At 66.7% G+C, this 115,343-nt stretch carries 93 protein-coding genes, 1 tRNA gene and 1 pseudogene (2 of these 95 cut by a window edge); 62 read left to right on the top strand and 33 right to left on the bottom strand.

The window, feature by feature from the left end; all coding sequences use genetic code 11:
* On the top strand, positions 1 to 1,389 hold the 3' portion of the coding sequence (locus IHV25_RS03095) for a M23 family metallopeptidase (RefSeq protein WP_192533532.1). Its footprint begins 204 nt before the window's first position; the window shows 1,389 of its 1,593 coding nt (coding positions 205-1,593); its start codon lies off the left edge, out of view; it ends in the stop codon at positions 1,387 to 1,389.
* A 456-nt stretch (positions 1,390 to 1,845) separates the two neighbouring features.
* On the opposite strand, the gene uvrB is transcribed toward IHV25_RS03095, so the two are convergent.
* Positions 1,846 to 3,987: an excinuclease ABC subunit UvrB gene (gene uvrB, locus IHV25_RS03090; protein ID WP_192533530.1), complete on the bottom strand. Its 2,142-nt coding sequence runs from the start codon at positions 3,985 to 3,987 to the stop codon at positions 1,846 to 1,848.
* Positions 3,988 to 4,065: 78 nt separating this feature from the next.
* Between uvrB and IHV25_RS03085 the strand changes: the two genes are divergently transcribed.
* The 4 genes from IHV25_RS03085 (at position 4,066) to IHV25_RS03070 (ending at position 8,806) form a co-directional block, all read left to right on the top strand.
* The gene (locus IHV25_RS03085) at positions 4,066 to 5,565 is read left to right on the top strand and encodes a TrkH family potassium uptake protein (protein ID WP_192533529.1); all 1,500 of its coding nucleotides are present in this window, start codon (positions 4,066 to 4,068) and stop codon (positions 5,563 to 5,565) included.
* Positions 5,566 to 5,910: 345 nt separating this feature from the next.
* A complete protein-coding gene (locus tag IHV25_RS03080; RefSeq protein WP_192533527.1) occupies positions 5,911 to 7,113 on the top strand; it encodes a pyridoxal phosphate-dependent aminotransferase in 1,203 nt (400 codons plus the stop codon).
* 351 nt (positions 7,114 to 7,464) lie between these two features.
* The gene (locus tag IHV25_RS03075) at positions 7,465 to 8,376 is read left to right on the top strand and encodes a hypothetical protein (protein ID WP_192533525.1); all 912 of its coding nucleotides are present in this window, start codon (positions 7,465 to 7,467) and stop codon (positions 8,374 to 8,376) included.
* Position 8,377: 1 nt separating this feature from the next.
* Positions 8,378 to 8,806, top strand: a complete 429-nt coding sequence (locus tag IHV25_RS03070; protein ID WP_192533524.1) for a metallopeptidase family protein — start codon at positions 8,378 to 8,380, stop codon at positions 8,804 to 8,806.
* Positions 8,807 to 8,950: 144 nt separating this feature from the next.
* Here IHV25_RS03070 and IHV25_RS03065 read toward each other — a convergent pair whose 3' ends face one another.
* The 3 genes from IHV25_RS03065 to IHV25_RS10620 form a co-directional block, all read right to left on the bottom strand.
* Positions 8,951 to 9,811 (bottom strand): CDP-alcohol phosphatidyltransferase family protein, encoded by an 861-nt coding sequence (locus tag IHV25_RS03065; protein ID WP_192533522.1) that lies wholly within the window; start codon positions 9,809 to 9,811, stop codon positions 8,951 to 8,953.
* 18 nt (positions 9,812 to 9,829) lie between these two features.
* Entirely contained in the window at positions 9,830 to 10,540 is a 711-nt protein-coding gene (locus IHV25_RS03060; protein ID WP_192533520.1) for a phosphatidylserine decarboxylase, read from the bottom strand.
* 76 nt (positions 10,541 to 10,616) lie between these two features.
* Complete coding sequence (locus IHV25_RS10620) at positions 10,617 to 11,861, bottom strand: LysM peptidoglycan-binding domain-containing protein (protein ID WP_192533519.1); 1,245 nt, start codon at positions 11,859 to 11,861, stop codon at positions 10,617 to 10,619.
* A 327-nt stretch (positions 11,862 to 12,188) separates the two neighbouring features.
* On the opposite strand from IHV25_RS10620, the gene IHV25_RS03050 reads away from it, so the two are divergent.
* Positions 12,189 to 12,890, top strand: coding sequence for a cytochrome b/b6 domain-containing protein (locus tag IHV25_RS03050; RefSeq protein WP_192533517.1), 702 nt, complete (start codon positions 12,189 to 12,191; stop codon positions 12,888 to 12,890).
* Positions 12,891 to 13,280: 390 nt separating this feature from the next.
* Here the strand turns inward: IHV25_RS03050 and polA are convergent, their stop codons facing one another.
* From polA to IHV25_RS03035, 3 genes are all read right to left on the bottom strand, one after another.
* The gene (polA, locus tag IHV25_RS03045) at positions 13,281 to 16,223 is read right to left on the bottom strand and encodes a DNA polymerase I (RefSeq protein ID WP_192533516.1); all 2,943 of its coding nucleotides are present in this window, start codon (positions 16,221 to 16,223) and stop codon (positions 13,281 to 13,283) included.
* A gap of 91 nt (positions 16,224 to 16,314) precedes the next feature.
* Positions 16,315 to 17,259, bottom strand: coding sequence for a bifunctional riboflavin kinase/FAD synthetase (locus IHV25_RS03040; protein WP_192533514.1), 945 nt, complete (start codon positions 17,257 to 17,259; stop codon positions 16,315 to 16,317).
* A 117-nt stretch (positions 17,260 to 17,376) separates the two neighbouring features.
* Entirely contained in the window at positions 17,377 to 18,321 is a 945-nt protein-coding gene (locus tag IHV25_RS03035) for a uracil-DNA glycosylase (protein WP_242018740.1), read from the bottom strand.
* 387 nt (positions 18,322 to 18,708) lie between these two features.
* Here IHV25_RS03035 and IHV25_RS03030 point away from each other — a divergent pair, with 387 nt between their 5' ends.
* From IHV25_RS03030 to IHV25_RS02980, 11 genes are all read left to right on the top strand, one after another.
* Positions 18,709 to 20,502, top strand: coding sequence for a tetratricopeptide repeat protein (locus tag IHV25_RS03030; RefSeq protein WP_192533512.1), 1,794 nt, complete (start codon positions 18,709 to 18,711; stop codon positions 20,500 to 20,502).
* Positions 20,499 to 21,407 (top strand): 4-(cytidine 5'-diphospho)-2-C-methyl-D-erythritol kinase, encoded by a 909-nt coding sequence (locus IHV25_RS03025; RefSeq protein ID WP_192533511.1) that lies wholly within the window; start codon positions 20,499 to 20,501, stop codon positions 21,405 to 21,407. Before IHV25_RS03030 ends, IHV25_RS03025 begins: the two co-directional genes overlap by 4 nt.
* Positions 21,408 to 22,147: 740 nt before the next feature.
* Entirely contained in the window at positions 22,148 to 23,278 is a 1,131-nt protein-coding gene (locus IHV25_RS03020; protein WP_192533509.1) for a porin, read from the top strand.
* Between the two features lie 172 nt (positions 23,279 to 23,450).
* On the top strand, positions 23,451 to 23,741 hold the full coding sequence (locus IHV25_RS03015) for a DUF2312 domain-containing protein (RefSeq protein ID WP_192533508.1): 291 nt from the start codon (positions 23,451 to 23,453) through the stop codon (positions 23,739 to 23,741).
* A gap of 351 nt (positions 23,742 to 24,092) precedes the next feature.
* Positions 24,093 to 24,689, top strand: coding sequence for a peptidoglycan L,D-endopeptidase MepK (gene mepK, locus IHV25_RS03010; protein WP_192533506.1), 597 nt, complete (start codon positions 24,093 to 24,095; stop codon positions 24,687 to 24,689).
* 48 nt (positions 24,690 to 24,737) lie between these two features.
* Entirely contained in the window at positions 24,738 to 25,322 is a 585-nt protein-coding gene (locus IHV25_RS03005; RefSeq protein WP_192533504.1) for a hypothetical protein, read from the top strand.
* Positions 25,323 to 25,563: 241 nt separating this feature from the next.
* On the top strand, positions 25,564 to 26,811 hold the full coding sequence (hisS, locus tag IHV25_RS03000) for a histidine--tRNA ligase (protein ID WP_192533502.1): 1,248 nt from the start codon (positions 25,564 to 25,566) through the stop codon (positions 26,809 to 26,811).
* A 423-nt stretch (positions 26,812 to 27,234) separates the two neighbouring features.
* Positions 27,235 to 28,302 carry a peptide chain release factor 1 gene (gene prfA, locus IHV25_RS02995; RefSeq protein ID WP_192533501.1) on the top strand — a complete coding sequence of 356 codons (1,068 nt, stop codon included), beginning with the start codon at positions 27,235 to 27,237 and terminating at the stop codon, positions 28,300 to 28,302.
* Between the two features lie 412 nt (positions 28,303 to 28,714).
* A complete protein-coding gene (gene alaS / locus IHV25_RS02990) occupies positions 28,715 to 31,378 on the top strand; it encodes an alanine--tRNA ligase (RefSeq protein WP_192533499.1) in 2,664 nt (887 codons plus the stop codon).
* Positions 31,379 to 31,396: 18 nt separating this feature from the next.
* Entirely contained in the window at positions 31,397 to 32,257 is an 861-nt protein-coding gene (prmC, locus tag IHV25_RS02985) for a peptide chain release factor N(5)-glutamine methyltransferase (RefSeq protein ID WP_192533497.1), read from the top strand.
* Positions 32,258 to 32,863: 606 nt separating this feature from the next.
* Complete coding sequence (locus IHV25_RS02980) at positions 32,864 to 33,193, top strand: hypothetical protein (protein ID WP_192533495.1); 330 nt, start codon at positions 32,864 to 32,866, stop codon at positions 33,191 to 33,193.
* Between the two features lie 247 nt (positions 33,194 to 33,440).
* On the opposite strand, the gene fba is transcribed toward IHV25_RS02980, so the two are convergent.
* A complete protein-coding gene (gene fba, locus IHV25_RS02975) occupies positions 33,441 to 34,505 on the bottom strand; it encodes a class II fructose-bisphosphate aldolase (protein ID WP_192533494.1) in 1,065 nt (354 codons plus the stop codon).
* 222 nt (positions 34,506 to 34,727) lie between these two features.
* Between fba and IHV25_RS02970 the strand changes: the two genes are divergently transcribed.
* The 3 genes from IHV25_RS02970 to cobD are packed head-to-tail and all read left to right on the top strand — an operon-like array spanning position 34,728 to position 40,101.
* On the top strand, positions 34,728 to 35,933 hold the full coding sequence (locus IHV25_RS02970) for an efflux RND transporter periplasmic adaptor subunit (RefSeq protein ID WP_192533492.1): 1,206 nt from the start codon (positions 34,728 to 34,730) through the stop codon (positions 35,931 to 35,933).
* A 9-nt stretch (positions 35,934 to 35,942) separates the two neighbouring features.
* The gene (locus tag IHV25_RS02965; protein ID WP_192533491.1) at positions 35,943 to 39,068 is read left to right on the top strand and encodes an efflux RND transporter permease subunit; all 3,126 of its coding nucleotides are present in this window, start codon (positions 35,943 to 35,945) and stop codon (positions 39,066 to 39,068) included.
* Positions 39,069 to 39,075: 7 nt separating this feature from the next.
* The gene (gene cobD / locus IHV25_RS02960) at positions 39,076 to 40,101 is read left to right on the top strand and encodes a threonine-phosphate decarboxylase CobD (RefSeq protein WP_192533489.1); all 1,026 of its coding nucleotides are present in this window, start codon (positions 39,076 to 39,078) and stop codon (positions 40,099 to 40,101) included.
* A 334-nt stretch (positions 40,102 to 40,435) separates the two neighbouring features.
* Here cobD and IHV25_RS02955 read toward each other — a convergent pair whose 3' ends face one another.
* A complete protein-coding gene (locus IHV25_RS02955; RefSeq protein ID WP_192533488.1) occupies positions 40,436 to 41,407 on the bottom strand; it encodes a complex I NDUFA9 subunit family protein in 972 nt (323 codons plus the stop codon).
* Between the two features lie 221 nt (positions 41,408 to 41,628).
* Between IHV25_RS02955 and IHV25_RS02950 the strand changes: the two genes are divergently transcribed.
* The 11 genes from IHV25_RS02950 (at position 41,629) to mtnA (ending at position 51,837) form a co-directional block, all read left to right on the top strand.
* Positions 41,629 to 41,715: transfer RNA gene (locus IHV25_RS02950), tRNA-Leu, on the top strand.
* A 66-nt stretch (positions 41,716 to 41,781) separates the two neighbouring features.
* The gene (locus IHV25_RS02945; protein WP_192533486.1) at positions 41,782 to 42,399 is read left to right on the top strand and encodes a ribonuclease D; all 618 of its coding nucleotides are present in this window, start codon (positions 41,782 to 41,784) and stop codon (positions 42,397 to 42,399) included.
* A 347-nt stretch (positions 42,400 to 42,746) separates the two neighbouring features.
* Positions 42,747 to 43,754: a KpsF/GutQ family sugar-phosphate isomerase gene (locus IHV25_RS02940; protein ID WP_192533484.1), complete on the top strand. Its 1,008-nt coding sequence runs from the start codon at positions 42,747 to 42,749 to the stop codon at positions 43,752 to 43,754.
* Positions 43,751 to 44,401 carry an LPS export ABC transporter periplasmic protein LptC gene (gene lptC, locus IHV25_RS02935; protein ID WP_192533482.1) on the top strand — a complete coding sequence of 217 codons (651 nt, stop codon included), beginning with the start codon at positions 43,751 to 43,753 and terminating at the stop codon, positions 44,399 to 44,401. Before IHV25_RS02940 ends, lptC begins: the two co-directional genes overlap by 4 nt.
* Positions 44,401 to 45,372, top strand: coding sequence for an LptA/OstA family protein (locus IHV25_RS02930; protein ID WP_192533481.1), 972 nt, complete (start codon positions 44,401 to 44,403; stop codon positions 45,370 to 45,372). Before lptC ends, IHV25_RS02930 begins: the two co-directional genes overlap by 1 nt.
* Positions 45,369 to 46,124, top strand: a complete 756-nt coding sequence (lptB, locus tag IHV25_RS02925; protein WP_192533479.1) for an LPS export ABC transporter ATP-binding protein — start codon at positions 45,369 to 45,371, stop codon at positions 46,122 to 46,124. The genes IHV25_RS02930 and lptB overlap by 4 nt, the downstream gene beginning before the upstream one ends.
* A 29-nt stretch (positions 46,125 to 46,153) precedes the next feature.
* The gene (gene rpoN, locus IHV25_RS02920; protein WP_192533478.1) at positions 46,154 to 47,671 is read left to right on the top strand and encodes an RNA polymerase factor sigma-54; all 1,518 of its coding nucleotides are present in this window, start codon (positions 46,154 to 46,156) and stop codon (positions 47,669 to 47,671) included.
* 346 nt (positions 47,672 to 48,017) lie between these two features.
* Positions 48,018 to 48,473 (top strand): PTS IIA-like nitrogen regulatory protein PtsN, encoded by a 456-nt coding sequence (ptsN, locus tag IHV25_RS02915; protein ID WP_192533476.1) that lies wholly within the window; start codon positions 48,018 to 48,020, stop codon positions 48,471 to 48,473.
* The gene (locus IHV25_RS02910) at positions 48,401 to 49,489 is read left to right on the top strand and encodes a DMT family transporter (protein WP_420825409.1); all 1,089 of its coding nucleotides are present in this window, start codon (positions 48,401 to 48,403) and stop codon (positions 49,487 to 49,489) included. Before ptsN ends, IHV25_RS02910 begins: the two co-directional genes overlap by 73 nt.
* A gap of 149 nt (positions 49,490 to 49,638) precedes the next feature.
* On the top strand, positions 49,639 to 50,526 hold the full coding sequence (locus IHV25_RS02905) for an S-methyl-5'-thioadenosine phosphorylase (protein ID WP_192533474.1): 888 nt from the start codon (positions 49,639 to 49,641) through the stop codon (positions 50,524 to 50,526).
* Between the two features lie 210 nt (positions 50,527 to 50,736).
* The gene (gene mtnA / locus IHV25_RS02900) at positions 50,737 to 51,837 is read left to right on the top strand and encodes an S-methyl-5-thioribose-1-phosphate isomerase (protein WP_192533473.1); all 1,101 of its coding nucleotides are present in this window, start codon (positions 50,737 to 50,739) and stop codon (positions 51,835 to 51,837) included.
* Between the two features lie 117 nt (positions 51,838 to 51,954).
* On the opposite strand, the gene IHV25_RS02895 is transcribed toward mtnA, so the two are convergent.
* The 7 genes from IHV25_RS02895 to IHV25_RS02865 form a co-directional block, all read right to left on the bottom strand.
* Entirely contained in the window at positions 51,955 to 53,973 is a 2,019-nt protein-coding gene (locus IHV25_RS02895) for an elongation factor G (protein ID WP_192533472.1), read from the bottom strand.
* 930 nt (positions 53,974 to 54,903) lie between these two features.
* Positions 54,904 to 55,650, bottom strand: a complete 747-nt coding sequence (locus IHV25_RS02890) for an acyl-[acyl-carrier-protein] thioesterase (protein ID WP_192533470.1) — start codon at positions 55,648 to 55,650, stop codon at positions 54,904 to 54,906.
* Positions 55,647 to 56,345 carry a DNA polymerase III subunit epsilon gene (gene dnaQ / locus IHV25_RS02885; RefSeq protein ID WP_192533468.1) on the bottom strand — a complete coding sequence of 233 codons (699 nt, stop codon included), beginning with the start codon at positions 56,343 to 56,345 and terminating at the stop codon, positions 55,647 to 55,649. Before dnaQ ends, IHV25_RS02890 begins: the two co-directional genes overlap by 4 nt.
* Positions 56,338 to 57,021 carry a dephospho-CoA kinase gene (gene coaE / locus IHV25_RS02880; RefSeq protein ID WP_192533467.1) on the bottom strand — a complete coding sequence of 228 codons (684 nt, stop codon included), beginning with the start codon at positions 57,019 to 57,021 and terminating at the stop codon, positions 56,338 to 56,340. Before coaE ends, dnaQ begins: the two co-directional genes overlap by 8 nt.
* Positions 57,018 to 57,854 (bottom strand): shikimate dehydrogenase, encoded by an 837-nt coding sequence (locus IHV25_RS02875; protein WP_192533465.1) that lies wholly within the window; start codon positions 57,852 to 57,854, stop codon positions 57,018 to 57,020. Before IHV25_RS02875 ends, coaE begins: the two co-directional genes overlap by 4 nt.
* Complete coding sequence (locus tag IHV25_RS02870; protein ID WP_192533464.1) at positions 57,851 to 58,480, bottom strand: Maf family protein; 630 nt, start codon at positions 58,478 to 58,480, stop codon at positions 57,851 to 57,853. The genes IHV25_RS02875 and IHV25_RS02870 overlap by 4 nt, the downstream gene beginning before the upstream one ends.
* Positions 58,481 to 59,308 carry a pyruvate, phosphate dikinase/phosphoenolpyruvate synthase regulator gene (locus tag IHV25_RS02865; protein ID WP_192533463.1) on the bottom strand — a complete coding sequence of 276 codons (828 nt, stop codon included), beginning with the start codon at positions 59,306 to 59,308 and terminating at the stop codon, positions 58,481 to 58,483.
* Positions 59,309 to 59,925: 617 nt separating this feature from the next.
* Between IHV25_RS02865 and hemE the strand changes: the two genes are divergently transcribed.
* From hemE to IHV25_RS02805, 12 genes and pseudogenes are all read left to right on the top strand, one after another.
* On the top strand, positions 59,926 to 60,981 hold the full coding sequence (gene hemE / locus IHV25_RS02860; RefSeq protein ID WP_197974908.1) for a uroporphyrinogen decarboxylase: 1,056 nt from the start codon (positions 59,926 to 59,928) through the stop codon (positions 60,979 to 60,981).
* Positions 60,982 to 61,059: 78 nt separating this feature from the next.
* Positions 61,060 to 62,109: a ferrochelatase gene (gene hemH, locus IHV25_RS02855; RefSeq protein ID WP_192533459.1), complete on the top strand. Its 1,050-nt coding sequence runs from the start codon at positions 61,060 to 61,062 to the stop codon at positions 62,107 to 62,109.
* A gap of 20 nt (positions 62,110 to 62,129) precedes the next feature.
* Complete coding sequence (locus IHV25_RS02850) at positions 62,130 to 62,606, top strand: CopD family protein (RefSeq protein ID WP_192533458.1); 477 nt, start codon at positions 62,130 to 62,132, stop codon at positions 62,604 to 62,606.
* A gap of 384 nt (positions 62,607 to 62,990) precedes the next feature.
* Positions 62,991 to 64,247, top strand: a complete 1,257-nt coding sequence (gene rho, locus IHV25_RS02845; RefSeq protein ID WP_192533457.1) for a transcription termination factor Rho — start codon at positions 62,991 to 62,993, stop codon at positions 64,245 to 64,247.
* Positions 64,248 to 64,275: 28 nt separating this feature from the next.
* Positions 64,276 to 65,613 carry a tRNA uridine-5-carboxymethylaminomethyl(34) synthesis GTPase MnmE gene (gene mnmE, locus IHV25_RS02840; RefSeq protein WP_192533456.1) on the top strand — a complete coding sequence of 446 codons (1,338 nt, stop codon included), beginning with the start codon at positions 64,276 to 64,278 and terminating at the stop codon, positions 65,611 to 65,613.
* Between the two features lie 5 nt (positions 65,614 to 65,618).
* A complete protein-coding gene (gene mnmG, locus IHV25_RS02835; protein WP_192533455.1) occupies positions 65,619 to 67,553 on the top strand; it encodes a tRNA uridine-5-carboxymethylaminomethyl(34) synthesis enzyme MnmG in 1,935 nt (644 codons plus the stop codon).
* Positions 67,543 to 68,162, top strand: a pseudogene (gene rsmG / locus IHV25_RS02830) (16S rRNA (guanine(527)-N(7))-methyltransferase RsmG). Before mnmG ends, rsmG begins: the two are co-directional and overlap by 11 nt.
* Before the next feature lie 64 nt (positions 68,163 to 68,226).
* The gene (locus tag IHV25_RS02825) at positions 68,227 to 68,994 is read left to right on the top strand and encodes a ParA family protein (RefSeq protein ID WP_338048575.1); all 768 of its coding nucleotides are present in this window, start codon (positions 68,227 to 68,229) and stop codon (positions 68,992 to 68,994) included.
* Between the two features lie 26 nt (positions 68,995 to 69,020).
* Positions 69,021 to 69,950: a ParB/RepB/Spo0J family partition protein gene (locus IHV25_RS02820; RefSeq protein ID WP_192533454.1), complete on the top strand. Its 930-nt coding sequence runs from the start codon at positions 69,021 to 69,023 to the stop codon at positions 69,948 to 69,950.
* A gap of 271 nt (positions 69,951 to 70,221) precedes the next feature.
* Entirely contained in the window at positions 70,222 to 71,682 is a 1,461-nt protein-coding gene (gene guaB, locus IHV25_RS02815; protein WP_192533452.1) for an IMP dehydrogenase, read from the top strand.
* Positions 71,679 to 72,962 carry a methyltransferase domain-containing protein gene (locus IHV25_RS02810; RefSeq protein ID WP_192533451.1) on the top strand — a complete coding sequence of 428 codons (1,284 nt, stop codon included), beginning with the start codon at positions 71,679 to 71,681 and terminating at the stop codon, positions 72,960 to 72,962. Before guaB ends, IHV25_RS02810 begins: the two co-directional genes overlap by 4 nt.
* A gap of 262 nt (positions 72,963 to 73,224) precedes the next feature.
* Positions 73,225 to 73,590, top strand: a complete 366-nt coding sequence (locus tag IHV25_RS02805) for a hypothetical protein (RefSeq protein ID WP_192533449.1) — start codon at positions 73,225 to 73,227, stop codon at positions 73,588 to 73,590.
* 155 nt (positions 73,591 to 73,745) lie between these two features.
* Here IHV25_RS02805 and IHV25_RS02800 read toward each other — a convergent pair whose 3' ends face one another.
* The 4 genes from IHV25_RS02800 to IHV25_RS02785 all read right to left on the bottom strand — a co-directional run bounded on the left by IHV25_RS02800 (position 73,746) and on the right by IHV25_RS02785 (position 78,782).
* A complete protein-coding gene (locus IHV25_RS02800) occupies positions 73,746 to 75,197 on the bottom strand; it encodes a sodium:proton antiporter (RefSeq protein WP_192533448.1) in 1,452 nt (483 codons plus the stop codon).
* 965 nt (positions 75,198 to 76,162) lie between these two features.
* Complete coding sequence (hslU, locus tag IHV25_RS02795; protein ID WP_192533446.1) at positions 76,163 to 77,473, bottom strand: ATP-dependent protease ATPase subunit HslU; 1,311 nt, start codon at positions 77,471 to 77,473, stop codon at positions 76,163 to 76,165.
* Between the two features lie 55 nt (positions 77,474 to 77,528).
* A complete protein-coding gene (gene hslV, locus IHV25_RS02790) occupies positions 77,529 to 78,101 on the bottom strand; it encodes an ATP-dependent protease subunit HslV (protein ID WP_192533444.1) in 573 nt (190 codons plus the stop codon).
* Between the two features lie 231 nt (positions 78,102 to 78,332).
* Positions 78,333 to 78,782 (bottom strand): helix-turn-helix domain-containing protein, encoded by a 450-nt coding sequence (locus IHV25_RS02785; protein WP_192533441.1) that lies wholly within the window; start codon positions 78,780 to 78,782, stop codon positions 78,333 to 78,335.
* 232 nt (positions 78,783 to 79,014) lie between these two features.
* On the opposite strand from IHV25_RS02785, the gene hisB reads away from it, so the two are divergent.
* From hisB to IHV25_RS02760, 5 genes are all read left to right on the top strand, one after another.
* Positions 79,015 to 79,632, top strand: coding sequence for an imidazoleglycerol-phosphate dehydratase HisB (hisB, locus tag IHV25_RS02780; RefSeq protein WP_192533440.1), 618 nt, complete (start codon positions 79,015 to 79,017; stop codon positions 79,630 to 79,632).
* A 914-nt stretch (positions 79,633 to 80,546) separates the two neighbouring features.
* Positions 80,547 to 81,269, top strand: coding sequence for a 1-(5-phosphoribosyl)-5-[(5-phosphoribosylamino)methylideneamino]imidazole-4-carboxamide isomerase (hisA, locus tag IHV25_RS02775; protein ID WP_192533439.1), 723 nt, complete (start codon positions 80,547 to 80,549; stop codon positions 81,267 to 81,269).
* A 13-nt stretch (positions 81,270 to 81,282) separates the two neighbouring features.
* On the top strand, positions 81,283 to 82,059 hold the full coding sequence (gene hisF / locus IHV25_RS02770) for an imidazole glycerol phosphate synthase subunit HisF (protein ID WP_192533437.1): 777 nt from the start codon (positions 81,283 to 81,285) through the stop codon (positions 82,057 to 82,059).
* Positions 82,056 to 82,403, top strand: a complete 348-nt coding sequence (locus tag IHV25_RS02765; RefSeq protein WP_192533436.1) for a phosphoribosyl-ATP diphosphatase — start codon at positions 82,056 to 82,058, stop codon at positions 82,401 to 82,403. Before hisF ends, IHV25_RS02765 begins: the two co-directional genes overlap by 4 nt.
* A 98-nt stretch (positions 82,404 to 82,501) precedes the next feature.
* Complete coding sequence (locus tag IHV25_RS02760; RefSeq protein WP_192533434.1) at positions 82,502 to 82,873, top strand: histidine triad nucleotide-binding protein; 372 nt, start codon at positions 82,502 to 82,504, stop codon at positions 82,871 to 82,873.
* A 314-nt stretch (positions 82,874 to 83,187) separates the two neighbouring features.
* On the opposite strand, the gene purH is transcribed toward IHV25_RS02760, so the two are convergent.
* Positions 83,188 to 84,768, bottom strand: coding sequence for a bifunctional phosphoribosylaminoimidazolecarboxamide formyltransferase/IMP cyclohydrolase (purH, locus tag IHV25_RS02755; protein ID WP_192533432.1), 1,581 nt, complete (start codon positions 84,766 to 84,768; stop codon positions 83,188 to 83,190).
* Between the two features lie 933 nt (positions 84,769 to 85,701).
* Positions 85,702 to 86,370: a winged helix-turn-helix domain-containing protein gene (locus IHV25_RS02750; RefSeq protein WP_192533430.1), complete on the bottom strand. Its 669-nt coding sequence runs from the start codon at positions 86,368 to 86,370 to the stop codon at positions 85,702 to 85,704.
* Positions 86,371 to 86,679: 309 nt separating this feature from the next.
* On the opposite strand from IHV25_RS02750, the gene ribA reads away from it, so the two are divergent.
* Positions 86,680 to 87,846: a GTP cyclohydrolase II gene (ribA, locus tag IHV25_RS02745; protein WP_192533429.1), complete on the top strand. Its 1,167-nt coding sequence runs from the start codon at positions 86,680 to 86,682 to the stop codon at positions 87,844 to 87,846.
* A gap of 383 nt (positions 87,847 to 88,229) precedes the next feature.
* Here ribA and IHV25_RS02740 read toward each other — a convergent pair whose 3' ends face one another.
* The 6 genes from IHV25_RS02740 to IHV25_RS02715 form a co-directional block, all read right to left on the bottom strand.
* Positions 88,230 to 89,921, bottom strand: coding sequence for a hypothetical protein (locus IHV25_RS02740; RefSeq protein ID WP_192533427.1), 1,692 nt, complete (start codon positions 89,919 to 89,921; stop codon positions 88,230 to 88,232).
* Between the two features lie 1,158 nt (positions 89,922 to 91,079).
* Complete coding sequence (locus IHV25_RS02735; protein ID WP_192533425.1) at positions 91,080 to 91,466, bottom strand: YgiW/YdeI family stress tolerance OB fold protein; 387 nt, start codon at positions 91,464 to 91,466, stop codon at positions 91,080 to 91,082.
* 289 nt (positions 91,467 to 91,755) lie between these two features.
* Entirely contained in the window at positions 91,756 to 93,363 is a 1,608-nt protein-coding gene (locus IHV25_RS02730; RefSeq protein WP_192533424.1) for a TerC family protein, read from the bottom strand.
* 93 nt (positions 93,364 to 93,456) lie between these two features.
* Complete coding sequence (locus IHV25_RS02725) at positions 93,457 to 94,116, bottom strand: LysE family translocator (RefSeq protein ID WP_192533418.1); 660 nt, start codon at positions 94,114 to 94,116, stop codon at positions 93,457 to 93,459.
* Between the two features lie 11 nt (positions 94,117 to 94,127).
* Positions 94,128 to 95,489: a glutamate--cysteine ligase gene (locus tag IHV25_RS02720; RefSeq protein WP_192533417.1), complete on the bottom strand. Its 1,362-nt coding sequence runs from the start codon at positions 95,487 to 95,489 to the stop codon at positions 94,128 to 94,130.
* A gap of 130 nt (positions 95,490 to 95,619) precedes the next feature.
* A complete protein-coding gene (locus IHV25_RS02715; protein ID WP_338048574.1) occupies positions 95,620 to 96,396 on the bottom strand; it encodes a 16S rRNA (uracil(1498)-N(3))-methyltransferase in 777 nt (258 codons plus the stop codon).
* 137 nt (positions 96,397 to 96,533) lie between these two features.
* Between IHV25_RS02715 and ubiA (IHV25_RS02710) the strand changes: the two genes are divergently transcribed.
* The 5 genes from ubiA (IHV25_RS02710) to IHV25_RS02690 all read left to right on the top strand — a co-directional run bounded on the left by ubiA (IHV25_RS02710) (position 96,534) and on the right by IHV25_RS02690 (position 101,973).
* On the top strand, positions 96,534 to 97,463 hold the full coding sequence (gene ubiA / locus IHV25_RS02710) for a 4-hydroxybenzoate octaprenyltransferase (protein WP_192533415.1): 930 nt from the start codon (positions 96,534 to 96,536) through the stop codon (positions 97,461 to 97,463).
* A gap of 142 nt (positions 97,464 to 97,605) precedes the next feature.
* Positions 97,606 to 98,526, top strand: a complete 921-nt coding sequence (ubiA, locus tag IHV25_RS02705; RefSeq protein ID WP_192533413.1) for a 4-hydroxybenzoate octaprenyltransferase — start codon at positions 97,606 to 97,608, stop codon at positions 98,524 to 98,526.
* Positions 98,527 to 99,001: 475 nt separating this feature from the next.
* The gene (gene hypD, locus IHV25_RS02700; RefSeq protein ID WP_192533412.1) at positions 99,002 to 100,153 is read left to right on the top strand and encodes a hydrogenase formation protein HypD; all 1,152 of its coding nucleotides are present in this window, start codon (positions 99,002 to 99,004) and stop codon (positions 100,151 to 100,153) included.
* Positions 100,150 to 101,193 carry a hydrogenase expression/formation protein HypE gene (gene hypE / locus IHV25_RS02695; protein ID WP_192533411.1) on the top strand — a complete coding sequence of 348 codons (1,044 nt, stop codon included), beginning with the start codon at positions 100,150 to 100,152 and terminating at the stop codon, positions 101,191 to 101,193. Before hypD ends, hypE begins: the two co-directional genes overlap by 4 nt.
* A gap of 12 nt (positions 101,194 to 101,205) precedes the next feature.
* A complete protein-coding gene (locus IHV25_RS02690) occupies positions 101,206 to 101,973 on the top strand; it encodes a class I SAM-dependent methyltransferase (RefSeq protein ID WP_192533410.1) in 768 nt (255 codons plus the stop codon).
* A 62-nt stretch (positions 101,974 to 102,035) separates the two neighbouring features.
* Here the strand turns inward: IHV25_RS02690 and IHV25_RS02685 are convergent, their stop codons facing one another.
* The 4 genes from IHV25_RS02685 to IHV25_RS02670 all read right to left on the bottom strand — a co-directional run bounded on the left by IHV25_RS02685 (position 102,036) and on the right by IHV25_RS02670 (position 107,169).
* A complete protein-coding gene (locus IHV25_RS02685; protein ID WP_192533409.1) occupies positions 102,036 to 103,694 on the bottom strand; it encodes an ABC transporter ATP-binding protein in 1,659 nt (552 codons plus the stop codon).
* Positions 103,691 to 104,743, bottom strand: coding sequence for an ABC transporter permease (locus tag IHV25_RS02680; RefSeq protein WP_192533408.1), 1,053 nt, complete (start codon positions 104,741 to 104,743; stop codon positions 103,691 to 103,693). Before IHV25_RS02680 ends, IHV25_RS02685 begins: the two co-directional genes overlap by 4 nt.
* Positions 104,740 to 105,858 carry a microcin C ABC transporter permease YejB gene (locus IHV25_RS02675; protein ID WP_192533407.1) on the bottom strand — a complete coding sequence of 373 codons (1,119 nt, stop codon included), beginning with the start codon at positions 105,856 to 105,858 and terminating at the stop codon, positions 104,740 to 104,742. Before IHV25_RS02675 ends, IHV25_RS02680 begins: the two co-directional genes overlap by 4 nt.
* Before the next feature lie 78 nt (positions 105,859 to 105,936).
* Complete coding sequence (locus tag IHV25_RS02670) at positions 105,937 to 107,169, bottom strand: penicillin-binding protein activator (RefSeq protein ID WP_338048573.1); 1,233 nt, start codon at positions 107,167 to 107,169, stop codon at positions 105,937 to 105,939.
* A 34-nt stretch (positions 107,170 to 107,203) separates the two neighbouring features.
* Here IHV25_RS02670 and rsmI point away from each other — a divergent pair, with 34 nt between their 5' ends.
* The 5 genes from rsmI to rpsU all read left to right on the top strand — a co-directional run bounded on the left by rsmI (position 107,204) and on the right by rpsU (position 110,850).
* Positions 107,204 to 108,115, top strand: a complete 912-nt coding sequence (rsmI, locus tag IHV25_RS02665) for a 16S rRNA (cytidine(1402)-2'-O)-methyltransferase (protein WP_338048572.1) — start codon at positions 107,204 to 107,206, stop codon at positions 108,113 to 108,115.
* Between the two features lie 101 nt (positions 108,116 to 108,216).
* Positions 108,217 to 108,564, top strand: coding sequence for a YraN family protein (locus IHV25_RS02660; protein WP_242018768.1), 348 nt, complete (start codon positions 108,217 to 108,219; stop codon positions 108,562 to 108,564).
* A gap of 154 nt (positions 108,565 to 108,718) precedes the next feature.
* Positions 108,719 to 109,339, top strand: coding sequence for a BON domain-containing protein (locus IHV25_RS02655; RefSeq protein ID WP_192533405.1), 621 nt, complete (start codon positions 108,719 to 108,721; stop codon positions 109,337 to 109,339).
* A gap of 89 nt (positions 109,340 to 109,428) precedes the next feature.
* A complete protein-coding gene (gene gshB, locus IHV25_RS02650) occupies positions 109,429 to 110,388 on the top strand; it encodes a glutathione synthase (RefSeq protein WP_192533404.1) in 960 nt (319 codons plus the stop codon).
* A gap of 255 nt (positions 110,389 to 110,643) precedes the next feature.
* Complete coding sequence (rpsU, locus tag IHV25_RS02645) at positions 110,644 to 110,850, top strand: 30S ribosomal protein S21 (protein ID WP_192533596.1); 207 nt, start codon at positions 110,644 to 110,646, stop codon at positions 110,848 to 110,850.
* Positions 110,851 to 111,021: 171 nt separating this feature from the next.
* Here the strand turns inward: rpsU and pdxR are convergent, their stop codons facing one another.
* The gene (pdxR, locus tag IHV25_RS02640) at positions 111,022 to 112,707 is read right to left on the bottom strand and encodes a MocR-like pyridoxine biosynthesis transcription factor PdxR (RefSeq protein WP_192533403.1); all 1,686 of its coding nucleotides are present in this window, start codon (positions 112,705 to 112,707) and stop codon (positions 111,022 to 111,024) included.
* Between the two features lie 522 nt (positions 112,708 to 113,229).
* Between pdxR and IHV25_RS02635 the strand changes: the two genes are divergently transcribed.
* The 3 genes in view from IHV25_RS02635 to IHV25_RS02625 are tightly spaced (each overlapping or abutting the next) and all read left to right on the top strand, a layout consistent with a single transcriptional unit that may run on beyond the window.
* Positions 113,230 to 114,039, top strand: a complete 810-nt coding sequence (locus IHV25_RS02635; RefSeq protein WP_192533402.1) for a YggS family pyridoxal phosphate-dependent enzyme — start codon at positions 113,230 to 113,232, stop codon at positions 114,037 to 114,039.
* Positions 114,036 to 114,989, top strand: a complete 954-nt coding sequence (gene pdxK, locus IHV25_RS02630) for a pyridoxine/pyridoxal/pyridoxamine kinase (protein ID WP_192533401.1) — start codon at positions 114,036 to 114,038, stop codon at positions 114,987 to 114,989. The genes IHV25_RS02635 and pdxK overlap by 4 nt, the downstream gene beginning before the upstream one ends.
* Positions 114,986 to 115,343, top strand: partial view of an aspartate aminotransferase family protein gene (locus IHV25_RS02625; RefSeq protein ID WP_192533400.1) — the 5' end (the start) only. The gene runs 1,049 nt beyond the window's last position; only the first 358 of its 1,407 coding nucleotides appear in the window; the start codon lies at positions 114,986 to 114,988; its stop codon lies beyond the right edge, outside the window. Before pdxK ends, IHV25_RS02625 begins: the two co-directional genes overlap by 4 nt.

The following is a 115,343-nucleotide window of genomic DNA, read 5'->3' as shown; positions in this document are numbered from 1 at the left end:
GCCCCCCTTTCGCGGGGCGGCTTTTCTGTTGAGGGCGACTGGATGGACCTGGACGCCTTCGGACACATCCCCCCGTCGTTTGCGGCCCGCGCCGCGCTGACGACCTGGAATGCGTCGTTCGGCCCCACGCCCTCGGAGACCGTTCTGGGCGGCGCCCCGGTCGACGGCGAGGACGAGGCGGAAACCGCGCAGGACACGCAGGACGCCCCCGACGCGCAGACCCCCGGCACTGTGGCCAGCTCCACCGAACCCACGCTGCGGGCCGGTGATCTGGTGGACGTGTCCCTGACCATCAGCTCCGGCGAGACCTTCATGGGCCTTCTGCTGGACCAGGAAATTCCCCGCCAGACGGCGCTTGGCATCGTGGATGCCCTGAAGAAGACCTTCGACCCGCGCTCGCTTCGGGCCGGTCAGGACATGATGATGACCTTTGTCGTGTCGGACGAGGGCGATCTCACCTTCCAGAACCTGTCCTTCGAGCCCACCGTGGGCGAGACCATCTCCCTGACCCGCGCGGACGACGGCACGTTCTCCTCCAGCAAGCAGGCCGTGGAGACCGTCCGCCACATCGTGCGCTACGACGGCGTGATCACCTCGAGCCTCTTCGAGGCCGCCGTCCAGGCCGGAGCGCCCCAGAAGGTGCTCGCGGACATGATCCGCGTGTTCTCGTACGACGTGGACTTCCAGCGCGACATCCGCCAGAACGACAGCTTCGAGATTTTCTACGAGCAGATGGACACCAAGGACGGCCGCACCGTCCGCACCGGTGATCTTCTGTATGCGTCCCTGACCCTGTCCGGGAAGAAGTACCAGCTGTACCGCTACGAAAACGCCGACGGCGGCGTGGACTACTACAACGAGCGGGGCGAGGGCGTCCGAAAGGCCCTTCTGCGCACGCCCATCAACGGCGCGCGCCTGACCTCCAGCTTCGGCATGCGCCGCCACCCGATTCTCGGCTACTCGAAAATGCACAAGGGCGTGGACTTCGCGGCTCCCCCGGGAACCCCGATCTACGCCGCCGGTGACGGCGTTATTGCCAAGGCCGAGTTCGGCCGCGGATACGGCAACCACGTCCGCATCCGTCATGACTCCGAGTTCCAGACGGTCTACGCCCACATGCGCAACATCGCCCAGGGCATCAAGCCCGGAACCCGCGTCAAGCAGGGCCAGGTCATCGGCTATGTGGGCTCGACGGGTATGTCCACCGGCCCGCACCTTCACTATGAGATCGTGCGCAACGGCAGCCATGTCAATCCGCAGTCCACGCGCTTTGCCGCCAGCAGCAACCTGAAGGGCAAGGAACTGGCCGAATTCCAGCGCCAGCGTGACCGGACCTACGCCGCCTTCGAGGCAACCCCCTCGGGCACCAAGCTGGCCAGCGCCAAATAGGCGGGGCCGCCGCGTCAGCAGACAAAAAACCGGGCACCAGGCCCGGTTTTTTTGTGCCCGCCGCGCGGGGGCAGGACGGGGGAACAGAGAGAACAGAGTGCCGCCCAGGTGCCGGCATAAAGAACGCGAAAGGAAAGGGCGGGGCCAAGTTTCCGCTCCACGGCCGGACGGAGCCCGGCGGGGGAAGCAGAAGAGAGAGAGAGAGAGAGAGAGAGAGAGAGAGAGGCAGGGGCGGCCCTGTGTGTGTGCGTCCGACACAGCAGCCGGGATCTCGGCCGAACCGGCACACGGCCCACAGGACCGGCCCTGCCATTGCCCGTGGGTGCCGCGGGGGAACGGGCCACCCGGCGCACCAGCGGGGAGCTCGGCCCCGAAGGAGGGGGCCCGCCCCTACGAGGGAGAACAAGCTAACCGGCGCACACGGGCGCCGGAGCGGTTTCCGCAGCGCGGCGCGGTCTAGGAGTCGGAGCGACGGCCCCGGCGCCGGCCCTTGCCACCGCCCAGGGCACTGGCCCGAATGGGCTCTGCAGGAACAAGCCCGTCGGACAGGCCCATCTCCAGGCTTTCCAGCCGGCGCATCTCGTCGCGCAGGCGGGCGGCCTCCTCGAACTCCAGGTTCGCGGCCGCCTCCAGCATCCGGGTTTCCAGCGTGCGCAGGTGCTTGGCCAGCGGCACGCCGTCGTACATCCCGTCCACCAGGCGGGTGGTCTCCCGGTTGGCCGGATCCACGGTGACGTAATCCTGCTCGGCCACATGGGCCAGCACATCGGAAATGCGCGAGCGCACGGTTTCCGGGGTGATGCCGTTGGCCTCGTTGTAGGCCATCTGTTTCTCGCGGCGCCGGGCGGTCTCGTCCATGGCGTAGCGCAGGGAGTCGGTGATCTTGTCCGCGTACAGGATGACGCGGCCCTCCACGTTGCGGGCGGCCCGGCCGATGGTCTGCACCAGCGAGGTCCGGGAGCGCAGGAAGCCCTCCTTGTCCGCATCCAGGATCGCGACCAGCGCGCACTCAGGGATATCCAGGCCCTCGCGCAACAGGTTGATGCCCACCAGCACATCGAAGGCGCCAAGGCGCAGATCCCGGATGATCTCGATGCGCTCCAGCGTGTCCACGTCCGAGTGCATGTAGCGCACCCGCACCCCGTGCTCGGTCAGGTACTCGGTGAGATCCTCGGCCATGCGCTTGGTCAGGGTGGTGACCAGAACCCGCTGGTCCCGGGCGGCCACCGCCCGGACCTCGGCCAGAAGGTCGTCCACCTGGGTTTCCACCGGACGGACCACGCAGACCGGATCCACAAGACCCGTGGGCCGGATCAGCTGCTCGACCACCTCGCCCTGGGTCCGCTCCAGCTCCCAGGGAGCCGGCGTGGCGGACACGAAAATGGACTGGGGCCGCATGGAGTCCCACTCCTCGAACTTGAGGGGGCGGTTGTCCACGCACGAGGGCAGGCGGAAGCCGTAGTCGGCCAGGGTGCTCTTGCGGTTGAAGTCCCCCCGGTACATGCCGCCGATCTGGGGCACGCCCACGTGGCTCTCATCCACGAACAGAAGGGCGTCCTCGGGCAGGTACTCGAACAGGGTGGGGGGCGGCTCGCCGGGACCGCGCCCGGTCAGATGCCGGGAGTAGTTTTCAATGGACTTGCAGTGGCCGGTGGCCTCCATCATCTCCAGGTCGAAGCGGGTGCGCTGCTCCAGCCTCTGGGCCTCCAGCAGCTTGCCCTCCTCCTGGAAGGTGACAAGACGCTCCTTGAGCTCCTGCTTGATGGTCCGGATCGCCTGGGACAGGGCCGGGCGCGGCGTCACGTAGTGGCTGGCGGGATAGACCGAGATGGTGTCGAGGGCCATGTGGACCTCGCCCGTCAGGGGGTCGAACTCCCGGATGGCCTCCACCTCGTCGTCCCAGAGGCTGATCCGCCAGGCCCGGTCCGCGTAGTGGGCGGGAAAGATCTCGACGGAGTCGCCCCGGACCCGGAACGTCCCGCGGGTGAACGCCGTGTCGTTGCGGGTGTACTGAAGCTCCACCAGTCCCTTCAGCAGGGCCGCGCGGTCCACGGTCTGGCCCTTGGTGACCGTCACGATCATGTGGGCGTAGGACTCGACGGCGCCGATACCGTAGATGCACGAGACGGAGGCAATCAGGATGACATCGCGCCGCTCCAGCAGGGCCCGGGTGGCGGCGTGGCGCATCCGGTCAATCTGCTCGTTGATCGAGGAGTCCTTTTCGATGTACGTATCCGTTCGGGGGACATACGCCTCCGGCTGATAGTAGTCGTAATAGCTGACAAAATACTCGACGGCGTTGTCGGGAAAGAACGCCTTGAACTCGCCGTAGAGCTGGGCGGCCAGCGTCTTGTTGGGCGCCATGATCAAACTGGGTCGCCCCATGGCCTCGATCACCTTGGCCATGGTAAAGGTTTTGCCGGAGCCCGTTACGCCCAGAAGAACCTGGTCCCGGTCTCCGGCCTCCAGGCCGCGGACAAGACTGGCTATGGCCTCCGGCTGGTCGCCCGCAGGGGCGTACTCGGAGGCAAGACGAAACTCCGCCCGTGATCCGGCGGCGGGGCGTTGATAAAGCGGGACAGGACAAGGCATGGACATAGCCCTGACGATAGGATCAAATCGAGCCCGATGCCAGTGGCACGGTAAAAAAAGTCGTTTCCGGAGGACTGTTTCCCCATGGGCGTGATCAACAACGCGCGGTATGCGCGCTCCACCCGGCTGCACGTCGGGAGCATCGAGCTCCAGCCCGTCTTCTTCATCCTTGGGATTTTGCTGACGATTCTGGGAATCGCCATGCTGGGCCCCGCCATCCTGGACATTGCCCTCAACGAGAGGGACTGGCGGGAGTTCCTCCTGTCCAGCGGGATCACCGTCTTTGCCGGGCTGATGCTGGTGGCGTCGAACCACCGCCGCTCGTCCCAGCTGAACCTGCGGCAGGGCTTCCTCCTGACGGCCCTGTCCTGGCTGACCCTGTCCTTCTTCGGAGGGCTGCCGTTCGTCTTTGCCAACGACAACGTGGGCATGACCGACGCCATCTTCGAGAGCGTCTCCGGCCTGACCGCCACCGGCGCCACGATCCTGACCCATCTGGAGCACCAGCCTCCGGGGCTCCTGCTATGGCGCTCGCTGCTGCACTGGGTCGGGGGAATCGGCATCATTGGCATGGCCACGACGCTTCTGCCCGCGCTTCGGGTGGGCGGCATGCAGCTGTTCCGCGTTGAGAACTCGGACACCAGCGAGCACGGCATGACCCGCTTCGCCGGCCTGGGGGCGGCGATCCTGGTCGTCTACCTGACCATGACCTTTGTCATGATCGGCGGTCTTCTGTTCGCGGGGCTCCCCACGCTGGAGGCCGTGTGCCTGGCCATGTCCGCCGTCTCGACGGGGGGCTTTGCCAACTCGGACTCGTCGGTGGCGGCCCTTCCCCCGATGGCCCTGTGGTTCCTGATCGGAGGCATGGTGCTGGGCGCCCTGCCCTTCCTTCTGTACGTGCGCGCCATCCGCGGCCGCCCCGAGGCCCTCTACCGTGACCCGCAGGTCCGGGGCTTCCTGGCGATTCTGGTGGTCTTCTCGCTGGTGATCTCGGTCTATCACTGGATGAAGTCGGATGTCGGGTTCCTGCAGGCGATCACCACCGGCACCTTCTCGGTGACGTCGGTCATCACGACAACGGGCCTGGTCTACGAGGACTACTCGGCCTGGGGCAGCTTCGCGCTCCTGTTCTTCTTCATGCTCCTGTTCTTCGGCGGGTGTACCGGATCGACCACCGGCGGCATCAAGACGTTCCGGTTCCAGGTGGCGTTCATCGTCCTGTCGTCCCACATCCGGCGCCGCTACCTGCCCCACGCGGTCGTCATGCCCACCTACGGCGGGCGCACCATCGATGATGATATTGCGGTCTCGGTGTGCCTGTTCTTCTTTGCCCAGGCGGTGACGATCTGGTTCTTTGCCCTCATTCTGGGCTTGCTGGGCCTGGACTGGGTCAGCGCGATTTCCGGCTCGGTGGCCACGGTCTGCAACGTGGGCCCCGGAGTGGGCGCCATCATCGGCCCGGTGGGGAACTACAGCAGCCTGTCGCCGGAGGCCAAGTGGGTGTTCTCGGCGGGCATGCTGATGGGGCGGCTCGAGCTGTTCACCATGATGGTGCTCCTGGACTACCGCTTCTGGAGGGACTAGGGGAAACGGGGCAAGACCAGAGCCTGGGCCGGACGGGACCGGGGAAGGGGCTGACGGCCGCCTCGCGTGGGCGGCGCCCTCCGGCCGGGCGCCGACTCGGCCGCCGGAGCCGGCTCCCGACGGGACGCGCGGTCCCCTGCGGGCCCATAAAAGGCCGTTGTTTCCTGCGGATATGACGCCCGCACCCTCAAACACGCTTGCCGCAAACGGGTGGCGGGAGTATTGTCGTCCGGTTTGTCTGGAAGACGGAAGCACACCTCACGCCGCCGGCCCCGTCGGCGCCCGGCAGGGTGCGCCGCTCCCACTTTTGCCTCTCCTTGTCATCAGGTTCCGAAAGAGGACGTCATGTCAATCATTGCCGAGCGCCTTTCCGCCATCAAACCCTCTCCCACCATCGCGGTCACGACCAAGGCAAACGAGCTGAAAGCCGCCGGACGTGACGTGATCGGCCTGGGCGCCGGAGAGCCGGACTTCGAGACCCCGAAGCACATCCGTGATGCTGCGATCGAGGCCATCAAGATCGGGCAGACGCGCTACACCCCGGTTGCGGGAACCGTGGAGCTCCGCAAGGCAATCCAGGCCAAGTTCAAGAGAGAGAACGATCTCGACTATACCCTGGACGAGATCACCGTCGGCTGCGGCGGCAAGCAGACCATCTACAACGCCATGATGGCCACGGTTCAGGCCGGTGTTGAGGTCATCATCCCGGCTCCGTACTGGGTGAGCTACCCGGACATCACGCTGCTGTGCGGCGGCACGCCGGTGTTCGTGGACTGCGCCGAGAAGAACGGCTTCAAGCTGGCCCCCGAGGATCTGGACCGCGCCATCACGCCGAACACGCGCTGGCTGATCCTGAACAGCCCCTCGAACCCGACGGGCGCCGCCTACTCGAAGGCCGAGCTCCGGGCTCTTGCGGACGTGCTCCTGAAGCACCCGCATGTCTGGATCATGACCGACGACATGTACGAGCACCTGGTCTACGACGGCTTCGAGTTCGCCACCATCGCCCAGATCGAGCCGAAGCTGAAGGATCGCACCCTGACCCTCAACGGCGTCTCGAAGGCCTACTCCATGACCGGCTGGCGCGTGGGCTACGCGGCGGGCCCCGCGTTCCTGATCAAGGCCATGAACACGCTCCAGAGCCAGTCCACGACCCACACGAGCTCCATTTCCCAGGCAGCGGCGGTGGCGGCTCTGAACGGCCCCATGGACTTCCTGCCCGAGCGCAACGCCATCTTCAAGCAGCGCCGTGACCTGATCGTGGACGCCATCAACGCCTGCCCGGGCCTGTCGGTCCTGAAGCCGGAAGGCGCGTTCTACGTCTACCCGTCCTGCGCGGGCGTGATCGGCAAGACGACGCCGTCGGGCAAGCTGATCACCAACGACGAGGACTTCGTGACCGAGCTCCTGGAGGCCGAGGGCGTTGCCGCGGTCCACGGCGAGGCGTTCGGCCTGTCGCCCTACTTCCGCATCAGCTACGCGACGGCGACCCCGGCGCTCGAGGAAGCCTGCAAGCGCATCCGCCGCTTCTGCGACAGCCTGAGCTGATCGCGGGCCTGTCGGCCGAGACCCAGGAAAAAGCGCGCCCCGCCCGGCGCGCTTTTTTTGTGGCACCGGGGGAGAGGGGCTCGGAGGACACCGGCCCCGGGCACACAGGTGGGGGTTTTTTGTGGCTCGGGAGGACGGGGAGCCCGCGACCGCTGGCAGCGCCGGACACGGGTCCGCAGCGCCCCCGCGCACCCCCAGCGCTGCACGGAACCGGGTGTTTTCCGCCCCCGATCCCATGGCGCGCGGCCCCGGATCAACCATTGCTTTTCTGCCAGCGGCCGTTAGGGTAAAAATCCCCCACACCCCCTGTCGGGAAGCGCACTCAACCGAGGTGTCAGAAGGATCCCGCCCATGCCCCTGTCGTCCGGAATCGAAAGCAAATACCCCTGGCTTGTCTGGCTTCGAGCCGTTCCCGGGGGGCTTCTTCTCGCTCTCTGGCTCGTGGGCTACACCTTCATTTTCGACCCCTCCACGTCGGACAGCCAGCTGACGTTCTACTATTGGGTCACCTCCCTGGTGATGATCCCAGCCCTTCTGGCCCTGGGGTTCCTGGCCTATGCGGCGTTTATCCCGACCTGGTCCCGGGACGAGGAGCGCCCCTTCTGGCGCGTCGTCACCGTGTGGATGCTGGTCTGGGCACTGGGGGCCTTTCCCGCCTGGTGGCTCGCGACCACGCTGTTTGATATCGGGCCCCTGTTCTCGCACCCGAGCTCGTCTCCGTTCTTTGCCCTGTTCATCTATCCCGCGGTGGTCTACTCGCTGTGGCCGGTGAAGGCCGCCTATCTGCGGATTGCGGGACGCACCGTCCTGGCGGTGCTGGCGGGCTATGCCCTGTTCTGGGGCGCGGTCTCCGCCTATTGCGCCACCAGCGTTCAGCGCAGCGCCCTCGAGATCGCCCCGGAAGCCGAGAGCCAGTTGTTCATCGCCCGGACCCTGCCCTCGGATCCGGTGCTCTATCACCCGGTGGACGCCTCCTGGCCCTGGTACGTCTACCAGCACAAGCGGGCCCGCTGGCCGGATCCCGAGCACGGCAACCCGTACTCCGTGGTCCTGGAAACCGGCGGCGAGCGCTATTTCTGGTCCTTCTGGAAGAACCGCTTCGAGCCGTTCCCCGCCGAGCCCGCTCCGGAGGCGGAACCGCAGACCGATGACATGGACAGCACGGCTGCCCAACCGACAACAGACCCAGCGGACCCCGTATCCACCGACAGCGAGGCTACCGAACCGGCGCCCGCCCCGGCCCCGACCCCGGAGGCCCGCTAGCATGGCCCGGAACCGGACACCGCGCGGCGACGCGCCCGCCTTCACCACGCCGCCCACCTCGGCGGAGCTCGAGGCCCTGGCCCAGGATGCCTTCCTGTCCGTCCCCGAGGTTCTGCGCGCCCACTGCCGGGATATTGTTGTGCGGATCGAGGAGTTCCCCGAGGACGATGTCCTGCGGGATCTGGAGCTGGAAAGCCCGTTCGATCTTCTGGGCCTGTACGACGGCGTGCCCGTGAACCACCGGTCGGTCCAGGATCTTCCGCGCCGCCCGGACATGATCTTCCTCTACCGGGTTCCCCTGCTGTGCTACTGGGTGGAGACTGGCGAGGATCTGTCCGGCCTGGTCCGCCACGTGATGATCCACGAGATCGGCCACCACTTCGGCTTCTCGGACGACGACATGGAGGAACTGGAGCGCCAGGCGCCCTGATCGCGCTCCGGTCCCGGGGGCGACAGCCGAACGCGGAACGCAAAAAAGGGCTCCCGGGGGAGCCCTTTTTTCTGTCCGTATCCCTAGCCGGACGCCGGGTCAGGCGGACCGCGCCCCACACCGGCGGCACCCACGGGCGCCGCCTCAGGCGTGGCCGGACGGTCCGCTCTCCGGGCCGTCACCGGCGCTCTCGGGAAGCAGGTCCGCGTGATCGCGCGCCCGGCGCTCCAGCCGCCGGAACGACAGGAACGACAGCGGAATCAGCGACAGGTACACAAATCCGGCAATGCTGAGGGTAAACCACGGCGCCGTGGCCAGAAGCCCCACAAGAACCCCCACGCCGACCATGATGGGCAGAACAGCAATCTTCGGCACCCGGGTCTTCTTGAAGCTGAAGGTCGGAATGCGCGAGATCATCAGCAGGGCAACGGCGATCAGAACGCCTCCGGCCACCACGGGGTGGGAGAAGAAGTCCTCCCAGTCGGTGGCGAAGGACAGGAACATCGGCAGCATGGCAAGCCCCGCCGCCGCCGGAGCCGGAACCCCCGTGAAGTAGTTGTAGGCCCAGGGAGGAAGCTCCTCCTCGCCCATCAGGCTCGTGTTGAAGCGGGCCAGGCGCAGACCGCAGCACACCACGAACAGAAGCACGATGGCCCAGCCGATGCCTCCCGCATTGGACATGGTCCAGAGATACAGGAGAATGGCCGGAACGACGCCAAAGCAGACGAAGTCGGAAAGGCTGTCCAGTTCGGCTCCGAACCGGCTGGTGACGTTGAGCAGACGGGCAATGCGCCCGTCCACCCCGTCGACCACCATGGCAATGATCAGCGCCACGGCGGCCTTTTCAAAATCCGGCTGCTCGCCCAGCCCGAACCGTATGGCCGTCAGCCCTGCACACAGCCCCAGAAGGGTCACCACGTTGGGGACGATTTTCGCGAGGGACAGCCCCGGAGCCCTCTGGGGGTCGGTGGGGCGGGCGGACGGAGTACCGGGAAAGCGAGCCATGGGATCTGCTGCCTTTTACTAGCGCTGCACGGCGGTCCACGCCGCCTCTTTCGAGTTCAGGTCCGCGATCACCGTCTCACCGGAGATCATGGTCTGGCCCGGAACCACCGTCGGGTTGACACCCGGAGGCAGGAGAATGTCCACCTTGGAGCCGAAGCGGATCAGGCCCATGACATCGCCGGTCAGGACGGTCTGGTTTTCCTTGATGTCGCAGCGGATGCGCCGGGCAATCTGCCCCGCGATCTGGGTGAAGGCCACCTGGCGGTTGTCGGCGGTCTTGACCACCACGGCGTTGCGCTCGTTTTCCTCGCTGGCCTTGTCGAAGGCGGCGTTCATGGTCTTGCCCTTGGTGTACACGATCTTCGTGACCGTCCCGCCGACCGGAACCCGGTTCACGTGCACGTCAAAAACGCTCAGGAAAATGCTGACGCAGACCCGCTTGCCACCCTCGAGGCCCAGCTCGGCCGGCGGCTCCACCTCGCCGATGGCCTGGACGATGCCGCTTGCGGGCGCGACCACCAGGCCCGGCTTGTCCGGAACCATGCGGCGGGGATTGCGGAAGAAGTACAGAACAAACGTTGTCAGAATCAGACCGACCAGAAGCCAGAACGTCCCCCCGATGGTGAGCAGCACCAGCGTGATCAGGGCAGCGATTCCGACGAAGATCTTTCCCTCGGAATGGAAGGGCGGCTTCAGGTAGGTTTTCCAGTCAATGTTTACGCGTCGCATCTTCAATTCCCTCCAGATACGATTGAGCCCGTTGAAACGCGCGAAAATAGCCTGCTTCCGGCCTTCGGGGAAGGGGTCAGGGATCTTTTCCGGCCTCATCCGACGGGGGAGCGCGCAATTTCTGCCCCGGATAGATCAGGTCCGGGTCGCGGATCTGGTCCCGGTTGGCATCAAAAAGAACGGTGTAGCGCCAGCCGCTGCCGTAAACCTGGCGCGCCAGGGTCCAGAGGCTGTTGCCCGGGCGCACGATCACGACCCGGTCCCCGTCCTCGGACAGGGCGCCCGGGGGCTCGAACGTGGTCTCCACCCGCTCCTCGACCTGCCGCGCGTCGGCCGAAATCCGGTCCACCCGCAGGGTGTGGCGGCTTGCAGAGAGGACGGCATCCAGGGTCAGGGCCCAGCGCCCGTCTTTCCCGACGCTGACCTGGCCCCGATACTCGTCGTCGAGGTAGAGGCGGACTTTCTGGCCTGCAGCGCCGGTGCCCCGGACGACCACGTGTCCGGACGCATCGGAGTCCACGCTGACAATGCCCAGCTCACCCGGCTTTGACCCGGGCTCGGCCCCCTGGAGCACCCGCACCGGGATCCGGGTGTCATCGGGCTGGGAGAGGATCAGCACCTCGGCGTCCTCCCCGGGGAGGGGCACGAAAATCAGCAGGGCCTCGGCGGCGACAAGAACCGTCTTGTCCGGAAGCACGATCTCGGCCTGGAGCAGCCGGTCACCCGGCTTCATGGGCGTGTCGGGAGAAAACACCCACTCGCCCCGGGCATCGGCCTGCGTGGAGCCGAACAGGACTTCATCAAGATAGAACCGGAGCTCCGAGCCCTTTGGCGCCTTGCCCGCCGCCACGAAGGAACCGTTCTTCTCGACGCGGATCACGTCAAAGGACGGCTTGATGTCCGTCGCCGGAGCAGCCTCCCCGGCCGCCCGGGCCTCGGGGCTCGGGGCGGGCGCCGCCGTCGCAGCCGGAGCCTCGGACGCGGCCCGGTCCTGGCCCGGAAGGGCGCGGGCCGCGCGGACCGGCTCCCGGGGCTCTTCCATTGCATACCGGGGCGGGGCCGACAGCACATGATAGACCACAAACACAATCGCCCCGGTCAGAAGGGCCACAACCAGCCACAGAAGCATGGTGTAGCCTTTTCCTCCCGAGCCCCGGGGTTCCTCGCTGTCGGTCCCGGCGGACAGGTCGGGAAGGTGCAACACAGGCTCGGAGCCGGACGGCGAGCCCGTCTCGGGGGGCCTGTCTCCACTCGGGCGGTCTTTCCCGTCGGCTTCATGTGCAACCGAGCCGTGTTCCTTGTCGCGGGGTGTATCGATCACGTTTTTCTCCCTTGCGCTGCGGAAAGCGTATGCGACTATACCTCATAATGGGGGCATGGACGAACCCCCAAAGACAAGCCACTTGCGTTTTCGCGAGTGTGCGAGCAAGGTTGCGTGCCCGATTCTTCAGGAATCGTCCCCACAGCGTTCGCAACCGGGAGGCTTGTCCCTTCCGCCGCGACGCTGTTTTTCTTTCGGATACGGTTCCGGGGAGTCCGCCCGGCCCCTCCGGCTCCTTCCCGGCGCTGCGTCCGGCGCCGCCCTCCCCCGGTGCTCTGTCTTCCAGACGCCGCACGCCCGTACTGCGACACTTCAGGAGTTTCCTTCATGTCTGATTCACCCAGCGCTCCCGCGCGCGTCCCGGTTTGGGACTGGCCCGTCCGTATTTTCCACTGGGGCATCGTTGTCCTTCTGGCTCTTCTGTACCTCTCGGGGCACAGCTGGGGGCAGGAGAACCTCCACCTGACGATGGCCCACCACATGTTTCTTGGGAAGCTCGCGCTGACCTTTATCGTTTTCCGGGTTCTCTGGGGCTTTGTCGGCAGTGACACCGCCCGCTTTGCGAACTTCCTGAAAGGCCCGTCCGCTGTCCTGGCCTATCTCCGCCACGTGAAGGCCGGAGGCGCCTTCACCGGTCTGGGGCACAACCCCCTGGGCGCCCTGATGATGGTGGCCCTGATGGGCCTGATCGGCCTGACCGCCATCACCGGCCTGTTCACCACCGACGACATCATGACCGACGGCCCGTTTGTGCACCTGGTCTCGGCGGCCACCGCGGAGACCCTGTCCTGGATCCACCGCAACCTGTTTGACGTGATCCTGATCCTGGCGAGCGTGCACATTGCCGCAGCGCTGTTCTACAAGTTTGTCCGCAAGGACGACATCATCACCCCGATGATCACCGGCTACGAGAGCAAGGTCATCCCGGCGAAAGAGCCCCACTTCGTTTCGGAGTCCACGGCCCTGAACTGGTTCCTGGCCTGCGCTGTGATTGTCTGGGTTGGCATCCGTCTGATCGCCGGAGCCTGACGCCGGCTGGCGACCCGGGCCCGAACCGGACGGGTTGCCCTCGCCCGACCGGGCGCACTCCTTCGGGTGGAGAGGTCACGGCTTCTCCACCCCGCACCGCCCGCTGCCCCCTGTCCCCGGGGGCAGGGAGCCCGATCCGGCCAGCGGTCTGGACAGGCGGGGCAGCCGCAACGCCCGGCATCCGGGCCGTCCTGCCAGACCCCGGGTTGTCCGGCCAGACGACGTCCAGCGTGCGCGGAACCAGCCGGCCCGACGCCCCCACACTCCCGATTTTTCTGAAAGACATACAGACCGCCCGGCCCCACACGGGATGCCGGAGGGTATCCGTTACGGCCCCGATACCCGCCGGCTCGACCGGAAGCCCGGGTCTGTCCCCGGGCCCGCCGGCGCCTAGTGGGCGCTGGCCCAGTTGTCCCCCACGCCCACGTCCACCACCAGCGGAACGGTGGTCACGCCCCGCTCGTCTGTCAGGGCGACGGTCTGCTCCATGATCCGGCGGATCACGGGGATCGTGAAATCCACCTCGACCTCCGGAACCTCGAACACCAGTTCGTCGTGGACCTGCAGAAGCATGCGGCCGGTCAGGGCTACCTCCTCCAGAGCTCCGGGCAGGCGGACCATGGCCCGCTTGATGATGTCCGCCGCTCCGCCCTGGATGGGGGCGTTGATGGCCTGGCGCTCGGCAAACGCGCGCAGGGGCGGGCTGGTGTCGTTGATGCCGGGGACCGGAATGCGCCGTCCCAGCGGCGTTTTCACGAAGCCATGGGTGCGGGCGTACTCTTTGGTGGCCTCCATGTAGGCCGTGATTTCCGGGAACCGGTTGAGGTAGGCCTCGATGAACCGGGCGGCCTCCGAGCGGGAGATACCCAGCTGCAGGGCCAGACCGTGGGCGCTGATGCCATAGATGATGCCGAAGTTGATGGCCTTGGCCTGACGGCGGATCACCGGATCCATTCCCTCGACGGGAACCCCGAACACCTCGGAGGCCGTGATGGCGTGAATGTCGTCCCCCCGGGCGAAGGCCTCACGCAGGGCCGAGACCCCGGCCACATGGGCCACCAGGCGCAGCTCGATCTGGGAGTAGTCCGCGCTGAGAAGCTTCATGCCCTCGGCGGCCACGAAGGCCTCGCGGATTTTCCGGCCGTCCTCGGTGCGGATCGGAATGTTCTGAAGGTTCGGCTCCACCGACGACAGGCGCCCGGTGGAGGTGACGGTCAGGGAGTAGGTCGTGTGGACCCGGCCCGTCCGCGGGTCGATATCGCGCACGAGGGCATCCGTGTAGGTGCTCTTGAGCTTCTGGTAGCCGCGCCAGTCCAGGACTTTCCGGGGCAGCTCGTGGCCCTCGCCCGCAAGCTGCTCCAGGATCTGGGCGTCCGTGGACCAGGCCCCGGTCTTGGACGAGCGCTTGCCGCCTTCAAGCTTCATCTCGTCGAACAGGATCTCGCCAAGCTGGCGGGGGCTGCCCACGTTGAAGGACCGCCTGGCGAGCGCGTGGATCTCCGCCTCCAGGTCCGCCATGGCCCGGGAGAAGTCCGCCGAAAGCTCCCGCAGGCGGGGGGCATCCACACAGACGCCCTCCTCCTCCATACGCGCGAGGGTCGGGATCATGGGCCGGTCAATGGTCTCGTAAACCCGCACGAGCCGGTCACGCACAAGCCGGTCGCGCAGCAGCATGTAAAGGCGCAGCGTGATGTCGGCGTCCTCGGCCGCGTAGTCCCGCGCCTGGTCCAGCGGAACCAGGTCAAAGGAGGTCACGCCCCCGACCCCGGTGCAAACGGCGCCGAAGGGGGTGGTCGTCCGCCCCAGGTGGAGCCGGGCCAACTCGTCGAGCCCGTGGCGGTGGGTGGTCCCGTCCAGCACATAGCTGAGAACCATGGTGTCCTCGAGCGGGGCCGGGAACGGCAGGCCGGCCCGGATCAGAACGTGCAGGTCATACTTGATGTTGTGCCCCACCTTCAGGACCGTCTCGTCCTGGAGGAACTGGGCCAGACGGATCAGCGCCTGGGGCGCGTCCTCGATATTGCGCACGGAAGACGCGGGGTCCGCACCGCCTGCCTCGGGGCCGTCCAGCAGGTTCCCCTGGGCGCTGCCACCGCTGCGGTGGGCGAAGGGGATGTAGCACGCGCGCCCCGGAGCCACCGCCAGGGACACGCCCACCAGCCGGGCCTTGCGGGTGTCCAGCGAGTCCGTTTCCGTGTCGATGCCTACGGTCCCGGCCAGCCGGGCCTGGTCGAGCCAGTCGTCAAGCTCGTCGATGGTGGTGACCAGGTGGTAGTCATCCGGCGCACCGATCACCTTCCGCAGAACCGGGCTCATGTCGCCCGGCACGGGGCCCTCGGACGCAGACGCCGGTGCCACCGTCGACGATCCCGCCGCCGATCCTGTGGACCCGGAACTTGCCGCCCCGGCCCCCGATGCCTCCGGTGCCGCAGACGCTCCGGCGGTCGCACCCTCCGGCGTTGCGGACTCCACACACAGGGCCTTGGCCCGCCCGGCCAGGGACCGGAACGAGTTGGTCTCGAGAAAGTCCCTGACCCTGGAAAACTCCGGCGGCCGCACCCGGAAATCCTCGAACGAGAGCTCCAGCGGCACATCATCCCTCAGGCGCACCAGATCCCGGGACACCCGGGCGGCCTCGGCGAACTCGATCAGGTTCTCGCGGCGCTTCTTCTGTTTGATCTCCTCGGCCTTCTGGAGAAGGGTGGCCAGATCCCCGTACTCGATAATCAGCTGGGCGGCGGTCTTGACCCCGATCCCCGGGACGCCGGGAACGTTGTCAACCGAATCCCCCGCCAGGGCCTGCACATCGACCACCTTGTCGGGAGGCACGCCGAACTTGGCCTCGACCTCCTGGGGGCCGATGCTGCGGCTGGTCATGGGGTCGAGCATGTCGACACCGTCCCCCACAAGCTGCATCAGATCCTTGTCCGAGGACACGATGGTCACCGGCAGGTTCTCTTCCCGGGCCCGGCGGGTCAGGGTCGCAATCAGGTCATCGGCCTCGAAACCCTTCTGCTCCAGGCAGGGGAGACCGAAGGCCCGCACCGCCTCGCGCACCAGGGGAAACTGGGGGATCAGATCCTCGGGGGGATCCGGACGATGGGCCTTGTAGGCGGAATAGATCTCGTTGCGGAAGGTGGCCCGGCCCGCATCGAAAATGACCGCAATATGGGTGGCCCGGTTCTCGTTCAGGAACTTGATCAGCATGTTGGTGAAGCCGTACACCGCTCCGACCGGCGTTCCGTCAGTCCGGCTCATGGGCGGCAGGCTGTGGTAGGCCCTGAAGATGTAGCCCGAACCGTCAATCAGCATGAGATGGGCGGCCGCTGTCATTCGTTTCTGTTCCTTACAAGGGGTCCGTAACCGGAAATCCGGGGGACGGGGCCGCCGCTGCGGGCCGCTCCCGGTGAACTGCGCGCGCGGGCTAGACGACGCCCTCGAGAAGGCGGTGGGCTGCGTCCACATCCGCGGCAATCTGGGCCTTCAGGGCGTCGATCCCGGAAAAGGACTGCTCCGGGCGCAGATAGTGGTGGAAGCGCACACGGAGGGTCTGACCGTAGAGATCGCCCGAGAAGTCAAAGAGAAAGACCTCCATCACCGGCTCGGTCCCGCCGAAGGTGGGGCGCAGGCCGAAGTTGGCAACTCCTTTAAGGAATTGGGTTTGCGGTCCTTTGTCAACACCGGCGGTGATGGCGTACACCCCCATGGCCGGCGCCATGAGGTCCACCGGCTTCAGGTTCGCGGTGGGGAAGCCGATGGTGCGGCCCCGGGCGTCGCCGTGCTCGACGCGCCCGTCCATTTCCCAGGGATGGCCCAGAAGGGCGTTGGCGTCGGTGAGCTGCCCCTGCCGCAGGGCGTTGCGGACGCGGGTGGAGGACACGATCTCGCCGCCCTCGTCCAGGACCGGCATGACCGCAGTCACCCCGAAGCCGCGCTCCAGCCCCATGGACTGGAGAAGGGGCACATCGCCCTCGCGGTTCTTGCCGAAGCCGTAATCGTGGCCCACCACCACGTGGCAGACCTCCAGCTCCCGCACCAGGATCTCCTCCACGAACCACGCGGCGCTACCCATGGCCAGGGTCTCGTCAAAGAGCTGGGCAAAGAGGAAGTCCGCGCCCTCCTCCTCGATGCGACGCGCCTTGGTCCGGAAGGTCGAGAGGGCAAAGGCCGGCAGGTCCGGCTGGAAATAGCGCCGCGGGTGCGGCTCGAAGGTCATGACCCCCAGGGGAACCGCGAGATCCCGGGCAATGGCCCGCGCCGTTCCAATAACCCTCTGGTGACCGAGATGGAACCCGTCAAAGTTGCCAAGAGCGAGACAGCACCCCTTCAAGTCCTGTGGAAGGGAAAACGCATGGCGCACAACGCGCATGGGAGGACTCCGGATCGATTGGGCGAAAAAAAGGGCCGGCGTGGCAGGACCGAAAGCAATGACACTCTGAAACCATATACTTTTTGTGCAGGAAAAAAAGCACAAACGGTCCGCCGGTCAGGGCCCGGGAGCCTCCAGATGGCGCATGCGCGCCCGGAATTCCAGTAGGTCACGCCAGGCAAGACGCTTGTGCTCCGGCGTTCGGAGAAGATAGGCCGGGTGGAAGGTGGCCAGGACCGGCGTCCCCGCGCTCTCGCCCTGCACCGCCAGATCCCCCCAGCGCCCCCGCAGGCGGGTGATGCCCTCGGTCCGGGACAGAAGGGTCTGGGCCGCAAGCCCCCCCAGGGCCAGGACAAGCCGGGGCCGGACCAGGTCAAGGTGCCGGCTCAGGAACGGAAGGCACAGGGCAATCTCATCGGCGGTGGGGCGCCGGTTGCCGGGAGGCCGCCAGGGGATCACGTTGGAAATATAGGCGCTGGAGCGGTCCAGCCCGATGGAAGCCAGCATCGCGTCCAGCAGCTTCCCCGACACCCCGACAAAGGGGATGCCCTGCCGGTCCTCGTCCGCCCCGGGCGCCTCGCCCACGATCATGATGCCGGACTGCGGGTTGCCCACCCCGAACACGGTGTTGGTCGCGGTCCGGCGCAGGGGACAGGCGGAAAACGAATCGAGGGCGGCCTGGAGATCGGGCAGGGTCCGGGCGGCTCCCGCCAGCTCCCGCGCGCTGCGGCACACATCGGCAAGGGGATCGGCCCCGGAGCCCGGAAGCGGAGGCACCGCAGGCGCCCCGGCGGCACGGGCCGGTGCGGACCGGCCGGGCACCGGCTCGCGGCGGGAGGGAGCGCCCGCACGGGGGCCACCCGCCAGCCCCGACACGGGGGACGACGCCGGCGACGACCGGGACGGCGCGGCGCGCTCGGCCGCGTGCCGCTCCGAAAGAAGAAAGCTGTCCTGGGGGGTGTCCTCCACAAGCACGTCAACGCCCGCCTCCCGGTACCAGTGCAGCAGGGCAACGGCATCGGCAGGGGACAGGACGGGCATGTTCGAGGAGGGACTGGCCATGATGCGCCCATGGTCCGGTATAAGGGCCCGGTACGCAAGCCCCTTTGAGGGGCCCCAAGCGGGCCTCCGGCCGCTCCCCATCCGTGGCAAGGAAGACACACAAGCAAAAATTTTACAACGAACCGGGGTTCGTGACATTGGAATGTCTTTACGAAGCCTGAAAAACCCGGTATTCCGAGAAAATGAGGGTTTTCCTGTGGATTTCGCTGCTTTGCGCGCATCCGGTGCGGATGCCGCTGTGATGCAAAAGTGCAACAGCCCGGAGAGACCCGGTTTCGGAGTCGCAGATTGTGCGAACGGCGGAGTCGTGCCTTGGGAACCTTCGGTTCTCCGCTGCTTTTACCTGGGCGAATGCGGGTCCAAGGCGCCGGCGTTCTGGAGTGGGGAATGAGGGGCTTTCGGCTCTGGCTGGCAAGCGCAATAGCGGTCACCGCTCTTGTGATCGGAGGACATGCGCTCCACGCCTGGTATGCGAAGCGCAACGCGGTCTGGCTCCCCTCTCCGGCGGGAGCGTACCTGACTGCCCGCTATGCCGAGGTCAACGGCGACATAGAAAAGGCCGCGGTCTACTATGCCGCAGCCCTGGCCGCCGATCCGGACAACACGCTCCTTCTGCGCCGCACCTTCACCTTTGCTGCCATTGACGGGGATCTGGCCTCGGCCGCGGTCTATGCCCGCCGCCTGGAGGCCCTGGAGCCCCTGCCCTCCCTTGCCCAGCTTCTCCTGGTCACGGACGCGGTGCGCGACGGGCACCTGCGCCAGGCCGAGCGGCGTCTGGGCCACATGGCGCGCCAGGGAATCAATGCCTTCATCGTGCCCATTGCGCTGGCCTGGGTCCGCTATGGGGAGGGCGACCCCGAGGGGGCCTTCGCAACCCTCGAGATGATGGACACCAACGGCTCCTTCAAGGCTCTGGGCCAGCTGCACCGGGCCCTGATCGAGGAGGCCATGGGCGACCGGGAAGGCGCCCAGCGCTCCTACGACCGGTTCCTTGCCCTGGCGGACCAGCCGCTCCAGCTTCGGGGGCTCCAGCTTGCGGCCGGGTTCCTGGCCCACAACGGGCAGAAGACCCGGGCGCTGGATCTGGCCCGGGCCTATGCCGAGCGGTTTCCCGATTCGCTGCTGCTGGACAACGCCCTGCGGGACATCGACGGGCCCCGCGCCACTCCGGCGTCGAACGCCCGCGAGGGGCTTGCGGAGCTCTTCTATGGAGCCGCCTCGTTCCTGGCCTATGACGACTATCAGGGGGCGTCGCTCTTCAATCGCATGGCGCTCTACCTGCGGCCGGACTTTCCTCTCAGCGAGCTGCTCATGGGGCAGCTGCTGCTGGACCAGGGCCGCTTTGAGCAGGCCGACGACTTCTTCCGGAAAGTCCGGCGCTCGGAAAAGAGCCTCGCCCTGCTCGCGGGCCTCGAGGAGGTCAAGAGCCTGCGGGAGCGCCAGAGGGTGGACGACGCCGTCACGGCCCTTCGCAAGATCATTTCCCGCTACCCGGGCCGGGTGCTGCCGCGGCTTGAGCTGGCGGACACCCTGAGGGTCGAGGGGCGGTTCGAGGAATCCGCCAAGGCCTATACGGACGCGATCGGCCTGATCCGCAGGCCCTCGGAGCGGCACTGGGTCATCTATTTCGGGCGCGGCGTCTGCCTCGAGCGCACGGGACACTGGGAGGCCGCCGAGGCCGACTTCGTCCACGCGCTGGAGCTGAAGCCGGACCAGCCCCTGGTGCTGAACTACCTGGGCTACTCGTGGGTGGACCGGGGCGTCCGCCTCCGGGAGGCCCGCACCCTGATCGAGCGCGCCGTTGCCCTGCGCCCCAAGGATGGCGCCATCATCGACAGCCTGGGCTGGGCCCACTTCCGGCTGGGGGAATACGACCAGGCGGTCAAGGTTCTGGAGTGGGCCGTGCGGGAACAGCCCAACGACCCGACCATCAACGACCACCTGGGCGACGCATACTGGATGGTGGGGCGCACCCGGGAAGCCGTATTCCAGTGGAACCGGGCCCTCGCCCTGTCCGCGGACGACGACCTGTCCCGGACCCTGAGAGCCAAGATCGCGTGGGGACTGACGCCCTCCGGGGAGCCGGCCTCGGAACCCGCACGAGACCCGGGCCAGGAACAGGGCAACGAACCGGTTCCCCCCGCCGAACGCAATACACTGAACGGACACACCGAGCCATGACCCCTGTCCCCGCCGTCACGGAAGCCGCCTGCGCCAAGATCAACCTCTCGCTTCACGTGACGGGCAAGCGCCCCGACGGCTACCACCTCCTGGAAAGCCTGGTGGTCTTCTGCGGCGTCCACGACACGGTCCTGGCCGAGCCGGACAGCGCCGGGCTCTCCCTTCATGTGGTTGGCCCCGGAGCCGAGGGCCTGTCCGCCGAGAACGACAACATCATGCTGCGTGCGGCCCGGGCGCTGGCGACCCACGTGGGGCGCGCGCCGGATGTGCGGCTCACCCTGATCAAGAGGCTTCCGGTGGCGTCGGGAATCGGCGGGGGGTCGGCCGACGCGGCGGCCACCCTGCGCGCCCTGATCCGCCTGTGGGATCTGACGCTGAACCCGGATGCCCTCATGGCCCTTGCCCTGGAGCTCGGTGCGGACGTGCCGGTCTGCCTGGCCGGGAAAGCGGTGATGATGCGCGGCATCGGCGAGGATCTGGATCCCCTGCCCGCCCTGCCCCCGCTGTGGATGGTGCTGGTCAACCCGCGCCGCCCCGTATCGACCGCCGCCGTGTTCAGGGGCCTTGCCGGACGGTACCGGACACCGCTGGCCTCTCCGGATCCGACGGCCGGACCGGAGCGCTTCCTTTCGGACCTGGAGGCCTGGCACAACGACCTGGAAGCCCCCGCCCGCGAGGCAGAACCCTCGGTCTCAGAGGTTCTGGACGCCCTTGCGCTCACTCCCGGCGTCAGGCTGGCCCGCATGTCCGGAAGCGGCGCCACATGCTTCGGCCTCTATGAGACGCGCGAGGAGGCCGAAGCCGCCGCCCGCGCGATCCAGGCCGCCCGGCCCGACTGGTGGGTCGCCCCGGGCCCGGTCCTGTCCGACACCGCGCATCAGGCGCCCTCGTCCGACCGAGGGTGATGCCGCCCCGGCCACTCCCTTAGAGGACCCCGTCCAAAGCCGACACACGCCCCGGCCACTCCCTTAGAGGACCCCGTCCAAAGCCGGCGCCGGATTTGCGGGAACGGGCGGGACCACGCTCCCGGGGCTCGTCGTTAACCCTGTACCGTCCCGGACACCGCCAGACCCCGAAACCGGTTCAAGAGACCGCCACAGGCACAGGAGCCCCTGACAGGGGCGCGGGGCCGCCCCCCTCCAGCCCCGCAAAACTATCAGTCCGGCCCTGTAGTATAAAACGCGCCCACGGCCCGGCTTCACCCAAAAAAACCCGGCCCCTATACTCTCGGTATACCGGCGCGCAGACGGCCCAGACCCCCGGACTCGACTAAAAACCGCCCGAAATACGGGAACCATCCGAAGCACTCGCTCCGCGTTGCCGGACTCTCCCTCCCTGACAACAGCGCGCCGACTTTTTCCTGAATTTTCAAGGGTTATCCGGACCGAATTCGCGTCCCCTGGCCCGCCACCGGGGCGCGCTGGCCGGGAGAACCGCACCTATGCTGCGAGACCAGGGGCCGTTTTTGTGTTTTTTATGCAACACTGTTTGAAAATCAACACTTGCGTTTGCTTCCACGGTTGACCGGAAGAGTTCGGGAACGCTAGCTTCTGAGACAGGCATCGGGTCCTGCTTCAGGATGGGAAGGAAGACGGAACCGAACCGCTATCAACGTCTAAGAATTCTGGTAAGAGGATTTTCCGGGATGAAGAAACTTCTTTTGGCGACCACCACCATTGCAGGTGTCAGCCTTGCTGCCGGCAGCGCAAGCGCCGCAGAAAAAATCAAGCTCGAGCTTGGCGGTTACATGGAAGAGTACTTCGGCGGCGTGAAGACGCTGACGAAGGGCCTCAACAGCGACGGCCGCAAGGCTGGTGGTCGTGACGGCTTCGGTATCGACACCGAAGTGCGCGTTTACGTTCAGGGCTCCACGGTTCTGGACAACGGCCTGACGGTCGGCGCGTTCATCTCCTTCATCGGCGAGGGCCACACGGACGACGGCCAGCAGAACGTCGAGGAGCAGTGGGCCTACATCTCCGGTGACTTCGGTGCCCTGTACGCCGGTGAGCGTGACGGTGTGTTCGACCAGTTCGCCGTTCGTGCCCCGAATGTTACGGGCCGCACCGGTCAGGACATCGTCGAGTGGAGCAAGTACTCCGGTGGCACCGAGGCAGGCGCGGACACCCGTGTCCCCAGCTTGGAAACCACGCTTGACGACAACTCCCCCCGCGCCACCTACGTGACCCCGTCCTGGTACGGCCTGTCCGCCGGTGTGTCGTTCGCTCCGCGCAGCGAGATTGGCGGCATCAACGGCGTGCGCGTCCGTGAAAAGCGCACTGGCTCCAACGAAGTTCAGGCCGGCCTGGCCCTGGACACTGCCGTTGGCGACTGGGGCATCATGGCGGACGCCTCTGTGGCCACCACCCTCGACGGTGTTGACCGCTGGGCCTACCGTTCCGGCCTCGTGCTGACCTACGGAAACTTCGCCATTGGTGGTTCGTACCTGGGTACGTCCGCTTCTGACAAGGAGCGCAAGGGCGGCAAGGCTTGGGAGCACGGCGGGGTTCCCTCGGGCAACAACATCGTTTTCCGCTCGGACGTCTGGGAAGCCGGTATGTCCTATGAGGTTGGCCCGTACGCTGCCAGCTTCACCTACAGCCAGAACAACAGCGACTTCGGTGACGCGCTTGCGTTCCAGCTTGGCGGCGCCTACAAGCTCGGCCCCGGCATCACGGCGGTTGGCCAGGTGTTCTACGCCGAGACGGACGGCAACTTCGGTCGCGACGACAAGCGCTCCGGCGTCGGTGCCCTGTCGGGTCTGATCCTCGAGTTCTGATCCTAACCGGATCGGTACGTGAAACGGCCTCCTTCGGGAGGCCGTTTTTTTGTGCCCGTCACCCCCTCAAAATGGGGCTGGGCGGATTTTTCATGCGACACCCCCTTGCGTCCCCGGACCGCACCCTTTAGCTTCCCAGCTTCTGATGCGAGCACGAACAAACGAGGGCCCCATGAACGACGATCTTCCCGACGACGACGACCTCCCGAGAACCAGCCCCACGGTGAATCTCGAGGGCCTGGCAGCCGACCAGTTGCGGTCGTTCATCGAGCGCATCGAGCGGCTTGAGGAAGACAAGGCCAACATCGCCACGGACATCAAGGAAGTCTACTCCGAGGCCAAGTCCTCGGGCTTCGATGTCAAGATCATGCGCAAGATCGTGAGCCTGCGCAAAAAAGACCGCCACGAGCTGGCCGAGGAAGAGGAACTCCTGGACCTGTACCGTGCGGCGGTGGGCGTCTGACCCACCCCTCCCACCCCATGACCGGTCCTGCGTGGCGCGTCCCGTCTGTTGGAACGCCTCTGCGGGGCCCTTTTCGCCCGAGTCGCCCTCCGCCCGTCCCGATTCACACCCTTCGGGCGGAAAATTGTCCGCTCCACCCGGGTCGCACAGTCGCTTTTTGGTGGAAAAGTTCGCGCTCTGGCGGTGAAAATTGGCCGACAAACGCAAAAGATTAATGCAATGACTCAAGAGACCGGTGTACAGGGTTGTAATTGGATAGAAATTTAACCCTTGTTCGTTTACCGTAAAATCGGTAATAAGAGTACCTTGCAACACCTCTTCCGGGCTGCCCCAAAAAGGAGACCGAAGATCATGACATCGGACAGTCACTTCCCCCCGGCTCCAAGCCGCCGGGCCTTTGTTTCGTCCCTGGCGGCCGGTCTTGTCACACTGAGCGCCTTCCCGGCGTTCGCGGCGAAAAAGACGGCGCCGCTGCCCCCGGCCATTCCCCTTCGTGACGAACCCGAGTACCGCTCCCTGTCCTTCCTGAATCTTCACACGGGCGAGCGCCTCTCGCGGGTCTACTGGGAAAAGGGAGCCTACGTTTCCGGGGCCCTGAACGACATCAACCGCGTGCTGCGCGATCACCGGACCGGCGACATCCACACCATTGACCCGTCCCTTCTCGACCTCCTGCATACCCTTCGGACGGATCTCGAGACCCATGAGCCGTTCCAGGTCATCAGCGGATACCGCTCGCCCCACACCAATGCCATGCTGAACGCCCGAAGCAAGGGCGTCGCGAAACGCAGCCTCCACATGGACGGCATGGCCATCGACATTTCCCTGCGGAACCGGTCCCTGGCGGCGGTTCGCAATGCGGCCCGCTCGCTCCAGAGGGGCGGGGTCGGGTTTTACCCCCAAAGTGGCTTTGTTCATATCGATACGGGCAGGGTCCGCTCCTGGTAAACGCACCGGAACCGCTTTTTTCCCGCCTGTCCCGGAGAACAGACTGCTATGAACCGGCTTCTCGGCTTCCTTCTGACGCTGGCTCTTCTGGCCCTTGGGGCCTTCGGCTACGCGACCTGGTCCGGAACCCCCCTTCCCACCGCCACGCTCTACACCGACGAGCCGCCGGCTCTTCTGGATGACGACGACTGGTGGCGGCCCTCCAATGACCTGTACAGCGCCTATGCGGGCCTGCCGTCCAGCCGCGGCGACCGCAACCAGATCGACGTGCGCCCGTACCCTGTGCCTCCGGCCCAGCTGTACGACATGATCCGGGGCATTGTCCTGACCACGCCGCACCTGCGCGTGCTCCGCGACCACCCCGACAGCGGACGCCTGGACGTGGCCATCCGCAGCCCCATTCTGGGCATTCCCGAATTTGCCAGTGTTCAGGTGTTCCGGGAGTCCGACACGTCGTCGAGCCTGCGCATGGTGTCGCGCTCCCAGGAGGGGGCCTGGCTGCCCGGATCCCACTACTCGCGCCTGGAGATCTGGCTTGCGGAGCTGGAGCGCGCCCTGAGAGCGGCACGCGAGGCCCCCGCAGACTCCGCCCCGGCCGCGAACGGCGCGGTGTCCGGTCCGGGTTCGCCCTAGCGGGGACCGGCCGCCGGATGCGGGTGCTCCCGGCCCCACCCCGGCGCGACACCCGCCAGTCCCGGCACCCTCCCCACAGCGCGCCCGCGCCCATTCCCGACACCACCCCCGGCCGGCGCGCCCGTGCGACATCGCTGGACACGGGCCGGTTCCCCGGCCCTTTCCCTCGACAAGTCCGGGGCCGGGTGATATGTCGTGGCTCTCTTTTTCCATCCGTCAATCGCGAGATCGGGGACGAACAATGGCTGCTTTGCAGAGCGTGCGGGGAACGCACGACAGTTTGCCCGCGGAAGCCTTCGCCCACCGCGCCATCGAGGACACCGCCCGCGCCGTGGCCGCCCGCTTCGGCTATGGCGAGATCATCACGCCCATTTTCGAGTTCACGGACGTGTTTGCCCGCACCCTTGGCGACACCTCGGACATCGTGACCAAGGAAATGTACACCTTCGAGGACCGGTCCGGGGACTCCCTGACCCTGCGTCCCGAGGGCACCGCCGGTGTGGCCCGGGCCTTCATCTCCGAGGGCCTCGCCCAGTCCGTGCCCGTGAAGCTGTTCTACCGCGGGCCCATGTTCCGCCACGAGCGCCCGCAGAAGGGCCGCCTGCGCCAGTTCCACCAGGTGGGCGTCGAGCTTCTGGGCGTCGAGGGCCCCGAGGGTGACGTGGAGGTGCTGTCCATGGGCGCCCGCCTCCTGGAGGCCCTGGGCCTGCTGGAGCACACCGAGCTGCACCTGAACACCCTGGGCGACGCCGAAAGCCGCGCGGCCTACCGGGAACGCCTGATCGCCTATTTCCAGAACCACGAGAGCCGCCTGTCCGAGGACAGCCGCAACCGGCTTCACCGGAACCCGCTGCGCATCCTGGACTCCAAGGATCCGGGCGACCGCGAGATCGTGGCCGGCGCCCCGGTCCTGCAGGACAGCCTGAACGACACCAGCCGCGCCTTTTTCGAGAGCGTGCGCCGGGGGCTCGACCTGCTGGAGATCCCCTATGTGGTGGATCCGCTGCTGGTCCGCGGGCTGGACTATTACTCCCACACGGCGTTCGAGTTCGTCACAACCCAGCTTGGCGCCCAGGGCACGGTCCTTGCGGGCGGACGCTATGACGGCCTCGTCAAGCAGATGGGCGGCCCGCCCACCCCCGGCATCGGCTGGGCCGCGGGCGTCGAGCGCCTGGCCATGCTGCGTGGCCTGGAGGCCGCTCCCCTGCCCCGCCCGCTCGCCATGATCCCCGTCAGCGGCGACACCGTGGACGAGGCCACCCGCCTCGCGGACCGCCTGCGCCGCGCTGATTTCGCAGTGGATGCCGGCTACTCGGGCAACATGACCAAGCGCCTCAAGCGCGCCAACAAGGCCAACGCCCGGGCCGCGATCCTGGTGGGCCCCGACGAGCTGGCGCAAAACGCGGTCCTGGTGCGGGATCTGGACACCGGCGACCAGGAGCTTGTGGCTCTGGACGCCCTGGAGCAGACCCTCGCCCGCTTCCGCTAGCCCGCACGCCGGGCCCGCGACCGCGGCCGACCGGAGCGCCGCCCCCTGAGGGGGCTTGCCGCCGGAGACCATCCCCGGACCGGGCCCCGCAGACGAACCCCGAACCGAGGCCCGGGGCCGGACACCGGCCCGCCCCGGCCCCTTGCCCCCCGGGGTTGCAGACCCTCACGACGCCAGCCCCACAGCCCCAAAGCCTCGCGCACGGGCCCCGGCAGGCGGACAGGACACCGGAGCCCGCGGGCTCCGGGCCCAGGGATCCGGACTCCCCGGCCGCTGCCCTCCTGGCCCGGCCCGGTCCGATGCCCGACCGACCACACCCCCGGGGGGCCCCGCTGCCCAGGCAGTCCGGCCCGGTCCCCGACCACCGACACCCCCGGTTTTCCGGACCCCGAGAAACCGGCAGGACGAACAGGAGCCCACAGCGTGAGCATGGACGAAAAACTGTCGCGGATTGTTGCGCGTCACGACGAGGTGAGCGCTCTTCTGGCCAGCGGCGAGCAGACCGGGGATGTCTTCGTGCGCCTGTCACGGGAGCTGTCCGAGCTGTCCCCGGTGGTGGAGGCCGTCCGCACCCTGGAGGCCGCCCGCGACGCCCGCGCCGAAACCGAGGCCCTTCTGGCCGATCCGGAAATGGCAGGCCTGGCCCGCGAGGAGATGGAGCGCCTGAACGCCGAGATCCCCGAGCTGGAGCAGGCGGTCCGCCTCTTGCTTCTGCCGAAGGACGAGGCCGACGACCGGGGCGTGATCCTGGAGGTCCGGGCCGGAACCGGCGGCGACGAGGCCGCCCTGTTCGCCGGAGACCTTCTGAAGATGTACATGCGCTACGCCCAGGCCCACGGCTGGCGCTTCGAGGTCATGGACTCCAGCGACACGGATATCGGCGGCGTGAAGGAGGCAAGCGCCTCCATCTCGGGCAAGGGCGTCTATGCGCGCCTGAAGTACGAGTCCGGTGTCCACCGGGTCCAGCGGGTTCCGGAAACCGAGGCCGGGGGCCGGATCCACACCTCCGCCGCCACGGTCGCCGTCCTGCCGGAGGCCGAGGAGGTCGATATCCAGATCGAGGAAAAAGACCTGCGGGTGGACACCTACCGCTCCCAGGGCGCCGGTGGCCAGCACGTCAACACCACCGACAGTGCGGTGCGCATCACCCACATCCCCTCGGGCGTGGTGGTCCAGTGCCAGGAGGAAAAGTCCCAGCACAAGAACCGGGCCAAGGCCATGCGCATGCTCCGGGCCAAGCTGTACGACCACGCGCGCTCGGTCGCCGACGACGCCCGGGCCGAGGCCCGCCGGGTCCAGGTGGGCTCGGGCGACCGCTCGGAGCGGATCCGCACCTACAACTTCCCCCAGGCCCGGGTGACCGATCACCGTATCGGCCTCACCCTCCATCGCCTGGAGGAGGTTCTGGCGGGCCCCGGCCTTGACGAGATCATCGATCCCCTGATCGCCGAGGACCAGGCCCGCTCCCTTGCGGAGTTCGAGAACCGCTAGGGACGCGACCGGGTGACGGCAGGCGAAGACGCAATGACCCCCGCGCCCGGAGGCTCCCAAATCGGAACGGTCTCCGCGGGGCGACACGACAACCCGCGCCCGCCGACCGCAAGCGCACCGCCAGGCTCCCATGACGGCCCCCCGCACCCGGACACCCGAGTGCGGGAACCGGGCCACACCGGTGACGCGCGGCGCCCCGCCCCACCCGGCCATAAGCATACGTCACGGCCCGCGCATCGCACGGGGGCTTCCGCCTTCCGGATGCAAAAGCCGCCCCCGGATGCCCATAAAGCGTTCTTCTGGCGGCTGCGCTCGTTTTTTGCTTGTATGCACTGCGCCACATCCTTAAATCATTGCGTTGACCGTCCTTTCCGGAAGTCACCTGTTCCCCTCCCTGAATTTGGACCGATCCATGAGCACCACTTCGGAAATCCGCCGGACCTTCCTGGATTACTTCGTCAAGAACGATCACCGCGAGGTGGCCTCGAGCCCCCTGGTGCCCCTGAACGATCCGACGCTGATGTTCACGAATGCGGGCATGGTTCAGTTCAAGAACGTCTTCACCGGAGCGGAGACCCGGCCCTACAACCGGGCCACGACCTCCCAGAAGTGCGTCCGGGCGGGCGGAAAGCACAACGACCTGGACAACGTGGGCTACACGGCGCGCCACCACACGTTCTTCGAGATGCTGGGGAACTTCTCCTTCGGCGACTACTTCAAGGACGAGGCCATTGCCCAGGCCTGGGAGCTGATCACGAAGGTCTACGGCCTGCCTCCGGAGCGCCTGCTTGTGACGGTGCACTCCACGGACGAGGAAAGCGCCGGCATCTGGCGCAAGGTGACCGGGTTCCCGGATTCCAAAATCCTGCGCATCCCCACCAGTGACAACTTCTGGGCCATGGGGGACACGGGCCCGTGCGGACCGTGCACCGAGATCTTCTACGACCACGGCGACCATATCCCCGGCGGCCCCCCGGGCAGCCCCGATGAGGACGGCGACCGCTTCATCGAGATCTGGAACCTGGTCTTCATGCAGTACGACCAGCGCACGCTGGACGAGCGCGTCAGCCTGCCGCGACCCTCTGTGGATACGGGCATGGGCCTCGAGCGCCTTGCCGCCGTCCTCCAGGGCAAGCACGACAACTATGATATCGACCTGATGCGCCGCCTCATCGAGGCCGTGGCCCAGATCGCCGGAACCGATCCGGACGGGCCGCACCGGGTCTCCCACCGCGTGATCGCCGACCACCTCCGGGCCTGCGCGTTCCTGATCGCGGACGGCGTACTGCCCTCGAACGAGGGGCGCGGCTACGTCCTGCGCCGCATCATGCGCCGCGCCATGCGTCATGGCCACATGATGGGCTGCCGCGATCCGCTGATGTACCGCCTTGTGCCCGCCCTGTGCTCCGCCATGGGCGACCAGTTCAACGAGCTGAACCGGGCCGAGCCCCTGATTGTCGAGACCCTGCGGCTCGAGGAAACCCGCTTCCGCCAGATGCTGGAGCGGGGCCTGCGCCTGCTGGACGACGAGGTCGCCGGGATGGAGGCCGCCAGCCGCACCGAGCTGGCGGGCGACGTGGCCTTCCGCCTGTACGACACCTATGGCTTCCCGCTGGACCTGACCCAGGATGCCCTGCGGGCCCGGAGCATGACGGTTGACGTCTCCGGCTTCCAGACCGCCATGGAGCGCCAGAAGGCCGAGGCCCGCAAGGCCTGGGCCGGATCCGGCGATTCCGCGACCGAAACCCTCTGGTTCGACGTTCAGGACCGCTTCGGCGCCACCGAATTCCTGGGCTACACCGGCACCTCGGCCGAGGGCGTCATCCTGGGCCTGGTGGTGGACGGCACGCTGGTCAACGAGGCCGCGCCGGGAACCGAGGTGCTGCTCATTGCCAACCAGACCCCGTTCTATGCGGAATCCGGCGGCCAGTCGGGCGATGCGGGCGTCATCTCTGTCGAGGGCGGCGGCCGGGTTCTGGTCCGTGACACGGTCAAGAAGCTGGGCGCGCTGCACGTTCACGTGGGCACCGTCGCCGACGCCACCGTGTCCACCAGCCAGAAGGCCCACTTCGAGGTGGACCGCGAGCGCCGCAACGGCCTGCGCGCCCATCACTCGGCCACCCACCTGCTGCACGAGGCCCTGCGCCGCCGCCTGGGCAAGCACGTGACCCAGAAGGGCTCGCTTGTGGCCCCCGACCGCCTGCGCTTTGACTTTGCCCAGCCCACGCCCCTGACCCGGGAGGACCTGGCCGCCATCGAGGCCGACGTCAACCGCGAGATCCGCGAGAACACCCCGGTGATCACCCGCCTCATGGAGCCCGAAGACGCCATCAAGGCCGGCGCCATGGCCCTGTTCGGCGAAAAGTACGGCGACGAGGTCCGGGTCGTGTTCATGGGCAGCCCGGACGACCAGGATACGGAACGCACGTTCTCCATCGAGCTGTGCGGCGGCACCCACGCCGCCCGGACCGGCGACATCGGCGTGTTCAAGATTGTCTCGGAAAGCGCCGTCGCCTCGGGCGTCCGCCGCATCGAGGCCGTGACCGCCGCCGCCGCCCTGGAGTGGATCGACGAGAAGGAACAGCTGGTGGACTCCCTGGCGCGCCTCCTGCGCACCGCCCCCGCCGAGCTGCCCACCCGTCTCCAGGCCATGATGGACGAGCGCAAGAAGATGGAGCGCGAGCTCTCGGACATGCGCAAGAAGCTGGCCACCGGCGGCGGAGCCGGACCGGCGGGCGACGCTCCGAAGGACGTCGGCGGCGTTCCCTTTATCGGCCGCGTTCTGGACGGTGTGCCCGGCAAGGATCTGAAGGGCATGGTGGACGAGATCAAGGCCAAGGCCGGATCCGCGGTCATTGCCTTGATTTCCGTCGCGGACGGCAAGGCCTCCCTGGTCGTGGGCGTGACCGACGACCTGAAGGGCCGCGCGGATGCGGTGGCTCTGGTGAAGGCCGGGGCCCAGGCCGTGGGCGGCAAGGGCGGCGGCGGACGACCGGACATGGCCCAGGCGGGCGGTCCGGACGGCGACCGCGCCGGCGAGGCCCTGGCGGCCATCGAGGCCGCGCTTGCCGGCTGACCGGCAAGGGCCGCACCCGTGAGCGCGGACACGCTCTCCACCTGGGTGCGCAACGCGACAGCCCGGCTCAGCGAGGCCGGGCTTGCGGAGCCCCGATCGGAAGCCCGGGCCCTGGTCCGGGCCTTTCTGGGCTCGGCCGCGGCCGCGGGGCTGGGCGACGACCAGCCCCTGAACACTCCCACCCGAAACCAGCTTGACGCCGCCCTGGAGCGGCGCTGCCAGCGCGAGCCCCTGTCCCGCATCCTGGGACGGCGCGGCTTCTGGAGCCTCGAGCTCGGCCTGTGCCCCGACACCCTGGATCCCCGACCGGACACGGAAACCCTTGTCGAGGGCGTTCTGCGCCGGGAACCGGACCGCGCTGCGGCCTCCACCCTCGTGGACGTGGGCACCGGGACGGGCTGCATTCTCTTGGCCCTTCTGTCCGAGCGCCCCCGGGCCACGGGACTGGGCATTGACATCAGCCCCGCCGCCGCACGCCAGGCCCATGAGAACGCGGTGGCTTCCGGCCTGGCAGCGCGCTGCCAGTTCGTGGTCGGAGACCTGCTGACCCCGGTCCGCGGCCCGGTGGATGTGATCGTGTCCAACCCCCCGTACATTCCGGCGGCGGACATCGCCGGGCTGGAGCCGGAAGTCACCCGGTATGATCCCCTGCGCGCCCTGGACGGAGGCCCGGACGGGCTCGACTTCTACCGGCGCCTGGTCCCCGCCGCCGCCGCCCGCCTGCGGGACAACGGCCTTCTGGGCCTGGAAATCGGCCAGGGGCAGGACGGAGATGTCTGCGCCCTGCTGGAGCTGAGCGGCTTTCAGGCCATCGAGTGCGACCGGGACCTGGGCGGAATCGTGCGCTGTGTCTTTGGCCGGTGGGCCCCCGGACCCTGACGGCGCCTGACCGGCCCTGCCGGAGCCGGTCCTGAACACCCCCTCGCCCTGGCCGTGCGGCGCCATCCCCACTCCCGACGACAGGGGAGCCTCCCGATCCCGGGTTTACATCCCCGCCCCCGCACCGCGCGGCCCAGGCACGCCGGGGCTACAGACCTGCGCGGGCAGCGGCGCCTTTATGGGGCCGCCGCGCAGACACAGCCGGGCACGACAAGGCAACGCGCGCGCGGCCCGACAGCACGACTCGGACGCCACCGCATAGGGCGACTCGGACGCCGACTGCACGCCGGTCGCGAACCGGAGCGCCCGGGAAACGCCCACGGAAACCCTCCCGGACAGCCTTTCGTATTGCCCCGACTCGCGCCCCGCGCCAAAACCCGGGTTTCCAATGCGCGATAAAGGCTTTTTTTGTTCTTTAAAGTTGCTAAAAGCCGTTCTCTGATGCGATTCTGTCTTACAGGACGGCACTGGAAAAAACTGGTGCGCAGAAGATGCAGTAACGTATATTTAACCTCGAAGACTGTAAAAAAGAGTGATCCACGACCCACTTTGCGGACCCTGTATCCGAAAAAGACGGAAGTCCGCACACTGGACGGAGAGGGCATCATGATTGTTGGACGGGTGATTGCCTATTTGCTCATGGCCCTTGCGACTCTGACCGGTCTCGGGGAGGCCTTCCTTTACCTGACGGGCGAGAATCTCGCCCGGCTCTACACGAGCGACCTGTGGATCATTTTCGTCGGCCCCCTTCCGGCGGTGGAGATGGAGAGCGGCGGCCTGGCCCCGTGGCTCCTGTCGCTCCTCGAGTGGCCCGCCTGGGTGGTGTGCGGCCTCACCGGAATCGGCCTCCATGTGTTCCTGAGCACGCTCGGTCACCTGCGCCGGTTCCCCAAGCGGTCCTCCCGCTCGGGATACAACGTCCGCCACTACAGCTAGCGTTCCCTCCGGCCCCGGTGGCCCTGTCATCCAGAACGCCCGTCCGTACAAAAAAAGCCCCCGGTCCGAACCGGGGGCTTTTGTGTGAGGGGCAGGGGCCGGAACCGGCGGGGCCAGAACCGGCGGAGGCAGGGGCAGGGCCTGTCCGGCAGAAACCGGGACACAGGCCCCACCGGCGCGCCGCCACAAGACAGCCGACCCGCCGCCGCACGGGGGTGCCCCGTCCGCTCGGGACGGGGCCCGGGCCCTACTTCACCTGCGGATCAAGCGAGCCGTCGGCGTAACGCTTGGCCATGTCCGCCAGCGGGATCGGCTTGATCTTCGAGGCCATGCCGGCCGCGCCGAACCGCTCGTAGCGGTCGATACACAGGGCCTCCATGGAGGCCATGGCGGGCTTCAGATAGGTGCGCGGGTCGAAGACCGCCGGGTTCTCCGCGAACACCTTGCGGATCTGGCCGGTGATCGCCATGCGGCAGTCGGTGTCGATGTTGACCTTGCGCACACCGTACTTGATGCCGGTGATGATCTCCTCCAGCGGCACGCCGTAGGTCTGGGGCATGTCGCCGCCGTAGGCGTTGATGATGTCCTGGAGCTCCTGGGGAACGGACGAGGATCCGTGCATGACCAGGTGGGTGTTCGGCAGGCGCTCGTGAATTTTCTTCACCACGTCCATGGCGAGGATATCGCCGGTGGGCTTGCGGGTGAACTTGTAGGCGCCGTGCGAGGTTCCGATGGCCACCGCGAGGGCGTCGATCTTCGTCTCCTTGACGAACTCGGCCGCCTGGTCCGGATCCGTCAGAAGCTGGTCGCGGCTGAGGGTACCCTCGAAGCCGTGGCCGTCCTCCTTCTCGCCCGCGCCGGTCTCGAGGGAGCCCAGGGCCCCCAGCTCGCCCTCAACCGACACGCCCACCAGGTGGGAAACGTCGGTGACCGACTTGGTCACATCGCGGTTGTACTCGTAGGACGCGGGGGTCTTGCCGTCCGCCTCGAGGGAGCCGTCCATCATCACCGACGTGAAGTTCGCGGTGACCGCGCTGAGGCACGTGGCCAGGGAGTTGCCGTGGTCCTGGTGCATACACACGGGGATGTCCGGATACATTTCCACAACGCCCATGATCATGTGGCGGATCATCACGTCTCCGGCGTAAGCCCGGGCGCCGCGCGAGGCCTGAAGAATGACGGGGCTGTCCGTCTTCTTCGCCGCGTTCATGATGGCGAGGATCTGTTCCATGTTGTTGACGTTGAACGCCGGCATTCCGTAGTCATGCTCGGCGGCGTGATCCAGAAGCTGACGGAGGGAAATCATAGCCATGAGAGAAGCCTCTTCTGTCCAGTAGGGGGTGCCGAGCGGAACCGGTTCGGCATAAAGGAACAATCACCTTATCCTAGAGGCATTGAAAGGTCGGCGCCACCGCTGATTCGGGTTTTCGGGGCCCTCGGGAGAGACTTTGTCCCCGGCCGGGGTCTGGGCTCTTGACCCCTGGCGCCCCTCGGCACAGACTGGAAAATCCTCTTCTCATTTTCGGTGTGCCTCATGTTCTCGGGATCCAGACTTCCTGGCCTTGCCGTCCTTGTCCTTGTCCTGGCGGCCGCTGCCGGCCTTGGCTGGTGGCTGCTGGCTCCGTCCTCGACGCCGGCGGGAGGCAAGCCGAAATCGCGCCTCTTTCCCGTGGACGTGGCGGTGGCGACCCTGCGCCCGGTGGTGGACATGGTGGAAACCATGGGAACGACCCGCGCCCGCGAGGCGGTGGACATCCGCCCCCTGTCCGGCGGGCGCCTGGTGGAGCTCAACTTCAAGCCCGGCGACCGGGTCGAGCAGGGCGCGGTCCTGGCCCGGCTGGATTCCGAAACCCAGGAAGCCGCGCGGGCGGAGGCCGAGGCCAACCTGATCGACGCCGAGCGCGCCCTGAAACGGGCCCGGAGCCTGCGCCAGTCCCAGGCCGTCTCCCAGTCGGCGGTGGACGAGCTGGAAACCCGCCGGGATTCCGCCCGGGCCCGGCTGGAGGCCGCCGAAAAGGATCTGAGCGAGCGCACCGTCCGGGCGCCCTTCAGCGGGGTCGTGGGCTTCAACGAGTTTGACGTGGGCGCCCTTGTCCCCGAGGGCCAGCGCCTGACCACCTTGGATGACCTGTCCGTGATCCAAGTCATCTTCCAGGTGCCCGAACGGTATTACGGCCGCCTGACCCTGGGCCAGACGGTGAACGCCACCACACCGGCCTTCCCCCACCAGACGTTCGCCGCCCGGGTGTCCCACATCGACAGCCGCATCCTCGAGGAAACGCGGGCCTTCCGGGTCCGGGCCACCCACGGGAACGACCGGCACCCCCTGCCCTCCGGGCTGACGGTGAATGTGGAGATCGTCCTGGAAACCCGCGAGGCCCTGATGGTCCCGGAAGAGGGCGTGGTGGCCGAGGCGGCGGGCCCCATGCTGTTTGTGATCCGGGAGGACGAGACCGGACAGGCCCGCGCCTGGCGTCGCCCGGTCCGGACCGGCCTGCGCACGGAAAACGCGGTGGAGATTCTGGAGGGGCTCGAGGAGGGGGAGCGCATCGCCCGGCTGGGTGTCCAGCGCCTTCAGGACGGCATGCCGGTGCGGATTGTCGCGCCCGCCGAGGCGCCGCCGCAGGCCCCCGCTGAAACGCCAGCGGGAACCTCGCAGGGCACCCCGCCGGAGACACCGCCCGGGGCAGGGTCCGGCACTCCGGGATCCGGCACTCCGGCCCCCACCAGCGGACAGTAGGCGCGGATCATGGGGTTCAGCTCGTTTTTCATCCGCCGTCCGGTGTTTGCCGCGGTTCTGTGCCTGCTTCTGGTGATCCTCGGGATCGCCTCGGCCTTCCGCCTGCCGATCCGCGAGCTCCCGGACGTGGACTCCGCCGTGGTGACGGTCTCCACGTTCTACACCGGCGCCGCCCCCAACGTGGTGGACACGGACATCACCGAGATCGTGGAAAGCGCGGTGGCCGGCGTGTCCGGGGTGAAGACGATCACGTCCCGCTCCCGCCGGGGCCGGGCCTACACCTCGGTTGAGTTTGACCCCGGCATCAACATCGACGAGGCCGTGAACGACGTCCGCGACGCCGTCGCCCGGATCCGCAACGACCTGCCCGAGGACGTGGAGGAACCCCGCATCGCCAAAAGCGACACGGACTCGGATCCGGTGATGCGCCTGGTTCTGCGCAGCTCGGTCCTGACGCCCATGCAGCTGACGGACTACGCGGAGCGCTACCTGATCGACCGCCTGACCACCGTGGACGGCGTGGCCCAGGTGGATATTTACGGCGAGCGGCGGCAGGCCATCCGGATCTGGCTGGACCGCCGCGCCCTGGCGGCCCGGAACATCACGATCCCGGACGTGGAGGCCGCGCTCCTGCGCAACAACATGGAGCTCCCCGCCGGAGACGTGGAGAGCGAGAGCCGGCTTCTCCAGGTCCGCACCGACACGCTTCTCAAGTCGCCCGACGAGTTCGGCCGCATCGTCCTGAAAGTCGTGGACGGCTATCCGGTGCGGCTGCGGGACGTGGCCCAGGTGGTTCTGGGCCCGGAAAATGACGACATGACCCTGCGCTCCGAGGGCATCGACGCCATCGGCATCGGCATCATCCGCCAAAGCCAGTCCAACACCGTGGCCATCTCGCGCGGAGTGCGCGCCGAGGTGGAGGCCCTGCAATCCTCGCTGCCTGCGGGGACCAGCCTCCAGGTCTCGTTCGACGAGGCCACCTTCATCAACCGCTCGATCCACGAGGTCGCCATCACCCTGGTCATTGCCGTGGTCATGGTGATCCTGGTGAACCTGGTCTTCCTGGGCTCCCTGCGGGCGACCCTGATCCCCTCGGTCACCATCCCCGTGGCGCTGATCGGGAGCTTCATCGGCATTCTGGCCCTGGGCTTCTCGATCAACACCCTGACCCTGCTGGCCCTGATCCTGGCCATCGGCATCGTGGTGGACGACGCCATTGTCGTGCTGGAGAACATCCAGCGGCGCATCAACCTGGGCGAGGCCCCCCTGGCCGCCGCCGCCCTGGGGACACGCCAGGTCATGTTCGCCGTGATTGCCACGACCCTGGCCCTGGTCTCGGTCTTCATTCCCATCTCGTTCATGGGCGGGACCGTGGGCAAGCTGTTCACCGAATTCGGCTTTGTCATGGCCTCGTCCATTGCCATCTCCTCGGTGGTGGCCCTGGTGCTCTGCCCGCCCCTGTCGGCCCGTTTCCTGAGCTCACGCAAAAGCGAATCCCCGCTGTCCGGACGGGTGGAGCGCGGATTTGAGGTCATTATGAACGGATACCGGCGGGCCCTGGACGGGGCCCTGCGGGCTCCGGTTCCGGTTCTGGGGGCGGCGCTGGTCTTCGGCGCCTCGGCCATCTGGCTCTACCCGGCCCTGCCCGGCGAGCTGACACCCCCCGAGGACCGGGGCATGCTCTTTGTGCAGGTCACCGCTCCCCAGGGCATGAACGTGGCCTACACCGACCGGCAGATGCGGGAGGTCGAGGCCATCGTGCAGCCCCTTCTGGACAGCGGCGAGGCCGCCCGCACCATGGCCGCGGCCGGCGCGTGGAACCGTCCGAACCGGGGCTTCGTTGTGGTTCCGCTGGTGGACTGGTCCGAACGGGGCCGCACGTCCATGGAGATGGCCACCGCCCTGCGCGGCCCCCTGGACGCCCTGCCCGGCGTGCGCGCCATGGCCCTCACCCCGGCGGGCCTGGGCCTGCGGGGCTCCCGCACGCCGCTCCAGGTCGTGATCGGGGGGCCGGACTTCGACGTCATCGAGGGCTGGGCCAACGCCCTGCTGAAGAAGGCCGAGGAAAACCGCGACCTGATCAATCCCGAGCTGGACTACGAGAGCACCCAGCCCGAAATCCTGGTGGAAATCGACCGGGAACGGGCCGCCGATCTGGGCGTGGGCATCCGGGAAATCAGCCAGGCGCTCCAAACCATGATGGCGTCCCGCAAGGTCACCCGCTTCCTGGACCGGGGCCGGGAGTACGAGGTCATCCTCCAGGCCCAGGACGAGGACCGCCTGACGCCCCAGGACATGTCCAACGTCTTTGTGCGCACCACCAGCGGCCTTCTGGTGCCTCTGGACTCCCTGATCCGCCTCAAGGAAACCAGCACGGCGCCGGATCTCAACCGCTACAACCGGATGCGCTCCATCACCCTGTCGGCGGGGCTGGCGCAGGGGTACGACATCGGCTCGGCCATTACCTTCATCCGCACCGCCGCCGCCGAGACCCTGCCCGCCGAGGCCACCGTCTCGTTTACCGGACAGTCCCGGGAGTATCTGGAAACCTCGGGCGAGGTCGTGTTCACCTTCGTGCTGGCCCTGGTGGTGGTCTACCTGGTGCTGGCCGCCCAGTTCGAGAGCTTCCTGCACCCCCTGGTGATCCTGATGTCGGTCCCCCTTGCGGTGACGGGGTCTTTGCTGACCCTCTGGCTCACGGGCAACTCCATCAACGTGTACAGCCAGATCGGCATCATCCTTTTGATCGGGCTTATGGCGAAAAACGGCATCCTGATCGTGGAGTTCGCAAACCAGCTGAGGGACGCGGGCCAGTCGGTCCGGGACGCGATCTTGAACGCGGCCACCCTGCGGCTGCGCCCCATTGTGATGACGGTGCTGTGCTCGGTCCTGGGGGCGGTGCCGCTGGTCCTGTCCTCGGGGGCGGGATCCGAATCCCGCGAGGCCGTGGGCGCGGTCATCATCGGCGGACAGTCCATTGCCGCGCTGATGACCCTGTTCGTGACCCCGGTCCTCTATTATGTTCTGGCCCCCTGGACCCGCCCGGCCGGGACCATCGGCCGCGAGCTCGGACGCCTGCTTCGGGAAGAGCGGAAGAAAGCCCGGGAGGCCGGCCTGTCACTCGAGGAACGCTGAGGCTGACATGAACCCCCTGCTGTTTCACGGCGGCGCCCTGGATGCCGCAAGCGAGCGTTTCGGAGTCCCCGCCAGCGGCTGGCTTGACCTGTCCACCGGGATCGCCCCCTATGCCTATCCCGTGGACGACCTCCCCGGCGACGCCTGGACCCGCCTGCCCCTGGGCTCGGACACCCGGGCCTTCGTGGAGGCCGTCCGCCAGGGGCACGACCTGCCGGACACCGTGGCCGTCCTTCCCACCGCGGGGGAGCAAGGCGCGCTCCAGGTCCTGCCCCTGTGCGACCTGCCGCCGGGCCCCGTCGCGGTGCCCGAACCGGGCTACACCGGGCACGCCGACGCCTGGTCCCTGTACGGGCGCACGGTGATTGCCTCCCCCCGGCCCCTGGACCACGCGGGAAACGCGGCGGTGGTGGTGGTCATCAACCCCAACAACCCGACCGGAGAGCAAACCGGCGTGGTGGACCTGCTGGAGGCCGCCCGGAAGCAGGCGGCCATCGGGGGCCTGCTGGTGGTGGACGAGGCCTTTGCGGAGGTCACGCCGGACGCATCGGTTCTTCCCTTCTCGGGACGGCCCGGGCTTCTGGTCCTGCGCTCGTTCGGAAAGTTCTTCGGGCTGCCGGGAATCCGGCTGGGCTGGGTGGCGGGTCCGGCCCCGACCGTGGCGGACCTGGAAACGCGTCTGGGGCCCTGGAACGTCTCGGGCCCCGCACTCGCGGTGGGCGCCCGGGCGGAACGCGACCAGGCGTGGCGCACGGCCCAGCGCCAGAGGCTGCGCCGTCAGGGCCGGCTCCTTGAGGATCTTCTGGAAAACTGCGGCTATCCGGTTGTGGGGGGCACCGACCTGTTCAAGCTGGCCCGGACCCCGCGGCTCAAGCCCGCGCCCCAGGTGTTCGAGGCCCTGGCCAGGCGGGGGATCCTGGTCCGGGCGTTTCGCGACCGCCCGGATCTCCTGCGCTTCGGCCTGTTCGGAACGGAGGCCGAGGGCGAGCGCCTTCGCCTGACACTCCAGATGATCAGCCGAAGCCGCGCCTGACCGGTCTGCCGAACCGGCCCCCGGTTTGCGCTGCAAGGCATACGCTGCAAGGCACCCGGCACCGCGCCTGAGAGTGGGACCGGGCCAAGAGCACAAGCTCATCGACCAAGCCAGGACGCGGACCGCCTGACGCCCCAAGATATGCCCGCAGTCCCGGTGCGCACCACCAGCGGCCAGCGGGTGCCTTTGGGCTCCCGGATCCACCACAAGGACGCCCGCCACCGGCCCCGGATCGTTTCGGGTCCGCTGGGGACGTCCGGCCCCGCGCTTGGAACGGCACCGACGGGGGCCCGGGGGAGCCTCAGCCCCCGCCGCAGCCCTTCACCACCCTGCCCTAGCGCTCCCGGCGCAGGACGATACCCGGCGCCAGAGGGCGGTAGCCCCGCATCATGGTCGCGCAAATCATCTCGATCGGCTGGGGCTCGATACCCAGTTCCGCAAGCCCGGGCAGCTTGCCCTGAACCACGTTGTCGGTCTCCAGCAGCCGGACCACATCCCGGGTCAGAAGCGGGCGGGGAAGCCAGCCCACCAGGGTCGCCAGAATCCGCGCCATGCCCATGGAGATCCCGACCACCGGATAGCTCCGGTTCATGGAGCGGGCGACCAGCTGGCCAATCTCCTTCATGGTCATCACCCGGTCTCCGCCCAGCTCGAAGGTCCGTCCGTGCAGGGCCGGGGTCTCGAGAATGCGGACCACCGCGCGGCCCACGTCGCCCACGTAGACGGGCTGGATCCGGGTCGGGCCCGCCTCCCCGCCCCGGTCCACGTACCCGATCACGGGAACGGTCCGCGCCAGCGAGGCCATGTTTTCCAGGAAGCTGTCCCCGGGTCCGAACACCACCGAGGGCCGGACAATCGTGGCCGAGGGGAACGCGGTCCGCACCGCGGCCTCGCCCCGGGACTTGGTGCGGGCGTACACCGACGCCGAGCGGTCATCCGCTCCCAGCGCCGAGAAATGGACGAACACCGGCACGTCGGCCTTCTTGGCCTCGCGGGCGATTCGCCCGGCGGTGTCCACGTGAACGGATTCAAAGCCGTGACCGCCGCCCTCGAACAGGATGCCGATCAGGTTGATCACCACGTCCGAGCCCGCAATCACCCGGGCGACCGAGTCCGCGTTGCCGGTGGAGCACAGAAGGGGGGACACCTGTCCCGGCTCTCCGAGAGGCCGCAGATGGGCGCCCTTCACCATATCCCGAACGGGAACGCGCACCCGCGCGCCCCGGCGGGCAAGAAGACCAACCAGAACGGAGCCGATAAAACCGGCCCCACCAAAAACCGTAACCGTCCGACCACGAAGTTCCATCAGTGAAGGCTCCACGTCCAAAGGTGCCACAGGGCGTGCCCCATAATGCCGCCTGGCTCCCGTGTGGAAAAGAAAGAAATGGAGGCCCGGCACCCCCGGATTTCCCGGCCCCCGGGGCGCTACAGAACCCCGCTGTTTTTTTTTCGGAAACCCACGCATTTTTCCTTTGACAAGAAAGGCCCCGGGCCTTAAAAGCTGCTCCACCGACAGCGCCCCTAAATGCCCAGGTGGCGGAATTGGTAGACGCGCAGGTTTCAGGTACCTGTGGCCGCAAGGCTGTGGAAGTTCGAGTCTTCTCCTGGGCACCATTATTTCAACGGCTCCCGCGCCCGGTACGTCACGCGCTCCGGGCGCCGTGCCGTGGAAACAGTGAAATGAACGAGCCGGTCCTCCATCTGCATAAAGGCGACTTGCCGGAAGGTCTTTCCTTCCCCCTCGGCGTTGCCATCGACACGGAAACCATGGGGCTCAACCTCCATCGTGACCGGCTGTGCGTTGTCCAGCTGTCCGCGGGCGACGGCCACGCCCACATCGTGCAGATCGTCAACGGCCAGGATGCCCCGGTTCTGCGGGAGCTCCTCGCCAACCCGGCCATCCTGAAAATCATGCACTTCGGCCGCTTTGACATTGCCTCCCTTTACCGGTGGCTGGGTGTCATGGCGCAGCCCGTCTACTGCACGAAGATTGCCAGCAAGCTCACGCGCACCAGCTCCCCCAGCCACAGCCTCAAGACGCTGTGCAACGATCTTCTGGGGATCCAGCTGTCCAAGGAGCAGCAGACCAGCGACTGGGGCGTGCCCGAGCTCTCGCCCGAGCAGGTCCGCTATGCTGCCAACGACGTGCTGTTCCTGCACGCCCTGAAGGACCACCTGGACGGGCTTCTGGCTCGCGAGGGGCGCACCGAGCTGGCCACCCGCTGCTTCAGCTTCCTGCCCACCCGGGCCGTGCTCGACATCATGGGCTGGGACGAGCCGGACCTGTTCTCCCACTAGGTCTGCGACCTCTGGCCTTGGTCCCCGACGATGCGGGGATCTTTGGGGTTTCGGCTCCGGAGCCCCCGATTTTCCCGCACCGTTACGATTTTTCCGCCAGGGGACCGGGGTCGCCTGACGGGCGGAGTGTGTCCGCGGCTCCCGGCCGGTGGGGCGAATGTCCCCGTCCTGACCGGGGAAAAACCGGACCCGCGGCCCCGGATCCGGCGCCGGGAACCCGGCTGCAGCCACGAAAACCGACCTCCGGTTCAGACGGGAAGCGGTTGACCGGAAAGGCCCGACCTCTCATATTGGGCCCTACAGATCAGTGCTCTCCCGCCTGATCACCAGGAAAGACAGACACCCTCATGACTGCCCCCACCTCTGCCCGCGCCGCATCCCCGGCGCGACACCCCGTGCAGGACCAGACACTCGCCACCGCGCGACGGGTCCTGGAAACTGAAAAACAGGCCCTGGGCGCCCTGTCCGACAGCCTGAACGGCGTTCTGTGCGACGTGATCGAGCGCCTTCTGGCCCTGAAGGGCAAGGTGATCATCTCCGGCATGGGGAAGAGCGGCCACGTGGGGCGCAAAATCGCCGCCACCATGGCCTCCACGGGAACGCCGGCGTTCTTTGTGCACCCGGGCGAGGCCTCCCACGGCGACCTGGGCATGATCGGACCCGAGGACGGGGTCATCGCCCTGTCCAACTCGGGCGAGACCCCCGAGCTTGCGGACCTGACCGCCTATACCCGGCGCAACGGAAACCTTCTGGTCTCGATCACGGGGCGCGATCCCTCGACCCTGTCCACCGCGGCGGACCTGGCCCTGGTGCTGCCTCCGCTGACCGAGGCCTGCCCGAACGGCCTTGCGCCCACCACCTCGACCACACTGATGATCGCCCTTGGCGACGCCCTTGCGGTCTCGCTTCTGGAGCGGCGCGGCTTCACCGCCACCGACTTCCGCAATTTCCACCCGGGCGGCAAGCTGGGAACCATCCTGAAGCGGGTCTCCGACCTGATGCACCCGAAGGACAGCCTGCCTCTGGTGTCCATGGACACGCCCATGGGCCAGGCCATTCTGGAGATCAGCGCCAAGAGCCTGGGCTGCACCGGCGTGGTGGACGGCGACGGACGCCTTGCGGGCATCATCACCGACGGTGACCTGCGACGGCACATGGACAAAGACCTCCTGGGCCGGAAGACCGCTGACGTCATGACCCGCGCGCCCCTGACCGTGCGCCCGTCCCTGATGGCGGTGGAGGCCCTCAGGATCATGAACGAGCACAAGATCACCGGCCTTTTCGCCCTGGATGAGGACCGTCGGCCTGTGGGCTTTGTCCACCTGCACGACTGCCTGAGGGCCGGTATTGCATGACAGGGCAGGCCGCACCGCACCGGTCGCGGACCCTGAGCGAACGCGAGCGCGCCAGCGAGCGGCACTCGCGCTTTGTCGAGCGGATGAAAGTCATCCTGCCCGCGGTCTCGTCGGTGTTCCTGTGCCTTCTGCTGTTCTGGCCCTGGATGACCGAGCGGCTCCATGATTTCCGGCTCGAGTTCCCGCCGTTCGACTACCGGTCTGCGGACTCGTCGACCATCGTCAATCCCCGGTTCATGGGCTCGGACAAGAATGACGAGCCCTTCGTCATCTCCGCCGAGCGGGCCACAGGCCTGTCCGCCAAGGATGGCTGGATCCTGCTTGTCTCCCCGAGGGCGGACCTGAACCGGCGCTCCGGCGACTGGTTCTCCCTGGAAAGCCACACCGGCCACATCAGCGAGGACCACAACCTGGTCACCCTGGAGAAGGACGTCTTTCTCTACCGGAACGACGGTACCCAGTTCATGACCGAGGAGGCCGTGATCGACCTGTCGGACAACCGGGCCTTCGGCGACAAACCCGTGGACGGGCGCGGTCCGGACTTCACGGTGGCCTCCAGCTCGGGCTTCGAGGTGGAAAACGGTGGCGCAGTGATCCGTTTTCTTGGAAAATCACGGATGCAGATAGGCCAGCAGGAGCATCCGTGATGAGCCCCATTCCGAAACCGACCCCGGCGCTGACGCCCCCCTCCCGCCGGAGCACCCGCCTTGCGGGCGCCGGCAGCGTTGTCGCGGCTGTTCTCGTTTCGGCCGTCCTGACGGCCCTGGCCTGTGATCCGGCCTCAGCCCAGGAGCTGAAAAGCCGCTCGGGAGACCCCATCGAGATCCTCGCCGACGAGGCTCTGGAGTGGCGGCGCGAGGACAAGCAGTACGTCGCCCAGGGAAATGCGGTCGCCATCCAGGGACAGAACCGGGTCCATGCGGACCGGCTCATTGCCTCCTACCGGGAGTCAGGGCGCGCGAACGCCCCCGGCGCGCCCGGCCCCTCGAGCACGTCCGACACGGATATCTACCGCATCGAGGCCGTCGGGCATGTGCGCATCACCCTGCCGGACCAGACCATCACCGGAACCCGCGCCGTGCGGGAAACCGACCAGGGCCTGATCTGGATTGTGGGCAATCCCCCGACCCTGAAAACCCGCAACGAGGTGGTCACCGCAAGCGACCGGCTGGAGTACTGGGAAAAAACCGGCACCGCCATCGCCAAGGGCAACGCCACCGCCCGGAATACGGAAACCGGGCACTCCATCCGGGCCGACGTCCTGGAGGCGGACCTTGGAAACGGCCCCGGCAACCGGGCGGCCTCCGCCCCCGCCGCCGGGGGCCCGGACAAGAGCTCGGGGATCCGCGAAATCCGGGCCAGGGGCAACGTGGTGATCGAAACCGATGCGGAAACCGTCGTCGGCGATCACGGCGTGTACCGGCCCGAAACCGGCGTGGCCACGCTGGAGGGCAACGTGCTTCTCATGTCGAATGACGGCCGCCAGGTCTCGGGCAACCGGGCCGAGGTGAACATGAAAACCGGCATCTCCCGCATCACCCGGGGTGACGCCGCGCCCGGAGCCGCCGACGGCTCGGGGCAGGTCCGCGCGATTTTTGACACCGGAGACAAAGAATGACCGACCCGACGGCACCCGGGAAAAAACGTCGGCTCGGCTTTTCGGCACAGGGCCTGGAAAAGCGCTTCGGGAAGCGCTACGTGCTGCGCGATGTGTCCATCAGCGTGCACCGGGGCGAGGCCGTGGGCCTTCTGGGGCCGAACGGCGCGGGAAAAACCACGTCGTTCTACTGCATGACCGGCCTGATCCGCCCGGACGAGGGCCAGGTGTTCCTGGACGAGCGCGACGTCACCAAAATGCCCATGTACCAGCGGGCCCGGCTCGGGGTGGGGTACCTTCCCCAGGAGGCCTCGGTGTTTCGCGGCCTGAGCGTGGAGAAGAACATCCTCGCGGTGCTGGAGGTCTCGGAAAGCGAGCCCGACGCCCGAATGGACCGGCTGGAGGAGCTTCTGCGGGAGTTCAACATTTCCCACATCCGGCACGTCCCCGCCATGGCCCTGTCGGGCGGCGAGCGGCGCCGGACGGAAATTGCCCGGGCCCTTGCGGCCTCGCCGGCCTTCCTTCTCCTGGACGAGCCCCTGGCCGGCATCGACCCCATTGCCATCGGCGAAATCCGGGACATCGTCTCCCACCTCAAGGACCGGGGCCTGGGCGTCCTGATCACCGACCACAACGTGCGCGAAACGCTGGATATTATCGACAGGGCCTATATCCTGAATGAGGGCGGTGTCCTGATGGAGGGAACACCCGCCGAAATCGTTGCCCACGAGGGCGTGCGCAAGGTCTATCTCGGAGAGCGCTTCAGTCTCTGATCGGCTGACAGGAAAAAGGATCGGGTCCGATGTCCATGACGCCCCGCCTGGATCTGCGGCAGGCCCCCTCCCTGGTCATGACACCCCGGCTGCAGCAGGCTATCCGGCTTCTGCAACTGTCCAGCGCGGACATCATCGCCTACGTGGAGGAGGAGGTCGAGCGCAACCCCCTGCTCGAGCACGCCGCGGGCGACGACACCGATCCCGGTGACGCCGACACCCCCGACCGCTTCCCCGACCCGGAAACCGGCTTCCTGGACGCCTATCCGGGCGCGGCGACGGAACTCCCCCTGGACCAGGATTTCAACACCCACCGGGACAACGATATCGCCGGCGCCGAGAGCTGGGGGCACGACGACGCGGGAGCGCTCGCCGCCGGGAGCGCCCTGATCTGGGACAGCGGCCATTCCGGGGGCGACCTGCCGGACACGGGCCTGGAAAACCACGCCGACCACGGCGACACCCTCCTGGACCATCTGGAGCGCCAGATCACCCTCGACATCCCCGAGGGACCGGAGCAGTGGATTGCCCGCCAGCTCCTGCTGCATCTGGACGAAACCGGCTACCTGACCGCAAGCACCGCCGACGTGGCCGCCGCCCTGGGCCTGGACGTGGACGCGGTCGATGCGGTCTTGAAGCGGCTTCAGGCCATGGATCCGCCCGGGCTGTTCGCCCGCTCCCTGGGGGAGTGCCTGGCCCTCCAGCTGGCGGACCGCAACCGGCTGGATCCGGCGATGGAGGCCCTTCTCGCCAACCTGGAGCTTCTGGCCGCCGGAGACCTGGACGCGCTCGGCACCCTGTGCGGCGTCCAGCACGACGACCTCGACGACATGATCCGGGAAATCCGGACCCTGGATCCGAAGCCCGCGCTGCGGTTCGAGCGGCTGTCCATCCAGACCCGCATCCCGGATGTCTACATCCTGCCCCGGGGCGACGATGACTGGCAGGTCGAGCTTAACTCTGCCGCCCTGCCCCGGGTCATCGTCAACAACCGCTACTACGCGACCCTGTCCCGGTCCGCACCGGATCCGGAGGTCCGGGCCTACCTGTCCGAATCCCTCGCGTCGGCGAACTGGCTGGCCCGGGCCCTCGACCAGCGTGCGCGAACCGTGCTGCGGGTGTCCTCGGAAATCGCCCGGCGGCAGTCGGCCTTTTTCTCCCGCGGGGTGCGGTTCCTGAAGCCCATGACCCTCCGGGATGTGGCCGAGGCGGTGGAGATCCACGAAAGCACCGTGTCGCGGGCTACGGCCAACAAGACCATCGCCTGCCCCCGGGGCCTGTTCGAGATGAAGTACTTTTTCACCCAGGCCATCAGCGGCGCAGACGGGGAGGCCCTGTCCGCCGAGACCGTGCGGGACCAACTCCGCAGCCTGGTGGAGGCCGAGCCTCCCGACTGCCCCCTGTCGGACGAAGCCCTTGTCAGCGCCCTGAAAAGCGAGGGCATCGACATCGCCCGGCGGACCGTCGCGAAGTATCGGGAGGCCCTGGGCATTCCCTCCTCGGTCCACCGGCGGAAAAAAAACCGGGGAAAGCCGGTCCGGAGCTGATCGGCCCGAACGCCTGTTGGGGCATCGAACGGCCCGCCTTTTTTCCAGTCAGAACGTGTGAAAAAGCACCGGAACCCGGGCGTCCGGCGTACCTTGTTGTGCGGTTTTTGCACGGTTTAATGGAAGACCGGGGTCGCCGGAGAACGCTTATTTGCATAACGGGCATGCCATAAACAGACTTGACAGAAAACTATGGCGTGCCTAAGTTCCGGCAATACAGGCAGTGTTGCCGGATAACGTGCGGTGCTGCGTCAATGAAACCCTCCCCCTTGACCCTGAAGAGACACGCCCCGCGTTGAGGGTTTGGAGTCCGGCTTCGGCCGACCCGGGTCGTATGAGGACATCAATGGAACTCAGCAGCCTTATCACCGCGGACGGTGTTATTCCCGCTCTCCGCGTGACCAGCAAAAGGCAGGCTTTGCAGAAGCTTGCGCAGAAGGCTTCCGAAGTCACCGGAATACCTGAACGCCGCATTCTCGAGGTTCTCATGGAACGTGAGCACCTCGGATCCACGGGCGTTGGCGGGGGAATTGCCATTCCTCACGGAAAACTCCCCGAGCTTCAGAAGCTCTACGGCTTCTTTGCCCGCCTTGCGGAGCCCGTCCATTTCGACGCGATCGACGAGAAGCCTGTCGATCTCATCTTTCTGCTTCTCGCCCCCGAGAACGCCGGCGCCGACCACCTGAAGGCTCTGGCCCGCGTCGCCCGCCTCCTGCGTGACAGGGGCCTGTGCGAGAAGCTGCGCGGAGCCTCGACCACCGAGGCGGTCTACGCCCTTCTGGCCGAGCCCCAACCCGCTTGACGGCCCCTGAGCCGTCGTCCCCCCGCCGAACCACCGCCGCGCTCCTCTTGCTGCTGGTGGCGTTCCTCTGGGGGACGTCTTTCGCATCCATGAAGCTTGCCCTCACCGCCGAACTCGACGGACGTCCGGCGGTGGGGATCCTCACGTTTGTGGGCACCCGCTTTCTGCTGGCCGCCCTGTCCGTCCTGCCCTTTGTCCTGCTGGAAAGCCGCCGCACCACCCGGCCGCCCCTGGGCCTGCGCACGACCGGCGCCTTTATGCTGTTGGGCGGGCTCCTGTTCAGCTATGCCCTGGTCAACCAGATCGGGGTCAAGGACACCACCGTCACGAACTCCGGGTTCCTGACCTCGCTCTATGTGCCGCTGATCCCCGTCTTTGTCTTTGTCCTGTTCCGCCAGACCGTCCGGCCCATGATCTGGATCGGCGTCGGGGGCTGCTTTCTGGGCTCGTGCCTCCTGACCGGCGTGATCCCCGCGGGCTTTGACCGCCTGCACCCCGCAGATGTCTGGGTTATGGCCTCGGCGGTGCTGTTCGCCTTCCATGTGATCGGCATGGGCGTGTTTTCCGCCCGGTGGGAGCGCCCGGTCACCCTCGCTTTCATCCAGTTCCTGGTGACGGGCCTTCTGGCCTCGGCGGGCGCCCTGATCCTGGAAAGCCCGGACCTGCGCGGCATCCTGTTTATCTGGAAAGAGCTGGCCTATGCCGGCATCCTCGCCGGGGGCCTTGCGTATGCGCTTCAGGCCTCGGCCCAGCAGGTGGTTCCGGCCCCGGCCACCGCCATTCTCCTGTCCATGGAGATGGTGTTTGCCGCCGCCGCCGGAGCCGTCGTCCTGGGCGAGCGGCTGGAGACCCTGCAGTGGTTCGGCGCCGTGCTCATTTTCGGCTTCCTTCTGGCGGTCGAGGTCGGCCCCCTTCTGCGCAGGCACCGGACCCGCGCGGCGCATCTGGCATCGGACCCCGCGTCCGGCCGCCCCCCGTCCTGCGGGGACGAAACCGCCGTCGGCTCGGGCGAGTAGGCCCCGTTTCGGGCCGGGCCGCGTCCCCGACCCCGATCCGCCCCCCCCAAAACAGCTCCGAAACGGCGGAAACGCTCTGGCAAGGCCGGAGCGGGCAGGGTAAAGTTCGGCCTCTTTTACCCCGCTCACTGATCAAGGAGAACACCGCTATGGCCGACGACTACAGGAAGCCGGTTCTTGGCGTTATCGGAGGCTCCGGCCTGTACGAGGTCGAGGGACTTCAGGACGCCCGCTGGGAAACGGTGGAAAGCCCCTTCGGAGAGCCCTCGGACCAGGTGCTCTGCGGAACACTCGACGGCCTCGACATGGTGTTTCTGCCCCGCCACGGCCGGGGGCACCGGGTGCCGCCGTCCGATATCAACTACCGGGCCAACATCGACATCCTCAAGCGCAAGGGCGTGACCGAGATCCTGTCGGTGTCCGCCGTCGGATCCCTCGCCGAGAACCTGCCCCCGGGCAAGTTCGTGATCGTGGACCAGTTCTTCGATCGCACCTTCGCACGAAACAAGAGCTTTTTCGGCCCGGGCTGCGTTGCGCACGTGTCCGTCGCCCACCCCGTCAGCTCGTGGATGATGGACCGGGTCGAGGACGCCCTGAAGACCGCCGCCATCGACTACCACCGCGGCGGCACCTACCTGGTCATGGAGGGGCCCCAGTTCTCCACCGTCGCCGAGTCCAACATCTACCGCCAGTGGGGCTGCCACGTCATCGGCATGACCAACATGCCCGAGGCCAAGCTGGCCCGCGAGGCGGAAATCGCCTACGCCACCGTGGCCATGGTCACGGACTTCGACTCCTGGCACCCGGAGCACGACAACGTGTCCGTGGAGATGGTCATCAAGGTCGCCCACGAGAACGCCCACAAGGCCCGCGCCCTGATCAAGGCCATGCCCGCCGTCATGAAGGACCGGCCGTATCCGCTGCCGGACGGCTCGCACCGCACCCTTGATTTCGCCATCATGACCGCGAAGGACAAGCGCTGTCCCGACCTGGTGGCCAAGCTGGACGCGGTCGCCGGCCGGGTTCTGAACCGCTAGGGCCCCCGGGCCCCGCCCGAACCGGACGGGGCCCCTGCCCGGCCTTTGGACCCGACGCCGGAGGCCGTCGCCTGTCGTGCGGGAGCGGCACAGCCTCCCCCCCCCCTCCCGCCCTGCGGAGGGACCATCCACCTGTCTCAACACCGGGCCGGCCGCCCTGCCCCACACCGGGCGCCACACCGGGCCGCGGAAACACCTACGGAGAACACCATGCTTGTCAATGGAAAGCCCTGGCGCACCATCTGGGCCGAGGACGGAGGCCAGGCCTTCGGCGTGATCGACCAGACCCGCCTGCCCCACCTGTTCGAGACCGTGACCCTTCGCACCCTCGACGAGGCGGCCCACGCGATTTCCGCCATGATCGTCCGCGGCGCGCCCCTGATCGGCGCCACCGCCGCCTGGGGCATGGTCCTGGGAATGAAAGAGGATCCCTCGGACGCCGGACTGGAAAACGCCTACCGCGTGCTTCTGGCCACCCGTCCGACCGCGGTCAACCTCCGCTGGGCTCTGGACGAGGTCCGGGCCGTGCTGGCTCCCCTGCCCGCGGACGCCCGCTTCGAGGCCGCAAAGGCCAAGGCCGAGGCCATCTGCGACGAGGACGTGGCCCTGAACGAGGCCATCGGCGAGAACGGCCTTGCCATCATCCGCGACCTTCTGCCGAAGGCGCCCAAAAACCGGCCCTTCCAGATCCTGACCCACTGCAACGCGGGCTGGCTCGCCACCGTGGACTGGGGCACCGCACTGGCGCCGATCTACAAGGCCTTTGATGCGGGGATCGACCTGCATGTGTGGGTCGACGAGACCCGCCCCCGGAACCAGGGCGCCAACCTGACCGCCTGGGAGCTGAACAGCCACGGCGTGCCCCATACGGTTCTGGCGGACAACGCCGGCGGCCACTACATGCAGCACGGCATGGTGGACATGGTCATTGTGGGCTCGGACCGCACGACCGCCCGGGGCGACGTCTGCAACAAGATCGGCACCTATCTGAAGGCCCTGGCCGCCCACGACAACGGTGTGCCCTTCTACGTGGGCCTGCCCAGCCCCACCATCGACTGGACCCTGGACGACGGCGTCAAGGAAATCCCCATCGAGGAGCGCTCCCAGGACGAGGTCCGGCGCATCTGGGGCAAGCTGGACAGCGGAGACTTCGGCTGGGTGACCCTGACCCCGCAGGGCTCGGCCGCTGGAAACCCGGGCTTCGACGTGACCCCGGCCCGCCTGGTCACCGGCCTGATCACCGAGCGGGGCACCTGCCCGGCCACCCGCGAGGGTCTGGCGGCCCTGTTCCCGGAACACGCCCGGTCGTGACCACGAAAACAGGGAGCCCCCGTCCGGGATGCTCCCTGTTCTGACACGGCGGGCGAATATCCCGCTCGTCCAAATCCTGAAAAAGCCCCGGAGGAATATTCCCCGGGGCCTTTTTTGTCAGCTCTGGAGGTACGCGCGGCGCGCCTCGACCACCTCGTCCGCCGGGCGGCCGGTCAGTTCCTGGAGGTGGTGGAACACCCAGTGGAACCGGCCCATGCCCATGGTGACCGAGCGGATCTCCACAATCAGGTCATCCATTTCCGCCTGGGGCAGATAGCCGGTCACCACGTCCCAGCCCGGCCAGCCATCCCGGGGCTCGTAGCCCAGGATCTGGCCCCGGCGGGTGGTCAGGGCCCGCTGGGCCTTGCTGGTGGATTCCGAGGGGACAAGGATCTCGACCTGCAAGATGGGCTCCAGAAGCACCGGGCCCGCCTTGGGAATGCCCTCCCGGATAGCCAGGGCGCCGGCGGACTTGAAGGCCTGCTCGGAGGAGTCCACCGTGTGGTAGCTGCCGTCTGTCAGGGTCACCGCCACGTCCACCACCGGGAACCCGAGGGGACCGCGAACCAGAGCCTCCCGGACACCGGTTTCCACCGCCGGGAAGTATTGGCGCGGAACCACGCCACCGGTGACGGTCTCGGAGAAGCGGAAGCCCTCGCCCCGGGGCAGGGGCGCAATGGTCAGGTGCACGTCGCCGTACTGGCCGTGACCGCCCGTCTGCCTCTTGAAGCGGCCCTGCTGCTGGACTTCCTTGCGGATCGTTTCCTTGTACGGAACCTGGGGGCGCGTGGCCTCCACCTCGACGTGGAACTGCCGCGCCAGCTTGTCCAGGGCGACCTGGAGATGGATATCCCCCTGGCCCCAGATGAGAAGTTCCTTGGTGTCCGGGGCAGTCTCCACCTTCAGGGACGGATCCTCCTCGCACAGCTTGGCCAGCGCCGTGGTCAGCTTCACGTCGTCGCCCTTGCGTTTCGGGTGCAGCGCCAGGGAAAACAGCGGGCCCATGGGCGGCTGCGGCTCCAGAAGGGACTCGCCGCCGATCAGATACCCGGTTTTCACCATCTCCAGCCGCCCGAGACCCACGATCGAGCCTTCCGGCGCGTCCGTGATCTTGGTGGGGGCTCCGGCGGTGAAGGAAAACAGGCCGGTGACCTTGTCACCCTCGATGGACTGGCCGTCCTTGACGCCGCCCTTCCAGACGCGGGCGAGAGACATCTTGCCGATGTGCTCGACGTACTGGGTCTTGAAGACCTGGACCACGGGGCCCTTGCCCTCGATCCCGAAGCGGGCGCGGGTTTCCTCAAGGGTGGAGACCTCGTGGCGCAGGGCCTTCAGGATCCGCCGCACGCCGCTGTCATTCAGCGCCGAGCCGAAAAACACGGGAACCACAAGGCCGTCGTTCAGATCCTTTGTCAGGTTGTCGTAGATGGCTTCTTTCGGCGGAACCACATCCGACAGAAGGGTCTCCAGCAGGGAGTCATTGAAATCCGCCAGGTTCTCGAGAAGCTCCTTGCGCTCCTCATCCCGGCGCTGGAACACGCTCTCCGGGGCCTGGATCAGGGCACTTTCCTGGCCGGGGCGGTAGTTGTAGGCGCGCTCGGACACTAGGTCGACGTAGCCGGTGACGTGGCCCTCCGCATCGCGGATCGGAACCTCGCGGGCCACCAGGGTCTGGGTCGACACGGCCTGGAGAGCCTCCATGATCTCGGCCAGGCGGACGGTGGTCGTGTCCATTTTGTTGATGAAAATCATGTGGGGGATCGACTGCCGCTCGAGAAAGCGCAGCATGGGCGTCAGCATCACGGCCCGGTCGGGATCCGGGTCACACACCACCAGGGCAACGTCGGCAACAGACAGGGCGTTGAAGGTGTCTTGCGAAAACTCCACCGAGCCGGGGCAGTCCAGGAACGTCCAGGAGCCGTCGATATAGGTGGTTTCGGCGATGTTGAGTTCGACGGACATCTCGCGCTCGCGCGCTTCGGGAGACGAGTCTCCGACGGTGGTCCCCTCCGGGATTGTGCCTTTCCGACGGATGGCCTCCGTCGCGAACAAAAATGACTCAAGAAGCGTTGTTTTTCCCGAACTGTAAGGACCGACAAGAGCTGCGACACGAGGAGCGGACGCGCGTTGGGGCATGTTGTACCTCCGAAAAACGGGACACTTTTAAGCAACATTTCAAGGTTCAAGCCAAGACGTTCCATTTGCAAGGAAAAAACGAGAAAGGAGCATCAGGGGGCGCATTTTGCCCCCGGCGATTGCACAGCCGTGGAGGCTGCTCCCGGAAAAGCCGGAGCGGGAGACGGGCGAGGGCGACGGGACGCCGGCCACGGGTTCGGAGGCGATCGGGGGTGGAAAAAGGGGGCCGGACAGGAGGGCATGACAGGGCAGGAGGAGCACGTAGGGGGCAGGGGCCTGCGAGAGGACGGAGGTGGCGCCGGGCCCCGCGCCTTGGGCCCGCTGTCGGGGACGACTGCACACGATCCAACAGCCGGGAAAGAGACCCTGGCAGCGGGTCGAGCGTCGGCGGCACTTCTTAATTAATCCTGCGCAAAACAATGATCTTTCATCGAAAACATCACGGGTTTTCCCAACCCGGGGCCGGATCACAGCACCAAGAGTCCCTGTCATGACACACGCATCCGGAATTGGGAGCGGCCGGCGTCCCCGATCGCCGGGGAAACATGCTAATCCTGCGCAGAACAAATGTTTTTTAGAAAATGACGTCGGGACGATGCAGCCGGGATCCCCCAGAACCGAAATTTCTCACGGATGGGATCACGGGGCCCGGGACAGCATGCGATGCAATGCGGATTGCGCGCCCGCGCCCCGGATCGCTCGGCCTGCGCGCCAGCTTGCAGCACCCGCATCCCGGACCGGCCGGCGCCCCCGATCGCTGATAAAAGGCCAACCCTGCACGAAACAATGGTTTTTTATACATTCAGGCGGGCAGGGGGTGACGCAAGCCGGACAGGGCGCGGCAGAGACGAAACATCCCCGCAAACGCTGGGGAAGCGGGGAGGAAAACCCGATCCCGTCGGGGCTAGTCCTGCACGAAACAACAGTTTTTCAGAGGGAACCGCCGGGGCCCCAGAGCGTCCGCGCCCGGACAAGCTCCTGTCCGTCGGCGCAGCGGCGGATGGAGTGCAGAAGGCCGCTCTCTCCCTCCGGCTCGCTGAAGGCCTGAAGGGTGTCGTTCAGCACGGCCTCGGCCCGGAAGGCAATCTCCAGCCCCTGCAGACCGTCTTCGGTCCGGCCGCGGCCAAAGGCGTCCTCGAGAACGAAATCCACAAACCGGCCATTGTTCACATGGCCGTTCCAGTCGATATCCGAAAGCCGCGCCCGGAACTCGGGGCCTGCCGACGGGTCTTTCAGCACGGGGATCCGCACCTCGGCGCCGTCCAGTGCGGGTTCCGTGAAGGCAGCAAAGCGTTCCTTCATGAACTGGGGCAGGGGCTCGACCTTGCGGCTCTCCAGCCCGAACACCACCCACCAGGACGACGCGGTCAGAACCGGATCGCCGGAGGCCGTCCGGATCCGGTAATCCCGGCGGAACAGCATGCGCTCGCCCCCGTAGGGCCACGTGTCCAGGACCAGCGTCTCCCCGCGCCGGGGGCGGCTCTGGAAGCTGACCTTCATCCGGGCCAGAACCCAGGTGATTCCCCACTCTCCCAGGGCCTCCAGGGAAAAGCCCAGCTGCTCGGCGTGGAGGCCGGCGGCGTGCCCAAGGTACTGGACGGCGGTGGCGACCTGCAGGCGCTCATCGCGTCCGGTTTCGTGCCAGCGCACGGGAAATGTTTCGGAAAAGCAGCTCATCCCGTTTTTTCGCCTCCGTACCACAGCCAGGATGACCCGTTCTGCGCCAGAAACGCGCGGTGGGCCTCGTCCTCGGCGGGGGAGGGGGCGTGGGGGCGGGGTTCCCGAAACGGCCGCTCGATCGCCACAGTGGCCCCCCGGCCCGCGCCCCGCGTCTGTCCCTGACCGAAGTCCAGGCCCGGAGCCCGGCCGCCAATCAGCTCCAGGTAGACCTCGGCCAGGAGATAGGAGTCGATCAGGGCCCCGTGCTTCTCTCGGGCGCTGGCGTCCACGTTGAACCGGCGACACAGGGCGTCCAGGTTGGCTGGCGCCCCGGGAAACTTGGCCTGGGCGATTTTCAGGGTGTCGATCACCCGGGCGGAGTCCAGCCGCGGACGGCCGACCTTCTCGAACTCCGCGTTCAGAAACCGCATGTCAAAGGTGGCGTTGTGCGCGATGAGGGGGGAATCCTCGAGGAACGCGATGATGTCATCGGCGATATCCGCGAACACCGGCTTGTCCGCCAGAAACTCGTCCGTCAGGCCGTGAACCTTCTGGGCCTCCAGGGGCACGTCGCGCTCGGGGTTGATGTAGATGTGGAGCTCGCGCCCGGTGGGCAGGTGGTTCATCAGCTCCACGCAGCCGACCTCCACGATGCGGTCGCCCTTGTTGGGGTCGAAGCCGGTGGTTTCCGTATCCAGAACAATCTCACGCATGAGGACGATAGCTCCCCTGTCCGAAGCGGCGCACGGGGCCGGACTGAATCCGGTCCAGAGCCTGCAAGAAACCCCGAAGGGCGTACCGGTACCCGAGCCCCGAGGAAATCAGGCTGTCCGCGTTCACGCGGCGGGTTTCCTCGGTGGCCTGACGGGCCAGAATTGCACGAAGCCGCTCCGGCGTCATCCCCTGGCGGGACAGAACCCGGATGGCCCGCAGAAATCCGGGAGCCCGGACCACGCACACGCTGTCGCAGCGCGCCTCGCCCCCGGTTTCAAAAAGAAGCGGAATGTCCAGAAGGACCACGCGGTGCCGGGCCCGTCCGGCACGGGCCAGAAAGGCCCGCTCGCACTCGTGAACCAAGGGATGCAAGATCCGTTCGAGGGCCCGAAGCCGGTCCGGATGGCCGAAGACCCGCTGCCCCAGCTCCTTTCGGTTGATTCCCGAGAGCGAATCCCCAACTCCGGGAAACGCGGCCAGAACCGGCGCCACGGCCTTTCCGCCCGGCCCCAGAAGATCATGAACGGCCCGGTCCGCGTCATGAACCGGAATCCGGAGCCGTTTTGCCATCCGGGAGACCGTTGATTTTCCCATTCCGATCGAGCCGGTCAGCCCCAAAACCCGCACACGCCGCTGGCGCCGGGCCAGGCCGGCCTTCACCGGAACCCGTGTCATCCGGGCTTCATCCGGGTCCAGAGGTCGTCATCCACCACCGGATCAATGCCGAACCAGGCCTTGAACCCCGGGCGGGCCTGATGCAGCAGCATCCCGAAGCCGTCCACCACCGGGTTGCCGCGCTCCCGCGCCGCCTCCAGCAGGTCGGTCTCGAGCGGCGCATAAACGATATCCGTCACCACCGCATCACGGGGCAGGGGATCAAGGTCAAGCTCCAGCGGCGGCTGGCCCTCCATCCCCAGGCTGGTGGTGTTGACCAGAAGCCCCGCGCTCTCGAGGCTTCCGGCAACCTCGGCCCAGGAACGCACCTCAATCGGGCCGTCCAGGGCGTAGGCCAGGGTTTCCGCCCGGCCGATATTCCGGTTCACCAGGGTCAGGTGCGGACATCCCGCGTCCAGAAGAGCCGCCGCGACCGCCCGCGCCGCACCGCCCGCGCCCAGAACCACGGCCCGGGAGGTTCCCGCACTGAACAGGGGGCAGCGCCAGCGCAGGTTTTCGAGAAATCCGAAACCATCCGTGTTGTCGCCCAGGATGGAGCCGTCCTCCTGAAAGACAACCGTGTTCACGGCGCCGGCCCGTTCGGCCCGCGGGGTCAGAACATCCGACAGCTTGTAGGCCTTTTCCTTGTGGGGCAGGGTGACGTTCACCCCCACGAACCCAATCCTGGGAAGCGTTCTGAGCGCGCTTTCAAAGTTCTGTGTGGAGACCTTCAGGGGCACATAGGCCCCGTCAATTCCGTAGCGACTGAGCCACCCCCCGTGCAGGACAGGCGAGCGCGAGTGGGCGACCGGATCCCCCATGACGCCGGCGACTTTGGCTTTTCCGGTGATCATTGCTGCAATGCTCCAAATTTACGCAAACCGTCGAGAAGGGGCAGAAGGGGCAGCCCCTTGACCGAAAACACATCCCCCTCGAGACGCTCGAACAGCTGGATGCCGTTCGTCTCGATCTGATAGCCCCCCGCGCAATGGACAACGCTGGCCTCGCTGGTGGTCAGATAGGTGTCCAAAAAGGCGTCGGAGAAGCGGCGAAGCGTGACCCGCGGGCGCTCGAGATGGGACCACAGGCGCACCCCGTCCCGGACAATGGCCACCGCCGTTTCCAGGGTGTGGGTGCGTCCGCGCAGGACAAGAAGCTGGGCGCGCAGGGCGTGAAGCGTCCCCGGCTTGTGGAACACCCGGCCCTCGAGGGACAGCACCTGGTCCGCGCCGATCACCAGGGCCCCCGGGTGACGCGCCGACACGGCCGTGGCCTTGATTTCGGCCAGATTTTCGGCGATGGACGAGGCATCAGGCTGGTCCGCCTGCCCGCGGATCATCTCCTTGTAGGCGGTTTCGGCGCCGGGAACCGTGTCGATTTCAAAGGTCACCCCGGCGCGCACCAGAAGATGGGCGCGGATTGCGCTCGACGACGCGAGAACGACCGGCGCCGGCTCGAAGTTTTCAGACCCGCTTTTCATTTACGATCGCCCCTCGGAGTTCATGGCCCCCAGCTTCTGCATGATGGTGGCCGAAACCTCCTCAATGGAGCGCCGGGTCACATCGATCACCATCCACCCCATGCGGTTATAGAGCTTGCGGGCCTCGCGGAGCTCGGTTTCCACAAGGTCCGGGTCGGCGTAGTCCGAGCCCTCGGACTCATTGATGATCTTCAGCCGCGTGCGCCGGATATCCGTCAGGCGGCGGGGATCCGTGGTCAGGCCCACAATCAGCTTGCCCTTGAGCTCCAGCAAGGCATCCGGCGGCGGAACGCCGGGAACCAGGGGGATGTTGGCCGCCTTGATCCCCTTGTTGGCCAGATACATGCACGTGGGCGTTTTCGAGGTGCGGGACACGCCCACCAGAACCACGTCCGCCTCCTTCAGGCGCTCGGTGGCCTGGCCGTCATCCAGGGCGAGGGCGAAGTGCATGGCGTCGATCCGCTCGAAATAACGCTCGTCCAGGGAGTGCTGGAGACCGGGTTCATGAAGGTGTTCCTCGTTGAACGCCTTGGACATGGCCTCAAGGACCGGATCCAGAAGCGACACGGCGGGAACATCAAGCTCCCGGCAGCGGTCCACCAGGGCGCGGCGGATGCTCTGGTCCACCACGGAAAAGAACACCAGACCGGGCTGCCGGGCGAGCTCGGCCGCGAGCCGCTCCACCTGTCCCAGGGTCCGGGTGAACGAAAACCGGCGTGTAACGACGGTCGCTCCGGGAAACTGGGCAAGACAGGCCCGCATGACGTTGGTCATTGTCTCGCCGGTCGCGTCGGAAACCATGTAAACGGTATGCAGACGTGTTTGCACTGCACTTCTCCAGCACACTCAACCCACAGACAGGGTAACGCAAGTGACCTGCAGACCGCGAGCGGTAACGCTCCCGGGCGCGTATTTTCTTTGGAAGACACCGCCGGGCCGGCGCACAGACTCTCTTTACGTGCATTGTATGCACAGGCTCTCTTTTTTGGCGCACGAGTCGGAATCCCGGACGGTGGAAAACCTGTGGAAAGAGTGAACAACTCGCCCCCAAACCCACCGGCGCGTTTTTTCCTCCCCGCTGGCCCCCATGCATTCTTCCCTTTCATCCACATGGGGAAAACCGTATTCTTGCGCCGCCCATTGCCGGGAAACCGGGGAAAACTTTTTTTATCCCCATTTTTCCGGCTTCGGAAACTCACGCTTTTCCAGGCGTGTTTTCAATTGGTTAGCGCTTGTTTTCCCGGGTTATCCCGACACTTTTCAACAGGCCATTTTGGAGAGTGTTTTTTTGTGGAAAACAGGCTGGTTTCGGGGATTAACGGATTTCGCAGGGCCAACAACCTTCAACCATTCCTTTTCTTTACCTTTTTATCTGGTAGGAAAGAGGACGGTTTTCCGTGGAATTCCCCTTTCGCATGATTTGACGTTCCGACGTTCAGAGGGAGATGGTATTCGTGACCGAGACAACAAAGCCTACTAAGCCGTTTCTGCGCGTTCTTGCTGGCGAGACGGTCTCGCCGCCTCCGATGTGGCTGATGCGCCAGGCAGGACGCTACTTGCCCGAATATCGTGAGACGCGTGAGAAGGCCGGAGGATTTCTCGACCTGTGCTACACGCCGAAACTGGCTGTCGAGGTCACGCTCCAGCCTCTGCGCCGCTACGGCTTCGACGCAGCGATCCTTTTTTCCGACATTCTGGTGCTTCCCCATGCTCTGGGACGGAATGTCGCGTTCAAGGAGGGTGAGGGCCCTGTCCTGAACCCGATCCGCGACGAGAACGACATCGATTTTCTCAAGATGGACGGCATGGAGAAGACCCTTGCCCCGGTCTTCGAGACGGTGCGCGGCATTGCGGACAACCTTCCCGCGGAAACGGCCCTGATCGGCTTTGCCGGTGCGCCCTGGACCGTGGCGACGTACATGCTCGAGGGTGGCTCCAGCCGTGACTTCACGGTGGCCAAGGACTGGATGTTCTCCCGTCCGGCGGCGTTCGGGAAGCTCATCGACACCCTCGTCGAGGCGACCACGCGCTACCTGATCACGCAGATTGACAACGGCGCCGAGGCGATCCAGATCTTCGACTCATGGGCCGGTGTTCTGCCTGCCGCGTATTTCCGCCAGTGGGTTATCGGCCCGATTGCCGAGATCACCCGTCGCATCCATGCCGAGCGTCCGGGCATTCCGGTGATCGGCTTCCCGAAGGGCGCCGGCGTCCTGTACGAGGCGTTCGTCAAGGAAACCGGTGTGGACGGCGTCGGCATCGACTCCTCGGTTCCGGTCCGCTGGGCGGCGACCAACCTGCAGCCGCACTGCGCGGTTCAGGGCAACCTGGATCCGCTCCTGCTGGTTTCCGGCGGTGCGGCCATGGAAAACGCTGTCCGGGAGATCCGGGAGGCGCTGGAGAACGGGCCGTTTATCTTCAACCTTGGCCATGGTGTTGTCCCGCAGACCTCTCCGGACAACGTGGCGGCGCTGGTGAAGATGGTTCGCAAGCCTCTCTGAGGATCTTGCGGTTTGGTGCGTACCTGAACACGCGGGTCGGTGACTGTCGCCGGCCCGCAAAGGACTGGATCTGCAAGAATGGCGCGAATCGCCGTCGTCTTGTTCAATTTGGGCGGGCCGAACAGTCTCGAGGCTGTTCGCCCGTTCCTGTTCAATCTTTTCAATGACCCGGCGATCCTGGATCTGCCGACACCGCTTCGCTACGCCCTCGCGAAACTGATTTCGTGGCGGCGGGCACCGGTGACGCGGGACATCTACACGCGCCTTGGCGGACACTCGCCCCTGCTGGACCAGACGAAAGGTCAGAGAGAGGCTTTGGAGAGGGTTCTGCGTGAGCGCGGACATGACGTCCACTGCCTGATCGCCATGCGCTACTGGGAGCCCTTTATCTCGGAAGCGGTGAAGCGGGTCGCGGAAATTCAGCCGGACCAGCTGGTCCTGCTGCCCCTCTACCCCCAGTTTTCGGGAACGACGGCCGGATCCTCGCTCGTGGAGTGGGACCGGGCGGCGCGCAAGGCGGGTCTTGTGGTGCCCACGCAGCGGATTTGCTGCTATCCGTCGCTGCCCGGGTTTGTGAACACGGTGGCCCGCTCGACCCTTGCCGCGATCAACGAGGTCCGGGCCGTCGCCGGCGAGCCGAGGGTGCTGTTTTCCGCCCACGGCCTGCCCCTGAAGATGATCCAGGAGGGCGATCCGTACCAGAAACAGATCGTCGCCAGCGTTGACGCCATGGTTGGGGCCATCGGGGATCCCGCTTTGGACTGGCGCGTCTGCTATCAGAGCCGGATCGGTCGCATGGAGTGGATCGGTCCCTCGATCCGCGAGGAAATTGTGAAGGCCGGTGCGGAGCGCAAGCCCCTTGTGATCGTGCCCATTTCCTTTGTGTCCGAGCATTCGGAGACCCTGGTGGAACTGGATATCGAGTACGCTCAGTTTGCCCGGGAAACCGGCGTTCCGTACTACATCCGAACACCCACCGTTGGTCGTCAGGCCGGGTTCATCGACGGGCTGGCCGGCCTGGTGGAGAACGCGCTTGATCCGGCCAGCTCCGGACAGGTCATTACCCCGGAGGCCCCCGGGTTTTGTGAAGGGTGCATGTGCTGTCCGTGCGCTTCGGAGCGCACCTGAAACTCGTTCGGGAGAGAATTATGGACCTGATCTACAGTATAGTTGATGCTATCCACACACGGTTTCCCTTTAATTCCGAACCGTACCTTTTCATCAAGACCCTTCACATCATCGCCGTGATTACGTGGATGGCCGCGCTTTTCTACCTGCCCCGTCTTTTTGTCTATCACGCTATGGAGGAGGTTGGCTCGGAGGCTTCGGAACGCTTCAAGGTGATGGAGCGCCGGCTGATGAAGGCCATCATGAACCCGTCCCTGGTCGTTGTGGTGGCCACCGGGCCCCTGATGATGATGGACTGGCTCCAGACCAGCTGGCTCTGGCTCAAGCTGGTCATGGTCGTGGGCATGATCTTCATGCACTTCTTTTTCGTCCGCTGTGTGCGGGAATTCGCCCATGACAGGAATATCCTCAGCCACAAGTTCTATCGTTACGCGAACGAAGTGCCGACTGTCCTGATGTTTGTGATCGTTCCCCTCGTGGTGATGAAGCCGTTTTAAGTCGGAAATGGCGGTCCGCCGGAAGTCCACGGTTGACGTCCGGCGGATTCAGGGCTAAACGTAAATCACACTGAACCGGGGGGAAGCCCTTCTCCCCGTACCCCCACACTCCACCGCTTCGCCTCTGGCAATCTCTCCGGACAGCCGGTCCCTGTGACCGGGCGCTGAATGGCTTCGGGCAACCCGTTCGCCGTGCGCATGTCGGTTCCCGGCACTTTTCCGGGACACAGGGGATCCCGGGCACAAGCGGTCCCCCGTACACATGACAAGGTGCCTGTCTCTGAACGACTGTTTTTGATTCGGACCGGCGGCGTCTTGCGAATCGTGTAAATTCCGAATTTCCGGACGTCTCTCTCGGGGGGCGCTCTTCAAGGTACCCATAGAATGCATCTTCAGGAACTCAAGAAAAAAACGCCCGCTGAACTGCAAGCTTTTGCCGAGTCGCTGGAAATTGACAACGCCAGCACGTTACGCAAGCAGGACATGATGTTTGCGATCTTGAAACAGCTTGCGGAAAACGACACGGCGATTTTCGGTGAGGGCGTTCTTGAAATTCTGCAAGACGGGTTCGGCTTTCTGAGAGCGCCGGAATCCAACTATCTCCCCGGACCGGACGATATCTACATTTCCCCCAGCCAGGTGCGCCGTTACGGCCTTCGCACCGGCGACACGGTCGAGGGGCAGATCCGCGCTCCGCGGGACGGGGAACGCTATTTTGCGCTTCTGAAGATCAACAAGGTCAACTTTGAGGCACCGGAGTCCGTTCGGCACCGCATCAACTTTGACAACCTGACGCCCCTGTATCCGGAAGAGCGTCTCAAGCTCGAGCTGGACGACCCCACCCGCAAGGAATACACGACGCGCACGATCGACCTGATTGCGCCCCTTGGGAAGGGTCAGCGGGCCCTGATTGTGGCCCCTCCGCGGACCGGCAAGACGGTCATGCTCCAGAACATTGCCCACGCCATTACGGCGAACAACCCGGAAGTCTATCTGATCGTTCTTCTGATCGATGAGCGGCCGGAGGAAGTGACCGATATGGCCCGCTCGGTGAAGGGCGAGGTGGTCAGCTCCACGTTTGATGAACCCGCGCTTAGGCACGTTCAGGTTGCCGAGATGGTGTGTGAGAAAGCCAAGCGTTTGGTCGAGCACAAGCGTGATGTGGTGATCCTTCTTGACTCCATTACCCGTCTGGCCCGTGCCTACAACACCGTCGTTCCCAGTTCCGGAAAGGTGCTGACGGGCGGTGTGGACGCCAATGCACTTCAGAAGCCGAAGCGCTTCTTCGGCGCCGCGCGCAATATCGAGGAAGGCGGCTCCCTCACGATCATTGCGACGGCTCTTGTGGATACCGGCTCGCGCATGGATGAAGTGATCTTCGAGGAGTTCAAGGGCACCGGCAACTCCGAGATCATTCTGGACCGCAAGCTTTCCGATCGTCGGATCTTCCCGGCCATTGACATCACCCGCTCGGGTACCCGCAAGGAAGAGCTTCTGGTGCGGAAGGACGCGCTGTCCAAGATGTGGGTGCTGCGCCGGATCCTGTCGCCGATGGGAACGCAGGACGCGATGGAATTCCTCATCTCCAAGATGAAGGAAACCAAGAACAACGATGACTTCTTCGACGCGATGAATTCCTAGAGCAGACCTCACGGGGTCTGAGAGCAAAATGTTTCACGTGAAACAAAACGGCGCCCGCGAGACGATTTTCGCTCTCGCGACGGCGCCGGCGAAAGCGGGCGTGGCCGTTGTCCGTGTCTCCGGGCCCGACGCCGGCTGTGCCGTGGCCGCGCTGTGCCGTCAGTCGCTTGAACATCGCATGATGACTTTTGTCACGCTGCGCGCGCCCGACACGGGCCGAGTCCTGGATCGCTGTCTTGCGGTGTACTTCACGGGTCCGCAGAGCTTCACCGGAGAGGACGTGCTGGAGCTTCATCTTCACGGAAGTCTGGCGGTTATTTCTGACGTGCTCGGGGCTCTGGCCACACTCCCGAATTTCCGCGGAGCGGAGGCGGGTGAATTTACCCGTCGCGCATTCGATAACGGCAAACTCGATCTTACCTCTGTTGAGGCTCTCGCGGATCTGATCGCGGCCGAGACCGAGAAGCAGAAAGACCTGGCTCTCCGGCAGGGCGATGGCGCGCTGATGGCGCTTTTCGATTCCTGGGGTGAGCGGCTGCTTACCGCCCTGAGCCATGAGGAAGCGGCGATTGACTTCGCAGAGGAAGATGATATCGCCCACCTCCACGAAGACACCACAGCGCGTCGAATTGTAGACCTTGCCACCGAAATTGACGAGATGACACGCCAGGCCTGGCGCGGCGAGCGCTTGCGCGATGGCTTCCGCGTGGCGGTAGTCGGTCCCCCTAACGCCGGAAAATCGAGCCTCGTCAACGCCCTGGTGCGTCGGGACGTCTCTATCGTCTCCCGGATCCCCGGGACCACCCGTGACGTGGTCGAGGGCCAGATCGACTTGGGTGGCTATGCTGTCACGTTCGCCGACACCGCCGGTCTCCGGGCAACGGATGACGAGGTCGAGCTGGAAGGGATCCGTCGGGCGCACAGTTGGGTGGAGCGTGCGGACTGTGTGATCACGGTGTCCGACGGTCGTGGCCCGGAGTCCGGTCATGGTCCGCAGGATGAGGACGTTCGTCCCTGGCTCCACGTCCGGACTCATTCCGATCTGGTGTCCCCGTCGGACCGGGGGCCCGGGCTCTGGACCAGCGTCCGGACCGGGGAGGGGCTGGCGGAATTGGAGGCTGCACTTCTCGAGGCCATTCAGGGGGAGAACCCGGCCTTGGAGAGCCCCGTTCCCAGTCGCGCCCGACAGGTCTCTCTTCTGAGGGAGACCTCGGCATTGCTTCGCCAGGCCGCCCAACTTCCGGCAGGCGAGGTGAGGGCGGAGCTTCTGCGTCAGGCCTCGGCGTCCCTGGGACGACTGACCGGACGGACCTATGTTTCGGATGTGCTGGATCAGATTTTCAGCGAATTCTGTATCGGAAAGTAAAGGGAATGGCGGACGTTCTTTCGGCCGATGATGCGTCCCGAAGGGGTCAGTGGGACGTGATCGTTGTAGGAGGTGGCCACGCGGGTGTTGAGGCCGCCACTGTCGTCTCCCGTATGGGCGCGCGGTGCCTCCTGGTGACCCACTCCTTCCGGTCCGTTGGCGACATGTCGTGCAATCCGGCGATCGGTGGCCTTGGGAAAGGCCAGATCGTGCGCGAGGTCGATGCTCTGGACGGCATCATGGGACGCGCGATCGATGAGGCCGGCATTCAGTTCCGGGTTCTGAACCGGTCGAAGGGCCCCGCGGTCCAGGGGCCGAGGGCCCAGGCGGATCGCCGCCTTTACGCCGGCGCGATTCAGCGTATCATCTCTGAAACCCCGGATTTGTATGTTCTTGAGGCCGGCGTCAGCGACGTCCTTCACAGGGAAACCTGTACAGGGGATGTGCGCGCGGTTGGCGTTCAGTTGACGACGGGCGAGACGATTTCCGGAGGTGCCGTCGTCCTCACCGTTGGCACCTTTATGACCGGCTGGATGCACGTGGGTGAGGAAATCACCTACGGCGGACGGTTCGGCGATGTGTATGATGCGCACCTGTCGGTCGGGCTCAAGCACCTGGGATTGCCGTTGAAGCGCTTCAAGACGGGCACGCCGGCTCGTCTGGACAGTCGCACCATTGACTATGCCGGTCTGGATATCCAGGGCGGGGACGAAAACCCCGAGCCGTTTTCCTATATGACCACGGCGCTGACTCAGCCCCAGGTCTCGTGTCACGTGACCTATACGCGCCCTGAGACGCATGACATCATCCGCGCGGCGCTTCATCGCTCGCCGCTGTTCAATGGGCAGATCGGGAGCCTGGGGCCCCGGTATTGTCCCAGCATTGAAGACAAAATCGTCAAGTTTGCCGACCGAACCAGTCACCACGTGTTTCTGGAGCCCGAGGGGTATGACGACCCGACGGTCTATCCCAACGGGGTCTCGACCAGCCTGCCCAGGGACGTCCAGGATGCCTTTCTGCGGACTATTCCGGGGCTGGAAAACGTCACCATCCTGCGGCCGGGTTACGCGATCGAGTATGATTTCCTTGATCCTTTGTTGGTCAGGCCGACCCTTGAAACGAAAGCCATCCGGGGCCTCTTTGCGGCCGGGCAGATTATCGGCACGACGGGATATGAAGAAGCTGCGGCTCTGGGGCTCGTGGCGGGGATAAACGCGGTGCAGTTCGCCGGAACCCTGGGCTCTGGCCTGCCGACGTCCGGTACGACATTTGATCGCGCAACCAGCTATATGGGCGTGATGATTGACGACCTGACCACTGTCGGGATCGACGAGCCCTACCGCATGTTCACCTCCCGGGCGGAGTATCGGCTGTTTCTCCGGGCGGATAATGCGGATTCACGGCTTACGCAGCGTGGCATCGATCTCGGATGCGTTGGCTCCGAGCGCGCTGCTGCGTTCCATGAGAAAATGGAGCGGCTTGACCGCGGCCGTCAGCTTATGGATCAGCTTCGGGAGTCGCCCCAGAAACTTGCAAAGAGGGGCTTTGCGGTCAACCAGGACGGTGTCCGGCGGACTCCTGCCGACTTGCTTGCCTTCCCGGATGTGTCCTGGGAGCGTATTGCAGCCGAATGGCCCGAGCTCAATTCGCTGGATTCTCGCGTGATCGAGCAAATTCAGATCGAGGCGCGCTATGCGGGGTACCTGTCACGGATGGAGCGGGATATTGAATCCTTCCGTCGCGACGAGTCCCTTTATCTTGACGAGACAACCGACTATTCTGGCGTCAGCGGATTGTCGAACGAGCTTCGCGAGAAGCTGAACAAGGTTCGCCCCCGGACCCTCGGTATTGCCAGCCGAATTCCCGGAATGACCCCAGCCGCGCTGACCCTTCTTTATCGATTTGTTACACGCTCACCGGAGACTCCGAATGCGGGATAGGAACGAGTTCCTCAGCTTCTTGAAGGCCCACCCCAATGTTTCACGTGAAACAATGGAGCGCCTGGACATCTATCGGGCCACCCTCGTGAAATGGCAGAAGCGGATCAATCTCGTGAGTCAGTCCACGCTCGCTGACGTGTGGCGTCGCCATTTTCTGGACTCGGCCCAGCTTCTGAACGCGTTTCGGGGGACCGAGAAGACCATTGTGGATATCGGGTCCGGCGCCGGTTTCCCGGGTCTCGTTCTGGCCCTCATGGGGGTTCCGGACGTTCATCTGGTCGAGTCGGATAAAAAAAAAGCGCCTTTCTCATGGAGGTCGCTCGGGCGACCGGCACACGGGTAACCATTCACAACACGCGTATCGAAACGCTTCCCCCGTTTGAGGCGGACGCGATCACCGCGCGGGCCTGCGCGAGTTTGACGCAACTTCTGGATTGGGCGGAGCCGTTTGTGGGCCAGAACACCCGGGCGTTTTTTCTGAAGGGAAAAAAGGTTAACGAAGAGTTGACGGACGCGCGTGTGAAATGGAATATGCAAGTTGAGCTGAGTCCAAGCCTTTCCGATGCAGACGGTGTCATTGTCCAGATAGGAGACCTTCGTCGTGTATAAGACTTCGTCGAGTCTGACCTCTTCGCCGGAACCGGATAAAAAGGCGCGGACAAAGGGGCCTCGCGTGATTGCCATCGCGAACCAGAAGGGCGGCGTGGGGAAAACCACGACGGCGATCAACCTCGCGACGGCCCTTGCAGCCACCAAACAGAACGTGCTGATTATCGACCTGGATCCGCAGGGGAACGCCTCGACGGGTCTTGGCCTCGATGCGCCCGCCCGCAAAATGGGCAGCTACAAGCTTCTTATGGGAGATGATCCTCTGGCCGCGTCGGTTCACGAGACCGGCATCAGCGGCCTGCGCATCGTGCCCGCCGGAGTGGATCTGGCCGGCGCGGAGGTGGAGCTTGTCGCCGAGATGGGGCGGGAATTTCGCCTGCGTATGGCTCTGGAGAACCAGCTCGAGGGCATCGACTATGTGCTGATCGACTGCCCGCCGGCCCTTGGCCTTCTGACCCTTAATGCTCTGGTGGCCGCTCACGCGGTGATGGTTCCGCTTCAGTGCGAGTTCTTTGCCCTCGAGGGCATCAGCCACCTTGTAAAGACCATTGACCGGGTGCGTCGTGTGTTCAATCCCACGCTGGAAATCCAGGGGATTGTGCTGACGATGTTTGATCGCAGAAACAATCTCTCCGACATGGTGGCGGCGGACGTCCGCGGGTTTTTCGGGGAAAAGGTCTACAAGACGGTTATTCCGCGCAACGTTCGGATTTCCGAGGCGCCGTCCTACGGCAAGCCCGTTCTCCTCTATGACTTGAAGTGCGCGGGTTCACAGGCCTATCTCCATCTCGCTGGCGAGGTGATCAAGCGCGAGGGGGGATTGGCAGCATGACGGATCAGGAAGCGAGGAATGAGACGATGACAGCCAGCGACACCGCTTCGGCAAAAAAACGGGGCCTCGGGCGCGGCTTGTCGGCGCTTCTGGGCGAGGAGGAGGATCTCCTTACCCCCGAGGTCGAGGCCGGGGAGGGCCGGGGAGGCGTGCTGACGGCGCCTGTTTCCTCCCTTCATCCCAACCCCCATCAGCCGCGCCGCAAGTTCGACGACGAGAGCCTTGCGGACCTAGCGTCCTCCCTCCAGACCCAGGGCGTTCTCACGCCGATCGTTGTGCGGAAAAACCCCGACGGCGGCGACGGCTATCAGATTGTCGCCGGTGAGCGGCGGTGGCGTGCGGCCCAGCTTGCCCGCCTGCACGAGCTTCCCATTATCGTGCGCGACCTTTCGGACCGTCAGGTTCTCGAGGTTGGCCTGGTGGAGAACCTCCAGCGTCAGGATCTGTCGCCCATCGAGGAGGCCGACGGCTATCGGCGTCTGATGGAGGAATTTTCCCACACGCAGGAAGCCCTTGCGCAGGCGGTTGGAAAAAGCCGCAGTCATGTGGCGAACATGCTTCGTCTGACCGGCCTCCCCCAGGAGGTCAAGGATCTGGTCGAGGCCGGCCTTCTGTCCGCCGGTCACGCCCGCGCGCTGATCACGGCGGATGACCCCGTTGGGATGGCGCATCAGGTGGTCCGGCAGGGGCTGAACGTCCGCCAGACGGAACGCCTGGTGCAGCAGGGCCAGCCGTCGGCGGCCTCCCGGGACCGCTCGCGCAGCGATCGCTCCGGCCGCGGGGAAAAGGACGCGGACACTCTCGCCCTGGAGCGGGACGTGTCCAATGCGCTCGGCCTCGATGTCGCCATCGATAACAAGGATCGCGGCGGCACCGTGACCATCACCTACGAGAACCTGGCTCAGCTGGACGACATTCTCCGTCGTCTGTCCCACACCGGTCGCCCCGGGGAATGACCCCGCGGCGCCGGCGCCGTCGGCTTGCAGCGTTCGCGTGCTCGCGGGCGCAGGGCTCAATGGCACGGCGTCCGGCGCACCGGACCGCGCCAGGACTGCTCCCGGGTGTGCCGGACGGGTTTTGTACGCGCTTTGGCGGTTGTACCGCACGTGCCCACAGGAAATGCGGTGCTTCGCCTCTAGACTGTTGAAATAAATGGTGGTTTCGCCGATCCCACTTCGTCTGGACGGGCGTCCGGGGATCGGCTTCTGATAAACTGGAGTTTGGATTGTGATTATTCCCGAAGCCTTGACCTTTGACGACGTGTTGCTCGAACCGAGGGCCTCGGACGTGCTTCCCGCTCAGGCGCGGACCCACACCCGCCTTACCCGGACCATCTCGCTGAACATCCCCCTGGTCTCTGCGGCCATGGACACGGTGACCGAGAGTTCCATGGCGATCCTGATGGCGCAGTCCGGCGGCATCGGCGTCATTCACAAGAACCTGGATATCGAGACCCAGGCCGAGGAGGTCCGCCGCGTCAAGCGCTTCGAGGCGGGCATGGTGGTGAACCCGGTGACCATCGGGCCGGAAGAGCCCCTGGCCAACGCGCTGGCGCTGATGAAGAAGCACAGCATCAGCGGCATCCCGGTGACCGAGCCCGGCACGGGCACTCTGGTGGGCATCCTGACCCACCGCGACGTCCGCTTCGCCGAGGACACCGTCGCCCCGGTCCGGACCTATATGACCTCGGAAAACCTCGTCACCGTGAAGGGCGGCGTCTCCCAGGCGGAGGCCAAGCGGCTCCTGCACCTGCACCGGATTGAGAAGCTTCTGGTGGTGGACGATGCGAACCGGTGCGTGGGCCTGCTTACGGTCAAGGACATGGAGAAGGCCAAGACCTACCCGGACTCCTGCAAGGACGAGCATGGCCGCCTGCGCGTGGCGGCGGCCACCGGCGTGGGCGAGGACGGGTTTGCCCGTGCCCGCGCGCTTCTGGAGGCCGGTGTGGACGTCGTCGTTGTGGACACCGCCCACGGCCACTCCCGGGGCGTCCTGGAGGCCGTTCGGCGCATCAAGACGTTCCGCCCCGACGCTCAGGTGATCGCGGGCAACGTGGCCACGCCGGAAGGGGCCCTGGCCCTGGTCGAGGCAGGCGCCGACGCCGTCAAGGTTGGCATTGGTCCCGGCTCCATCTGCACGACCCGCATTGTCGCGGGTGTCGGTGTGCCGCAGTTCAGCGCGGTGCTGGAGGTCGCGGACGCCCTCAAGGACATGGATATTGGCCTGATCTCGGACGGCGGCATCAAGTACTCCGGCGACATTGCCAAGGCTCTGGCCGGTGGCGCCAGCGCGGTCATGATCGGCAGCCTGCTTGCGGGCACGGCCGAGGCGCCGGGCGAGGTGTACCTGTATCAGGGGCGGTCCTACAAATCGTACCGCGGCATGGGCTCCCTGGGCGCCATGGCCCGCGGCTCGGCGGACCGCTACTTCCAGGCCGAGGTCTCGGAGCTCAAGCTGGTTCCCGAGGGGATCGAGGGTCAGGTGCCCTACAAGGGTGCCGCTGCCACCGTCATTCACCAGCTGATGGGCGGTCTGAAGGCGGCCATGGGCTATACGGGCAGCGTGACCCTGAATGACCTGCGGGATCGGGCCCGCTTCCGGCGGATTACGGGCGCGGGCTGGCGCGAGAGCCACGTCCATGACGTCACCATCACCAAGGAAGCCCCGAACTATCGAGGCGGCCTGTGACCCCCAAAGCGCGCTTTCAGGCCGCAGTCGAGCTTCTGGGTGAAGTTCTTCAGACGGATCGTCCGGCGGACGGCATCATCAACGCCTACTATCGCTCCCATCGTTTTATGGGCTCGACGGACCGGCGTGCGGTGGGCACCCTCGTGTGGGGTGTCCTTCGCACCCGGGCCCGGCTGTCCTGGCAGGTGGAGCATGCGGGCGCGACGGTGACGCCCCGGGCGCTTCTCATCGCCTGGCGGCTCCTGTGCGAGGGCGCGGACCGGGGCGAGCTTCTGTTCTCGTTTCCCGACGGCAAGCCCGGCCCCTACGATCCGAAGTCCCTCTCGGCGGGGGAAACGCGCCTGATCGACGCCCTCGAAAAGGTGAACGCACTCGACCATCCGGAGATGCCGGATGCGGTGCGTTACGAGCTTCCCGACTGGCTCTACGAGCGTATGGTCCGGGAGTTCGGGGACCGCACATTCGAGGAGCTCGAGGCCCTTCTGCGCGAGGCGCCGCTGGATCTTCGGGTGAACACCCTGAAGACCACCCGGGACGACGTTCTCGCGCTTCTGGAGGAGCGGGGGATCACCGCCGAGGCCGGCACCCACAGCCCCTGGGCCGTACGTGTCAGCGGGCGTCCGAACATTGCAGCCCTTCCGGCATTTCAGGAGGGTCTGTTCGAGGTTCAGGACGAGGGCAGCCAGATGATCGCCCTGGCCGCCGGTGTGAAGCCCGGGCAGTCGGTTCTTGATCTGTGCGCCGGCGCCGGGGGCAAGACCCTGGCCATGGCCCAGATGATGAACAACAAGGGCTCGGTCACGGCCACGGACGTCAGCGAAAAACGGTTGTCCCGCGCACGGGTACGGCTTCAGAGGGCCGGGGTCCACAACGTGACCTGCCGCCCCCTTGAGTCCGAGACCAACCGCTGGCTGAAGCGTCGGCAGGGCAGCTTTGACGTGGTCCTGGTGGACGCTCCGTGCTCGGGAACCGGAACCTTCCGGCGTAATCCCGATGCCCGCTGGCGCCTGTGGCCCCGTCACATCGACCGGCTGCGGACCGAGCAGACCGCTCTTCTGGAGCGGGCGGCGACCCTGGTCAAGCCGGGCGGGCGGCTGGTGTATGCCACGTGCTCGGTTCTGGGGGAGGAAAACGAGGCCCGCGTTTCGGAGTTCCTTGCAACCCGGGCCGATTATTCCCTGGATCCGGAGGCAGGGACGGGCGCGCCGCTGCTGCGCTTCTCCCCCTCGCGCGACGGTACGGACGGCTTCTTCGTCGCTGTCCTGAAGCGCGACGGATAGAGGGATCGGGGCCATGAGGCGCGGCGTTGCAGGCGGCCTTCTGGCTCTGGCACTGCTGTTACCCGGTCCGGGACGGGCGGAGACGCTTGCCGCCCCGGACAACGCGCGCGCGCGATCGGACTCGGGGGCTTCGGCCCCCGAGTCCGAGGCTCTCATTTTTTCTCTGCCCGCGGGCTGGACACCGGTCCCGGTGGCGACCTCGGACACCTATCAGAAAACCGTTTTCCATCCGCCACAGACGGGTGTCCCGGGAACACGGGAGATGATCATCGTCTCGCTCGCCCGGGATCCCGAGGCTCCGGACGTGCGTACCGCCCAGATGCGCAGCGCAACCGACTACGCCGCGGTCTGCGAGGGCTCGGCCTCGAGTGCGCTCCAGTTTTCCGTGGAGGGCGGGGGAGGGCGCGGGTTCTGGACCATCAGCTGCCCCCGCCGCACCGACACGGGCCGGGGCGAGGTCTCGTTTTTCCTGTATCTGCGTGGAACGGCCGGAAGCTATCTTGTCCAGATGTCCTGGGAGACTGCGCCCTTTGCCCCCGGGAACCCGCCGCTCGGCGAGGCGCGTATGACCAAGGCCCTCGCCTTTCTGGACACGGTGCGTCTGGAGCATGGGGGCACTGCCCGCTAGGTCCGTGCGTTTGACCCCCGGCACGGGGCCCTGCACAGGGCCGCCTGCATCCGCTTTTGGCACCCTGTCGCCCCCGGGCACAGCGCCCATAAAAAACCCGGGCCAACCGTCGGCGGGCCCGGGGACACTGTGTGGCGTCGTGGGCGCCGGTCCGGCTACACGAAGTAGACCAGGGTCAGGATGGCGAGAACCGGGATCAGGATCCCGCAGGACCAGACCATGTAGCCGAAGAAGCTGGGCATGTTCACCCCCGCATCCTGGGCAATGGACCGGACCATGAAGTTCGGCGCGTTGCCGATATAGGTCAGCGCACCGATAAACACCGAGCCCGCCGAGATCGCCAGAAGCGTCGGCGACAGGGTCGTCATCAGCTCCGCCGCGTCACCGCCCGCCATATTGAAGAACACAAGGTAGGTCGGCGCGTTGTCCAGGAACGCGGACAGGCATCCGGTGAGCAGGAAATAGCCCACATTGATGGGGTTGCCCTCGGCGTCCGAAACCAGGGCGATGGCCCAGGCCAGGCTGCCGCTCTCGCCGGCCTTCAGGATGGCGATGGCCGGGATCATGGCGAGGAAAATCCCGATAAACAGCTTGCCCACCTCCACGATCGGGAACCAGGTGAAGCCGTTGCGCTCGCGGGTTTCGGCCCGGGTCAGAAGAAGGGAGAGCCCGGCGATGGCCAGCATCAGGGCGTCGCGCAGAAGGTTCTGGGCCTCGAGGGTCACGTGGTGGATCTCAACGCTCCAGGGCAGACGGACATACCCGCTCATGAGAACCGAGGCCACAATGCCGGCCAGAAGCACCAGGTTGATGCCGCCCTCGATCCCGGCCTTTTCCGGCGTGCCGGTGGCCGGCGTCTTCAGGCCGCCCTCTTTGGCGAGAAGGATCCGGTCGGTGATATAGTAGACCGGGATCAGGATCCCGCTCACCAGCAGCATGGGGCCTGCCATGTTCTGGAGCGGCCAGAAGAACGAGATGCCCTTCAGGAAGCCCAGGAACAGGGGCGGGTCACCCAGAGGGGTGAGGGATCCTCCGATATTGGCCACAAGGAAGATAAAGAAGATGACCGTGTGCACCTTGTAGCGGCGGTGCTCGTTGGCACGAAGCAGCGGCCGGATCAGAAGCATGGCCGCTCCGGTCGTGCCCATAAGGTTGGCGAGGATCGTGCCCACGACCAGGATCCCGGTGTTCACCCCGGGACCGCCCACCAGAGAGCCTTTCAGGCGCACGCCGCCCGACACGGTAAACAGGGCAAAAAGAAGGACGATAAAGGGAAGATATTCCAACAAAAGCGCGTGAACCGCCTCGTAGGAGGCAATCTCGATGCCGTAAACCAGGGCGCACGGGACCAGAAAGGCCAGCGCCCAGAACAGGGAAATTTTTCCGAAATGGCGATGCCAGAAGTCCGGGGCCACCAGGGGGCCCAGGGCGATGGACAGGAGCATTCCCACAAAGGGAAGGGTCCAGACCAGGGACAGCCCGGCTCCCGGAAGATGGGGCGCGCCGTCATCGGCAAGAAGAGGCGAAGGAAGGAACAGAAGAGCGGCAAAAACGGCGAAAAGCGGCATGCCACGACGGAGGATACGTCGGAGGGCAACAAAGGTCATCAGGCGTGTTCTCCATAACAGTGGTTGATAAGTGATCTCATAAAAGTGCCAGTCACGCATTTCGCCGTCGAGAAAAAATCGCACCGGTTGCGTATTAATTTTTTTTATCGAAAAGATCGCCGCTGATCTTTGTCAATTTCCTGGCAAGGGTGTCCACGGGGGAGCCCGTTGCGATGGTTGTGTTGATCACCCGTTTTGGTTGCTAGTAATGATCGAAACACCCCAGGGGGCTTTTAGGGCCGATTTGCGGTACCGCGCGCTCCGGCGTCCCGGGGCGGGACAGCCGCCAGGGGATGGGGCCGGGGGCTGGGGATGGGGCAGGGGTCTGGCGTGGGGCCCGGCCGCAAGCGGTTCCTCGTGCCCGCCCCGATGTATGTCCCAGACCGGTCGAGGATCCGTCTGGGCTGCTCCGGGCTTCGGGCCGGACCGGCGAGAGAGGGACGGGTGGGGCGGCTCAGTTCTGCTCCGTTCCGGTGGACAGTCGCTCCCTGCCGCCCGTTGTCCCATGCGGATGCGGGAGAGGCTTCCGGGCGGTATCACAGGGACCCGTCGGGTGTTTCCCGTGTCCCGGCGCTCTGGCCGTCGGCGCAAGCCTCGGGAGTGCCCGTAGCGGTCGACGGGCCTGCCCTTGTGCTCGCCTTCTTCGGGGCCTCTGCGGGGCCTGAAGGGCCGTTTACGGGGTGGTCTGGTTGCCGCGGGGACGTGTGTCCGTGCGCCGGGCCGGGCGGAGGTTTCGGGGGCGTCCTGTTGCGCGGAACCGGCATCGTGTGGGTGCGGTCGAGAACCGGGCCGTTGTACGCCCCGGGGGGGCCGTCGTTTCCTGCCGCCTGCCGCCCGCTGTGTGTTGCGGATGTGGGGGAGGCGGCCGGGGCCGGCGTGACGGGGTCCGGGGGCCTGCCACGGTGAAGGCCCCCGGAGAGTTGGCATGCAGCGCGCGTGCCGCAGTTGGTGGGCGCGCCGCAGGTCTACAGGATGAAGCGCGACAGGTCCGCCTTGGCCGCCAGGGCGCCCACCCGCTCCTGCACCAGGTCCGGCTGGACGACGATGGTCGTGCCGCTGCGGTCGGTTGCTGTGAAGCTGATCTCCTCCAGAAGACGCTCCAGGACCGTGTGCAGGCGCCGGGCCCCGATGTTCTCGATGGCCGTGTTGACCTCGGTCGCGATGCGGGCGATGGCCTCGATGGTTTCCTCGGGGAACTCCAGGGTCACACCCTCGGTGTCCAGCAGGGCCTTGTACTGCTTGAGCAGGCTGGCCTCCGGCTCGGTCAGGATGCGCTTGAAGTCGTCCTGGTCCAGGGACCGGAGCTCCACCCGGATGGGCAGGCGGCCCTGCAGCTCGGGCAGAAGGTCCGAGGGCTTGGCCACGTGGAAGGCGCCGGACGCGATGAACAGGATGTGGTCCGTCTTGACCGGGCCGTACTTGGTGGACACGGTCGTGCCCTCGATCAGGGGCAGCAGGTCGCGCTGGACCCCCTCGCGGGAGACGTCCGCACCGCGCCGGTCCGGGCTGGCGGCGATCTTGTCCACCTCGTCCAGAAAGACGATCCCGTTGTTCTCGACCTGCTTCATGGCGGCGGACACGACCTGGTCGTTGTCCACCAGCTTGTCGGCCTCCTCGCGCACCAGGATGTCATAGGAGTCCGAGACGCTGACCCGGCGGGTTTTGGTCCGGCCGCCGAAGGCCTTGCCGAAGATGTCCCCCAGGCTGAACATGTTCATCTGGCCGCCGGGCATGCCGGGGATGTCGAACGCGGGCATGTTGGACGTGCTGCTGTCCTGAACCTGGATGTCGATCTCGCGGCTGTTCAGCTCGCCCTCGCGGAGCTTCTTGCGCATCTTCTGGCGGGTCTCGTCCGAGGCGCCGCTGCCGCACAGGGCGTCGAGCACCCGCTCCTCGGCGTTGAGCTCGGCCTTGGCGGTGAGCGTCTTGCGCTGGCGCTCGCGCTCCTCGGCGATGGCGATTTCCAGCAGGTCGCGGATGATGCTCTCCACGTCCCGGCCCACGTAGCCGACCTCGGTGAACTTGGTGGCCTCGATCTTGATGAAGGGGGCCTGGGCCAGGCGGGCCAGGCGTCGGGCGATCTCGGTCTTGCCAACGCCGGTCGGCCCGATCATGAGGATGTTCTTCGGCAGAACCTCGTCCCGGAGACTGTCGGGGAGCTGCTGGCGGCGCCAGCGGTTGCGCAGGGCGACAGCAACGGCGCGCTTGGCCTCGGCCTGTCCGATGATGTAGCGGTCCAGTTCGGAGACGATCTCTCGTGGGCTGAAGGTTGTCATTGGGGGTGTCCTGTTGTCACAAGATGGCCTTGGGCGGCCGGGCGCGGGCGAGCGGTTACGGGGTGTCGGCGTCGAGGCGCTCCACCGTCACGTTGTGGTTTGTGTAGATGCAGATGTCGGCGGCGATGGCCATGGCCCTGCGGGCGATGTCCTCCGGGTCCATGTCGTTTTCGAGCCCCGCCAGAGCACGGGCTGCGGACAGGGCGTAGGCGCCGCCGGAGCCGATGCCGATCAGGCCGTCATCGGGCTCGAGCACGTCGCCGTTGCCGCTGAGCACAAGGGAGATGTCCCGGTCCGCAACGGCCATCATGGCCTCGAGGCGGCGGAGGTACCGGTCCGTGCGCCAGTCCTTGGTCAGCTCGACGCAGGCCCGGGTCAGCTGCCCGGGGAAGCGCTCGAGTTTTTCCTCGAGGCGCTCGAACAGGGTGAAGGCGTCGGCCGTCGCGCCGGCAAATCCGGCGATAACGGTGCCTCCGGCGAGCGGGCGCACCTTGCGGGCCGTGCCCTTGATCACCGTGTTGCCAAGCGTGACCTGGCCATCGCCGGCGATGACAACCGATCCCTTGCGGCGCACCGCCAGAATGGTGGTGCCGTGCCAGGACGTTGCGGAGTGAGCATGTTCATTCATGAGAGACATCCCCGGAAAAGGAACGTGCCGGATGAGCGTGGCACGGATTACTCATTTATGGGGGATGGACGAGGAAAGAAAGGGCTTTTCCTGATTGCAGGGCCCGAAAGCAACGTCGGCCCCCCTTGGAGGAGGGGGGCCGGACGGGAGAGTGTCGGTGTCCTGGACAGGGCTTCAGGGGCCCTGTCCCGGGAACCCCCCGCTGTGTGGCGGGCTCCCGGGAGGAGAGGTTTATTCCCGGCTGGTCAGGCTCTTGAGCAGTGCAAGGGCGTTCTGGCGGACAGCGCTGTTTTGCAGTCGCCAGTACGCGCGGATGAGCTCGAGAGTTTCACTTTTCTGAAACGGATCCCGCTCGTAAGCCGGGACCGGAGCTTCCTCAAGGAGGGCGACAGAGTCTGCCGGGGAGACCTTGAGCTTCCTGCTGTCGATGATATCTTGGCCGATATCCTCGAAAAAGAAGGATACGGGGACACCCAGCACCTTCGAGATATCATACAGGCGGCTTGCGCTGATCCTGTTGGAACCACGCTCATACTTCTGGATCTGCTGGAAGGTCACGCCAACCGAGTTTGCGAGCTGTTCCTGGGAGAGATTCAGAAGGGTGCGGCGTAACCGGAGTCGACAGCCGACATGTACGTCTACGGGATCGGGTCCCGTCTCTTCACTCTTTGACCTTTTCACGTTCTTGCCCCATGATCTGTTTCTATGTCCTCCTGACGTGATGTTCGCTGTCAGAGGGACGGAAGTTGATCCTGTTTACGCACCCCGATTCGGGGTTACCCTACAGTGTCATAGACGTCGTTTCCAGTCTTTTGACACCTGAGGGATAAATTCAGAGATCGGTTGATAAATCTTCCCCGGAGTTGTTCGACGGTAATGTTCCGCATACCGGGGAAAAGGTGGAGTATTGCCGGTGAGAAAATCCACGATTACTCGTGAAACAAGAGAAACCTTCGTAGAGGTCACCCTCGATCTCGACGGAAATGGGAGCTACGACATTGCTACCGGCGTTGGTTTTCTGGACCACATGCTGGAACAGCTTTCCCGTCACAGCCTCATGGACCTTCGGGTTCGGGCGAAGGGCGATATTCACATCGACGATCACCACACCACCGAGGACGTGGGCCTTGCGATCGGCCAGGCCGTTTCCGAGGCACTCGGAGTTCGCAAGGGTATTTACCGGTACGGCTCTGCCTTGATTCCCATGGATGAAGCCTTGTGTCGCGTCGCTCTGGACTTTTCCAACCGACCCTATCTGGTCTGGGATGTCCGGTTCACGCGCCCCACAGTCGGCAGGATGGATACCGAGCTGTTTCGCGAGTGGTTTCAGGCCTTTTCCCAGACGGCCGGTCTAACTCTTCATGTTTCTTCCCTCTACGGCGAAAACAACCATCATATCGTCGAGGCCAGCTTCAAGGCTCTTGCGCGAGCCCTCCGTCAGGCCTGGACCGTGGATGAGCGCGCGGCGGACAGCGTGCCCTCGACCAAGGGCGCTCTTCACAGCAAGGGCATCCAGCCCCTCGCGTCCTGACCACCCGGACCCTGTCCACAGCGCAGCGCGGATTGTCCGCGTTGCGCGCCCTCGGGCCGGTGTGTCACCGGTGCAGCGCTGTCCCGGGCGGAGGCCCCACCCGTTGTGTCCGGCCCGTTTTGTGGCACCGAACTCTTGATCTCGCAAGGAATAACCCCTGTCGCCGGCACGGACGACCGGCGGGAGATGCTGCACGCGTCGCTCCGCCGCATGCGGCTGCCCGTTTCCGGAGTGTCCCGGTCGGGGCAGAGCGGGGAGAACGCGATAACCTTCAGGCATTGTGATCAATCTTCATAACGTGGTCCGTCCGGTTTCCGAAGCGAAAAAGAGCGCTTATCGCGTGTTCTTTTTTCACCCGCCGACCGGGAGCTCAGTGGCGAAATACGGTAGCGATTTATCGCGTCTGGCGGGCAGTCTTTATCGTTTGCAACGATACCCGTGATGGTAGACCGTAACTCGCATCCGTTGTGTCCTTCAAATGGGTTGGAAGGGCCTCAAGGTCAAGAAGAAAATTCTTCTTTGCGTTGCGCTGCCCGTGCGCCGGGTCCGCAGTCCCGGGGAAACACAGGCGTTCCGTCGCGAAACGGTGCATTCCCATGCTCCCCCTAAAGTGATAAGGTCCGCGGTCTCCGGCAGGACCGGAGTGAGTGTGAGCGTGTGAGGGGGCGATGCGTCCCGGTATCATTGGGAAATCCCGGCTGGAAACAGTGCGGCCCCGGCCGTGAGGCGGTCGAGGTTCTCGGCTCCGGTCCCTCCCGCGGCGCGGGAGTGCGGAGCGTGATGCAGTGAGAAAATGGTAATAATAGATTTTCCCCCTCACGTTTTGGCGGCAAACGCTCCAGTTTAGTGTAGTTTCGGCATTCGTCGAAAAAGCCCGGCAGGGGCGGCACCAGGTGGATGAGAAGACGAGAACCATGATTCTGTTTCCAGCAATTGACCTGAAAGACGGGCAGTGCGTCCGCCTTTTGCGGGGCGACATCAACAACGTAACGGTGTTTGGTGATGACCCTGCGCAACAGGCCCGGCAGTTTGTCGACGCCGGGTGTGAGTGGCTTCATGTGGTGGACCTGAACGGAGCCTTTACCGGGACGCCGGTGAACGAGGATGCCGTGCGGTCCATCCTGGCCGAGGTGGAGATCCCGGTTCAGCTGGGCGGCGGGATCCGGACCATGAAAACCATCGAGCGCTGGATCGGACTGGGCGTCCGGCGTGTGATACTCGGAACAGTTGCCCTTCGGGATCCGGCCTTTGTCAAGGAGGCCTGCCAGGCCTGGCCGGGCCGGATCGCGGTGGGCATTGATGCGCGTGGGGGCAAGGTGGCGGTCGAGGGTTGGGCGGAAACGTCCAACGTCACGGCCCATGACCTGGCCCTCCTGTTCGAGGATGCGGGCGTGAGCGCCATCATCCATACGGACATCGAGCGCGACGGCGCCATGCAGGGCGTCAACATCGACGCGTCGCGGACCCTCGCCGAGGGGATCACGACGCCGGTGATCGTTTCGGGCGGCGTGACTGACCTTTCGGATATCCGGGCGGTCAAGTCGGCCGAGGGCTCCGGGATTGTCGGGGTCATCAGCGGTCGTGCCCTGTATGACGGCACTCTTGATCTCGGGGCTGCCCTCGGGATTCTCAAATAGAGGACAACAGACGATGCAGACGGTAAGGATCATTCCCTGTCTGGACATGAAGGACGGGCGGGTTGTCAAAGGGATCAATTTCGTGGACTTCCGCGATGCGGGAGACCCGGCCGAGCACGCCCGTGCCTACGCCGAGGGTGGAGCCGACGAGCTGGTGTTTCTTGACATCACCGCCAGCTCCGAAAACCGCGACACCCTCTTCGATGTGGTCGCCCGAACGGCCAAGCAGTGCACCGTTCCGCTGACCGTGGGCGGGGGCATTCGCACCCTGGACGACATTCGCCGGCTGTTTGATTCCGGCGCGGACAAGATCTCCATCAACACGACGGCCGTTCTCAATCCCGACTTTGTGGGCGAGGCGGCGGCCGAGTTCGGACGCGAGCGTGTCATTGTCGCCATCGACGGCCGCGCCAGGGGTGACGGCACCTTCGAGGTGATCACCCACGGTGGCCACAAGGGCACCGGCCTGGACGCGGTCGAGTGGGCCCGTCGCATGGAGGCCCTGGGGGCGGGCGAGCTGCTTGTGACCTCCATGGACCGGGACGGCACCAAGGACGGCTTCGACATTCCCCTGACCCGAGCGGTTGCCGACGCGGTTGGCATTCCGGTCACCGCCTCGGGCGGCGTGGGCACGCTGGAGCACCTGGTCGAGGGTGTGCGGGACGGACACGCCAGTGCGGTTCTCGCGGCCTCGGTCTTCCACTTCGGTGAGATCTCCATCGCCGAGGCGAAGGAATACATGGCCCGCGCCGGCATTCCCGTGAACCCGATCCGCGGAGCCTCCGCATGACGGAGCGGTCCTCCGGGCTTCCCCACGTGCTGGACAGGCTGCACTCTGTTGTCCTGTCCCGCAAGGGGGCCGATGACAGCACCTCCTACACGGCTCGCCTCTTTTCTAAGGGGCGGGTCAAGATCACCAACAAGATGGGGGAGGAGGCCTTCGAGGTCGCCTCTGCCGCTCTTGCCCAGGGCCCCGACGAGGTGGTTTCGGAAAGTGCGGATCTTCTCTATCATCTGACCGTTCTGTGGGCCGATGTGGGCGTGGACCCGCAGCGCGTCTGGGCCGAGCTCGAGGCGCGCTTCGGAATGTCCGGGCTCGAGGAAAAGGCATCCCGGCCCGACGCCGGGCGCTGAGCGTTCCGGACGGACGGGCCTGTGCTGCAGCGGCCGCCCGGGGTCTTTTTCCGGGCGCCTCCGGCGGCAGGGCACGTGCAACACGGGAGGATGTGCTGATGAGCTACGACACCAACAATATTTTTGCCCGGATCCTTCGCGGCGAGATTCCGGCCAAAAAGATCTATGAAGACGACTGGGCCTTTGCCTTCCACGACATTCACCCGCAGGCGCCGGTTCATGCGCTGGTGATTCCGAAGGGCCCCTACACCTGCTGGCGGGATTTCGCCGAGCGGGGCTCCGATGCGGAGGTGGCCGGGTTCTTCCGGGCCGTCCAGACCGTCGCCAAAACCCTCGGGGTGTCCGAAACCGGCTACCGCACCATTGCCAACGCGGGGCCGGACTCCATGCAGGAAGTCCCCCACTTCCACGTCCACATCCTGGCCGGTGCCCGGCTGGGCACGAAGATCGTCACGCCTCTGGCCGACTGATCCACGCGTTCCGGCGCGGCTTCGGCCGTGTCCGGCGGTCCTGTGGGGGCGTGGGGCTGACGAGTTTGGCGCCCCCCGCGTTTGCGTGGGGGCGGGCCGTCATGTCCGGGTTCGGGCTGTTCATGGAGCCCGCCGCCGACAGCGATTACGTCCCTGAACGTGCTGACGGGATCTCGCCCGAACGCGCCGGAAGGACCGTGTCCGAAAGCTGGACGGGCCCTCCACCTGCCCCCCAAAACGCTGATGGCATAAAAAAACCGGAGCCGACAGATCTGTCGGCTCCGGCCTGAACCGGTGGTGTGCTGGCGTCCGGCCTAGTGCAGGAAGTGGCGCACGCCCGTGAAGACCATGGCGATGCCCGCATCGTCGGCGGCCTTGATGACCTCGTCATCCCGGACGGATCCGCCCGGCTGGATGACCGCAACGGCTCCGGCTTTCACGGTGGCCACCAGGCCGTCGGCGAAGGGGAAGAACGCGTCCGACGCGACCACCGAGCCGTGGGTGCGCGGCGCGGTCAGTCCGGCGGCGGTGGCGGCCTCCTCGGCTTTCCACGAGGCGATCCGGGCGCTGTCAACGCGGCTGGTCTGCCCGGCGCCGATGCCGACGGTCGCTCCGTCCTTCGCGTAAACGATGGCGTTGGACTTCACGTGCTTGCAAACGGTGAAGGCAAAGAGAAGGTCTTCCATCTCCTGGTCCGTGGGCGCGCGGCGGGTGACGACCTTCAGGTCGCGCTCGTCGACCACTAGGGCGTCCCGGTCCTGCATCAGGAAACCGCCGGCCACCGAGCGGACGGTCCGCTCCGCCGCACGGGCGTCGCCCAGGGCATCGGTCAGCAGAAGGCGCAGGTTCTTCTTGGTCTCGAAGATGCGCAGGGCGTCCTCGTCGGCGCCGGGGGCGATGACCACCTCGGTGAAGATCGAGGTGATGGCCTCGGCGGTCGGGCCGTCAATGGGGCGGTTGAGGGCGATGATGCCCCCGAAGGCGCTGACGGGATCGCAGGCGAAGGCTGCCTTATAGGCGTCGACGATGGAGTCCGAACTGGCCACGCCACACGGGTTCGCGTGCTTGATGATGGCGACGGCGGGTTTTGAGAACTCGCACACCAGATCGAAGGCGGAATCCGTGTCATTGATATTGTTGTAGGACAGTTCCTTGCCCTGGAGCTGGCGGGCCGAGCCGACGCCGGGCCGACCCAGGCCGCTCACGTAGAAGCCGGCGTGCTGGTGGCCGTTCTCGCCGTAGCGCAGGGGCTGGCGCAGGCGGCCGCCGAAGACGCAGTAGCGTGGGGTCTGCTCGTTGATCTGGTCCTGGAACCAGGTTGCGATGGCGCCGTCGTAGGCTCCGCAGCGGGCGAAGGCGGTGGAGGCAAGCTGGCGGCGCAGGGCCAGGGGCGTGGCGCCGTTGTTGTCCTTCATGGCGTCCATCACCGGGGCGTAGTCCTCCGGGTCGACGACGACCGTCACGAACGCGTGGTTCTTCGCCGCGCCCCGGATCAGGGACGGTCCGCCGATGTCGATGTTCTCGATGCAGGTGGCGAACTCGGCGCCTCCGGCCACGGTGGACTCAAACGGATAGAGGTTCACCACCACCAGGTCGATGGGGGGGATGTCGTGCTCCTCCATGGCTTTCTGGTGGGCCGGGTTGTCCCGGACGCCCAGAATGCCGCCGTGGATCCGCGGGTGCAGGGTCTTCACCCGTCCGTCGAGAAGCTCGGGAAAGCCGGTGAAGTCCGAGACCTCGGTCACGGCGATATCGGCATCAACAAGCGCTTTCGCGCTTCCGCCGGTGGACAGGATCTCGACCCCGCTCTTCTGAAGAAAGCGGGCAAATTCGACAAGTCCGGTCTTGTCGGAAACGCTGATAAGGGCACGGCGGATAGGGATCAGGTGTGGCACAGTTCAAGCTCGTATGTATTTTCAGGGGGATCGGGCCGAACACTTCGGCCTTGCGTCGGCAAGAATACCATAGTGGAGAAACGTCGACGACCCGGATTAAACCCGCCTGGTCCGTTTATCGTGTGCCCGGGGCTCTGATCTCGCCTTTTGGTGGGGTTTTCGGCGGCGCGACGGGGATTTTCCGCGTCCTGTTTTGCCGGGGCCCGTGGTTTTGACGGCCCAGATGGAGTCCTGTTGGGGGAATTTTTGGAATGCGGGGCTGATTTTCGTGTCCCGGGTCTGGCGTCGGCCGGGTCGAGTCGCGTTACAGTGGGGCCAAGCCGCAAAAGATCCCGGTTTACGGGAAGACCCGCTCTCCCTTTTCCCGAGTCAACCTCGGCGAGCGTGTCGTTTTAGTTGATCGCGCTCGGTCACACTACGCGCAAAAAGACCCGGACGTTTTCGGTGTATTTGTGTTTTTCCGGCGAGACTAACGTTATGCGACAAAAAATCGGCGCGGATCAAACTCAATATAAGGCGTGTTACGCCATGCGAAACATCCACATGAGGTGTTCGTGAATGGGCGCGCCCGCATTGCGTGAGTGGCTTCTCGGTTTTTTCGCCTAATCGTAAAAGGCGACCCCGCCCCTTTTATCGGGGTTTCCCGCGAGTGGGGAAAATCTTCACCCGTGTTCGCGTATTGCGTTTTCGGGTGTTTTTCCGCTGCGTCCGGACCGGAGAACCCGAGTGCTCCGGTGGGGCTTTTCAGGTTACCGCCCGTTTCAGGCTCATCCAAAAACTAGTAGACGACCCATTGTCCACCGGTTCAGTGTGGCACCGTATCTACTATCCGGCAATAGTTTTGAATAATGTAATGAATTTTAAGGGTTTTGTCCGGGCCTGTCGGGGGCTTTTGGCCCGTCCGCCAGCCTGGGGAGTCTCTGTCTCGGGGGCTCAGGCCTCCAGTGCGTAGCCACCTGCCCGGGTCAGGAGAGGGGCCGTCTCGCCCTCACGGAGGGGAAATTTCTGGCGCAGACGATAAATATAGGTCTCGAGGGTGTGGGTCTCGATCTCGTTTCCATAGCCCCATACCGCCGACAGGAGATCATCCCGCCGCGCACTGTGACTCGCGCTATTGTAGAGGCACAGAAGGAGAGCCGTTTCCTTTTCGGTCAGCGGAGGGCCCGCCTCGCCGTTGGCGCGATAGATAACGCCGGATTTCGCATTGAACAGGAAGCGCCCGCCGGCCAGAGGCAGGGCGGTGGCCTCTTCCGGTGCCGTCGGAGGCGCGAAAAGGCTGCTTTCCAGGGCCGCCAGCGACACGGGAAGGGGCAGGTGCCGGACCTGCGCGGGATGCTCCGCCTCCGGGCGGTCGTCCAGACACACCAAAGTGCCCCCGTATCCTGTGGCCAGAATGTCGCCGGGCTGGTCGTCCGGGGCCTCCCGGCCGCAGTACAGGACAATGGCCCGGAACCGGGCCAGATCGCCGTTCTGTGTGGCGTCACGGGTGGTTTCGGCGGCCTCGATCCTCAGGGGCCGGTCCAGCGCGCCCAGGGTCGAGCACAGGACATCCGCGACCGGCTTGCTGCGCGAGACGACGAGCAGGGGCGTGGGGGAGGGCATGGCACGATCCTTTCCCGACAGGGATGATGCTCATTTTTACTACATGTATGTGGTCCTGTCCGCATTAAATCGTATATCTTGTTCCTACGTGGAGAATTCGTCATGAACAGACGAGCGTCTCCCGGCCCGTTTCCCGCGCCCCTGACTGTGTCGGGCGCGTGTGTCCTGCGGGAAAGATCGCCGGGGAGGGGTTTCCGTCTTCAATTTCCGGCGTTTTCGGCCTAAATAGGGAGCGCCGGACCGGCACCGCGCGGTGGTGCTGCCCAGCCCCTCCAAACTGACCCGATGGGGACGCTTGTGAACACTCCGATGCTATCTGTTTATTTTCAGGAGGACGGCCTGACCCTGTCCCCCGAGGGGCACGCTCTTCTCGCACGGGTGGGCCGGGGCATTGCCCAGGTTCGCACCGGTCTTCCGATCCGGATCCAGGGGCAGGCGCCCGACGACGTCCTTTGGGCGGTTTCGGTGGAGTTCTTTGCGCCTCTGGCCGCGGACGGCGGATCGTCCCGGGGCTGGGCCATTGCCATGAGCGGCCGCCGTTTCCGGGCTCTGGGGCTTGAGGCCCCGCCGGGAACCGAAGACGCCGAGGCCTTTCTTCTGAAGATTGCCCCCGGCGCCCCCGAGGCCGTTTTTGGCGTCCTGGGGGATCCCACGTACCGCAGCGGCCCGTCGTGTCCGCTGGCTCCGTTCCTGGAGGACGTCCGGGGCGTGGCGGCGGATTCAGCCGCTCTGGGTGCAGTGCGTCTGGCCAAGGCTGCACGGCTTCTTCCGACGGTGGCGGTGGTCGCCGAGCCTCCGGTTGTTCCCGGCCTTCTTGCCGACCCGTCCCAGGACGGGTTCCCGGTGATCCGGGCCGAGGACATGGCCGTTCATCCCTCGGTTCAGGCGGAGTCCCTGGCGTGCGTGGGCGAGGCCCGGGTGCCGCTGTTCGATGCGGAAAACACGCGGGTCAAGGCGTTCCGCCCGGCGGATGGCGGCCTCGAGCACCTGGCCATCGTGATCGGAACCTTGGAGACCGACAAGCCCGTTCTGGTGCGCCTGCATTCCGAGTGCCTGACCGGCGACCTTCTGGGATCCCTGCGCTGCGACTGCGGCCAGCAGCTTCGTGGCGCCATGCGGACCATGGACCAGGAAGGGGCGGGCGTTGTCCTGTACCTTGCCCAGGAGGGGCGGGGGATCGGCCTTGTGAACAAGCTGAGGGCCTACCGCCTTCAGGACGAGGGCCTGGACACCCTGGACGCCAACGAGCAGCTGGGCTTCGAGGATGACGAGCGGCTCTATCTGCCCGCTGCCGTGATGCTGCGGGCGCTCGGGATCCGGTCCGTGCGGTTGCTGACCAACAATCCCCTGAAGGTGGACGCTTTGCGGGCGCACGGCGTCGACGTGGTGGAGCGCGTTCCCCACGCCTTCGCCCCCAATCCCCACAACCGGGCTTATCTCGAGACGAAAGCGAAGCGCGGCGGCCACCTGCTTTAGGCGGGTCCGGCGGGAAAGGTCGGATCGTCGCATGCGGGCCTGACGGCGGGGCCGCGGTGGTCGCGCCTGTCCGAGGTGGACCGCCTTGCACAGCGCCCCACCTTTGTTGGCGACAGAGGTCCGCACAACGCTGGCCCAGCCCGCGGCGGTGTTCTGCCTGGCCGATAGCCTTGCGCTGCCCCTTGGCCATTGTGAGTCGCCTTTACGGCTGTGCGGCCGTGCCGGTGCCGGGCCGATAGCCCCCTTATTGCGCTCCGCTCCCCTGAAGGCGGCCTGCACGGCGTTGCGGGGGCCCGAGCGGCATCGGCATCGGGGCCGGTGCCCTGTCCGTGCGTCCCGTCTGCCGTTCCGATCAGGCACCGGGTTGCGCAGCCGCTGTTGGATCAGATCACCAGGCCGCCCGTGTCCGGCCGACTGGGGGGGTGCGGGAGCTCCGGCGGCTCGAAGAAGGGCTGCCCGGCCTCGAACCGGATTGACCCGCGAAAGCCCAGGGCCGACAGGGCCTCGTTGTACAGAGCCCGGATATCCCGATGCATCACCGGGGGCAGGGGCGTGCCGCTGCGGACCACAAGGTCCATCTGGCGCGGTCCCTTCTGGAAGAACCCGTCCAGCTGGATCGGCCCCAGGCGTGACAGGGCCACGTCCACAAGGAAGCGGTCTCCCGGCGCGCCGGGGTGGCCGTCTCCCGCGTCGTGCTCGGGGGTGTGGCGGGTGATCAGGCGGATGGGAGTGATTTCCCCGTCATTCAGGCACGGCAGGGTGAGCACCCGCCATTCGGACGGCGGGCCGGAGCCCTCCCGCGGCTCGGCGGCCATGGCCTTCAGATCACTGCCCAGGCGGCTGGCGACGGCCTTCCCCTTCTCCCCAAGACGCTCCAGATCCCGAAGCGCCCGGTTTCCCGGCCAAACCCCCAGCTCTCCGCCCGCCCGCAGACTGGCAAGGAAACCCAGGGCATTGACCAGCATGGCCGGGCCCGGGCGGATCATGGCATCCAGCAGGGCGCCTGTGTCTGCGCTCCGGCCAAGGGCGGCGCTGGCCTGGGCCAGGGCCAGGGCGTCCTGGAGCGCGGGCCAGCCCCCGCCGGACAGCAGGGGAAGGGACAGGGTGCCCGGCGCGCTCACGGTTCCGCCGGCAGACAGGATCTGGACGCGGATCGTGGTTCCGGTGTCCCCGGGCAGGGACGTGTTGATGGCGAGGCGCCCCAGTGCCGTGTCCACCAGGGACGCGGAGGCGGATCCGGTCGAGACGATGGTGCCGGGAAGCTGCAAACCGGTCAGCAGGGTCAGGGTGGAGGGGCCCGTTGCGCGCGCCGCACCGGCTGCGGTCGTGGCACCGCGTGTTCCGTCTTGCGGAACACCGGGTTTTGTGGCCTCGGAAGACGGGTCCGGGAGGGGCGGAGACACGGGCCCTGCAGGCCCCCCGGGTGCAGCTTTTATAAATTTTCCAATTGTATTATAGGCCGTTACGCTTTGCGTAATTCCCGCCGCAGCCCCGGTCGCCGGACCTCCGGCTCCGCTTGCCGGAGTGCTCCCCGGAGCGGCGGATCCGGCGGGGCCGATGTCCACAATCCGCACCGCCAGGAGACTTCCGACGGGCAGCGGGGTCAGGCCCGCGGGCAGGGCTCCGACCCACGGCCCACCCGGCGGCCCCACCACAGAGGCCGGAATGCCCACGGGTGCGGACGGTCCCCCAGGGGCCACCACCGGCGTTGCAGGTGTGAGTGTGGGGGCCGATCCCGTGCCGGTCAGGCTTCCTGCAGGCCCCATCACGCCGGGACCGGGCCAGGACAGCCGCACGAGGGCCTGCCCCTGGGCGCCTGTTCCCAGATAGACGAGCGTCAGCGCCCGGTCCGCCGGGAGGGACTGGGCCGTGCGCAGCGAGACCTCGCCAAACGGCGTTTGCAGAAGTGTTTCGCCCCGTGACGGATAGCCCGACACCGTGGCCTCCACGGGTGTTCCCGGGCTCAGGGCGGTCATGGCCGGGGGCGGCGAGGGGATGGAGGCCACCATGCTCGTTCCCGAGCCTCCGGGCAGGGTCGGGAGGGGACTGGAGGGCGGAGGGACGGGGGTGGTCATGGACCGGGTGCTCCATCGTGGACAGGCGCGTGTGGACCGGCGCGAAAAACGGCCCCGGCCGGGGCCGGAGGGATCCGCCGGGACGTGTTGGGCTTTGTTTGCAGGGCGCGGCGTTGTCCCGCTCCGCGCCCGAACCGGCCGTATGGACAGGCAGGGCCGCCCACACGGGCCCGTGTGGCGCCACGCTCCGAGTCGTTCTACAAAAAAGCATAGCAAAAGAGGTCGCTCGGCAAAAGGCCGGGAGACGGTACCCGCGCCGGGCCAGCCCGGGCTCCCTACAGCGCGCCTTCGCACGGTGGTTCCGGGTGGTGGCGTGGGAAGACGCAACCGGAAGGCAGGCGCACGGGTCAGTGGGCGTGGATCCTGATGGCGCTGGGGCCGAGGCAGGGGGCCGTATGCCCTGCGGGCGCAGATTGGCCGCCTGGCGGTGCTACGGGAGAGCCGCTCTCCATCCGATGGAGGCTGGACAGGATGGGGTATACGGTTGCGGCCTTTATGGCCAGCCTTGGCATGCGGGTCCGTTATGCGGGGCCTCTTGTGTGCCGGGCAGTTTGGGGAGGCGGGTGTGTCCGGCTGTGAGCAGGCGCTGGGGCCGAGGCAGGGGGGATGCCTGGGGCGGCCAAGACGCTGGTGGGGGGCGGAGGCAGCGCGGGCACCCGGCCGGAGTCGCTGTGGGCGCGGATGTGCGTTTGGGGGGTGTTCACACGGCGGGACGGGTGGTTCCGGGACGCCGGTCAATGACACGCGCTGGAGGCCGGCGCGCCGGTGGTCCGGCGTCGGGAGAGGGTGCCCGCCTTGGGTTCGGGGGAGCCGGTGTTCTGCGTTCGGGAAAGCTGGCGGCTGTCTGTCCGGGAGCCAGAAGGATGGTGCGCAGGAGGGCTGGACGTTGCGCGCCCCTGGAGAGCCACAGGCGTGGCATGGGGGAAGGTGGGGCGCTGGCCGTCCGGGGGGGCAGAGGCAGTGAGCCGGGGACGGCTGTATGTCCGGTGTCGGGGAGTCGGAAGGATGGTGCGCAGGAGGGCCGGACGTTGGCGTCCGGCTGAGCCGGAGGCATGGTGTCCGGGAAAGCTGGACCTTTGCGTTCGGGTGACCCGGTGGTCTTCTCTCCGGCCCAGAGGGGCCGCCCGCAGACCCTGGGTGTCCGCGGGCGGTTAACGATCAGGGCTGGGCCTTGCGGATCACATCCACGTCGACCTTCATCTTCATCATGCCGCGGTCGATCTCACCGTCCAGCTCGACCATCTCATTGGGGTTGAAGGTCATCCCCTGCCACTTGTCGTCATCGATCTCGACGACGATGGTGCCGGTGTCATCCTTGAAGGTGTACTTCTCGTCGCCCAGGGCCTTGACGAGGTAGCCGCGAAGGGTGACGGGGGTGTCGTCGCGCATGTCCGCGGTTCCCTTGACCGTGGTCAGGGCCGGGGTGGGGATGGGCAGGTCATCGGCGGGGTTCTGGGCGTGGGCGCCCACCGCGGGGAGAGCAAGAGCCGCCCCGAGAGCGAGAACGGCAAGCGGACGTGTACGGCGTGCAACAGTGTGCGTCATGGCAACAATCCTCAGTTGGGTTAAGGTGGCTGGGGCTGGGGACAGTTGGATTATAGTCATGCCAATTTAAGAAGCACAACGCTGTTTCTTCGCAGGGCATTACGTGTTTGTCACCCGCGGGGGTCGAGCACCCTACTCAACCCGCGGGCGCGAGGCCGGTGCCGTTCCGGGCCTATAAAACACTCTGGGGTTGTTGTTGGTGCGGGCGGTGGGGGACGGTCCGCTGTGGGCCGCCCCCGTCGGCTGTCGGAGGGCGCTTCCGGCGCCCCGGCCGGGGTGCCGCCTGCCCTCAGGCCGGACGGCCCCGGTCCGGGGATCCGGTGATGTCGATGGTCTGGATCCGGTTTCCCTCCACCTTCGAGCACACGAAGTGATAGCCCTGCCAGTCGAAGGCATGACCCTGGGCCGGAACCGATCCGATGTGCCACAGGACGAACCCGGCCAGGGTCGAGTAGCGCCCGGCGCCCACCATGTCCCGCCGCTCCAGAATGGAGGCCACCTCGTCGATGGGCATGGCTCCGCGGAAACGCAGGCTTCCGTTGGCCAGGCGCTCGGGGCGGGCGACCGCGTCCTCGTCCTCCACCAGGTCCCGGGAGATTTCCGCCAGGACGTCGGTGGGGGTGACGATGCCGTGGATGTCCCCGAAGTCGTCCGAGATGATGGCAAGCCGGGTCGGGGTGGTCTTCAGGGTCTCGATCAGGCTGGTGACCGGAAGGGTCTCGGGCACCACCAGGGGCGGATGCATGCGGGCCTTCAGGTCGATCTGTCCGCCTGCCACAAGATCGCCGAACAGGTCGCGGACCAGGACCACGCCGCGGACCTCCTCGAGGCGCCCGTCACAGACCAGGTAGCGCGCATGGCCGTGCCGGGCGACCACCGAGCGGATGGCCTCGTTGTCCGCAGCGATGTCGAGCCAGGCGATCTCGCCGCGCGGCGTCATGATGGAGCGCACCGTGCGGCCACCCAGCCGCAGGACGCCCGCGACCATCTCCCGTTCGGTCTCGCCGAAGGGCAGGGGCTCCTCACCCGGCGCCGGGGTCGGATCCGCGAGGACGCCACCCTCGGACACGGTCCGCCCGCCAAGCAGGCGGATCACTGTGTCGGCGGCCCGCTCGCGCAGGGGAACCTTCTCGGCGTGCTTGCGGATGTTGCGCTCGCGCACCTGGTTGAAGAACTCCACCAGGATCGAGAACGCCATGGCGCCATACAGGTAGCCCTTGGGGATGTCGGCTCCCAGCCCCTCGGTGATCAGGGACAGGCCGATCATCAGAAGGAAGGACAGGCACAGCATGATGACCGTGGGGTGACGCCCCACAAATCGGGTCAGGGGGCCCGAGCCCACGATCATGACGATCATGGCCACCACGACGGCGGTCATCATCACCCAGAGCTCCCGCACGATGCCCACAGCGGTGATGATGGAATCCAGCGAGAACACCGCATCCAGCACCAGGATCTGGGCGATCACCGCGAAGAAGCTGGCCCGCACAAGGCGCTTCTTGGTGTGGGAGACGCCCTCGATCCGCTCGTGGATCTCGGTGGTGGCCTTGAACAGCAGGAAGCAGCCGCCCCCGATCAGGATGATGTCGCGCCAGGACAGGCTGATGGGCCCGATGGCAAAGATTTCCTGGGTCAGGCCCACCATCCAGGCGATACCCGCCAGCAGGGCAAGGCGCATGAACAGCGCCAGGCTCAGGCCCACGATCCGGGCCCGGTCCCGCTGGGCCGGAGGCAGGCTCTCGGTCAGGATGGCGATGAAAATGAGGTTGTCGACCCCGAGGACGATCTCAAGCCCGATCAGGGTCAGGAGCCCGGCAAGAACTCGGGGCTCGGAAAAGGCCTGGTGAAAAACCTGGCCCAGGGCGGAGAGAAAGCCGATATCCAGAAGTGCGTCCATCGTCGCGCGGCATGATCACAAAAAAAGGGGGAAGGAACCCGGGTCGGAAGCGCCCGGCTCCGGAGAAGGGAAAGCGTATAAGCCGCCCCGGTGTTACGCAATGGCTAAAAAAACAAGGTCCACGGCGAGATTCAGGGCCAGGGTCAGAAAGACAAGACCGGCCAGCACGTTAAGTCCCACGACAAGGCGCGGGTCACTGGCCATCCGGCGGCCCAGGGTGCCGGCGAAATAGCCGATCAGGGCCAGGACCAGCCCGCCCTGGAGCCCGAACAGAACCCCCAGCACCAGCGTCTGGAACCAGACCTCCCCGTGCGCCGGGACAATGAACTGGGGCAGGAAGGCGAGGAAAAACACAACCAGCTTGGGATTGACGGCCGCGGCCCCCATCCCCTTGAGGAACACGCCCAGTCGCCGGACGGGGACGCCGTTGGTGCGTCCGCGGGCCGGATCCCGGGCATGGCGGAGCACCTGGATCCCCAGCCAGGCCAGGTAGGCGGCCCCGGCGATTTTCAGGCCGGTGAAGGCGGCGGGGGAGGCCACGATCAGGGCGCTGATGCCCAGGGTGGCCAGAAGCGTGTGGACCAGCGTCCCGAGGGCACAGCCGGCACCGAACAGGATGCCCTCCAGCCGCCCCCGGGCCAGCCCCAGCCCGAGGACCATCAGGTTGTCCGGTCCCGGGGCCAGGGTCAGCGCCACAGCCGAGATCAGGAACTTCCCGACCTTGACGGGATCAAGGCTCGCAAGAAGCTCCATGGCTCCGCTCCCTAGTACATGCATTCCGCGAAGATGGGATCAACGCTGTCGTTCCAGCGCTGGTGGTAGAACTCAAGCAGCCGGTCGGCCTGAGACTTCCCTTCCTCCGCGTGCATCCACAGGGCGTCCAGGAACATGGACTCGTCCTGGCCGCGCTCGTTGGTGATGGCGCGGGCCTTCAGTCCGGCCGCCGCGATCTCGAGAACCTTCAGGGCCAGGTCCCGGACGGTTCCATCCCGGAACGGGGTCCGAAGGCCGGTGGTGGGCACCGCCGCGTAGAGAGCCGCGCGCTCCTCCAGGGTCCAGTCCCTGACCAGGTCCCAGGCGGCGTCGAGGGCGGTGGTGTCGTACAGCAGGCCGATCCACAGGGCGGGCAGGGCGCACAGATCCTGCCAGCGGCCCGCGTCGGCGCCGCGCATTTCCAGGTAGCGCTTCAGGCGCACCTCGGGGAAGGCGACCGAGCTGTGGTCCTCCCAGTCGGACAGGACCGGGAGCTCTCCGGGGAGGGCCTCGAGGCGCCCGTTCATGAAGTCCCGGAACGACTGGCCCGAGGCATCAATGTAGGTGTCACCCCGGTGGACGAAATACATGGGCACGTCCAGCAGGTAGTCGGCGTAGCGCTCGAAGCCCATGCCGTCCTCGAAGACGAAGGGCAGCAGGCCGGTGCGCGCCCGGTCCGTGTCGGTCCAGATGTGGGCCCGGGTGGACAGGTAGCCCGAGGGCTTGCCCTCCCGGAAGGGGCTGGAGGCAAACAGGGCCGTCGCCACCGGCTGGAGCGCCAGAGACACCCGGAACTTCTTGACCATGTCCGCCTCGGACGAGAAGTCCAGATTGGCCTGCACGGTGCAGGTCCGCAGCATCATGTCCAAGCCCAGGCTGCCCACCTTGGGCATGTAGGAGCGCATGATCCGGTAGCGGCCCTTGGGCATCCAGTGGAAGTCCTCGCGGTGCCATTTCGGATTGAACCCCAGACCGAGGAAGGCGAGGTCCAGATCCTGGGCCACCGCTTTCATGGCCTTGTGGTGGTCCGTGGTTTCCTTACAGGTCTCGTGCACCGAGCCCAGGACCGCGCCCGAGAGCTCCAGCTGTCCGCCGGGCTCCAGGGTGATGGAGCCTTTCGGCCCGCCGCTCAGGGCGATGAGGGCATCCCCCTCGTAGACCCCGGTCCAGGACGGGTCACGCTCCATGATCTGGCGCAGGAGGGCGCCGATGCCGCGCTCGCCCTCGTAGGCGGGGGGGCGGAAATCATCGGTCCGGAAAACGAACTTTTCGTGCTCCGCTCCGATGCGCCACTGCTCCCGGGGGCGGCAGCCGGACTCGAGCCATCCGATGAGGTCGTCGCGAGTGAGCGGGTCGTGCTTGGAAAGCGCCATGCTGTATCCAGTCGTCTGAAGCACGTCGGAGCCGCGCGAGACCGCAGGGCATCCGGACGTGCCGGTATGGAGGGAAAAGGCCCGCCCGCGGGGTGCGGGAAGGCGTCACAGGGAATGCGGCAAGACGGAATCAGACCGCGCGGCGCGGCCAGTCGCCCGCGCTGGCCTGCCACAGGGCAAGGGCCGCCACACAGGCGGTTTCGGCCCGTAAAATACGCGGTCCCAAAGAAATGTACACCGGATTAAGCCCGGACAGGATCTCCAGGTCCTCGGGAGCAAGGCCGCCCTCGGGTCCGATCAGGAACGCAACCTTCTCTCCCGCATGGGCCTGCAGGGCGGGCAGGGCGTCCAGAGTGGTGTCATCGCGCTCCAGGGCCACGAACAGGGTCCGCCCGGCGGGCCAGGCCCGGACCAGCTCCTCGATCGAGAGGGCGGAGCCGATCACCGGCAGGTCCAGGCGCTCGCACTGCTCCGCCGCCTCGACGGCCTGGGGCCGGTAGCGGTCCGGGCGGGCCGAGCGCCCCTGGGTCCGGCGGGTGTGAACCGGCTGGAGGCGCGAGCACCCCAGCTCCACGCTCTTTTGGATCAGGTAGTCGGTGGCGTCCTTTTTCAGGGGGGCGAACACAAGCCAAGGGCCGTCGGTCACCGCCTGGGGGCGCAGGGCCTCGAGAACCCGGGCGGGGCCGTTGCGGCCGCCCTCGAGCTCGGCCAGCCACTCGCCGTCCAGGCCGTTGAACAGCCGGACCGGGTCGCCCTCCCCGAGTCGCAGCACGTTGCGCAAATAGTGGGCCTGTGGCGGGTCCAGGCGGACCGGCTGCCCCTCGCTCAGGGAAGCATCCACAAAAACTCGGGGAAGCGTACACACGCGCCCGCGCCCGCTGGTCCGGTCTTTGCGCTCTGTCTCCACAACGCCTGCTCCCTGGCTTGAAAAACTCTAAATCTTCGGATGGTTGGCCGGGCCGCATACTGACGAAAAACAGCATAGTCCCGGCTCGTGGAATTGGATAGTGTAGCCCCGCTCTGTCAACTGGCAAGGTGACAATAATGTTTTCTTTTCGCACACTGCTCGCGGCGCCCCCGCTGGGAGCACAGATCATCCGCAAGTGTCCCCCCTCGTGGATGCCCTACCTGAAACTTCTGCGCATCGACCTGGACGCCGGCTGGTGGATCCCGGCCTTTCCGGCCTTCTGGGGCATGGCTCTCGCCCTTCGCGAGGGTGACCCCCTGTGGATGGTGCCGGTCTGGTGTGTCCTGTTCCTTCTCGGCGCCATCTTCATGCACGGAGCCGGGTCGACCCTGAACGACATGCTCGACGAGAACTTTGACCGCAAGGTGTCCCGCACCCGCAGCCGTCCCCTGCCCTCGGGCATGGTCAGCCGGAAGCAGGCGGCGCTGTTCCTTCTGTTCCAGCTGTTTGTCTCGCTGTGCATCCTGCTGACCTTCAACACCACCACCATCTGGACCGCCATCGCGTTCCTGCCTCTGGTGGCGTTCTACCCGCTGGCCAAGCGCTTCACCTGGTGGCCCCAGGCGGTGCTGGGCCTGACCTTCATGATGGGCTCGGTGATCGGCTGGACGGCCGTGCGTGGCAGCCTGGATCTTCCCGCGATTCTTTTGTACGCGGGCTGTGTGTTCTGGCCGCTCCACTTTGACACCATCTACGCGCACCAGGACCGGGAGGATGACATCTTCGCCGGCGTGAAGTCCTCGGCCCTGAGGCTGGGCGAGAAGACGAAGCCCGCGCTGCTGGTCTTTGACATCCTTATGGTGGGTTTCCTGGCCGCGGCCGGAGCGCTTGCGGGCATGGGATGGGCCTTCTGGCCTGTGCTGGCTCTTGTTTTCGCCCATTTCGTGTGGCAGCTTTGGGCCCTTGATATCAACAACTCCGAGCGGTGCCTGTACCTCTTCAGCACCAACTGGATTATTGGCTGGCTGGTTCTGGCGGCGATCATCGCCGGACAGATCACGGCCTGACCGGACACGAGTGCCGGGGGAAGGGAGGGCTTGTCCTGTGGCAGGCCGGTCCCCTCCCCCCCAAATACAAAAAACAGGAAAAGGCCACCTCCCGGCCCGGGTCTCCGGGTGAGGACAGGCCTGTATCGGGGAGAGAGACCTCATGAAAGCCAAAACCATCCCTGTCGGCGTCCCGCAATTCGGCGGCTGGGTCATCAGCAAGTCGCCGTCGTGGCTCAAGCCCTATCTGAGCATCATGCGCATTGATCTGGATGCGGGCTGGTGGCTCCTGACATTTCCCGCCTGGTGGAGCCTTGCGCTGGCGTCCACGGGCACGTTTCCGAACCCTCTCTACATGCTCCTGTTCCTTCTCGGGGGCATCCTGATGGAGGGTGCGGGCTGCATCTTCAACGACATGGTGGACATGAAGTTTGACGCGAAGGTCCGCCGCACGGCCCAGCGGCCCCTGCCCGGCAAGCTGGTCTCGATTCCCGAGGCCATTGTCTACATGTTTGTCACGCTGCTGATGGCCTTCGCCATCCTGATGACCTTCAACACCTTCACGGTCTGGGTCTGCATGGCGGTCACGCCGCTGATCTTCGTCTACCCGTTCATGAAGCGGATCACGTACTGGCCGCAGGCGGTTCTCGGTGTGGTCTTCACCTGGGGAGCGCTGGTGGGCTGGTCCGCCGAGCAGGGCAGCCTGTCCCTGGCCCCGATCCTGTTCTACCTGGGCTGCATCTTCTGGCCGCTTCACTTCGACACCCTCTACGCCCACCAGGACCGGGAGGACGACATCAGCATCGGTGTGAAGTCCACCGCCCTTGCCCTGGGCGAGAAGACCGGTGCCGTCCTGTTCGCCTTCAACCTGTGCTTCCTTGCGCTGGTTGCGGCGGCCGGAGCGACGGCGGGTCTGGGCTGGGGCTTCTGGCCGGGCCTGGCTCTTGTGGCGCTGCACTTTGCCTGGCAGCACCGGGTGCTGGACATCAATGACCGCGAGGTCTGCGGGCGCCTGTTCAACTCGAACTGGAGCCTGGGGTGGATCATGCTGGGCGCCATTGTGGCCGGCCAGCTGACCCGCTGACGGGCCGGACCACCTGTCCGTCTGTCCGCCTCTTTGTTTGTCCGTTTGGGAGATCCTCTCCCGGCTCTGAGGGCAGGGTTCGCCCTGCCCCGCAGGGCCCCGGTCCGGTTCGCGTCCATCCCGGGCGTTCCGGTTCGGGCCCTGTCTGGCGGCTCCCCGGTGGCGTCCTCCTCGACGCCCCGGGGGCCGACCGGACCGGCTGCGGCTCCCCTGGGCTCTTCGGGTTGGCGGTTCTGTCCGGAGCGGGTCGGGGGCGGTGCCTTTCCGGACCCGCTCGGGCGGTCTCCGGCCTCCGGTCCCGTCCGGCTTCCCCGGGCGCTCGGGGCTGCGGGCCACCGGGCCTTCGGGCGACAGGGTCTGCGCAGGCGGCTTCGGGATGGAGCCTCGGCCCCGACCCCGACCCCGACGCCGATCCTGGCACCCTGCCCGGGTACCCGTGCCCTCCCCTGCTCCGGTGAACTGGGAGCCTGACCCCATGCGATACATCGATGCCTTTCGTGACACGGCCCTGGTCCGGGAGCTGTCCGACGCCATCCGCCGGGAGGCCGACCCGGACCGCTCCTACGCGTTCATGGAATTCTGTGGCGGCCATACCCACGCCATTTCCCGCTACGGGCTGGCCGACCTTCTCCCCGAGACCGTCCGGCTTGTGCACGGCCCCGGGTGTCCGGTCTGCGTGCTTCCCGTGGGCCGCATTGACATGGTCATCGATCTGGTCCGGACCCGACCCGATGTGACCCTGTGCACCTACGGCGACTGCCTTCGGGTGCCGGCCTCGGGGGGCCTGTCGCTCCAGAAGGTGCGGGCCCTCGGCGGGCGCGGGGGCAGCGGGGCGGCCTCGGTCCGCATGGTCCACAGTGTGGCGGACGCGCTCGCCCTCGCCCGGTCCTGCCCGGATCGGGAGGTCGTCTTTTTCGCCATCGGCTTCGAGACCACGACCCCGCCCACCGCCCTGGCCCTGAGGCAGGCGGCGGCCGAGGAACTTCCCAACTTCTCGGTGATCTGCAACCACGTCCTGACGCCCCCGGCCATGGCGGCTGTCCTTGCGGGCGGCACGGCGCTGGACGGCATCCTGGGCCCGGCCCATGTCTCGAGCGTCATCGGGACCGGGGCCTACGGCGCCGTTGCTGCCGCCTGGGGCATGCCGGTGGTGGTGGCCGGGTTCGAGCCTCTGGACATCCTCCAGGCCATCTTGATGCTGGTCCGCCAGGTGTCCAGCGGTCGGGCCGAGGTCGAGAACGAGTTTTCCCGGGGCGCCAGTCCGGAGGGCAACATGAAAGCCCGCCAGCTGATGGACGAGGTCTTCCGGGTCCGCGGTTCGTTCGAGTGGCGGGGTCTGGGGAGCCTCCCCGGCTCGGCGCTGGAGATCGCGCCCCCCTACGCCCGCTTCGATGCGGAGGCCCGGTTCGGCCTGACCTGCACGCCGGTGCCCGATCCCCCCGGCTGCGCGTGCGCGGCCATCCTCCGGGGGCGGACCCATCCCCGGGACTGCGGGCTTTTTGCCACGGTGTGCACACCGGAAAACCCGGTGGGCTCGTGCATGGTGTCGGGCGAGGGGGCCTGCGCCGCATATTACGCATCCGGGCGCCACCGCGTCCCGGTCGGACAGGAGGCTCGGCCATCATGACAGCAGGCGATCCCGGCGATGTGGTTGAACTCGCCCACGGCTCGGGCGGAAGGGCGGGCAACCGTCTGGTGGAGAACGTCTTCCGCCCCCTTCTGGGCAACCCCTGGCTGGACCGGGCCGACGATGGCGCGGTCCTGGAGCCCGATGCTGCCGGGGGGGCGGCGGCGTCTCTGGTCATGACCACGGACTCCCATGTGGTCTCGCCCCTGTTTTTCCCCGGCGGCGATATCGGGCGGCTGGCCGTGTGCGGCTGCGTGAACGACCTGGCCATGATGGGCGCCCGGGCCCGCTGGCTCAGCGCCGGCTTTATCCTCGAGGAGGGCTTTCCCCTTTCGGATCTGCGCCGCATCGTGGCCTCCATGGCCGAGGCCTGTCAGGAGGCGGGCGTGGCCGTTGTGACCGCCGACACCAAGGTAGTGGAGCGGGGCAAGGGCGACGGGGTGTTCATCACCACCGCCGGAGTGGGAACCCGCCTGCCCGGCCAGAGCCCCGAGGGCGCCGGAGCCCGGCCCGGGGACCGGATCCTGGTCAGCGGCACCCTGGGGGATCACGGCATCACGGTGTTCAACGCGCGCGAGGATCTGGGCCTTGAGTCCTCCATCACCTCGGATACGGCCCCCCTGGGCGGTCTGGTGGAGGCCCTGTTTCAGGCGGTCGCGCCGGGTGCGGTTCACGCCATGAGGGATCCGACCCGCGGCGGGCTGGGGGCGGTGCTCAACGAGATCGCCCGGCAGTCCGGCGTGGGCATGGTTCTGGACGAGGCCGCCCTTCCCGTCTCCGCTCCCGTGCGGGCCGCCTGTGCCCTGACCGGGCTCGATCCGCTGTACCTGGCCAACGAGGGCAAGTGTGTGGTGGTCTGCGCCCCCGACCAGGCGGACGCGGCGCTTCAGGCCCTCAGGGCACACCCGTATGGGCGGGGTGCGGTGATCGTGGGCGAGGTCATTGCGGACGAGAACCGGTTTGTGCGCCTGAACACGCCCTTCGGCGGCCAGAGGCTTCTGGACTGGCTGAACGCCGACCCCCTGCCCCGGATCTGCTGAGGACACCCGGCCATGCCTCCTTCTGCCGCCCCGCACAACTGGTTCGAGGACAATGGCGAGGCCTATGCCCGCTTCCGGCCGGACTATCCCGAACGCCTCGCATCCTTTCTTGCGGACCGGGCGCCCTCCCTGCGCCGCGCGGTTGACGTGGGCTGCGGCAGCGGCCAGCTGACGGCCCTTCTGGCCCCGCTGTTCGACGAGGTCACAGGGGTCGATCCCAGCGCGGACCAGATCGCTCACGCGGCCGCCGTGCCCGGTGTTCGCTGGGTGTGTGCCTCCGCCGAGGCGCTGCCGCTTCCGGACCGGTGCGCCTCCCTGATCACGGTGGCGCAGGCGGCCCACTGGTTCGATCTTCCCGCGTTCTATGCCGAGGTGCGGCGCATCGCGGTTGACGGCGCGGTGCTGGCTCTTGTGAGCTACGGTCCTCCCCGGCTTCAGGGGGCGCTCCAGGACCGGTTCCGGAGCTTCTACGACCACGAGATTGGTCCCTGGTGGCCGCCCGAGCGCCGGCATGTGGACAGCGGCTACCGGGATCTGGGCTTCCCGTTCCCGGAGCAGGAGGCCCCGGAGCTGGAGATCCGCCGCCTGTGGGTGCTGGATGAGTTTCTGGGCTACCTGTCCACCTGGTCGGCCGTCCGCAATGCCCGGAACGCCGGATGTGGGACGATCCTGGCCCGGTTCTCGGCAGACCTCTCGGCGCTCTGGGGCGATCCGGAAACGCGGCGCCCTGTGTGCTGGCCCCTCACCGTGCGGCTGGGGGTCGTGAACTCCGGCCCGTAAACGGGGTGAGGGGGCGCGCGGACCGTAAGCGCCCGGTGCAACCGCCCCTGCCCGGTCGCCCGCTAGTCCTCGGAGGGTGGGGACGCGGCGGCGCGGAAATCCGTGCCGTTGAAGGCCGCCGCCAGAAGGGCCCGGGTATAGGGCTCTTTGGGCGCCTCGAAAATGCTGGCGGTGTCCCCGTGCTCCACGGCGCGTCCGTCCTTCATGACCAGGATCCGGGAGGCGAGCGCCCGCACCACCCGCAGGTCGTGGGAGATAAACACATAGGCCAGGGTGTAGCGCTTCTGGATGTCCCGCAGCAGGTCCACGATCTGGGCCTGGATGGTCACATCAAGCGCGCTGGTGGGCTCGTCCAGCACGATCACCGAGGGGCGCAGGACCAGGGCCCGGGCAATGGAGATCCTCTGGCGCTGACCGCCCGAGAACTCGTGGGGAAAGCGCGTCAGCACGTCCTCCCCCAGGCCCACCTCGGAAAGGACACGGGTCACCAGGGCCCTCGCCTCGTCTTTCGAGCGGGCCAGGCCGTGGACCGAGAGCCCCTCCCCCACAATCTGCTCGATGGTCCGGCGGGGTGACAGGGATCCGAACGGATCCTGAAACACGATCTGAAGCCCCTTGCGCCGGTCACGCATGGCCCGGCGGCCCAGGCCGTCAATCCGGTCGCCCAGGAAGACCACCGGCCCTTTCGATCGCACCAGCCGCAGGAGCGCCAGCCCGAGCGTGGTCTTGCCCGAGCCGCTTTCCCCCACGATGCCCAGGGTCTCGCCCGCGCGGACCGAAAGGGAGACGCCGTCCACCGCCCGGACCTCCTCGGTGACCCGGCCCAGGATGTCCTTGCGCAGCGGGAACGAGACCCGGATGCCGTCGCCCGACAGGACAACGGGCGCGCCGGGCTGGGCCACCGGGGGCTCGCCGCGGGGGGCGCTGTCCAGAAGCTGGCGCGTGTAGGGGTGGGACGGGCTGGAGAACAGCACGCGGGTGGGGGCCTGCTCCACAATCAGGCCGTCCTTCATGACGGCGACCCGGTCGGCCATGCGGCGCACCAGCCCCAGGTCGTGGGAGATGAAGAGCAGCGCCATGTTGAAGCGGCTGCGCAGATCCTCCAGCAGGGCCAGGATCTGGGCCTGGACCGTCACGTCCAGAGCCGTGGTGGGCTCGTCGGCGATCAGCAGGTCCGGCTCGTTGGCGATGGCCATGGCGATCATGACCCTCTGGCGCTGTCCGCCGGAGAGCTCGTGCGGCAGGGCGCCCAGCCGGTCTTTCAGGCGCTCGAGCCCCACCAGGTCCAGAAGCTCCCGAACCCGGTCGTGGCAGGCGCGCCGGGACAGTCCCTGATGCACCATCAGGGTCTCGGCAATCTGCCGCTCGATGGTGTGGAGCGGGTTCAGGGAGGTCATGGGCTCCTGAAAGATCATGGCAATCCGCTCGGCCCGGATCGAGCGCATCTGCCGCTCGGACAGGGCGCTTTCGGGGGAGGCCGCGTTCAGAAGCTCCTGCCCCTCCAGGCGGATGATGCCCTCGGGCCAGGACGCCACCCCCGGAGGCAGAAGCCTGGGCAGGGACAGGGCGGTAACGGATTTGCCCGAGCCGCTCTCGCCGACCAGGGCCAGGGTCTCGCCCCGGTTCACCGAGAAGGACACGCCGCGCACCGCGTGCACCGCGCCCTCCCCGCTTCCGAAGCGAACGTGGAGGTTCTCGACCTCGATCAGGGGACGGGTCATCGGGAGCCCCCCTTGCGCGGGTTGAAGGCGTCGCGCACCCCCTCGCCCACAAACACCAGGAGCGTCAGGGTGATGGCGATCACCAGGAAGGCGGTCAGACCCAGCCACGGGGCATTCAGGTTGTTCTTGCCCGCCATGAGAAGGCGGCCGAGCGAGGGCTCCGTCACCGGCAGGCCCAGGCCCAGAAGGTCCAGAGCCGCCAGGGTCGAGATGGAGCCCGTCAGAAGAAACGGAGCGAAGGTCAGGGTGGCCACCATGGCGTTGGGCAGGATGTGGCGCACCAGGATGGTCATGTCCCCCACGCCCAGGGCCCGGGCGGCGCGCACGTACTCGAAGTTCCGGGCCCGCAGGACCTCGGCGCGGACCAGCCCCACCAGGGCGGTCCACGAGAACAGCAGCATGATCAGGAACAGAAGACCCACGGTGGGCACAAACAGGGACATGAGAATGATCAGCACGTACAGGGACGGCATCCCCGACCAGATTTCCAGAAGCCTCTGGCCGATCAGGTCCACCAGTCCGCCGAAGTAGCCCTGCACGGCCCCCACCAGGATGCCCACCACCGACGACACCGTACACAGCCCCAGCCCGAACAGCACCGACAGGCGGAAGCCGTAGATCAGCTTGGCCAGAACATCGTTCCCCGAGTCATCGACCCCCAGCCAGTTCTGGGTGGACGGCGGCGCGGGGACGGGAAAGACGTTGTCCACGGTGGTCAGGTGGGAGAAGCGGATCGGAGGCCACAGGATCCAGCCCTTCGATTCAATTTCATCCACGGTGTAGGGGTCGGTGTAGACCGCGTTGCCCTCAAGGAAGCCGCCGAAGGCCTTGTCCGGGTAGTCCACCAGGACCGGGACGTACCACGAGCCCTCGTAGCGGACCAGAAGCGGGCGCTCGTTGGCGATGAACTCGGCAAACAGGCTGACGACGAACAGAACCAGGAAGATCCAGAAGGACCACCAGGCCCGCCGGTTCGCCCGGAAAACCTGAAGGCGCCGCCGGGTCAGGGGCGACAGGGAGAGGCGGGGCAGGATCCGGTGGCTCGTCATGTGCGGCTCTCGAAATCGATGCGCGGGTCAACAAGGTGGTAGGTCAGGTCGCTCACCAGGGTCAGCACCAGGCCAATCAGGGCGAAGATGTAAAGCGATCCGAACACGATGGGATAGTCCCGGCGCCAGATGGCCTCCACGCTCAGCAGGCCCAGGCCGTCCAGGTTGAAGATGGTCTCGATCAGCAGGGAGCCGGTGAACAGGATCGACACCAGGGCCACCGGAAACCCGGCGATCACCAGAAGCATGGCGTTGCGGAAGACGTGGGTCCACAGGATGCGGGTCTCGGACAGCCCCTTGGAGCGGGCCGTCACCACGTACTGCTTGTGGATCTCCTCGAGGAAGCTGTTCTTGGTCAGCAGGGTCAGGCTGGCAAAGCCGCCCACCACCATGGCCAGAACCGGCAAGGTCACGTGCCAGGCGTAGTCCTTGATCTTCTCCCAGACGGTGAAGTCCTCCCAGCCGGCCGAGGTCAGGTGCTGGGCGGGGAACCATTCCAGGTAGTTGCCTCCGGCGAACAGGACCACCAGGGCAATGGCGAAGACGAACCCGGGAACCGCATAGCCGATGGAGACAATCCAGCTGGTGATCACGTCAAAGCGCGAGCCGTCCCGCACCGCCTTGGCGATGCCCAGCGGGATGGAGACCAGGTAGATGATCAGGGTGCTCCACAGGCCCAGGGAGACGGAGACGGGCAGCTTCTCCAGGATCAGGTCGATGACCGGCTTGCCCCGGAAGAAGGAGTCTCCCAGGTCGAAGCGGGCAAAGTCCGCCAGCATGATGAAAAAGCGCTGGACCGGGGGCTTGTCGAAGTGGAACTGGGCTTCGAGCGCCGCCAGGCGGGCCGGGTCCAGGCCCTGGGCGCCGAGATAGCCCGAGGTCTCGCCTGCGGATCCGCCCGGGTGCTGGCCCAGGGAGGTCTTGCCCGAGGCCATCTCGCCCGCGGTGGTGCCCGAGAACCGGTCGGTGCCGGAGACAGCCAGATCGGCGCTCTCCGCCAGAAGCTGCTCGATGGGGCCGCCCGGGGCGAACTGGACGACCACAAACGCGACAAGAATGATCCCGAACAGGGTGAAGGGGATCAGAAGCAGACGCCGGAGAATATAGGACGCCATGCTAGCGCGTCTCCCGCCGGGGGAGCCCCGTGTTTCCCGGAAGGGTCCGGACGGGGGCTCCTGTCAGGCCCCGGCCCCTCACAGCATCGGCCCCGGAAACGCGCGGGGCGCCGGTTCCACCTGGGTGGAGCCGCTGGCGGTCACCTCGCGGATGGCCAGGCCCCGCTCGGCGACGCCGTCGGCGCGGAACCGGAACAGTCCGCCCGCGCCCACAAAGCCGTGGGGGTTGCGAACCGTCTGAAGGGTGATGGCGTTCGGTCCGGTGCGCACCAGAACCGCCGCCAGCGCTGTGGCATCGTGGCCCAGCGCGGCAATGTCCGAGGGCGAGGCCCCGTACATGTTCTCGTACTTCTGCCGGAAGGCAGAGATGCCGGCCTCGTCCGGGGCCGGGAAGCGGGCTCCGGTCAGGGTCCGGTTCCGCCCGAGGCCCGGGTCCGAGTCCCACAGCATGGTGCCCAGGATCATGACCGGACCGGATTCAATGCCCGACATGGCCAGCTGGTTGGCCACGGAGGTCAGTCCGGCGCCGGTGTCGGCAATCAGCAGGGCGTCGAAGCTGCCCCGGGAGCGCAGGCGGCTCATGGCCACGTCGGCCCCGGCGCCGCCGGGCTGGTAGCTCTCCGCGCCCACAAGCCGCATGCCGGTCTGGGCGGCGACGCTCTGGGCGGCCTCGGCGGTCTTGCGGCCGGCGGGGGTGTTGGGCACCAGAACCGCGACCGAGTGACGGCCCTTCTGCACCGCGTGCTCGAAGATGCGCCGCAGCTGCTCGGCGGGGACAAAGCCGATCAGGTTGACCGCGCCGCCGGCCACCGTCGCGTCCGAGGAGAACGCCACCACCGGGATGCCCGCCTCGTTGGCCACCGGGGCAACCGCCCGGACCGAGTCGGCAAACAGGGGCCCGACGATCATGCGCGCGCCCTGGGAAACGGCGCTGCGGGCCGCCTGGGCGGCGCCCTGGGCGGTTCCGCCCGTGTCGTAGGGCTGGAGAACAAAGTTCGCGGGGCCGATCTCGATGGCGGCGATCTGGGCCGCGTTCAGCAGCTCCTGCCCCACCGCGGCCGCCGATCCCGACAAAGGCGCCAGAAAGGCCACCCGGATCGAGGCGGTGTCGGCCAGCATGCCGGTCCCCAGGTCCGTGCCGGTGACGCTGACCGTGGGATGGGCCGCCGGAGGGGCCGGTTCCTCGGTTGACGGGAACGCTCTTCCGGAGCCACCATTGGCGCAGGCCGCCAGAGACAGCGCCACAAGCGCGGCAAGGACAAACCGGAACGGACGGACCGCACCGTCGAAATGCTTGATTTCGCCAGGCACCGCTTGATCTCCCTGATGGAAACGAACGAGAAACGTGAAATACACTAACGATACCCTGCCCGGAAGTCCATTGCCTCCCGGACTTTATGTGGTCGGAACGCCCATAGGAAACATGGGCGATATGACAGCCCGGGCCCGGGAATATCTGGCCCGCTCCCACCGCATCGCCTGCGAGGACACCCGGGTCAGCGGCTCGCTTCTGAAGCGCCTGGGGCTGTCGGGCACCCTGGTTCCGTACCACGACCACAACGCGGATGCCCAGAGGCCCCGCATCCTGGAGTGGATTCGGGCCGGAGAGGCTGTGGCCCTGGTCTCGGATGCGGGCATGCCGCTGATTTCCGACCCGGGCTACAAGCTGGTGCGCGACTGCCGCGAGGCCGGTCTCTACGTCACCACCGCGCCCGGGCCGTCGGCGGTTCTGACGGCTCTGGCCCTGTCCGGCCTGCCCACCGACCGCTTCCACTTTGCGGGCTTTCCCCCCACCGGGGGCGGGAAGCTGGCCCGCTTCTGCGAGGAGCTGGCGGGCGTGCCGGGAACCCTGGTCCTGTTCGAGGGGGTCTCCCGGCTGGACCGGACGTTCGAGGCGCTTGCGGTGGCTCTGGGCGGGCAGCGGCAGGCGGCCCTGTGCCGGGAACTGACCAAGCTGCACGAGGAGGTCCGCCGCGGAACCCTCGAGGAGCTGGCGGCCTTCTACCGCGAGGCCGGGGCTCCCCGGGGCGAGGCCGTGATCGTGGTGGCGCCCGCCGAGAAGGGGGACGGCCCCGATGCGGACACCGTCGATGCCCTGCTGGGCGCCGAGCTGGCTGCGGGGCGCAGTGTCCGGGACGCGGCTGCCGAGGTCGCCGGGAAAACCGGCCAGCCCCGGCGGGCCCTCTACCAGCGCGCCCTGGAGCTGGAGCGCGGCGACAGCGACGGTGATAGCGACAGAACGGATCCCGCCCGGTGACAGGCCCTGCCCTGCCCCGGAGCCCCGGTCCGCCCCGGTCCGGGGCGGGTGCCGGTGACGGAGCCGGTGCGCGGGTCCGCCGGGGCGCGGCCGCCGAAACCCTGTGCGCCCTGACCCTGTGGCTGGACGGCTGGGAGATCCTGGCCCGCCGGGTGCGCTTCGGTCGGGGGGTGGCGGCGGGGGAAATCGATATCATCGCCCGCAAGCCGCCGGTCCTTGCCTTTGTGGAGGTCAAGGCCCGGACCCGCCCCGACGCCCTTCCCCACGCCCTGACCGACCGGCAGCGCAGGCGGATCGAGAACGGTGCGGCTGCCTGGCTGGCGTTCAATCCCCAGTTGCCGGGTACGGACGTCCGCTTTGACCTGATGTCGGTCACGCCGCCCGGGGCGGGGACCGGCGGTTCCTTCGGGCGCGTGACACATCTTCCGGATGCATGGCGTCCCGGTTAACCCCCCGTTATGAACTTCAGGCCTACTCTTTGGGAACTGTCCCGAGGAACCAGGGGGGCCACCGGCGATGATCTCCGGCCCGAAACACCACCAGCCTGCCCTCCCGCACCGTGGCTCCGGCCCTGATCTGCGGACCCTCCGGCGACTGGGGTTTATGCTCGCTCTGGGTGTACTATCGTCCGGCCTGTCCGCCTGCACGCCCTACGGCATGATCGCCGAGGTCGCCTGGAGAACGGCGGACTCGGCGGCCTCGGAGCGGGGTGCCGGGGGCGCGGCCCGGGACCTGGGCATCCAGACCGCCCTGAACGGGGCCTTCCTGTCCGAGAGCGCGGGGCTGTTTGCCCGGACCAACACCACCGTGTTTGACGGTCGGGTTCTTCTGACCGGTGTCGTCCGGAGCCCCGAGGCCCGGGCCCGGGCCACCGTGCTGGCCTGGAACGTGGCCGGGGTGAGCGACGTGGTCAACGAGATCCAGGTGGGCGAGCCGGACATGGTGGACTCCGCGCGCGATCTTCTGCTGGCCGAGCGCTTTGAAACCACACTGGCACTGGACACCGGCATCTCCCAACGCAATTATCGGGCTCGGATCGTTGGTCGTGACCTTTACCTCTTCGGAATTGCGCGCGACACCCGGGAACGTGACCTTGTTCTGGCCTATGCCCGCGCCTGTCCGCGTGTGCGCACGGTGACCGACCACACCCTTCTGAAGGGCGAGGACGGGCCGGGGGGAACAGGGGACGGTTCCGCCTATGCCGAGCTGTCCCGGGCTCCGTAGGGGCCTCGTCCGTCGATCCTGCCTTCTCTCTCGCGAGCGGCTCCGACCACCGGGGCCCGCGATCCACTGAAAGCCGGTAGACGAGACCCATGAGCACACCCCTTCGCGTTGCCATTCAGATGGACCCCGTCGAGCACATCGACATCAACGGGGACTCCACCTTCGTTCTTGCCCTGGAAGCCCAGAAGCGGGGGTACGAGCTGTCGTATTATGGTCCCGGCGCCCTCTCCATGGAGGACGGCCGGGTCGTGGCCCGGGCCCGCCCGCTCCAGGTCCGCCGCGAGCCGGGCAACCACGCGACCCTGGGCGAGACCCGGGTCCTGGACCTGGAGGCGGATGTGGACGTGGTGCTGATGCGCCAGGATCCGCCCTTCAACATGGCCTATATCACCGCCACCCACCTTCTGGAGCGGGTCGCCGCAAAGACCCTGGTGGTGAACGATCCCGCGAGCGTGAGAAACGCCCCCGAGAAGCTGTTCGCCACCGAGTTCCCGGATCTGGTTCCGCCCACCCTGGTCAGCGCGGACCGGGAGGCCATTGCGGAGTTCCGGGCCCGCCACAAGGACATCATCGTCAAGCCGCTGTACGGAAACGGCGGCGCCGGGGTGTTCCACCTGAAGCCGGAGGACGAGAACCTCAACGCCCTTCTGGACATGTTCCAGGGCTTCCTGCACGAACCGGTCATGGTGCAACGCTACCTGCCCGAGGTGCGCGAGGGCGACAAGCGCATCATCCTGATCGACGGCATTCCGGCGGGGGCCATCAACCGGGTTCCGGCGGCCGGGGAGGCGCGCTCCAACATGCACGCAGGGGGCCGCCCGGAGAAGAGCACCCTCACCGCCCGGGACCGGGAGATCTGCGCCGCCCTGGGCCCGGTGCTTCGGGAGCGGGGCCTGATCTTCACGGGAATCGACGTGATCGGCGGCTACCTGACCGAGATCAACGTCACCTCCCCCACCGGCCTGCAGGAGATCAACCGGTTTGACGGCTGCTGCCTGGAGGCCGCCCTCTGGGATGCGATCGAGGCCCGGCTGGTCTCCCGCCGGTAACCCGGCCCCTTGGGTGCGGGCCGTGTGCGCTTCGGGCGCCCGGCCCTGCCCCCGTTGCCGGGGATGCGGGAACGTTCCGGCATCTGACCCCGGGTTTTGAAGGTTTTGGCTTTTCTCGGAGCGCGACCTGTGATATTGCAGGCGCCTTCAGGGTAGGCTCTGTCAAAAGGGGCCGGCCCCCTTATCGCCGTTCCCTGTCCACCCCGCGCGCCCGGCCCGTGTCCGAAGCGTGCCCCGTCACAAGGAGTAGGAATCCTGGTTCAGGTTCTTGTTCGCGACAACAACGTCGACCAGGCGTTGAAGGCGCTCAAAAAGAAGATGCAGCGCGAAGGCGTTTTCCGTGAAATGAAGCTCCGCCGCAATTTCGAGAAGCCCTCGGAGAAGAAGGCTCGTGAGCAGGCCGAGGCCGTGCGCCGCGCCCGCAAGCTCGAGAGAAAGCGCCTGGAGCGCGAAGGCTTCTAGGCCGGTCCCGGATCTCCCGGGACCAAACCCTCGATTCCATCGAGAGCACTGCCGATAACCGCCCCCGCCCCGTGCGGAATGGGCGGTTTTGGTGCGTGGGCCAACGGCTTTGTGCCGGGCGCGTCCCCGGCCTTCTGACTGGCCCGAGTCGGCCCCGGGCCCCGTTTGTGCTCAGGTGTTGGCGGCGCGAATCCGGCCCCCCGGCGCGGCTGCGGCGGGGAGGGGCTCGCCCGGCTGCGGCCTGTTTGCCGGGCCGTGGCCCGCGGGGTGTGTCCCTGCGGCTTTCCGGCCGGCTTTTCCGGCTCCCTTTGCGCCGGTGGCCGTCCCGGGGGCGATCCCGGTCACGGATTCGATCACCCGGGCCAGTTTCCGGATGGCCGCCTCCATCTCGTGGGGGGCGTGGCTCGCAAATCCCATAAGAAGACCCGCCTGGGGCGGCTGCTCAATGTGCAGGTCCGTGAGCCCCAGAAGATCAATTCCCTCGCGCAGCGCCGCGTCCACAATGGCCTGCTCCGGCAGATCCCGCACAAACAGGCAGGGCATCTGGAGCCCTCCGGTGGGAACCTGCGGCTCCATCACCTCTCCCAGATACGTGTGGACCAGCTGGGCCAGCTGGTCCCGGCGCCCCGCGTAGACGGCGCGCATGCTGCGCACATAGGCGCCGTAGTGCCCGCCCTCGATAAACCGCGCGAGCGTGAGCTGGGGGACCGTGGCGTTGTGTCCGTCCTGAAGGGTGCGGGCCACGGTCATGGGCTCCACCAGGGAGGGGGGCAGGACCATGTACCCGATGCGCAGACCCGGAAAGAGGGACTTGGTGAACGTGCCGACGTAGATCGTCCGCTGGTGGGGGTCCAGGCCCTGGACGCAGGCCGTGGGCTTGCCCGCGTAGTGGAACTCGCTGTCGTAGTCGTCCTCGATAATCCAGCTGCCGTGCTGCCAGGCCCACTCGATGATCCCCAGCCGCCGGTCGAGGGACAGGGTCGCCCCCGTGGGGAACTGGTGGGAGGGCGTCAGGAAGATGGCCCGCGGAGCGCCCCCCGGGCCGCTGACCGCCTGTTTCAGGGGCTCCAGCTGCAGGCCGTCCCCGTCCACGGGGATGGGGACACAGACCAGCCCGGCGGCCTCGAAGGCCTTGCGGGCGCCGTGGTAGCCCGGATCCTCGACCAGGATCCGCTCCCCCGGATCCAGAAGCACATGGGCGCACAGGCTCAGCGCCTGCTGGGAACTGGTCAGCACCAGAACCCGGTCCGGAGTCGCGTTGGCGCCCCGCTCCAGGTTCACATAGTCGGCGATGACCTGCCGCAGCGGCTCCACGCCCTGGGGAGCGCTGTAGAGCAGGGCCCGGGCACCATGCTCCTTGAGCATCTGGCGCTCCAGCCGCTCCCAGGTGGCGATGGGAAAGCTGCGGGCGTCCGGGGCGCCGGCGGCAAACGGGCGGGTGACCGGCATGCGCCGGATCCCGCCGGTGCGGAACATGGCGTGGCCGCGCTCGCTGAGGTGCGGGGTCTCGGCCGGATGCGCGGGGTGCGGGGCCTCGGCCGGATCGGCGGGGTGCACCGCCCGTTCCCGGACGGGGCGGTGGTAGGCCCGCTCCGATACGAAGCTGCCGCTGCCCACCCGGCGCTCGATGAAGCCCTCGGCGTGAAGCTGTCCGTAGGCCGACTCCACCGTGTCCCGGGAGACCCCCAGGGACGTCGCCAGGGCCCGGGAGGCGGGCAGGGGGCGTCCGGCCTCCAGGACCCGGTCCAGGATCATCTGCCGGATCGCCCGCTGGATCCGGATGTGCAGGGGCAGGGCGCTGTTCGCCGGGGCGACGATCCAGGCCTTGACGGATTCAAGCTGGGCGTGACGGAACAAGTGGTCTGCCTGTCTTTTGAAAATTGGCCGGTCTAATCAGTCCATTCTAGCGCTATAGTGGGGGATAGCAATCGGGCATGTCCCGAGAGTGTCCGGTTTCTCATGCTCTGTCCTGGAGCCGTTGCCTGATTATGTTCGCCGTCGAGTGTTTCCGGTGTTTCCGGTGTGCGTTCCCAAGTCCGCAGGCCCGCCGCATGGCAGGCCCTGTCCGCTCGGGCGCGTTTCGGCCGCACCGGGGTCGGGGTGTTCCGGGAGTTCCCGGTTCGGACGCTCCGAAGGCGATTGCACGGCTTCCCGCGGTGGCGTTTGCGCGGCTTCCCGCGGTTTCGCCGGCGCGGACCCGGGCGGTGCCAGGGGGGGCGGTGGTCCGGCCCGCAGTGCAAGGGGGGCCGGTGGTTTGGCTCGCAGTGCCCCGGGGCCCGGCAGAAGGGCTGGCCCCTTCCGGCACGCGGGAGCGGCGCCTGTCCCGGCGTGGGTCCGGGATGCCTGCGCTTTTGCGTCCCCTGAGAGGAGGGCGAGTCCATGTCCTTTCTGCTTGAGACACCAACCCGGCACGAGGCCCACGGCCTTTATCCCGAGCCCTCCACCGAGGAGGAGTTCCGCCAGGCGCTCGCGGGCGTCCGGGCGCGCATGGACGCGGCCTGCCGCCGGGTGGGGCGCGATCCCGCCGGTGTGCGGCTTCTGCCCGTCAGCAAGACAAAGCCCGAGTCCAGCCTGCGCGCGGCCTACGCCGCCGGATGCCGGATGCTGGGCGAGAACACGGTGCAGGAGGCCTGGCGCAAGTGGGAGGCCCTGCAGGATCTTCCGGACCTGCGCTGGTCGGTCATCGGGCACCTGCAAACCAACAAGGCCCGCCAGGTGGCCCGATTCGCCAGCGAGTTCCAGGCGCTCGACAGCCTGCGGGTGGCCGAGGCTCTGGACCGCCGGCTTCAGGTCGAGGGGCGGGGTCTGGATGTGTTCGTTCAGGTCAACACCTCCGGGGAGGCCAGCAAGTACGGCCTGGCACCCCGGGACGTGGCCGCGTTTCTGAGAAATCTCCCGGTGTACTCGGGCCTGCGGGTGCGCGGGCTGATGACGCTGGCGGTGTTTTCCCACGATCCGGCCCGGGTGCGCCCGTGCTTCCAGCTGCTGCGCGGTCTGCGCGACCGGCTTCGGCAGAACGTCCCCCGGGGCGTCGAGCTGGACGGGCTGTCCATGGGCATGTCCGGTGATTTTGAGATTGCTATCGAGGAAGGCGCCACTGTGGTGCGGGTCGGGCAGGGGATTTTTGGGGCCCGGGCCCTTCCCGACAGTCATTACTGGCCCGTGATTTGTCAGGACGGATCCCCATGATTTCTAACGGTTCGGTACGCGTTCCGGGTGCACTTCAGTACGACGTGGTGTCGGTGCAGTCCCTGGTGGTCTACGGGCGGGTGGGCAACTCGGTTGCCGTGCCGGCGCTCGAGGCGCTGGGGCTGACGGTGGCCTCGGTGCCCAGCGTTGTTCTGAGCAACACCCCCGACTACCCGACCCTGCACGGCGGGGCGCTGCCTCTCGACTGGTTCACCGGATACCTGGAGGATCTGGACCGCCGGGGCGCGCTCGAGTCCCTTCGCGCCGTGCTGACCGGCTACCTGGGCACGGCCGAGCAGGCCGGGGCTCTGGCCGCCTGGATCCGGGCCCTGCAGGCCCGGCGTCCGAACCTGCGGGTCGTGGTCGATCCGGTGCTGGGCGACTCGGAGGACGGCCTCTATGTGGATCCGGACCTGGCCGCCGCCGTCCGGCGGGATCTGGTGCCGCTCGCGGACGGGCTCACCCCCAACGGCTTCGAGCTGGGCTACCTCACGGGCATGCCGGTCGACGATATCGACAGCGTGCTGGCCGCCGCCCGGACCCTTCTGACCGGCCGCACCCGGTGGGTTGCCGTGACCAGCGCCGCCTCCGATCCTGCGGAGCCCCCGGATGCCGAGGGCTCGAGGGAGATCCGGGTGGTTCTTGTGACCCGGACCGGGTCGTGGCTGCTCTCCCACCCCCGTTTGGAGGATGTGCCCAAGGGGACCGGTGACCTGTTCTGCGCCACCCTGACCGGGCACTGGCTGGGCGGAGCCGACGTGTCCGAGGCCGCGACCCGCGCCTGCCAGCATCTTGTGCGGGTCTTGCGTCTGACGCAGCAGGCGAACTGCGGCGAGCTTCTGGCCGCCCCCATGGGCTTCTGCGACGGGGACATGGGCGACATCATCGTGCGCCAGATCGGGGTCCGGCCCCTCGCCTCGCCGTTCATGTTCCGGCCGGAGATGTCATGATGGATCCCGACACGTCATACCTTATGAAGGCTTACGCGCGTCAGCCCGTATCGTTTGTCCGCGGGAGCGGCGCCCGCCTGTGGGATGAGAACGGCGTGGAGTATCTGGACGCCATGGCCGGAGTGGGGGTGACCAGCCTCGGCCACGCCCACCCGGAGGTCGGGGATGCCATCGCCGGGCAGGCGGGGATCTTGCTGCACACGTCCAACATTTTCCGGGTCGGCTGGCAGGAGCGTCTGGGCAAGCGTCTGTGCGCCCTGTCCGGCATGGGCAAGGCGTTCTTCTGCAACTCCGGAGCCGAGGCCAACGAGGCCGCCCTGAAGCTGGCCCGCCTTCACGGCCATCGCCGGCAGG

It is taken from the genome of Phaeovibrio sulfidiphilus, assembly GCF_014861485.1.
In the GTDB taxonomy this organism is placed as follows: domain Bacteria; phylum Pseudomonadota; class Alphaproteobacteria; order Rhodospirillales; family Rhodospirillaceae; genus Phaeovibrio; species Phaeovibrio sulfidiphilus.
This window is presented reverse-complemented; position numbering and strand designations above follow the sequence as displayed.

Coding starts and splice junctions, on each gene's coding strand:
- uvrB (WP_192533530.1), bottom strand. CDS start 3,987: ATGTCCATGCCTTGTCCTGTCCCGCTTTATCAACGCCCCGCCGCCGGA.
- IHV25_RS03085 (WP_192533529.1), top strand. CDS start 4,066: ATGGGCGTGATCAACAACGCGCGGTATGCGCGCTCCACCCGGCTGCAC.
- IHV25_RS03080 (WP_192533527.1), top strand. CDS start 5,911: ATGTCAATCATTGCCGAGCGCCTTTCCGCCATCAAACCCTCTCCCACC.
- IHV25_RS03075 (WP_192533525.1), top strand. CDS start 7,465: ATGCCCCTGTCGTCCGGAATCGAAAGCAAATACCCCTGGCTTGTCTGG.
- IHV25_RS03070 (WP_192533524.1), top strand. CDS start 8,378: ATGGCCCGGAACCGGACACCGCGCGGCGACGCGCCCGCCTTCACCACG.
- IHV25_RS03065 (WP_192533522.1), bottom strand. CDS start 9,811: ATGGCTCGCTTTCCCGGTACTCCGTCCGCCCGCCCCACCGACCCCCAG.
- IHV25_RS03060 (WP_192533520.1), bottom strand. CDS start 10,540: ATGCGACGCGTAAACATTGACTGGAAAACCTACCTGAAGCCGCCCTTC.
- IHV25_RS03050 (WP_192533517.1), top strand. CDS start 12,189: ATGTCTGATTCACCCAGCGCTCCCGCGCGCGTCCCGGTTTGGGACTGG.
- polA (WP_192533516.1), bottom strand. CDS start 16,223: ATGACAGCGGCCGCCCATCTCATGCTGATTGACGGTTCGGGCTACATC.
- IHV25_RS03040 (WP_192533514.1), bottom strand. CDS start 17,259: ATGCGCGTTGTGCGCCATGCGTTTTCCCTTCCACAGGACTTGAAGGGG.
- IHV25_RS03035 (WP_242018740.1), bottom strand. CDS start 18,321: ATGGCCAGTCCCTCCTCGAACATGCCCGTCCTGTCCCCTGCCGATGCC.
- IHV25_RS03030 (WP_192533512.1), top strand. CDS start 18,709: ATGAGGGGCTTTCGGCTCTGGCTGGCAAGCGCAATAGCGGTCACCGCT.
- IHV25_RS03025 (WP_192533511.1), top strand. CDS start 20,499: ATGACCCCTGTCCCCGCCGTCACGGAAGCCGCCTGCGCCAAGATCAAC.
- IHV25_RS03020 (WP_192533509.1), top strand. CDS start 22,148: ATGAAGAAACTTCTTTTGGCGACCACCACCATTGCAGGTGTCAGCCTT.
- IHV25_RS03015 (WP_192533508.1), top strand. CDS start 23,451: ATGAACGACGATCTTCCCGACGACGACGACCTCCCGAGAACCAGCCCC.
- mepK (WP_192533506.1), top strand. CDS start 24,093: ATGACATCGGACAGTCACTTCCCCCCGGCTCCAAGCCGCCGGGCCTTT.
- IHV25_RS03005 (WP_192533504.1), top strand. CDS start 24,738: ATGAACCGGCTTCTCGGCTTCCTTCTGACGCTGGCTCTTCTGGCCCTT.
- hisS (WP_192533502.1), top strand. CDS start 25,564: ATGGCTGCTTTGCAGAGCGTGCGGGGAACGCACGACAGTTTGCCCGCG.
- alaS (WP_192533499.1), top strand. CDS start 28,715: ATGAGCACCACTTCGGAAATCCGCCGGACCTTCCTGGATTACTTCGTC.
- IHV25_RS02980 (WP_192533495.1), top strand. CDS start 32,864: ATGATTGTTGGACGGGTGATTGCCTATTTGCTCATGGCCCTTGCGACT.
- fba (WP_192533494.1), bottom strand. CDS start 34,505: ATGGCTATGATTTCCCTCCGTCAGCTTCTGGATCACGCCGCCGAGCAT.
- IHV25_RS02970 (WP_192533492.1), top strand. CDS start 34,728: ATGTTCTCGGGATCCAGACTTCCTGGCCTTGCCGTCCTTGTCCTTGTC.
- IHV25_RS02965 (WP_192533491.1), top strand. CDS start 35,943: ATGGGGTTCAGCTCGTTTTTCATCCGCCGTCCGGTGTTTGCCGCGGTT.
- cobD (WP_192533489.1), top strand. CDS start 39,076: ATGAACCCCCTGCTGTTTCACGGCGGCGCCCTGGATGCCGCAAGCGAG.
- IHV25_RS02955 (WP_192533488.1), bottom strand. CDS start 41,407: ATGGAACTTCGTGGTCGGACGGTTACGGTTTTTGGTGGGGCCGGTTTT.
- IHV25_RS02945 (WP_192533486.1), top strand. CDS start 41,782: ATGAACGAGCCGGTCCTCCATCTGCATAAAGGCGACTTGCCGGAAGGT.
- IHV25_RS02940 (WP_192533484.1), top strand. CDS start 42,747: ATGACTGCCCCCACCTCTGCCCGCGCCGCATCCCCGGCGCGACACCCC.
- lptC (WP_192533482.1), top strand. CDS start 43,751: ATGACAGGGCAGGCCGCACCGCACCGGTCGCGGACCCTGAGCGAACGC.
- IHV25_RS02930 (WP_192533481.1), top strand. CDS start 44,401: ATGAGCCCCATTCCGAAACCGACCCCGGCGCTGACGCCCCCCTCCCGC.
- lptB (WP_192533479.1), top strand. CDS start 45,369: ATGACCGACCCGACGGCACCCGGGAAAAAACGTCGGCTCGGCTTTTCG.
- rpoN (WP_192533478.1), top strand. CDS start 46,154: ATGTCCATGACGCCCCGCCTGGATCTGCGGCAGGCCCCCTCCCTGGTC.
- ptsN (WP_192533476.1), top strand. CDS start 48,018: ATGGAACTCAGCAGCCTTATCACCGCGGACGGTGTTATTCCCGCTCTC.
- IHV25_RS02905 (WP_192533474.1), top strand. CDS start 49,639: ATGGCCGACGACTACAGGAAGCCGGTTCTTGGCGTTATCGGAGGCTCC.
- mtnA (WP_192533473.1), top strand. CDS start 50,737: ATGCTTGTCAATGGAAAGCCCTGGCGCACCATCTGGGCCGAGGACGGA.
- IHV25_RS02895 (WP_192533472.1), bottom strand. CDS start 53,973: ATGCCCCAACGCGCGTCCGCTCCTCGTGTCGCAGCTCTTGTCGGTCCT.
- IHV25_RS02890 (WP_192533470.1), bottom strand. CDS start 55,650: ATGAGCTGCTTTTCCGAAACATTTCCCGTGCGCTGGCACGAAACCGGA.
- dnaQ (WP_192533468.1), bottom strand. CDS start 56,345: ATGCGTGAGATTGTTCTGGATACGGAAACCACCGGCTTCGACCCCAAC.
- coaE (WP_192533467.1), bottom strand. CDS start 57,021: ATGACACGGGTTCCGGTGAAGGCCGGCCTGGCCCGGCGCCAGCGGCGT.
- IHV25_RS02875 (WP_192533465.1), bottom strand. CDS start 57,854: ATGATCACCGGAAAAGCCAAAGTCGCCGGCGTCATGGGGGATCCGGTC.
- IHV25_RS02870 (WP_192533464.1), bottom strand. CDS start 58,480: ATGAAAAGCGGGTCTGAAAACTTCGAGCCGGCGCCGGTCGTTCTCGCG.
- hemE (WP_197974908.1), top strand. CDS start 59,926: ATGGTATTCGTGACCGAGACAACAAAGCCTACTAAGCCGTTTCTGCGC.
- hemH (WP_192533459.1), top strand. CDS start 61,060: ATGGCGCGAATCGCCGTCGTCTTGTTCAATTTGGGCGGGCCGAACAGT.
- IHV25_RS02850 (WP_192533458.1), top strand. CDS start 62,130: ATGGACCTGATCTACAGTATAGTTGATGCTATCCACACACGGTTTCCC.
- rho (WP_192533457.1), top strand. CDS start 62,991: ATGCATCTTCAGGAACTCAAGAAAAAAACGCCCGCTGAACTGCAAGCT.
- mnmE (WP_192533456.1), top strand. CDS start 64,276: ATGTTTCACGTGAAACAAAACGGCGCCCGCGAGACGATTTTCGCTCTC.
- mnmG (WP_192533455.1), top strand. CDS start 65,619: ATGGCGGACGTTCTTTCGGCCGATGATGCGTCCCGAAGGGGTCAGTGG.
- IHV25_RS02820 (WP_192533454.1), top strand. CDS start 69,021: ATGACAGCCAGCGACACCGCTTCGGCAAAAAAACGGGGCCTCGGGCGC.
- IHV25_RS02805 (WP_192533449.1), top strand. CDS start 73,225: ATGATCATCGTCTCGCTCGCCCGGGATCCCGAGGCTCCGGACGTGCGT.
- IHV25_RS02800 (WP_192533448.1), bottom strand. CDS start 75,197: ATGACCTTTGTTGCCCTCCGACGTATCCTCCGTCGTGGCATGCCGCTT.
- hslU (WP_192533446.1), bottom strand. CDS start 77,473: ATGACAACCTTCAGCCCACGAGAGATCGTCTCCGAACTGGACCGCTAC.
- hslV (WP_192533444.1), bottom strand. CDS start 78,101: ATGAATGAACATGCTCACTCCGCAACGTCCTGGCACGGCACCACCATT.
- hisA (WP_192533439.1), top strand. CDS start 80,547: ATGATTCTGTTTCCAGCAATTGACCTGAAAGACGGGCAGTGCGTCCGC.
- hisF (WP_192533437.1), top strand. CDS start 81,283: ATGCAGACGGTAAGGATCATTCCCTGTCTGGACATGAAGGACGGGCGG.
- IHV25_RS02765 (WP_192533436.1), top strand. CDS start 82,056: ATGACGGAGCGGTCCTCCGGGCTTCCCCACGTGCTGGACAGGCTGCAC.
- IHV25_RS02760 (WP_192533434.1), top strand. CDS start 82,502: ATGAGCTACGACACCAACAATATTTTTGCCCGGATCCTTCGCGGCGAG.
- IHV25_RS02750 (WP_192533430.1), bottom strand. CDS start 86,370: ATGCCCTCCCCCACGCCCCTGCTCGTCGTCTCGCGCAGCAAGCCGGTC.
- ribA (WP_192533429.1), top strand. CDS start 86,680: ATGCTATCTGTTTATTTTCAGGAGGACGGCCTGACCCTGTCCCCCGAG.
- IHV25_RS02740 (WP_192533427.1), bottom strand. CDS start 89,921: ATGACCACCCCCGTCCCTCCGCCCTCCAGTCCCCTCCCGACCCTGCCC.
- IHV25_RS02735 (WP_192533425.1), bottom strand. CDS start 91,466: ATGACGCACACTGTTGCACGCCGTACACGTCCGCTTGCCGTTCTCGCT.
- IHV25_RS02730 (WP_192533424.1), bottom strand. CDS start 93,363: ATGGACGCACTTCTGGATATCGGCTTTCTCTCCGCCCTGGGCCAGGTT.
- IHV25_RS02725 (WP_192533418.1), bottom strand. CDS start 94,116: ATGGAGCTTCTTGCGAGCCTTGATCCCGTCAAGGTCGGGAAGTTCCTG.
- IHV25_RS02720 (WP_192533417.1), bottom strand. CDS start 95,489: ATGGCGCTTTCCAAGCACGACCCGCTCACTCGCGACGACCTCATCGGA.
- ubiA (WP_192533415.1), top strand. CDS start 96,534: ATGTTTTCTTTTCGCACACTGCTCGCGGCGCCCCCGCTGGGAGCACAG.
- ubiA (WP_192533413.1), top strand. CDS start 97,606: ATGAAAGCCAAAACCATCCCTGTCGGCGTCCCGCAATTCGGCGGCTGG.
- hypD (WP_192533412.1), top strand. CDS start 99,002: ATGCGATACATCGATGCCTTTCGTGACACGGCCCTGGTCCGGGAGCTG.
- hypE (WP_192533411.1), top strand. CDS start 100,150: ATGACAGCAGGCGATCCCGGCGATGTGGTTGAACTCGCCCACGGCTCG.
- IHV25_RS02690 (WP_192533410.1), top strand. CDS start 101,206: ATGCCTCCTTCTGCCGCCCCGCACAACTGGTTCGAGGACAATGGCGAG.
- IHV25_RS02685 (WP_192533409.1), bottom strand. CDS start 103,694: ATGACCCGTCCCCTGATCGAGGTCGAGAACCTCCACGTTCGCTTCGGA.
- IHV25_RS02680 (WP_192533408.1), bottom strand. CDS start 104,743: ATGACGAGCCACCGGATCCTGCCCCGCCTCTCCCTGTCGCCCCTGACC.
- IHV25_RS02675 (WP_192533407.1), bottom strand. CDS start 105,858: ATGGCGTCCTATATTCTCCGGCGTCTGCTTCTGATCCCCTTCACCCTG.
- IHV25_RS02655 (WP_192533405.1), top strand. CDS start 108,719: ATGCTCGCTCTGGGTGTACTATCGTCCGGCCTGTCCGCCTGCACGCCC.
- gshB (WP_192533404.1), top strand. CDS start 109,429: ATGAGCACACCCCTTCGCGTTGCCATTCAGATGGACCCCGTCGAGCAC.
- IHV25_RS02635 (WP_192533402.1), top strand. CDS start 113,230: ATGTCCTTTCTGCTTGAGACACCAACCCGGCACGAGGCCCACGGCCTT.
- pdxK (WP_192533401.1), top strand. CDS start 114,036: ATGATTTCTAACGGTTCGGTACGCGTTCCGGGTGCACTTCAGTACGAC.